Below are 88,184 nucleotides of genomic sequence, written 5' to 3' on the forward strand. Positions count from 1 at the left end.
ATCCGCGCCCGCGGGGTGCGGCCGGCCTGCACCGCATGCGCGCCCGTCAAGGAACGCCCGAACGCGGTCATCGGGTACCCGCCTGGTGAGAAGACACAGATCGATTGGGTCGAGCTGCCCGCCCCTCCCACGCATTGGGGGTTCCCGACGAAACGCGCGTATGCACTGGTCGGCTCGCTCGCGCACTCCGGCGTCTGGCGGGCGGTGCTCTCTCCCCATCTCTGGATCTGCCGCATCTGCTCGCAGCGATGACGACGCTCCTCGCTTTGCTGGGCGGGGGGACGAGGGTCCGGCGGTTCGACCGGATGACCACGGTCGTCAAAGCGGGCTCGGAGGATCTGACACCGATGTTCGCCGCATTCGCGAAGCATCATGATGTCAGCGCGGTCGACTGCCGACCCCGCTCCGGGAACCGCAAAGGCGTCGTCGAGAAGAACAATCACACCGTCGCGCAACGGTGGTGGCGCACCCTGCCGGACGAGCTCACCTTGGAGCAGGCGCAGGCCAGTTTCGAGGTGTTCACGAGGAGATAGGACGGGCGGCGTCGCGAGAGCGCTACGACGGCGAAGGCAATGTTCGCCGCGGAACGACTACGCCCGTTGCCGCCGGTCGTGTTCCCGGTGAGCGTGACCGAGGAGCGCACCGCGACCAGGCAAGCGTTGATCGATTGGCGCGGGAACCCCTACTCCGTCCCACCCGAACTCGCCGCCACCCGTGTGGTCGTCCAGCAGCGCCTCGGCGCGTCAAGGATCGACATCGCCACGAGGTCTGGCTCGGTCATCGCCCGACACCGCCTCGCCGAACCGGGCCTGGGCGTGACCGCCCGCGACACCGCACTCGAAGCGGTCGCGATGGCGTCGACACCGTCGGGAGGCCCGCACCGCCGCAAGGAACGCATCCACCCGGCAGCGCCGCACTGCGCGCGGCCGCCGCCCTCACCGGGACTGCCTCGCAGCCCTCGACCGTGATCAGCCTAGCCGCGTATGAGTAGGCCGCGAAGAACAGGAACACCCTCCGATGACCACCGCCAACGCCGCCGCCGGCACCTATCAGTAACTGCGCACGCATCTCACCGACCTGAACCTCGCCGACGCGGCCGACGCGCTCGCGAAGATTCTGGACCAGGCCCATGCTGAGGGTTGGCCCCCACCCGCGCCCTCGAACAGCTGCTGCGGATCGAGGTCACCGCGACCGACGCCCGCCGCCCTCGCCGGCCGATTCCGATTCGCGAACCTCCCTACCGGACAGACCCTCGATGACTTCGACCACGACAATGCCTCCCGCATCGACAAGTCTCTGCTCACCGAACTCGCCACCTGCCGTTATCTCGACACCTCGACGAACGTGCTCCTGATCGGCCCGCCCGGCGTCGGGAAGACCCACATCGCAACCGGGCTCGGCCACGCCGCCGTGACCGCCGGCTACCGGGTCTGCTTCACCGCCGCCGCTGACCTCGCCGCCCGATGCCACCGCGCCGCGATCGAAGGAAATATGGGCCACCATGATGCGGTTCTTCGCCGGACCGACGCCGCTCATCATCGACGAACTCGGCTACCTGCCGCTGCCCCCAGAAGCCGTATCCGCGCTATTCCAGGTCATCAACCGGCGCACCTGAAAACCTCGATTGTGATCACCACCAACCGGCCCGCCGGAGCCTGGGGCGAAATCCTCGGCGACACTACTGTCGCCGTGGCCATGCTCGACCGCCTCCTGCACCGCTCCGTCGTCTTCACTCTCGACGGAGCGTCCTACCGGCTCCGCGGCCACCACGCCGCAGGCGACGAAATCTGCCGCGCCACCACCGTTACAAACCTGCGCTAGCCGAACCTCGCGACCTCGGGAAATCGATGCGCAACTCTGGGGAAAATTGATGAGCGCCGTCGGTAGCTCCGACGCCAACTGTGCAAGAACTGCGTCGCGCCAGCGGTCGCAAGACGCGTAGGGAACTTCATTGCCACAGGAAACCGCCATCATTGTGATCGCGAAAGGACCCTGTCCGTCCGCGCGAAAAGCGTGCTCGCGACTTTCATCCACGCATTCAGCAGCCACTATCCGCCCAGTATCGGATGCAGACAAACAGAGGAACACCCGATCGGTGGCGCCTTTCAGACGACGTGACCGTGCACTTTGTGTCGACCGCGGGCCCGGGATCGGTTCACCTCACTCACTAACCGAATCCCACGAACGATCAGGCTTTGGCCGTGGCACGACACCAAACAACTGAATCATCCTTGAGTTGTCCGCCCAACTACTGTTTACCTCGCCACTCGTTTCGACATACGCGTCCGGCTCGATCTCAAGTGTGGTGAGAAGCTCTCGTGTCGTCACTGCGTAACCCGTCCCAACGTTGACGACTTGGGTCCCAGGGCGCCGCAGCCGGATGGCTTTGCGCAAGATCGCTACCAAATCGTCCTGGTACATGTAGTCGCGAACGAAGGTGTCGGCACCGGTGACGCTCACTGGGTGTTTCGCATCTGCGCGTATCAGACGCTGGACGAGCGAATCCGGGAAACGTGGCCCGGAAAGATTAAAGATCCGCAAGGCGAGGAGAGTTCCTGCACCATCATATTCGAGCACATCTCTAAAGATGCTCTCCGTCCGTAACTTCGATCGCGCATAGGGCGTACTCGCGTCGAGCGGTGAGTCCTCGGTCCGCGCGGCCATCGAGCGAGTTCCATAAACTGATCCTGAGGATGCCAGCACAATGTGATCGATGTCTGCTTCCATCACCGCCGCGGCGACGGTGGTGTCAATACGTTCATTATCTCGTATGACGTCAGTGCCCCTCAGGACCGAAGCAAGATGAACGAGCACCCCAGCGTTCGCGGCCACAACGACGTTTCGCACCGACGGTGCGTCAGTGAGATCAACCTGAACGTCGTCGACATGCGCGCCCTCGGGTCGGGTTCGTGCCAGGGAAACTACGCGAGTACCGCTCTCACGAAGATCCTCGACGAATAGCCGGCCTAACCGCCCATTACCACCAGTAACGAGAACCGTCCGGCTGTCATCGTGCGACGTCATGCACAGCCCCATCGGCACACCATCGAGACACTGCTAAGCCCACTACTCCACAGAAAAAACGAGCGTCACGACCCTCGTGGCTCCGGAACCTGTTCACGCGACGATCCTATCCTGAGCGTTCATCGACGATCACCGCTGCGCGCTGAGCGTCGAGCCTAGGACGACCATCGACCCTCAAACTCCTACGTTGCCCGGACTTCGTTGTTGACGAAGATCAGCAGGAAATCGCGTTGCTCGCTTGATGAGCGGTGCGCCAAGATTACGAGCCAACGCTTGACACTACGGTTAGAGAGACACACTGGCCAGTACTCACGTCCAGGCGACCGCACGGTCCTCGACCGAGAGCCAATCCCGCGAGGGGCGGCAGAGAACGTGCCACGGTTTACGTCCTCACCGCTGATTCGCCACCTCGGCCGCCGAGAACGGCGAGACCGACCCGTAGCCCGGACCGACGGTGTGCCAGATTTGTGACGAGATCACTTCAGATGGCCGCGCCTGACCTCGGCGAACCTAAGGCGGCTACGACCTTTAGTTCAGCGTCATCATCCGAGCATCGATACTCCGGGAGTGTCGATTCGCTCTGCCGAGATGCGACGGAGCCGTCGCGCGAACGCGTGTGCGAGGACATCCGTGGAGCAGTGCGCGGACCAATAAGCCATACTGGCTGCAACGTACCCGTTGTAAGTCTCATCGTCTGAGTCGAGAAGTCTTCCGAGCTTCTCAGCGAACTGCTCCGGCGTGTGATCGCGTTCGAGTAGGCCGTCGAAAATATCTGGCGCCTCTTTCAACGCGCTCACGCCGCCGACGGCCGTGACGATGACTGGTAGCCCCTGCGCGAGGCCCTCTTGAATCGAGGCCGCCAGCCCGCCCTCAGATTCCGAGACCTGGACGAACACCGAAGCAGGATTGCGCGCGTACCATTCGCGAAGCTCGTGATTCTCCATATGTCCGAGGAACTGGTAGGTGCTCGGCGTCAGAGCTCGAGCGGCGTGCGCGTACACGTCCTCCGCATATGCGCCAGCGCCCGCACCGATATGAGTCCAGGTGAGCGGGACGGACAGCGCGCGCTGCGCGGCGGCAATGTCATCGATGAGCATAGTCAGACGCTTGACAGGAGCAAGGTATGAACAGGAGACGATGTGGAAAGCGGCACGGCGCGCATTGCCGGGATTGATCGGTGGCGGTGTGCCGATGCGATCCGAAGTGAACTTACCGACATGCTCCGGGTAGTGCTCTTCGAGGTATTCCTGAGCGGAGGGGGACGCAGCGAACACCTTCTGCAGTCCTGAGAGGAGCAGCTGCCTCTGCGGAAGGTACGCCCGCGGGTGTCGTTCAAGATAGAGATCGAACCCGTTCGCACGGCTTACCACGGGGTGCTCGTCCCGACGTGTGAGCCGTCGCACATCGAGGGCGACACGCGCTGGGACATGTAGCCAGAAGCCATAGAAGACGACGTCGACGGCGGGGCCAATCGCCTCCGCCACCCCCGGAGCGACCATACGTGCGAGGGCCGATGCGTAAAGATCGAAGCGCAGATCAGCCCATGCTGCCTGCCGATCTCGACCACCGCCGAGTGCCCGCACGACCGATTGCACAGCCGCGATCGGATGCCGCAGGCAGAAACCGGCAAGCAGAGCGAGCTTGCTTCGCACCGGAGCGATTAGTTGGACACGCGGGGAAATTTCGTGCGTCTGAACCATCCCCGGATCCAGCAAGGTCGGGACGATTATCACTTTATCGAAGCACTCCAGAAGGTGCTGGATCTCAGTCTGCAAGAACTCCTCACCGCGCGAGAACGGGAACGTAAGCGTGAAGACGACGGCCGCGGACGGGGCTGATCCCCCGGGAACGTCAGTGGGATCGTGCCTCATATTAACGACTGTACGCCAGCGCTGTTGCGGAACCCGCGCGGGCGCCGAATCGTTCTGAGCCGCGACCCACGATATTCTCGATCGGAGAGGCGACGCGGTACACGCTTGAAACGGCCAGCACATCCCACCTGGTCCACCACTATCTGGAAAGGAACGTGTTGGCACGCGACGGCAGCCCAGGACGTCGGATGGGGCGCAACATCTTGACGCTGGTCTCCGGGACCTTCGCGGCGCAGCTCGTGACGCTGGCTGCGATCCCCATTCTGAGTCGCCTTTATGGACCGACACCATTCGGCGAGTTCGCTGTGTTCGCGTCGATCACGGCCCTGGTGGCGGTCGTGGGAACCGCCCGCTACGAGATGGGTATTGTTCCGCCGCGCTCCCTTCGTGAGGCTGTCGCCGTGACGAACCTCGGCGTGCGACTCCTCACCGTTCTGTCCATTTTGATCACGGCGGTCTGCACGGTGATTGTGATTACGCCGATCCCGATCACCCCTGTATGGACGTGGTATCTGCTTCTCGTCGGCCCCGGCGTCTTCCTGCTCGGTTACCTGAGTCTGATGACCCAATGGCACATCCGTGCTGCGAACTACTCGCTTATCAGCCGGAATCGAATCGTGCAGAGCGGAATGACGGCCATCTCCCAAGTAGCCCTCGGTTTTCTTTCGCCAGACTGGGGAGTGGGACTGGCATCGGGTCTTCTGATCGGGCAGTTGGCAGGAGCGGTCTTCCTGACGATTGCGGCACCTGAACGATCACGATTCTTCGGGCGAGACGATGGTCGGCGATGGCGATACATCGTCCGCAAATACTGGCGACTTCCCGCGCTTCTTATGCCGCATACGTTGGTCGACTCATTCCGCCTCAACGGCGTCAACCTGATCATCGGGTCGTACTCCGTCGGCGCGCTGGGACAGTATTCGCAGGCGTGGCGGCTTGTTCAATTGCCGGCGGGGCTGATCGGCACTGCTATCAGCCAGGTCTACTTCCCCCAGCTCGCAACCGTTCCTCGGTCGGAACTGCGCCACACAGTGCGCAGCAGCGTTGTCAAGTCCTTCGCACTCGGGGCGATTCCGTTCGCCGCCATCTTCTTCATGAGCCCGTTCCTATTCCCCTTCATCCTCGGTGAGGAGTGGACGGAGGCAGGAAGATTCGCACAAGCCCTCACGCCAGCGCTCTACGTCAATCTCGCAGCTTCACCGATCTCGACAATCTTTATCGTCCTGCGGAAGGAGCACATCGGGCTGCTGTTCTCGCTCGCGTACACCGGCGTTTCGCTGGCTGCGCTGATTCTCTTCAGCCACGATCTCTTGTTTGCCGTGTGGATCATGAGCGGCTGTCAGGCAGTTTCTTTGATCGGATACGTCCTGCTCGCGTTCTGGCTCGCCCGGCCCCAGCCCAAGCGAACCTGATCTTGCATTGCGGCGCCGATACGTCCGTGAACGGACATGGCGCGGTGTTCCGGTAGCCTGATAAAGCCATGAGGATCCTCCATCTCGTACCATTGCACATCCCCGCTAGCGGCATTATTCAGCAGGCCATCGCCGAGCAGCGCGCCGCGGACGAAACTTCCGCCGACTGGCAAGTCCGCTTGTTCACCGATATCGATCTGCCCGAAGCGGCTGAGCCATTGAGGATTCCTGCTGGCGGCGAGGCCAGGCAGCCCGGGCGGTCATCATTTCTACGCTATGCGGCCGACAAACTGTTGCATCGACGTTCGCTCTACCGCTGGATCCGCGAGCATCAGCACGAGTACGACGCGATCATCCTGCGATACACGACATCCGACGTAGCGCGCGCACACACTCTGAAGCGGCTATCCATCCCCGTCGTCTCTCTACACCACACTCTCGAGATTCCGGAGATCAAGCTCCTCAGTGGATACCAACGACTCCTGCAAGTGGTCGCCGAGAGCATAGTCGGACCTGGCAACATTCGCGCGGCATCCGTGATCGCCGGGGTGACGGGAGAGATTGTGCAGCACGAGCTCTCCCGCGTGCACGTCGCGAGACCGACGATGACGTTCCCGAACGGCATCGATCTCGATGAGCAACCCATAGCCGCAGACGAGCGGGCGGACGTGCCCGAGCTGCTCTTCGTCGCGAGCACATTCGCAACATGGCATGGGCTCGATCTTCTCCTTGAAGATCTTGACCGCACCGACGCCGATTTTCGGCTTCACCTCGTCGGGGATGTGGATTCCGCCGATCGTGAACGTGCTGTCCTGGATCCGCGGGTCGTGCTCCATGGTCGACTCACGCCCGATGCCATCCGAACCCTAACCGCGCGTGCGTGGGTCGGCCTCTCCTCGTTCGCGATCGACCGTAAGGGAATGGAGGAGGCCTGCACCCTCAAGGTTCGGCAATACCTCGCCTCGGGGTTACCAACATACTCGGGGCATCGTGATCGTTTCCCCGCCGAGGCGCCCTTCTATCGTCAAGGACCACCCGACTTTGACCGAGTGTTGGAATACGCTCACCAGATGCGTGCGCTCAGTCGCGAGGAAGTTCGCAGGGCGAGTGCCCCGTTGATCTCCAAGGCGAGCATCATCACGGACGCCTACGACCGGCTGCAGAGCATCCTCAGCACAGGACGCTAATCGAGTGGGCCTACGCGCGGCGCGTTCTGTGCGAAGCGCGACTTACCGCGCGAGGGACGATGAGCTTTGAGTCGACCGTTTGCGCGAGAAAAAGTTCGTCCCCGCGATGTCGGTACCGCCAGACCTGGAATCCGATCGCTGCGGCCGGGACGAGCGCGACCAGAGGCATCAGCCGCATTCGCACGACAAGTCCGTAATTACCCGCCGTGATCGAGAGAATCGCCAACAGCGTCAGCGCAAGGACGATGAGAACGGTGAAGGCGCGCACGCGCGTCTTTTCCACTCGACCCACGCCCGAGGCGAGCGACCGGCGTCGCCCAGGAAGGAACAGGCAAGCGCCCAGAATGCAGGTGAGCCAGAAGACGTTCGAGACCGCGGCCACGATGATGCTGCCCCCACCCGCAGTCAGTTCCGTCGGGAAAGGGCCGAACGCTGCCCGAGGAAGATTGAACAAGACGATGTCGACAATGCCGGTCGCGGCGTATGCCTCATCGCCGCCTTCGAAAGCACTGGACGCATCGCTTAATGCTCGGTTGCGCAGGGCGATGTTCTCAGCGCTGAGGCTCGAGGTGGAGTCCACGTAGGCCCAAGTGGCGGCGAAAATCACTAGGAAGATGGGACCGATCAACAGCAACCGTGAGAAGACGTGGCGGAACCGAGTCGAATACACAACGATGGCGCTGAGTATCAGACCGGCGATAATGCCCAACCCAACCTGCGCACGGATTGTCATCATGACCGCGGCTGCCGCCCCCACAGCCAACAGGAGCAACGGTCGACGCCGCTCAAGGTACGCGAGGAACCACAGAATCATCAAACCGATCAGGAACATGCTGATCGACTCACGGAGCATACGCGGCACCCAGATGACGATGGCGGGACACACGGCCACGAAGTAGCACGCCCATCTGATCGCTTTGGCGGTGCCGGCGTCGGTCATATTCAGATCTCGCGCGACGAGACTCGTGATTCCGCCGCAAATAGGTACCAGCAGTACGAACATCAGCGTCCCGAGTGTAATGGGCACTAACGGTGCATTCCCCGAGATCGAGTAGAGCGCGCCGACTATCCACGGGTACCCCTCTTTGCCCTCGCTAAGGATTGGCGCAGTCCCGGAACTCTCCGACAGGAACTGCGCGACGAGCATCGCCTGCGCATGCCAGACGTTCTCGTCGCTGAGGAGGTACATATCCTGAACGAGTCGGAAGACGATCATCCCAGCGCTCGCGGTAACGGCAAGCATGACCGGAACGAAGATCGAGACGGTGCGAGGGATCTCCTTCCGCAGGATGGATCCGATGACTCCAGCGCTCACGCATAGCAGGAGGATCACCGCGATCGCAGAAAAAGATGTCACACCGGACAGGAGAGGCGTTATCATCGCGCGGCCGCTCGGGTCGAAGCGCGGTCGATGTAGAAATCCACGTGGAGTCCGCACACGTCGGCGCTCGAGAACTGAGTGATCGCCCGCATCCGAGCATTCTCTCCCAAAGAAGCTCGCAAACGAGAATCGTTCTTCAGCGCGACGAGCTTCTCGGAGAGTGCCTCCGCATCCCCCACGGGGACGATGAAGCCTGTCTCGGAGTCGATGACGGAATCGATCGCTCCTGTGCTATCCGAGACGATCGCCGGAACCTGCATCGCGGCAGCCTCCAAAATCACAGTGGGGAACCCTTCGCGCAAGGTCATGAGCACGATCGTGTCCATCTCCGCCAGATACGGTCTCGTGTCTTCGACGTGGCCGACAACGTGCACCGGAAGGTCCGAGACATTGGACAGCTGCGCGCCTTCGTCGCCTCCAACTAGAAGCGCCCGAACCTGATGACCGCGTTGCCGACAGAGACTGACAGCTTCGAGGAGCACATCCACTCCTTTATCAGGATGCAGCCTGCCGACGAATCCGACGACGAAGCCGGTGGTTTCGTCGAGGAAACGGCGAGTCCCGTCATCGAGTTCCGGGCGCGGCGCGTCCTCGGAAAAATGGTCCGAATCGACCCCATTCGCGGAACCGGCGCCGAGAACCACTGGGCGACGCCTGCTGGTCACTCCGAGCTCCTCCGCACGGTCGGCGAGGCTGTGACTGTTTGCGATCGTGTCGGTAGACATGCGGCTCGTCGCACGCTCAAGTGTCCCCAGCACAGCTCGGGACAGGCCGGACGCCGTCTCCATTCGGAGTCCCCACAATTCGTACAGGCGGATTCTGACGCCGACCACAGCAGCCGCGATGGAACTGAGCAGACTCGCCTTCGGAGTTGCGTACACGACAACATCGGGACGGATGCGGGCGAAGAACCAGGCCAGCCGGAGAAGGGCCACAAAGTCCGCAACGGGCGACGGTTCGCGTCGCATCGGGATCTCGTGCACGCGCGCGCTTTCGCGGAGCCCACGGAGACCGGGTCCCGGTGAGCTCACGATCGTCACGTCGATACCGCGCCGACGCATCTCATCGACGTACCCGTGAAGAAAGGTACCCGCTGTCATGTCGCTGGTGACGACGAAGCAGACATGAGGTTCAGTGGCCGTCATCAATGCTCCGGGTTCTCGCGGGGATTCCGACCACGGTCGTTCCGGAGTCGACGTTCTTCGTGACGCACGCTGCGGCACCCACCACGGATCGTTCCCCGATGATTAGGCCCTGAAGGATCGTCGAACCGGCTCCCAGGAGTGATCCCTGCTCGACTTCTACGTTTCCCGATACGATCGCTCCCGGATTTACCGACACATAGTCACGCAGGATTGCGTCGTGACCGATGATGCACCCAGGATTCAGATGAACATGATCTCCAAGCGAAACATTAGTCGAGATCTGAACTCCTGATGTGACCACGACCCCTGCCCCGAGCTTCGATCGCGAACCGATCACCGCTCGAGGGTGAACCACAGTCAGCGCACTGAGTCCGATTCCGGACAGTCGCTCGGCGACCGTCCGGCGAATAGTCGGCGATCCGATCGCCACGACAAACCGTTCGTCGCCTCGCATGCTGCGAATCCACTCACGCTCCGTACCGAGGTACGCGATACGTCGATCAGCCAGACGCTCGAGGTCAGCCTCCCGGGGTCCGGAGTCGATCACACCGAGGAGTTCCAGCGAATCTCCTGACTCCACGCGTGCCTCGATGACATCCAATACCTCACGCCCGAAGCCGCCCGCTCCGACAACGACAATACGGTCTGTCATGGCTCTCGGGAGAACTTCCTCATAGTTGCATGTCCCTCGGCACTGATGCCCTCTCGGATCAGCACAGCTCGAACCGTAGCGAGAAGGATGCGCGCATCCAACGTAAATCGGCGGGACGCGACGTATCGAACGTCTAAAGCGAACCGTTCCTCCCAGTCAACACTGTTTCGACCATTGATCTGAGCAAGCCCAGTGATGCCGGGGCGGACCTCATGTCTGCGGGACTGCTCGAGAGTGTAGTGATCGAGATACTCGACAAGCAAGGGTCGCGGCCCCACGAAGCTCATGTCTCCGCGAAGGACATTCCAGAGAGACGGAAGCTCGTCGAGACTCGTGGATCGAAGGATCTTTCCGAATCTGGTAAGCCGCTGTTCGTCCGTCACCCATCCACGCTCGGGATCGACAGGTCGCATCGAACGGAACTTGCGGAGATAGAACACCCGGCCGTCGCGTCCGGGACGCGGTTGAATGAACAGAAGAGGCCTGCCGATAGTAACGAGCACCGCGAGCGCTGTTACCAGGATCAGCGGGCTCAGCAACAGTAGCGCCGCGCACGCCCCAACTGCGTCCATTCCCCTCTTGACGGAGTCGTAGGGACGGCGCACCGAGTCTGCGCGCCTCTCAGCGCGCGAGGAACGCACTGATCGCTTCCTTCACTCGCGCGCGCTCCGCGGGCGTGAGCGCCGATCCACTAGGAAGCGTCAGACCGGTGCGGAACAGCTTCTCCGACGCGCCTGAGATGGCGCCCCTCGTGCCGGCGAACACGGGCTGCAAGTGCATGGGCTTCCACAAGGGTCGGCTTTCGATGCTGTCATCGGCCAGGACCGCCGCGAGGTCTTGCGGCTGCCATCCAGCCGCGTCGTCATCGACGAGAATTGAGGTCAGCCAGACGTTATCGTCCTCATCGCCGTCGGCGCCGAATACTGTCACGCCTTCCGCGGCGGCAAACAGTTGCTTATACAGCTCACGCATCTCGCGACGCTTCGCGATCATGTCGTCGAGCCTGTTCAGCTGTGCGCGACCGAGCGCAGCCAGCAGGTTGCTCATCCGGTAGTTGTAGCCGATGTCGGTGTGCTCATAGTGAACGACCGGTTGACGGGCTTGAGTCGCGAGATAACGCACGTGCTTCGCGAAGTCGGCGTCATCTGTCAGCAGCATCCCGCCACCGGATGTCGTCATGATCTTGTTCCCGTTGAACGAGACTATCGATGCCGCACCGAAGCTTCCGGCGGCCTTCCCGTTGTGCGTCGCACCGAGTGATTCGGCAGCATCCGCCAGAACCGGCACACCGAACTCGTTTGCGCTCGCAAGGATAGACGTGTAGTCGACTGCCTTGCCGAGCAGATCAACCGGAACGATAGCCGCAACATTCTCTCCCGCCGCGCGCAGCGTGGTGAGAGTTTCGCGCAGCAAGGCCGGATCCATGTTGCCGGTGGACGGATCAGCGTCGACGAAATACGGCTCAGCGCCGGTGTAGACGATCGCGTTAGTGGTTGCGGCAAACGTCATAGTCGACGTTACGACGACGTCGCCCGGCTTGACCCCGAGCGTCAATAATCCGAGGTGCAGAGCCGCCGTCCCCGAGCTCAGGGCGACACCGTGCCCAACTCCCACCCGCTGAGCGAGCTCACGCTCGAAGGCGTCCACGTCGGGTCCGAGCGGGGCAATCCACCCCGACCGCATAGCAGCGACGACCGCATCCTCTTCGAGCTGTCCCACGTCAGGGGAAGACATGTAGATGCGTTCGCTCACTTGGCGCTCTCCGTGGGGTCGAGATGCAACGGCTCGATTATGGCCGTGTCGTTGTTCCTCGGTACCGAGACCATCCGTGCCTCCCATCCAGCCTTGTCAAGGCGCTCCGGCGAGATTGGGTCGGCTGTGGTGTGCGAGACCTTCGGATGGAAGGGGCGCTCGAGATCTTCTCGGTTACCGACGAGAACCTCGTGAAGTTTCTCGCCATGCCGCAGACCAGTGAAGACGATCTCGATGTTTTTACCAGACATGGAAATCATGCGCTTCGCGACTTCGAGAATCGACACAGGCTCTCCCATATCGAGGATGAGAACTTCGCCAGTCCGTCCGATACCACCGGCTTGGATCACGAGCTGACAAGCCTCCGGGATCGTCATGAAATACCGCGTCACGTCAGGATGGGTAACGGTCAACGGTCCACCGGCTTCGATCAACGCCTTGAACGTCGGAAGCATCGATCCCCGACTGCCGATTACGTTCCCGAATCGCACCGAGAGGTAGCGCATTCCAGTCTGCTCCCCGGCCCAGGCGGTGAGCTTCTCGGCTACCCGCTTGGAGTGACCCAGCACACTGGTCGGATTCGCTGCCTTGTCGGTGGAGATGTTCACGAACGTATCCACACCGACGGCCTGGGCCGCGCGCAGCACATTCAGGGTGCCGAGCACGTTGGTCTTCCAAGCCTCGTCCGGATACTGCTCCAGCATCGGCAGGTGCTTCAGCGCCGCGGCGTGGAACACCACCTCTGGTCGACGATCGGCGAAGATCTGGGTGAGCGTCTCGTTCTCGCGGATGTCGGCGAGCACGACGTCCTTGGTATCGAGAAGGCCATGCCCGGACGTACCGAGCTGCGCCATCTGCAGTCCCGTCTCATCGCGGTCGAGCATGATGAGCTCGCTCGGGCCGTACTTCGCCAGTTGTCGACACAGCTCCGAACCGATCGAACCTCCGGCACCGGTGATGAGAACGCGGCGGCCGGTGACGTAACCGGCAATGAGCTCGACGTTCGTGTCGACAGGATGGCGACCAATTAGGTCTTCGATACTGATGTCGCGCACGTCGGCGGCCGATTCCTCACCGCTCACCAGGTTAGAGAGGGTGGGAGTCACGGAGACTGTGAGCCCGGCGGATGCCGCGGCATCGGTCAGGCGGCGAAGAAGAGCGCTGTCGGCGCGTCCGATCGCGATGACGGCGACCTTCGCCCCAGTTTGCTCGGCCGCTGCCGCGATCTGGCTGGTCCGACCGATGACCGGCACACCGCGCAGCCTTAGGTTCTTCTTCGCCGGGTCATCGTCGAGAATGCCGACGGCGCGGATCGGAGAGGTGGGGTCGGTCGTGATGTTGTGCAACAGGGTGTCGCCCAGGTAGCCGGCACCGATGATCAGCGCTGGTTCGGCTTCATCGCCAGGTTTGCGGTTGCGCTCGAGCAGCAGGCGCGCCAGATAGCGGACGCCGAACATCAGCAGCAGCACGAATGGGAACGCGAGGATGACTGTGCCTCGCGGGATGTTGACGACAGGACCGATTGTCATGACGATGACAGCCAAAACAAAAGCCTGGGCCGTGACTGCCAGACCGAGAGTGCGCACCTCTTCGAAAGATCCATAGGTGAAGCGGCCCCGGTAGAACGCGAGGAAGTATCCGACGACCACCTGCAGCGAGGCTGCGATTAGTGCCAGCAGCAGCGTCGCGACCCACCCGCGCGCCGACGGCTCGAACTCGAACCGCAGGACGACCGCGGCCAAGATGCCGACTATCCACGCCAGACTGTCGACGATTGCCGCAGCTATGCGACGCCGACGCTGCCCTACAGACACGATCGTGATAGATCCGGTCTCTGTACTCACGCCGCTGCTATCTCCTGGATTCATCTTTGCTGCCCACCCCTGCTTCGCACCAGCTAGGCTCCATGTCCATTCAGCTGATTGCTAATTTCAGTACATCGTGGCACAGAATCCAGTGCCGATGATGCACGCCTCCTCTGCCAAATCTGCACAAGTTTTGTACGACACGGATCAGCCTTCGAATAATCCGCCACCGTCTCCAGATCCCGTGGGGTCAGTGGAAGCGGGTGGATCGGTGGGAGTCGGATCAACTGGCGCAGGGTCCGTCTGATCCGGATTCGTCTGTGTCGGATCGGTCTGTGTCTCGTCCGGCTCGGGTGTCGGCGTCACTGGCTGCTGATTGTTTTGCGACTGTTCACGCTCTTGTTCCTCGAGCACTCGCACGCGCAGGTCCTCTTCGCGAAGAGCGAGCACGGCGTCGCGGAAAGTCTTGAGCGCCGACGTGGCCGAAGCGCCATTCAAAGGAGTCGCCGCTACGGTAGTGGCGGCAGTGGTGACGGCATCACGAAATTCCTGACCCGCGACCGGATAGGCGTCATTCTGAGCCGTCGCATACGCAGTGAGGCTGCCGGCAAAAGCCGCGAGCTGACCGGTGTACGCGGTGTTCAGTGCATCGACCGAGGTTCGGTAGGTGCGTAGCGCGTCGGAGGCTTCATCCACGGCGGTCGACGCTTCTTGCACCTTATTGATCGCATCCGCCACGCTCGTGAGCGAATCCTCATCGATGTTGCCGCGCTCGTATGGCGCAGGCGCGGGCGGGACGACCGTCTGCTCGAGCCCCGTGCGATACACGTCGACCGCCTGAACCGCCGCGGCGAGAGCCGCCGGATCAGCCGTCTCGGCGCGCTCGGCGGTCGCCGCCAACTCACCCAGAGCGGCGCGAACGATCGCAGAATCCTCGAGTCCCGTCGCAATGCTCTCTTCGAGTCGTGCCGTCGAAACGGCGAGAGAATTCTCCGCACCCGCGAGCGACGCCTCGTCAGCCGCCAGCACCTCGACCGCGTCGGATGCCGGATCAGCACTCGCGACCTGCACTCCGGTGAACACGGCCGTCGCTGCGACCACGACGACGGCGACCGCCCCGACGATCGTGTTGACCCAGTCGATGCGTCGGTGCCCTCGGTGCTTTTTCGGCCTCTTGCTCTTCTGAGAGGAGACGAAGATGACTGACGGCGAGCTGTTCACGACGGCCGAGTCGACCAGATTGACAAGCCTGACGGCGTCCGCTCCTTCGGAGTGCGGACGAGATTCTTGGCGGGGGCGCCCCACGAGCGCCTCGAGCAGCGGATCCGTCCGCGGCGAGTCACCCACGGCGCGCGCGGGCAGATCGAGATCGGGCATCTCGTTGCTCGAAGACATGGAACCACCGTTCTGAAGGCGCACCAAAGTAGGCTGCGTATTGGACTACTCTCTGTAAGGATACCCGGCGGCCGCCGACGACGTTCGAAGACTGGAGAGCGATGATCGCGCAGGACTATGTGCGCCTTCTGCGACGCAACCTCGTCCTGATCCTCTCGCTGACTCTGATCGGCCTCAGCATCGGCGTGCTGGTCGCGCTCACGACGCCCACCCGGTACACGACGTCGACACGCCTGCTTGTTTCGGCACAGGCTGGCGACACGGCGACGCCCGCCGAGCTCAACCTCGCGCGCGGATACGCCCAGCAGGCCGTCACCAGTTATGTCGACATCATCCCGAGTTCGCTCGTGCTGCAGCCCGTCATCGACGACCTGGGCCTTGATTACAAGGTCGCACAGCTGTCTTCGAAAGTAAGCGCGGCAGCCGCGTCAACGACGAGCACTGCGATCACTCTCACGGTCTCCGATCGCAATCCTGCGCAGGCGGCGCGCCTCGCGAACGCGATCGGCGACAGCTTCACCAACGTCGTCGCCGAGCAGCTGGAACGGCCCATCGATGCCAGACCCAGCCTCGTGCGCATCGACACGCTCGAAGCGGCCTCTGTGCCGGTCTCGCCTTCCGCGCCGAACGTCCAGCTCACGGTGGCGATCGGAGCGTTGCTCGGGCTCGCCGCCGGCATCGCCTTCGGCGTGCTGCGCTCGGTGCTAGACAACCGCGTCCGCACGCTCGACGACGTCGAACGCGCGGTATCCGCGCCGATGCTGGGCGGCATCGCTCTCGACCCTCAAGCGAAGAAGCGCCCCCTGGTGGTGTCCGCCGACGCGCGCGATCCCCGCGCAGAGGCATTCCGCTCGCTGCGCACGAACGTGAAGTTCCTCGACCTCGGCGAAGGATCGATGGCGCTGACCGTCACCAGCGCCGGCCCTGGCGAGGGAAAGTCGACCACGACCGCCAACCTGGCCATCACCTTCGCCGACTCTGGCGCGCGCGTCGCCCTCATCGACGCCGACCTGCGACTGCCGCGCATCGCCGACTACTTCTCGATCGAGGGCGGCGTCGGATTGACCGAGGTGCTGATCGGGCGCGCTACGGCAAGCGAGACTCTGCAGCACTGGGGCCGCGGCGCGCTGTTCATCCTGCCCGCCGGCACCATTCCACCGAACCCGGCAGAGCTGCTCGGCTCGAGCGCGATGACCGCGCTGCTCAACGACCTGAAGGCGGCCTTCGACATCATCCTCATCGACTCGCCCCCGGTGGGGCTGGTGACGGATGCCGCGGTGCTGGCGCGCCAGACGCAGGGAGCGATCCTCGTCACGGCATCCGGAAAGACCCGCGCAGGTCGACTCTCAGACGCCGAGGCGACCATCGAGAAGTCGGGTGCGAAGGTGCTCGGAACCGTCGTGACGATGCTGCCGACCAGGGGCGCAGACCGCACCGCCTACGGCGTGTACGGCGGCTGACGCGCGTGTGACAGGACGCACTGGCACGCCGGCAACCATTTCACCGCTGAAGCCTATGGAACAATGACTGAAGCTTTGGCAACACACTGACAATCAACTCAAAGGGACCAGACCGCGTGGAACTTCGCGATTACATACGCATCCTGCACAAGAACTGGATCATCATTCTCGTGCTGCTGCTCGTCGGCCTCGCCGGCGGCGCTGCGTATGCCTTCACTCAGGCCCCGAAGTACGTGGCCGCCACGCAGCTCTACGTGTCTGTCCGCACTGAGGGCGCCGCGACCGGCGACCTCGTGCAGGGCACGACCTTCGCGCGTCAGATGGTCACCAGCTACGTCGACGTGATCGGCACGGCCCTCGTTCTCGACCCTGTGATCGAAGAACTCGACCTCGACACGTCGACATCCGCGCTCGCGTCGCGCATCACGGCTACCACCGCGATCAACACCGTGCTGATCGACATCACCGTCACCGACACCGACCCCGCCCTCGCAGTGAAGATCGCGGATGCGACGGCGACGAGCTTCGCGAACGTCGTGCAGAACGACCTCGAGCGTCCTGACACCGAGGGCGGGGCCAGCCCCGTGCAGATCACGATCACCGACCCGGCGGCCGAACCGACGGCGCCGTCGAGCCCGAACATTCCGCTGTTCATCGTGCTGGGCGGGCTGCTCGGCCTCGCCGCCGGCATCGCCGTCGCAGTGCTGCGCAGCGTGCTCGACACGCGCATCCATGCCCTGCACGACCTTGAACTCATCACCGACAAGCCGATGCTCGGCGGCATCGCCTACGACCCAGACGCCCAGAAGCGTCCGCTGATCGTGCACGCCGACCCGCGTAGCCCCCGCGCCGAGTCGTTCCGCTCGCTGCGCACGAACCTGCAGTTCCTCGACATCGACTCCGGCTCGCGCACCTTCGTAATCTCCAGTGCCGGTCCTGGCGAGGGCAAGTCGACCACGACCGCGAACCTCGCCATCGCCCTGGCCGAGACCGGTGCGCGCGTCGCGCTGATCGACGGTGACCTTCGGCTCCCCCGCGTCGCGGACTACATGGGCATCGAGGGCGGCGTCGGCCTCACCAGTGTGCTCATCGGCCAGGTCGGCGTCTCGGATGCGCTGCAGAAGTGGGGCGCGAACGAACTCTACGTGCTTCCCAGTGGCCCCGTTCCGCCGAACCCGAGCGAGATGCTGGGCTCTGCGGCGATGGACCGCCTGCTCACGCCCCTGGAGGAGTACTTCGACTACATTCTCATCGACGCTCCCCCGCTGCTGCTCGTCACCGACGCCGCAGTCATCGGCAAGAAGACGCGTGGAGTCATCCTCACCGCGGCATCCGGCAAGACTCGCAAGCCCGAGCTCTCCGGCGCGATCCGCACACTCGAGACCGCCGGCGTCAACCTGCTCGGCATCGTCGTGACGATGCTGCCGACCAAGGGTCCAGACAGCTACGGCTACGGCTCGTACACCTACGGGTCGACCACGGATCACGGGCAGGATCCGGTGCAGCTCACGCAGGCCGAGGCGAAGCCGCGGGTGCGCGCGCGGGTGAAGACCAAGGCGTAGTTCGGGGTTTCGGGGTCGCCAGCATCCCGGCATCCGCTCGAGGTGGCGCAGTTCGGGGAGAGTTAGAGTTCCAGCACGCGTTCGCGGTTCTGGCCCTCGAACGCATGAGCCATCGCGCCAAGGCCTTCAGAGGTGAGACCGTAGCCCGCGCCCACCTCACGCCAGCGTGACGTGGCCCGCTCGACCTCGCGAAGGAGTTCGATGCCCTGTGCGCGCGTGAGCCGGAATGCGTCGGCCGCATCGACGAGGTTGCGGATGTCGCGGCGTGCAGGATCATCCACGTCCGAGATCGGTGTGGATTCCACTGCTCCGTGCCGGTAGAACGGATTGATATCGAAGGCCGGGGAGAGCTGCCAGCCTGACTTGGACCGGAGCATCCCATGGTTTCGCATGTGGTCGTCGACGTTATTGATCAACAGCGACACGGCGGCGCGGCGAAACAGTTCAGCGGTGTCCCCGGCGATGCTGCTCTCTCGGCCCACAACCTCGGCGAGATCGACATAGGTGCGTAGCTCGCCGGGGCTCTTGTCCAGCAGACCGTCCGCACTGAGGTAGCCGATGCGCTGTCCAGCACCGGATGTTTCCTGTGTTCGATCGAACCTGTCCAGCACCAGCACCGAACGATCTCCGACGCGGATCAACTCGAAGGTGGGCACCGTGATGCCGGCGTCCCTTGACAGATGCAGCGCCGTGGCTTCCCAGGCCATCGCGTCCCCGAAGTCCTCGTCTCGCGGAAGCTTTGCCAACGCGATTGACCCATCCTCCCTGAGCACGTTCGTCTTCGGCCTCGCGCCTCCCGCCGAGGTGCCGGCAGCCAGCAGTTCTGCGGTGTCGTCCGAAATCTCCTCTCCGTGTTCGAACGCCTGTGCGGCGGCGATGAGCGTGTCCAGCTCCATCAGCGTGGGCGTACGGCTGAGAGGTGCCGCGGCAACATGTCCAGCATCAGCGTCGTCGATCAGACGGAAGCGTAGAGCGCCTTGCCGGGTGGCATCGGGCACTGCGGCGAGGATCTCGACCTCACTCGCACGGGAGGGGACCGCGCCCGCCCGATGTGCACGCCGCCGTCGGGAGGCATCGATCAATCGGCGCCCCCACAGATCCGGCTGGCTGTCGGCGAGGCCTGCGAGCATCGCTCTGCTGCCCGAAGGAGAGAAGGTCCCCGGTGTGAGCGGGAGCGATGGTGCGAGCGGATACGCGCTGGGCGAGACGAGGTAGCTGGGTGCGTATGAGAACGAAACGGTGCCCGCCCGGCCCCCGCCGCGACCACGGCCGCGACCGCCGATGTCTTCGATCGTGCCGGCCGGCACGACGATTCCGCTCGGCAACTGCACATCGACCCAGAGCTTCATAGTCTTACCCGCTCGGGAAGTCCGTCCTCGAGCAGAGCACGGCCGCGTACGGATGTGGAGGGGTCGGTGGCATCAAGCACCCCACGCTCCAGGCCCAGCACTTCGAGCACGGCGAAGAGGTTCTCGAAGCGGACACTGCCTTCACCGTTCTCGATATTGCGCAGGGTGCCGCGAGTGATGCCGGCGCGCTGCGCAACGATCTCGGCGGTCAGACGTTGTGCTTTGCGCCACACACGGAGGTTCTCTCCGAGCTCTCGCATACGCCGCGCGCGCTCCGGGCCTGATTGAGCCATGACAACACTCTCCCCTCGACACTTAGCGGTTACTGTAGTGACCACAATTGCTGTTAGTGAGCAGTCTAGCTGTCATTACAGTAGTTCGCCGGTGCGCTGCCCTGTGGGGCCGAGTTCTTTCCTCAGGTCCAGTCGCCCGCCCGCTCAGTTGGCGGGCGCGCCCCGGAAAACGACCTTGTGGTACAGCACGAACCGCAGTAGCACGACGATCACGATGCTGACGAGGTTCACGACGTTCAACGCCAACGCGCCAGTCGCGTGCCCGACGATCGCCGTCAGTGCTTCGACACCGAGCCAGACGAGGGCGGCGCCCAGCAGCGTGCAGGCGAGGTTCACGCCCAGAAAGAGTAAGAGCTCCGAGACGCGCCCGCGGCGGTCGCGGTGCCGGAACGTCCACTCCCGGTTGCCGATGTAGGCGTTGACCAGGGCGACGAGAGACGCGACGATCTTCGAGAGCACCGGGTCCCAGCCCCACACGAACACGAGCAGGTTGAACACCGCGATCTCAATGACGGTGCTGAGCGCACCGACCACGAGGAAACGGCTTCCCACGCCCACAAGGCGGCGCAGACGGGCAGGGATCTTCACTCGACTAGGCTACTTCGTGCGCGTACTCTCGCCGCACAGGCCACGTTCGTCGCCGACGACCAGTTCGCAACTGCCGACAGCCGACGCGACTGTCCGGCGATTTGCCGTACACTGGAGCTATGGCTAGTAGTACACCATTGAAGGACGCACGCGTGGAGTTCCGTGTCACTGCTGATCAGAAGCAGACGATTGAGGCCGCTGCGGCAATCCAAGGACGCACTGTCACCGACTTTTCGGCCGACGTGCTGGTTGAGCGCGCTCAAGAAGTGATACAGGCCGAGCGGCAACTCCGCATCGAGGCGTCGCGCTTTGACACGTTCTCCAGGCTCATGGACGAGCCCCCTCGAGCGATCGGCGAGTTGCGGGAACTGATGACTCGGAAGCCTGTCTTCGTTGACTGATTTCCTGATCCCACGGCCGCTTGCCGCGGGAGACAAACTCTCCGACTTCCGCTCCGGAGAGGAGAGCCTGGACGTCTGGCTACGTGGACGCGCCCGCGGAAACGAGAAGTCAGGAGCATCTCGAACGATGGTCTCCGTCACGAGAGAAGGGCGCGTAGCCGGCTACTACTGTCTCTCTTCGAGCTCCTTGGAGCGCGAAGACGGCCCGCCACAACTTGCAAAAGGGATGCCCACGTCGATTCCGATCGTCCTGCTCGGCCGACTCGCTGTCGACGAAGAGTTCAAAGGTCGAGGTCTGGGCTACTCGCTGCTTCAGCATGCGACAGGCCGGGCGTTGGAGGCTGCCGAAACCATCGGTATCCACGCCGTCCTTGTTCACGCGATCAACGACACGGTCGTGGGATTCTACGAACGGTTCGGATTCACGCCGTTCCCAGAGGAGCGACGGACGCTCTATCTGCTCACGCAGGACGCCCGCGCGACGCTGACGACATGAGTGCACCGACCACGAGGAAACGGCTTCCCACGCCCACAAGGCGGCGCAGACGGGCAGGGATCTTCACTCGACTAGGCTACTTCGTGCGCGTACTCTCGCCGCACACGCCCGCCGAGGAACCTCATTTGACCTTCTCCCATCTCGCCATCGTCATGCCGGCATACAACGAAGCCGAGGGCATCCGCGGGTTCATCGACGAGATCCGCGAACACGTCTCCCCGCTCGCCGCACGCGTCACGTTCGTCATCGCCGACGACCGCTCGACGGATGCCACCGCCCCCGTCTTCGACGACGTGGCAGACGTCGACGTGCAGACGCAGCCCGCCAACCGTGGCCACGGCCCCACCGCACTGGCCGCCTACCGCGCGGGTCTCGCCTCCGAACCCGATCTGCTCGTGCACGTCGACGGCGATGGACAGTTCCTCGGCGCCGACTTCGTGCGCCTCATCACTGCGGCTGAATCCACCGGCGCCGATGTCGTGCACGGCGTGCGCGACGGACGCACCGACCCCTGGTACCGCAAGGTGCTCACCGGGGCTGTCGGGCTGCTGATCGCCGCAGCATCCGGTCGTCGCATTCCCGACGTCAACACTCCCCTGCGCGCCTACCGTCCGTCTGCTCTGCAGACTCTGGTGGATGCCGTGCCCACCGACGCGAGCGTGCCGCACGTGCACTTCTCGCTCGCCGAGGCACGTGGCGGCTTCATCGTTCGCTACGTGCGCGTGGCCAGCATCCCGCGCCGAGGCGAATCGACGAGTGGCACCATGTGGGGCCGCGCCGCCGACCTGCGTCTGCCGCCCAAGCGTCTGCGCCAGTTCGCGATCGCCGCGCTGCAGGAGGTGTGGACGCTGTCGCTGCGTCCGTCGGCGCCGCTGCGCAGCATCCGCCGCCCCATCTCTGACGATTGACATGATCAGAGCTCGTTCCATCGTCTTCTGGGTGCTGGCCGCGGCGCTGCTGGTCGGGCACGTGCTCGTCGCGTGGCAGAGCCTGACCGTCTGGCGGTTCTGGGAGGATGAGGCGTTCAATCTCACCGTGCCGCGCAACCTGCTCGCCGGTCTCGGCTACGCGAGCGACGGTGCGCTCTCGGGGTCGACGATCACCCTGTTCGATGTGCGTATCTCGACCGGTCCCGCAGTGCTGCTGCCGGTCGCCGCTGTGCTCGCGACCGGCATCGACCCGGTCATCGGCGCGCGGCTGGTGCCGCTCGCGTACTGGGCGCTGCTGCTCGCCGGGCTCTGGGTGCTCGGGCGCCGCATCGGCGGACGCTGGGCCGCCCTCGTCGCCGTGGCCGTGCCACTCGCGTTCACCACGTCGGCCACGGTCTCGCCGATTCAAGGGCCGGCTGATCTGCTCGGTGAGATCCCCGCCGCTGCACTGCTCGTGTGGGCGCTCGTGGTGCTGCCGCGGCGCGCGTGGCTCGCGGGGCTGCTGGTCGGTCTCGCGGTGCAGGCGAAGCTCATCGTGCTTCTTGCGCTGCCCGCGTTCGCCGTGGCGCTGTTCCTGCTCGCTCCGGGGACGGGATGGGCGCGCGTGCTCCCGTTCTTGCGGCGCTCGTGGGTGCCGCTGGTGTTCCTGGCGCTGCCGACGTTCCTGTTCGAACTCGCCGCTCTGATCACGTTCGGATTCAGCGGGTTCATCGACCACCTGCGTGCACTGCTCGGATTCGTGCGCAGCGGCGGCCAACCCGGCGAGCCGACGACCGTGGTGCAGAAGCTCACGACGCTCGCGGAGTCGTGGTCGGTGCCGGTGTGGGTCGCGCTCGTCGTCGCCGCGTTGTCGATCGTTCTGATCGTCGGGGGGCTGTGGGTTTCGCGCGGGTCTGTTTCTTCCGACGTTCTCGTTTATCTTGGCGCCGCGGCGGTCGGCGCGCTCGCATTCGTCGGCTGGTGGGCGACCGCGTCGCACCTGCCGCTGTGGGTGCGGCATCCGGCCCCCGGCGTGTTCGCGTTCTTCCCGATCCTCGCCGCCGGTGCGGTGTGGGGAGCCCAGCGGATGCTGCGCCGCCCTGCGCTGCGTATCGTCTCGGTCGCTGCGGTGGGGGTTGTCGTTCTGGGGCTCGGCGCGGGGGCGGCCCTGCACTCGGTCGCTGCGACACAGCCGCCGTGGCTCACGCTCGAGACGCAACGCGCCGCCGTCGCACCGCTGAAGGAATGGGTCGAGGAGAACGACGTCGAATGGCTCGCGGCCGAGCCGTGGGGTGCTGCGGTCGCTCCGGTCGTGATGACTGGCGCGCACGTCGGACTGTTCGATGCCGAGGCGATGGCCGGTGCACCGAGGCTGACCGGGGCGGAGTGCGCCACCGAGGTGCTCGTCGACGGGGGGCTGTACCGGATCTGCGCTGCGCCCTAGGTTCGCTCGACCGCCGGGTCTGTCGAAGCCGCCCGTCGCGTCTCGGGGGCATCGAGTCGCAGCATCCGCTCTTTGTGCGTGTCGCTCGCTGGGCAGCATCCGTTCGCTGAGCCGGTCGAAGCGCGCACCACCGGTAACGTGGGGGCTGTGACGACCGACGCTCCCGCCGCTTCCGCATCCCGGCCGATCTGGCGACGTCTCGTCGGGAGTACCTGGTTCCACCTGATCGCCGCGTTCGTTGTCGTCGGACTGCTGCTGACGTTCGTCGCGAAACCGTATCTTGTGCCGTCGGCGTCTATGGAGTCGACGCTGCAACCCGGCGACCGGGTGCTGGTCAACCGGCTCGCCTACGTCGGGGCCGAGCCGGCGACCGGGGACATCATCGTGTTCGACGCAGACGAGTCATGGGGCGCGCACGCCAGCGGCTCCGAGCCGTGGTGGAAGGCAGCGGCCCGGTGGGTCGGCGAGGTCACGGGCTTCGGGCCGTCGGGTCCGCACACGCTCATCAAGCGGGTGATCGCGGGGCCGGGGCAGGTCGTGGAGTGCTGCACAGCATCCGGAGCCATCACCGTCGACGGTGTCGCGCTTTCCGAACCCTATGTGGGCTCGGATTTCCCGTTCGAAACTGGGGTTCTCGACTGCACGACGGAGCCCGCGTCGATGCGCTGCTTCCCCGCGGTGACGGTCCCTGAAGGTTCGTACCTGATGCTCGGCGACAACCGCACGAACTCGTCGGACTCCGCTGCGCAGTGCCGCGGTGTTCCGGATGCCGACGAGTCATGCTGGCGCTGGGCCACGCGCGATGAGGTCGTCGGCAAGGCGGGCGCGATCGTGTGGCCGATCGGGCGCTGGGGTGCGCTGTAGCGGGAGTTTGTCCGGCGGATCCGGGCGGGAGGTGGTCCGAATGGCCGCATCCACCGCCCGTAGGCGACACAACGCGCCACCCGCCGAGCCACGCCGGCGCCGGCGGGTGGCGCAACACGCCGCATCCTGTGCCACGAGGCGACACGAAGCGCCACCCGCCAGTCGGCGCCACAGCATCCCTCGCCGCCACAGCATCCCGCGCCGCGAGGTGGCCCGAGTTGTCGCCCGCAGCGCGGCGAGGCGACACGAAGCGCCACCCGCCGCACCGCGAAACCGCCGAAGCGGGAGCCGCGAGACCTACAGCGCGAGGCGCTCCTTGACGACATCCGCGAGGCGCTGTGCGTAGGACTGAGCGGATTCAGCATCCGCCGCCTCGACCATCACACGAACGAGCTGCTCCGTGCCGGACTTGCGCAGCAGCACCCGTCCGGTGTCACCGAGTTCCGCCTCGACAGCGGCGACAGCATCCTGCACGCCCTCGTCGTCGGCGCAGCGATCCTTGTCGACGTCTGGCACATTGATGAGCACCTGCGGGAAGACGGTCATGACAGATGCGAGCTCCGCGATCGTCTTCTTCTGGCGCGCCATCTCGGCGACCAGGTGCAGGCCGGTCAGCACGCCGTCGCCGGTCGTCGCGAACTCGCTCATGATCACGTGGCCGGACTGCTCGCCGCCCAGCGCGTAGCCGCCGGCGTTCATGTCCTCGAGCACGTAGCGGTCGCCGACGCCGGTCTGGCGCACGGTGATGCCGTTCTCCTTCATCGCCTTGTGCAGTCCGAGGTTGCTCATGACCGTGGCGACGAGCGTGTTGTCGGTGAGGTGCCCTCGGTCCTTCATCGCCACCGCGAGGATGGCCATGATCTGGTCGCCGTCGATGATGTTGCCGTCGGCGTCCACTGCGAGGCAGCGGTCGGCATCGCCGTCGTGGGCGATCCCGATGTCTGCGCCGAGACGCACGACGGCCTCAGCGAGCTTGTCGAGATGCGTCGAGCCGACGCCGTCGTTGATGTTGGTGCCGTCGGGCTCTGCGCCCATGACGGTCACCTTCGCACCGGCGTCGTTGAACGTCTCGGGCGAGACACCGGATGCTGCGCCGTGCGCGCAGTCGAGGACGACGTGGATGCCGTCGAGCCGGTGCGGCAGCGAACCCAGCAGGTGCAGGGCGTAGCGGTCCTCCGCGTCGGAGAAACGCTCGATGCGACCGACGGAGGCGCCGGTGGGCAGAAGCTTCTCGCCGGACATCGCGGCTTCGATGCGCTGCTCGACCTCGTCGGGGAGCTTCACGCCGCCGCGGGCGAAGATCTTGATCCCGTTGTCGGGCGCGGGGTTGTGCGACGCCGAGACCATGACGCCGAAGTCGGCATCGTGATCGGCGACGAGGAACGCCAGGGCCGGAGTGGGGATGACACCGGCGTCGAGGACGTCGACACCGGATGCTGCGAGGCCTGCAGAGACTGCGGCCACGAGGAATTCACCGGAGATGCGCGGGTCGCGGGCGACGACTGCTGACAGTCGCTTGCCCTCGGCCTTGCGCGCCTCTGCGGTGCGGCCCTGACCCAGGACGACAGCTGTCGCCTGGGCCAGGGTGAGCGCGAGGTCGGCGGTGAGGATGCCGTTGGCAAGTCCTCGCACGCCGTCCGTGCCGAAAAGCGGCATCCGGGCTCTCGTGCTTAACGCTTCGAGTACTGAGGCGCCTTGCGGGCCTTCTTCAGGCCAGCCTTCTTGCGCTCGATGACGCGGGCGTCACGAGAGAGGAAGCCGGCCTTCTTGAGGGTGGCGCGGTTGTTCTCCGCGTCGATGCCGTTCAGCGAACGGGCGATGCCGAGACGCAGTGCGCCGGCCTGGCCCGAGTCGCCGCCACCGGAGATGCGCGCGATGACGTCGTACGCACCCGTGAGGTTCAGCACCGTGAACGGGTCGGTGATCAGCTGCTGGTGCAGCTTGTTGGGGAAGTAGTCCTCGAGAGTACGGCCGTTGACCGTGATGACGCCCGAGCCGGGGACCAGACGCACGCGGGCGATGGCCTGCTTGCGACGTCCGACGGCTGCGCCGGGAACGTTGAGAACCGGACGGGGGGCCGCCTCGGTCTCGACCGTTTCCGGGCTGGAGGTCGAGTAGTTCTGCGGGGTTTCGGTGGTGTCCTGAGTATCAGCCACGAGAATATCCTTAAGGGTCTTAGCGGCGCTTACTGGGCGACCTGGTCGAGGGTGTACGTCGTGGGCTGCTGCGCGGCGTGCGGGTGCTCTGCACCGACGTACACCTTGAGCTTGGTCAGCTGCTGACGACCGAGGCTGTTCTTGGGGAGCATGCCGCGGACGGCCTTCTCGACAGCGCGGATGGGGTTCTTCTCGAGGAGTTCCCCGTAGGAGACCTTCGTGAGACCGCCCGGGTAGCCCGAGTGGCGGTACGCCATCTTCTTCTCGAGCTTCTGGCCCGTCATCGCGACCTTGTCGGCGTTGATGATGATGACGAAGTCACCCGAGTCGAGGTGGTTGGCGAAGGTGGCCTTGTGCTTGCCGCGCAGGAGCGCTGCGGCGTGCGAGGCGAGGCGACCGAGAACGACGTCGTTGGCGTCGATGACGACCCAGTCACGCTGGATCTGCCCGGCCTTCGGGGTGTATGTGCGCGTCACAATAGTGCTGCTTTCTTGTTCGAACGGAGGAGTTCGTGAATCCCACTCCGGGGTGGTTCTTCGCTATTGCTCGGAACACGCCAGTGGAGGGCTCACGTTCGCGGCACTCTGCAGTCGAGTACCAAAGGGATAGCCTACGGCATTGTCGTCGGAAATGGGAATCGCGCCCACCGCGACCCTCATTCCGGGAACGGAACGTGGTGTGCGCGCCCGGACGGGGCCTTCTCGAAGTCCTTCTCGGCGCGGATCCGGTCCTTGTCCACACGCTCAAGTGCCGCCTCCACCGAATCGGCGAACACGTCGCCGCCGGCCTCGCCGGGGTGGATGCCGTCACCGGCGAGCAGGTCGGTGCGGGGTGCGATGGCGCCCGACCAGTCCGCGACCCACACCGAGCGGTGACTGTCGGCGAAGGCTTCGAGATCAGCGTTCACGCCGGGGATCCAGTCGCGCGGCGCGTGCGCATTGACGAGGATCAGGTTGCGGTCCTTCCCCGCCGCCTGCGATATCTGCTCGAGCACGCCCCAGTCGACCGGACCGTTCGTGCCGAGCGCCATGACCACGTTCTCGCGAAGCTCTCCCCTCGAAGCCAGGTCATTGAGGATGTCCGGCCCCGCCCAGATCGAGCGCGAGACCGCGGCATCGACCGTGATCCCGGGGAACTGCTCGTACAGCGACGGAGCGGATGCGAGCATCACCGAGTCTCCGACCGCTGTGATCTCGGTGCCCTCCGGGATGTCGATCTGCTCCGGTTCTTCGTCGGATTCGTCGGGCGCTGCGTTCGCCGCATCCTTCATGGCCTGCTCCCCCGCCGCGATAGCCGCCGCGGCAGAAGTGACGGGAGGCGCGGTGACGATCGCCGCCGCCGTTCCACCCACGGCGACAGCGCCGACAGCCAGCGCGGTCGCTCCAGCCAGACGCGCCATCGGACGGCCCGTGATGCGCGAGCGCAAAGCTCGCCACGTACGCCGGAACCCGTACCGACGCAGCGGCTGTTCCACGAACCGGTACGACAGTGCCGCTGCCCCGACCGAGATCACGAGCGCGACAGCGCCGATCCATACCGGCACCCCGGCTTCCGGACCGGTCTTCTGCGTGGCGACCAGCGCCAGCACGAGCACCGGCCAATGCCACAGATAGATGCCGTACGAGCGCTCTCCGATCCAGCGCAGCGGCGCGACATCGAGACCGCGTCCGAGCCACGAATCCGGCCAGGTTCCGGCGAAGATCGTGAGCGCCGTCCCGACGGATGCGAGCACGAGCACTCCGGTGACGTCCGCATCCTCCGGCGACAGCGCGGCGATCATCACAGCGCCCAGCCCAACGAGCCCGAGGAGCAGCGATCCGACCTGCGCACCGCGCCGCAGCATCCATGCCTTTTGCGGCATGTTCACCGTCGCAAGCGCCAGCGCGATGCCGAGCAGCAGGCCGAACGCGTGCGAATCGGTGCCGAAGTACGCACGCGTGACGTCGCCGTCGGCGACCAGCGTCGCCATCCACCACACCGAGCCACCCGCGGCCAGCACCATCAGCGCCACGCGCGTCCACCGCCCTGGAACAAGCAGCACGAGCGGAAGCAGCAGCGGCCAGAGCACGTAGAACTGCTCTTCGACGGCGAGCGACCAGACGTTGCGGAACAGTTCGGGCGCCGTCGCCGCGAAGTAGTCGCTGCCATCGGCGACGGCGAGCCAGTTGTAGCTGAAGGTGGCGGCGCCCAGCACCTGCCGCCCGATGCCGACGAGCACGTCGCCGCCCAGCATCCACGCCGCCGTCGCGCACACCGTGATCACCACGGCGAGCGCCGGCAGCAGTCGGCGCGCGCGCCGCCGCCAGAAATCGATCAGTCGACGTGGCGATCCGAGCGGTCCGAGACGCGACGGACGCAGCAGCAGGGAGGTGATCAGGAAGCCGCTGATGACGAAGAACACGTCGACACCGACGAACCCCGAACGCACCGGCGATGACGGAAAGAGGTGGTACGCCAGCACGAGGATGACCGCCACCGCGCGCAGACCGTCCAGTCCCGCGAAACGTCGAGGAGCAGAGTGAAGGAGCGTCATGATGAGGAGGCGTTTCGGCTCGCGGCCGAAGGTTCCAGTCTAAGCTGGCCATCGTGCGAATACGGCTTGACATCGCCTATGACGGCACCCAGTTCCGCGGGTGGGCGAAGCAACCAGGGTTGCGCACCGTGCAGGGCACTTTGGAGGCCGCACTCGCGCGCATCGTCGGCTCCGACGTGCAGTTCGTCGTCGCCGGGCGAACGGATGCCGGGGTGCATGCCGCCGACCAGGTCGCGCACGTCGACCTCGATGACGAGCAGTGGTCGCGCATCGTCACCCGGCATGGGCGCAGCGCGCACGACCCGGCGGGCTCGATCGCCGGACGCATTCGCGGCGTGCTCGGCGCCTACTCCGACGTCACCGTGCATCGTTCATCGACCGCACCCGAGGGGTTCGACGCGCGCTTCTCCGCCGTCTGGCGCCGGTACCGCTACCGGCTCGCAGATGAGGTCGCCGGCTATGATCCGGCCAGGCGGCTCGACACCACCAGCATCCGCGGTGAGCTCGACACCCTGGCGATGGATGCCGCGGCGCAGACCCTGATCGGCCTGCATGACTTCGCCGCCTACTGCAAACCCCGCGAGGGGGCGACGACGATCCGCACGCTCCTCGATTATCGGTGGCATCGCGACGCAGACGGCGTGCTGATCGCCGAGGTGAAGGCCGACGCGTTCTGTCACAGCATGGTGCGGGCGCTCGTCGGAGCGTGCGTTGCCGTCGGAGAGCAGCGCCTCGACGTCAGTGATCTCGTCGTGCTGCGCGACGCGCTCGAGCGCACGAGCGAGTTCAAGGTGCTCGCGGCACGCGGTCTCACGCTGACCGAGGTTGGCTACCCCGCCGACGACCTGCTCGCCGTGCGTGCCGAGCAGACTCGGGCACGGCGCGACAGCGAGAACTCAGGCTGATCCGATACCCCGAGCGCAGGCGAACGCAGTAGCGTTGGCGGTGATGAAGGTGATCTCTTACAACCTGCGCAAGCATCGTGCGGCGACCGAACTCGCGGAGCTCATCGCCCAGCACGAGCCTGACATCCTGTGCCTGCAGGAGTGCGACGTCGAGGCGCTTCCCGACGAGATCGGCGGGCTCGCGTTGGCGGACGCCACCCAGGGCAACCGCCTCGGTCTGGCCCTCTACTACCGCAAGAACACGTTCCGCCTGCTGGCGATGCGCACGTTCGGGTTGAAGAAGTCGCTGCACGACCGCGTGCTGAAGCCCGCCCATGAACGCGTGCTGGGCGCTCGGTTGCAGGACATCGACAACGGTCGCGAGCTGATCGTGGCATCCTTCCATGCGGCTCCGCTCACGGCGCTGAACTCGCTGCGACGCAACCAGATCCGCGCCGCGCTCACCGAGCTCGAGTCGATGGGACGCGGAATCCCTGTGCTCATGGTCGGCGACTACAACTACCCCGTGTTCAAGGAGAACCTCGGCCAGACGGTCCGCGACCACGGGTACACGCTCACACTCAGCGACGACCGCACCTACACCCGCTACCGCGTGTTCAAGGGGCACTACGACTTCGCGACGTCGGACGGCTTCGCCATCGACAGCATCCAGACCCTGCCGCAGCGATCCAGCGACCACCGCCCGATCCTGATCACGGCTGCGGTCGACTAGCGTCGGGATGGCCGGGCTGCGGTCGCGAGTGCCCCGGCCGTGGGGCCGCCGCGGGCGCCGCGGCCGTGTCGCTTTGTGCCGCCTCCGACGCCGCCAAGCGACTCAAAGAGCCACCTCCTGGGAGGGGCCCCCGGGCGAGGTGGCGCATAGTGCCGCATCCCGCGCCGCGAAGCGGCCATAGGCGCCACCTCGCCGCACCTCGCCGCACCTTGCCGCAACAGCCGCCGTCCCGCGCCGCCGCCGCACCAGCACCCGCAGGGCTACCCGTCCCTACCGCCGCAGCACGCGCTGGGCGAGCCAGTTGCCGAAGATCTGCCCTACCTGCACGATCACGATGATGATCGCGACCGTCACCCAGGTCGCCTGCTGATCGAACTGGTTGTAGCCGTAGATGATCGCGAAGTTGCCGAGTCCGCCGCCGCCGATGTATCCCGCCATGGCCGACATGTCGACCACTGCGATGAACATGAACGTGTAGCCGAGGATCAGTGGCGCGAGCGCCTCGGGGATCACGACGCCGAACAGGATCGACAGTCGCTTCGCGCCGATCGCGAGCGCGGCCTCGACGACTCCGGGATCGACGGCGACGAGGTTCTGCTCGACCACTCTCCCGATCACGACCGCGGCCATGATCGTCATCGGCACGATCGCCGCCTCGGTGCCCAGCGTCGTCCCGGCGACGAGCTTCGTCACAGGCCCGACGGCGGTGAGGAAGATGATGAACGGGATCGGCCGGATGACGTTGATCACGAGGTTCATCACATTGAAGACGATCCTGTTGCCGAACAGGTTGCCCGGCCGAGTGGCATAGAGCACCGCACCGATCAGAAGCCCGGCGACGCCGCCGATCACGAGCGTGACGGCGACCATGTAGACGGTCTCCTGGATCGACTGCAGCAGTACCGGCGTCAGCGAATCCCAGTTCGCGAGCGGATGGATGCCGGTCATGAGACGTCTTCCGATCCGGATGCCGCAACCGTGGCGCCGGAACCGCGCAGCACCGCCACCTTCGTGCGCACCGCCAACTCCCCGACGGCTTCGGCGACAGCATCCGCCCCCGCCTGCAGACGGTACGTGAGGGTGCCGAGCTGGCGACCACGGATGTCCGTGACCCCGCCGAACACGACCGCGCGGCGCACGACGTGCTTCTCGAACACCTCGTCGATGTCCTCGCTCGTGAACTCGTTGACGTCGACGCTCACGAGCGTCCCGCCGCCGACGAGCAGCGAGTCCAGGGTGTCGCCGGACGGAACGCCCTGCGTGACGGCGGCGACGAACCGCTCAGTGAGCTCCGCACGCGGATGCGCGAACACGCGATACGTGTCACCGCTGTCGACCACGCGCCCGCCGTCCATCACGACGACCTGATCGCACAGCTCGTGCACGACCGAGATCTGGTGGGTGATGACGACGATCGTGATGCCGAGGCGACGGTTGATCTCCTTGAGCAGTGCCAGCACCTCGCCGGTGGTCTGCGGGTCGAGGGCGCTGGTGGCCTCATCCGCGAGCAGCAGTTCGGGGTTCGCGGCGATCGCGCGGGCGATGCCGACCCGCTGCTTCTGCCCGCCCGAGAGCGCCCGAGGATAGCGCGAAGCCTTGTCGCCGATGCCGACGAAGTCGAGCAGTTCGGCGACACGAGGCTCGATGTCCGCACGCTTCCAGCCGGCGACCTTCAACGGGTACGCGACGTTGCCGCGCACCGTGCGGGAGTTGAAGAGGTTGAACTGCTGGAAGATCATGCCGATACGTGCGCGCAGGCCCCGCAGCTCGGTCTCAGACGCCTTTCCGACATCGACGCCGAGCACGTTCACGCTGCCACCGGTGGGCTTCTCCAGCCCGTTGATCAGGCGTACGAGCGTCGACTTTCCCGCCCCCGAGTATCCGATGACGCCGACGATCGAGCCCCGCTCGACGTCGAGGTCGACCTCTTCCAGGGCATCGACGACGGGCCCCCGCCGCGTTCCGGGGAACGCTTTGGAGACCCGATCGAACGAGATGATTCCGGTCACTGCTGTGCGCGCAACTTGTCTTCGAGGCCGGTGAGCTCCTTCTGGAGGTCGGCGGCGGTCCAGTCGCCCTTGAACTGCAGGTTGCCCTGGTTCAGCTCGGTGACGGCCTTTTCGACCTCGGGCGAGCGGTACGCCTCGATGAGCTTCTCCCAGCGCGGGTCGTCCTTGTTCTCGTCCTTCACGACGAACGCGTTGATGTACGGCGCGAGTTCGGGGTTGTCGAGGTCTTCCTTGAAGATGATCAGGTCGTCGCCGAGCCCGCCCTTCTGGGCCTGCGTGTTGTTGACGATCGCGGCCTGGGCGCTGCCGTCCTTGAGCGCGGTGACCGTCTGGTTCGAGTCGACCGGAAGGATCTTGATCGTGCTCGAGGTGATGTCGGCCTCGGTCGAGAAGGCGTCGCCGCCGTCCTTGAGCTCGAGCAGGCCGGCGCGCTGCAGGTTCAGCAGGGCGCGAGCGAGGTTCGTGGGGTTGTTCGGCAGCGCAACGGTCGCGCCATCCGGGATGTCCTCGACGCTCTTGTACTGCTCGGAGTACAGCGCCAGCGGATACACGGCCGTCGCGCCGATGGGCACGAGAGTGCCGCCGCTGTTCACGTTGAAGTCGGAGAGGAAGATGAGGTGCTGGAACAGGTTCACGTCGAGCTCGCCGTCCTGCACACCCTGGTTCAGCTGCACGGCGTCGGTGATGGTGCGCACCTCGAGGTCGATGCCCTCTTCTGCCAGCTTGTCCTTGAGGATCGTCCAGTGCGCTTCGGTGCCGTCATCCGCACCCAGCACGATCTTCGTCTCGTCGGCCGCTCCCCCATCGGCAGTGTCGCTGCCTCCAGTGCCGCCACCACCCGCGCACGCTGCCATCGACAGGGTCAGCGCGCCGGCTGCCAGCACGCCGATAGCGGAAAGGATCTTGTTCTTCGCACGGGAGTTGTTCACGGGAATGAGTGAATCACGCACCTGGCGCATCACCGATTCGGACGGTAACGGCGCGTAACGCGCGGCCATACCCTGGACACGTGACCCGAACCCTTCTGGAGGACGAGGCGCTCGGCTTCGTCCGCGACCTCATCCGCATCGACAGCATCAACACCGGCGACCTGGCGACGATCGGCGACGGCGAGACGCGCGCGGCACGGTTCGTGCAGTCGCAGCTGGAAGAGTTGGGCATCGAGACGACATTCGTCGAGCCCGTTCCCGGTCGCGGGAGCGTGGTCGCCCGCCTTCGCGGGACGGATCCGGATGCCGGTGCGCTGATCGTGCACGCGCACCTCGATGTGGTGCCGGTGGATGCTGCGGACTGGACCCACCCGCCGTTCGGCGCCGAGATCGCAGACGGCCTGCTCTACGGCCGCGGCGCCGTCGACATGAAGAACTATGCGGGAGTGATCCTGGCGGTGGCGCGGCACTTCGCGCGTTCCGGCATCCGTCCCAGGCGCGATCTGATCTTCGCCTTCCTGGCCGACGAGGAGAGCGGCGGCGTGTGGGGCGCGTCGTGGCTCGTCGACAACCGGCCAGAGCTGTTCGCCGGCGCGACGGAGGCGATCAGCGAGGTCGGCGGGTTCTCGGTGCCGCTCGTCGAAGGACGCCGCGCCTACCTGCTCGCGACGGCCGAGAAGGGCGTCGGCGGACTCAGGCTGACCGCGCGCGGCGAAGCGGGGCATGCGTCGCGGCCGCTGCCGAGCGACCCGGTGCCGCAGCTCGCCGGCGCGGTCGCCCGCATCGGCGCGCACCGGTTCCCGGTCGTACGCACTCCGGCGCTGGCGCGATTTCTCTCTGTCGTCGGCGCGGCGCGCGGGGTCACGTTCAGCGACGAGAATCTGGATGCCGAGCTGGAAGATCTCGGATTCGTCGGACGCGTAATCGCCGCCGCAGCGCGGAACACGGCGGCGCCGACCGTGCTGCGTGCGGGCGACAAGAGCAACATCATCCCCGGCAGCGCCGAGGCGATCGTCGACTACCGGGCGCTGCCCGGCGGCGAGGACGACCTGCTCACCGAGGTCGCACGTCTGGCCGGAGAGACCGTCGAGGTCGAGAACCTGCGGTCGATGCATCCGATCGCGTCGCCCATCGACGGGCCGTTCATCGACGCCATCTCCGCGGCGCTCACTTCGCAAGACCCCGACGGCGTCGTAGTGCCCTATCTGCTGCCGGCATCCACCGACAACAAGCACTTCGCCCGCCTCGGCGTGCACGGCTACGGGTTCGTGCCGCTTCGCGTGCCGGACGACTTCGACGTGTACGGCCAGTTCCACTCGGCCGACGAGTGCGTGCCGGTGGAGAGCCTGTACTTCAGCGCCCGCGTGACGGCGGGGATCCTCGAGGCGGCGTAGGCGGGGTGGCGCCCCTCCGCCCGCCCGCGCCGGGTGTCGCCGCGCGCGGAGGTGTCGCTTCGTGCCGCTTCCCGCACCCCGCCCGCCCGCGCCGGGTGTCGCCGCGCGGGGGGTGGCGCTTGATGCCGCGTGGGGGTGCGGGAAGCGGCACGAAGCGACACCTCCGCGCGCGGGCACCCCGCCGACTGGCCTCTCCCACCCGCGCCAGGTGTCGCTTCCTGCCGCTTCCCGCGGCCCGACGCGGCACCGAGCGCCACCTCCCGCGCGCGCACCAAGGCAGCACGCGAACCCCGACACCGATGCCCCGCACCTCGGCACGTCGATACGTTGAAGGCATGAGCAACGCCGAGGCAACGCGGTGATCCTCATCGTCGGCATCGCCGGCCAAGGGCTCTGGCGACCGCTCGCCGGCACTCCCCTGTTCGACGTCGTCGCCTACGGGCTGCCGGCACTCGAGCAGGGCAGGTGGTGGACGCCGATCACCGGCACGTTCTTCGTGATCCAACCGTGGGTGTACATCCCGACGATCCTCGGGTTCTGGGGCATGGCGTACCTCGAGCACCGCCGCGGCTGGCGGGTCGCGCTGCTGTACTACTGGTTCGGGCAGCTGTTCGCGATCCTCGGATCCGCCCTGCTGCTCACCGGCGGGCGCGCGCTGCCGTGGCCGTGGGCACAGCAGCTGGCGCAGACTCTCGACGTCGGCGCATCCGGCGGCACCATGGCCTGCATCGCCGCGGCGATCGGGCTCTTCGCCGCGCCGTGGCGGCAACGGGCGTGGTTCGTCGTGCTCGGCTTCGCGGCGATGATGCCTGCTCTACCTCGGCAGCCTCGCTGACGTGGAGCACGCACTCGCCATCCTGCTCGTGCTGTCGGTCGACCGATCTCTCCGTGTGCAGCGCACCACAGTGCACGAGCAGCGGATGCTCGCGGTGAGCATCGTCGTCGCCCTCGGCGTGGTCCAGCTCATCGTGATGCTGATTCCGACGAACGGCCCGTTCGGGGAGACCGACCTCTGGCTCGAGACCGCGCTGCCTGACGTGCTGTTCGACACCGCCGTGATCCTCGTGATCGCGGCGGGGCTGTGGCGCGGGCGTCGCTGGGCGTGGATCATCGCGATCATCCTTGCGGCGATCAACATCATCATCGGGTTGCTCGCCGTGCTGGTGCGCGTCGCGGTCGTGCTGTCGATCGAGGAGGATGCCGCCGGCTCTGTGCAGGGTGACCTCGACGTCACAGCATCCGCCGGAGTGCTCTGGCTGGCGTATCTGATCTTCCTCATCGTCACCCGCGCGGCATTCCGCGTGTGGCGCCGAGCACGCAGTCTCGGCGGGACTCCGGTGAGCGTCGACGAGGTGAAGCAGATCATCAAGAAGGACGGCGGCGGGACGCTGTCGTGGATGACCACGTGGGACAACATGGAGTACCTGCGCACGTCTTCGGGCGGGATCGTGCCGTTCCAGCTGCGCTCCGGCGCGGCGATCGCACTCGCCGACCCGCTCGGACCACCGGAAGGGCACGCCGACTCCGTGCGCGAGTTCATCGCGGCGGCCGAGGAGCACGCCGTCACACCGTGCTTCTTCAGCGCATCCGCGCGCACACGCGAGCATCTTCCCGAGGGGTGGCAGGCGCTCACCGTCGCGGATGACACCATCATCGACCTCGCCGGGCTCACCTTCCAGGGCAAGGCGTGGGCGCGCGTGCGCCAGTCGTTCAGCCGGGCCGAGCGCGAGGGGATGACGTTCCGTCTGACCAGGCTCGCCGAGGTCAGCTGGGGCACCCGCCAGCAGCTGAAGGCGATCTCTGAGTCCTGGGTCGGCGACAAGGGCCTGCCCGAGATGCGCTTCACCCTCGGAACACTGCACGAGGCCGAGGACCCCGAGGTGCGCCTCGCCCTCGCGATCTCTCCGGAGGGCGACGTCGACGGGCTCCTCAGCTGGCTTCCGGTGTACGGCGCGGGCGGACGCATCGACGGATGGACGCTCGACCTGATGCGCAGGCGCGACGGCGGCTTCGGCGCGGTGATGGAGTTCCTGATCGGTTCATCCGCGAAGGCGTTCTCCGAGGAGGGCGCCGAGATCCTGTCTCTCTCCGGCGCACCGCTCGCGCACGAATCGCCGGTGGACGAGGGCGGGATCGCATCGCTGCTGTCGAGGATGGGCGGGATGCTGGAGCCGGTCTACGGATTCCGCTCGCTGCACCAGTTCAAGAAGAAGTTCAATCCCCGCTACGAGCCGATCTATCTGCTGTACCGCGACGAAGGCGACCTCGCGCGCATCGGCGGAGGACTGACCAGGGCGTTCCTGCCCGATGCGACGCTGCGTCAGTTCACGGCCGCCGGAGTCGATCTGATCCGCAGCTGAGGCTGCCTGTTCTGCTCAGGCGCCTTGGCGCCCCAGCATCCCGTCGGCGTTGTCGGCGACCCACGCGACGAGCGGGAGCATGCGCTCCATGAGGTCGACCCCGAGCGGGGTCAGGCTGTACTCGACGTGAGGAGGCACCGACGGAAAAGCCTCGCGATGCACGAGTCCGTCGCTCGCGAGGGTGCGCAGCGTCGAGGCGAGCATCTTCTCGCTGATGCCGTCGACCTCGCGGCGCAGCTCTCCCCAGCGGCGCGTGCCGTCGGACAGGCTGGAGAGCACGAGCACTCCCCACTTGCTCATGATGTGATCGAGAACGACTCTCGTGCTGCAGCCGTCTTCGAAGACGTTCGGAATGGATTCCTTTATCTGCGCAAAACTGACGTTCATGTGGGTACCTTACTTCAAAGTGGGTACCCCCGGATCGGAATGTCATGAGCCGTGACGGGTTGTCATCGGAGACCGCTCCTCGAAAGGAATCCCATGACCATTCTCATCACCGGTGCGACCGGACAGCTCGGCCGCCTCACGATCGACAGCCTGCTCGCACGCGGCACCGACCCGCAGACGATCATCGCCGGCGCCCGTGACGTCTCGAAGGCCGCGGATCTTGCCGATCGCGGCATCCGCGTCGTGGCGCTGGACTACGACGACACGGCATCCGTCAGCGCGGCGCTCGACGGCGTCGACTCGGTGCTGCTCATCTCGGGCTCCGAGGTCGGCCGCCGCACACCGCAGCACAAGGCCGTCATCGACGCGGCCAAGGCGGCCGGAGTCAGCAAGCTCGTCTACACGAGCGCCCCGAAGGCCACGACGAGCGACCTGATCCTCGCCCCGGAGCACAAGGCGACCGAGGAACTGATCGCCGCATCCGGCGTCCCCGCCGTGATCCTGCGCAACAACTGGTACACGGAGAACTACGCCGGAAGCGCGGCGCAGGCCGCCGAGACCGGTGTGCTCGCCGCGAGCGTCGGCGAGGGCAAGGTCGCGTCTGCGAGCCGGCGCGACTTCGCGGACGCCGCGGCCGTCGTACTGCTCGAAGACGGCCACATCGGCGAGGTGTACGAACTCGCCGGCGACGCCGCCTGGGACTTCTCTGAGCTGGCCGCAGCGATCGGCGAGGTCGCCGGACGCCCGGTCGAGTACAGAGCGCTGTCCACCGACGAGCACACCGCGCAGCTGGCTGCAGCCGGCCTCGACGAGGGCACGATCGGCTTCGTGACTGGCCTGGATGCCGGCATCCGCGGCGGCGCGCTCGGCGACACCGACGGCACGCTCGCGCGCCTCATCGGCCGACCGACGACTCCTCTCGTAGAGGGCCTGCGCGCAGCCGTCTGAGGCGCGCGCCGGACCTCCGGCTCACCGCTCAGGTCGCACTTTCTGTCGTCATGCGCGCGCTGCTCCGACGAGAAGTGCGACCTGAACGCGTTGGTCAGCGCGTCAGCGCTCGACGAGGATGCCGTCCTCGTCGCTGTAGAGGTGAGCTCCCACCCGGAACAGCACTCCCCCGAACGACACGTCGATGTCGACCTCGCCGGCGCCGAGCTTCGCGCTCTTGCGCGGATTGGTGCCGAGAGCCTTCACGCCGAGATCCAAGCCGTTGATCGCGACGCTGTCGCGGATCGCGCCGTTGATGACGACGCCGGCCCAGCCGTTCTCCACCGCGGATGCTGCGATCAGGTCGCCCATCAGCGCGGTGTTCAGCGAGCCGAGCCCGTTGACCACGAGCACCGCCCCGTCGCCGGGGGTCGCGAGCATCGCCTTCACGAGCGCGTTGTCCTCATGGCAGCGGATCGTGCGGATCGGACCGTCGAATGCGGCTCTGCGACCGAAGCTGCGCAGCTGCAGCGGGAGCGACTGGAGCGCTTCTCCGAACTCGTCATACAGGTCTGCGGTGGCTTTGGTCATGGCGTCATTGTGGCATGTCGGCGTTTCTTTCGAGGTCGATGGAATACCCCCTCGGGGTACTCTGTTATGGTTGTGGAACGCCGGCGAACGGCATCCGATCGAAGGGAACAGAGATGAACACCACCGAGTACAAGGTCACCGGAATGACGTGCGGTCACTGCGAGATGTCCGTGCGCGAAGAGGTCAGCCAGATCGCGGGAGTCGAGGACATCCAGGTCAGCGCGCAGAGCGGCACGCTCGTCGTCACCACCACCGAGACGCTCGACGACGCCGAGGTGCTCGCCGCCGTCGGCGAAGCGGGCTACTCAGCCGTCCGCGCCTGAACGTCTGTCACGAGAGGAGTCTGCGATGAGTGTGTCCGGATCGAGTGTCGAGTTGGAGATCGGCGGCATGACGTGCGCCTCGTGCGCGATGCGCATCGAGAAGAAGCTCAACAAGCTCGACGGCGTCGCCGCGACGGTCAACTACGCCACCGAGAAGGCGAAGGTGACCGTGCCCGCCGGATACGAGGCCGCACAGCTCATCGCCGAGGTCGAGAAGGCCGGATACACCGCCGCGGTGCCGGCGCCCAAGAACGCGAAGACCACCGAGGCGACGGATGCCGATCCCGAGCTCGCTTCGCTGCGCCAGCGTCTGATCATCTCGATCATCCTCACGGTGCCGGTCATCGCGATGGCGATGATCCCCGCACTGCAGTTCACGTACTGGCAGTGGGCGTCGCTGGCGCTCGCGGCACCCGTGATCGTGTGGGGCGCATGGCCGTTCCACAAGGCCGCCTGGACCAATCTGCGCCACGGCGCGGCCACCATGGACACGCTCATCTCGATGGGCACTCTGGCCGCGTTCCTGTGGTCGCTGTACGCGCTGTTCCTCGGCTCGGCGGGCATGCCGGGCATGACGCACCCGTTCGAGTTCACGCTCTCGCGTTCGGACGGCACGGCGAACATCTACCTCGAGGTCGGCGCCGGCGTGACGATGTTCATCCTCGCCGGCCGTTACTTCGAGAAGCGCTCGAAGCGCCAGGCTGGTGCGGCCATGCGGGCGCTCCTCGAGCTCGGGGCGAAGGACGTCTCGGTGCTGCGCGACGGCGTCGAGACCCTCATCCCGGTGGACGATCTGCAGGTCGGCGACGAGTTCATCGTGCGTCCAGGCGAGAAGATCGCCACCGACGGCGTCGTCGTCTCCGGCACGTCTGCAGTCGACGCCTCCATGCTCACCGGTGAATCGGTGCCCGTCGAGGTCGGGCCGGCGGATGCCGTCACCGGAGCGACCGTCAACGCCGGAGGACGACTGGTGGTGCGCGCCACGCGCGTCGGCACCGACACCCAGCTCGCGCAGATGGCGCAACTGGTCGAGGACGCGCAGACCGGTAAGGCAGAGGTGCAGCGTCTCGCCGATCGCATCTCCGGCGTCTTCGTACCGATCGTCATCGGCATCGCCGTGGTCACGCTGGCCGGATGGCTCATCGCCGGGTTCCCGGCCGCTGCGGCGTTCACCGCCGCCGTCGCCGTGCTGGTGATCGCCTGCCCGTGCGCACTCGGCCTCGCCACACCCACCGCGTTGCTGGTGGGCACCGGCCGCGGCGCGCAGATGGGCATCCTCATCAAGGGCCCCGAGGTGCTCGAGTCGACCCGCAAGGTCGACACGGTCGTGCTCGACAAGACCGGCACCGTCACCACGGGGCGGATGGCTCTCGTCGACGTCGTCCCGGAGCCGGGGACGGATGCTGATGAGCTGCTGCGCCTTGCCGGAGCGCTGGAGGATGCGTCAGAGCATCCGATCGCCCAGGCCATCGCGAAGGCCGCGACCGCGCGTGTCGGCGCTGCACAGGTCGGCACGCTCCCGAGTGTCGAGAGCTTCGCGAATGTCGAGGGCAGGGGCGTGCAGGGCGTCGTCGACGGGCACAGCGTGATCGTGGGACGGGAATCGCTGCTCGCCGACTGGGGCCTCGCGCTCTCACCCGCCGTCGCCGAGGCGAAGGCCGCGGCCGAGAACGACGGGCAGACCGTCGTGGCCGTCGCGTGGGACGGCGCCGCCCGCGGCATCCTCATCGTCGCCGACACGGTCAAGCCGACCAGCGCCGAGGCGATCGCGCAGTTGAAGAAGCTCGGCCTGCACCCCATTCTGCTCACCGGCGACAACGAGGCTGTCGCCCGGCGGATCGCTGCCGACGTCGGTATAGACGAGGTCATCGCCGAGGTGCTCCCGAAGGACAAGGTCGACGTCGTGGCACGGCTTCAGCGCGAAGGCAAGGTCGTCGCGATGGTCGGCGACGGCGTCAACGACGCACCCGCGCTGGTGCAGGCCGACCTCGGCCTCGCGATGGGCACGGGCACAGACGTCGCGATCGAAGCATCCGACATCGCCCTCGTCCGCGGCGATCTGCGCAGCGCCGCCGACGCGATCCGCCTGTCGCGCAAGACGCTCGGCACCATCAAGTCGAACCTGTTCTGGGCCTTCGCATACAACGTCGCCGCGATCCCGGTCGCCGCGCTCGGAATGCTGAACCCGATGCTCGCGGGTGCGGCCATGGCACTGTCGAGCGTGTTCGTCGTCGGCAACAGTCTGCGGCTGCGGGCGTTCCGATGATCCGCCTCCAAGCACGTCGGGCGATGCGTGTCAAGGCGGAAGACGACGCGGCGCGGAGTTCGTAAGGTCGGCGGAAGTGCGGTACCCGAGCCGCACGACATGGAGTGGCCATGGGTGCGATCGACGAGCATACGACCGAGCTTCTGCTGGACGGACGCTACCGGCTGGGGCCCTGCCTCGGTCGGGGCGGGATGGCCGCGGTGTACCGCGCTGAGGACACGATCCTCGGGCGCACCGTGGCCATCAAGCTGCTCGGCACCGCGGACGAGGCGTCAACCGATGATCGGGTGCACGGCGAGACCACGGTTCTCGCGTCTCTGAACCACCCCTCGCTCGTCACGCTCTACGACGCGAGGCTCGACCCCGGACATGCCCGCTACCTTGCGATCGAGTACGTCGACGGGCCCACGCTCGCATCACGGCTCTCGCAGGGACCGCTCTCCGGTTCGGAGGCGGCCGCTCTCGCCCGCGATCTCTCGGAGGCTCTGCAGGTCGTGCACGACGCGGGCATCATCCATCGGGACATCAAGCCCTCGAACGTGATGCTGGCGCGCACGTCCCGGCGCGGATCCGGGTGGACCGCGAAGCTCATGGACTTCGGCATCGCGTACAACGTCTCCGATGCGCGGGTGACTTCACCGGGCGTCGTCATCGGCACGGCCGCGTATATGGCGCCCGAACAGGTCAGCGGGGCCGAGCTCACTCCTGCGGTGGACATCTACTCGCTGGGGCTCGTGCTCATCGAAGCGCTGACAGGCGAGCCCGCGTTCCCCGTGATGGGAAAGGTGCCGACGGCCCTCCGTCGGCTCTCTGAGGCTCCGGAGATACCCGCTTCGATCGGGCCGCGCTGGGGAGCGCTCCTCACGCGCATGACGCGCGTCGCACCCGAGGAGCGCCCCTCAGCACGGGAGGTCTCGCAGGCGGCCGTGATTCTGGGCGGCGGTCCACCGCTCGAGCAGTCAGCGCGCCAGCCCCTTCCGCCCGCCCTCACTCCGATCGTGTCGGATGATCAGCCCACCGGACCGACCAAGGAGATCACCGTTCCCGCTGAGCCGTCGTCGCCAGCCCCGCCCCACCGCGCGCGGAGGCTACGCAGGGCGGCACTGGCGGCCATGGCTGTTGCCGCGGCGGCGATGATAGCCATCGCAGGGTTCTCGACCTTCGCGCTCGCACCCGACTCCGCAGGGCGTGTCGCCTCACGGATGTCCGCCGACGAAGTGTTCACGCCACCGACCCCCGAGACTGTCGAGCCCACGGAGTCGGAGCAGACGGGCACCGAGTCCGAGTCCGACCCCGCTGATGACTCCGTCGAAGATGTGGGCGATGACGAGCAGAAGTCGAACCCCAACAAGGGCCCGGGCAACAACTCCGGCGACCGGAAGGATGACAAGGACGACGAGAAGGGCAAGTGACGTGATTCCGAGCGGCCGTGCCGCGGGATGCCCTCTTGGTCGCGCTCGCCTAGCTCGTGCGCGCCGCCCTGCTGGCCCACAGCATCCCGCGCTCGACGATCGTGCGCACGTTCGGGTCCTCGAGCACGTCGACGCTGTGACCAGGGGTCGCGACGAAGACGCGGCCTGCGCCCCACTGCCGCGTCCACACCGCGGGTGACGTCACGGGCCGATGCCACGGGTGATACGGCTGAACCGGGTGGGTCGTGGTCGCGAGAACGTCGATGAGGTCATCGTGCAGCACCCAGTACTGCTCGGTCGTCAGCGAGAAGTCCGAGATGCCCGCGGTGATCTCGTGCTCGCGTCCGAGCTCGGTCATGTCGACCGTGTACGACAGGTAGTTGTCGGTCTCGTCGCCGGGGCGCTCTGCCGGCGGACGCCCTGGGTGAGTGGCGAACTGCCCGCCGATGAGGTGCAGGTAGTCGGAGTTCGCTCGATACGAATCGGCGATACCGCCGTGCCAACCGGCCAGCCCTGTCCCCGCCTCGACGGCGGAGCGGAGCCCGGCGAACGCCTCCTTCGAGATCTCCGACATCGTCACGGACTGCACGATGAGGTCGGTCGCGGCCATCACCTCGGCATCCGCGTAGATCTCGTTGGACTCCTCGACGCGCACGTCGAATCCCGACTTCTCGAGGAAGGGGAGGAACAGTTCCGTCGTCTCGACGGGGTGGTGCCCCTCCCAGCCGCCACGGACGACGAGTGCACGTCGATCGGTCATGAAGTCTTTCCTTTCACTGCCGCCGTTGAGAATGCCAAGATCTACCACCGATCCGGGGACGAACCGGCCGGGACGGATTCGGGTCGCTCGGCAGTGCTCGTGAGCTCCACCACGCGACGCTCGCGTCCGGCCGACAGCACCGCCTCCATGATCTCGAGCACGTGGAAGGCGAGCGCGCCAGAGGCCCTATGCGGGCGCCCGGTCTCGATCGCCCGGGCCATGTCGGCAAGACCCGCACCGCGCCCTGTGTCGGCATAGCCGCCGGAGACGGGAGCGACCCTCCACTCGGGGGCGTCCTGGGTCCAGACCTCAGTCGCGTCGTCGAAGCCGTTCGGGTCGCCCACCGAGATCGTTCCCGCCGTTCCGTAGATCTCGATCATCGGCGCCCGCGTCTGCCAGATGTCGAAACTCATCGTGACGGTCGAACTGACGCCGCTCTCGTGGAACAGGATGGCGGAGATGTGCGTGTCGATCGCCACATCGAGCGGAGTGCCCTGCAACGGACCGCTGCCGATCGACCGACGGCGATCCGACGTGCTCACGGATCCGGCGACCGAGACGACCGGTCCGAACATCGTGACCAGCGTCGTCAGGTAGTACGGGCCCATGTCGAAGAGCGGCCCACCGCCGGGCTGGTAGTAGAACTGGGGCGACGGATGCCACGACTCGTGCCCCGGCGACGACCAGTGCGCGGAGGCGCCCACGGGCGCGCCGATCGTGCCGGCATCGAGAAGGTTCCGCGCCGTCTGCACGCCGGTGCCGAGCACGGTGTCCGGTGCCGAACCGACACGGAGGCCGGCGGCATCCGCCGCTCGCAGCAGTTCGGCGGCCTCGGCGACGTTCAGGCCGAGCGGCTTCTCGGCGAACACGTGCTTTCCGGCGGCGATCGCGCGCAGCCCGACCTCGACGTGAGCCGCGGGGATCGTCAGGTTCAGCACCGCGTCGATGCGATCGTCCGCAAGAAGGTCGTCGACGCTGAGCGCCTCGACGTTCTGCTCGATCGCGACGGCGTCCGCGCGCTCCGCGTTGACATCCGCGACCGCCACGAGCTCGAGGTTCGACAGCTTCGGGATCTGAGCGAAGTACTGCTCGGCGATCTTGCCGACGCCGATGACGCCGATCCTCATCGGAGTGGTCATGGATGTTCCTTCAGTTCGGCGCACGACCGCCGTCCTTCATCTCGCGGCGGTCGTGCCCGCGACGACGAGCGACGTCGTGAGGTTCATGTGGAAGCCATGCAGGTCGCCGATGAACCGATTTGTTGTCGGCTCCGACAATGCATGACGTGACCAATGTACCGAACTTCGAACGGTGGGTCCGATTCACCCGCAATCGCCGCTCACGGCAGATCAGCCAGGTCCACGTCCTCGTCGTCTTCGTCTTCGTCTTCGTCTTCGTCTTCGTCTTCGGACGTCCCTGTACTCGGACCGAGGTCGGGGTCGACGTCCTGACCGGGCAGCACGCCGTCCTCGTCGGGCATGGCGCCTTCTTCGTCGGGCAGCGAATCGGACATGGTGTTCTCCGTTCTGGTCGGAATCAGTTGCCACCAGAGTCGCGCTGCCCGGCCATTTCGCCATCCCCGTTGACACACAACCTGGCGCCGTGACTCGCACAAGAAATCACCCGGGTCATCAGGGAACGGAGACGCGCCCCGCGATCTGCGGCGTCCCTACTTCAACCCTGATCGCACGAACGCGTCGACGACGTAGCGCTGAAGGAAGATGTAGATCAGCAGCACGGGGACGCACGCGAGACCCGCAGCCGCCATCGTCGCGCCCCAGTTGTTGCCCTCCGCCGAGAGGAAGCTTCGCACTCCGACCTGGATGAGCGCATCGCCCTGCTTCATGATGAGCGCCGGCCAGAGGTACTCGTTCCATGCCGAGATGAATCCCATGATCCCCAGTGCCGCGAGCGCGGGCTTCATGTTCGGGACGACGACGGTCCAGAGCGTCGACCAGCTGCTTCGGCCGTCGAGCTGGGCCGCCTCGAGCAGTTCGCGCGGGAACGATCGCATGTGCTGCACCATCAGCAGCACGGCGAACGCACCCGCCAGCTGCGGCACGACGACGCCGCCGATCGTTCCCAGCATCCCGAGCTGGGACACGAGCAGGTAGTTCGGGATCATCGTGACCTGGAAGGGTACGAGCCAGGATCCGATGAAGAGGAACATCAGCAGCTTCTTTCCTGCGAAGTCCCATACGGCGAAGCCGTAGGCGGCGAGCACGGCGATGAGCAGTTGCGCCGCGGCCAAGAGCAGCGACATCACGAACGTGTTGCCGAGCATGCCTGCGATCGGGATCGTGTCCCAGACGTACGCGAAGTTGTCGAGGCTCAACGGCCAGGGCAGCAGAGTCTGATCGAGGGCGTTCTCCGGTGCCCGCATCGCGGTCGCGAACATCCAATAGACGGGGAAGATGCTGAAGATCGCGAGTCCGATGAGAATGATGTGCCCCACGATGACGCCTGTACGGCTCTTCGAGCCGACCGCGAGGTCGTCCGTCTTCGACTGCACCTTGTTACGTGTCCCGGAGACGGCAGCGGGGAGCGGGATGGTGACGAATGCCATGATTCTTGTCTCTCGGTGGTGAGGGGAGCGCTGGGCTCAGTTGTCGTAGAAACTCAGCCGGTCCTGCAGCTCGAGGAACACGAGCGCGATGACGCCGAAGCCGATGAAGAAGATCACACCGGCCGCGGCCGAGATTCCGGCGTCGAAGTTCTGGAAGCCGAACTGGTAGAGCAGGTAGTAGATGTTCGTGGTGGAGTTCGTCGGTCCGCCCTGGGTGAGCAGGTCGATGATCGGATACGTCCATTGCGCGGCGAGCAGAATCGTCATGAGGGCGAGGAACACGATCGTGGGCGAGAGCAGCGGAAGCGTGATCTTGCGGGTGATCGCCCCGTTGCCGGCTCCGTCGAGCGACGCGGCCTGTCCATATTCAGGGCTGATGCCCGCGAAGCCCGCCGCCACCACGAGCACGCCGAATCCGAGCATCTGCCAGCCGACGATGACGACCACGGCCCAGATGGCCAGGGTCTCGTCACGGAAGACGTTCGGCATGTCTATGCCGATGGCGGCGAGCACCGTGGCGAAGGCCCCCTGCTCGGCGAACAGCCAGCGCCACACGGCGCCGGTGGCTACCGGGGTCACCAGGAACGGCACGAAGATGAGCGCCTGGTAGAACGTACGCATCCGCCCCTGCACCTGCTTCGCCAGCATCGCGATGACGATGGGCAGCACCAACGAGAACACCAGGAACGCCGCGACGTACACGACGGTGTTGGTGATCGCCGTGTGCAGTTCGGGCAGTTGCGCCACCTCGACGTAGTTGTCGAAGCCGACGAAGGTCTTCGGGCTGGTCGGCAGTAGATTCCAGTCGTAGAACGACAACCCGAACGTCTGCACCAGCGGGCTGTATGTCCAGAGGATGAGGAACGCCACTCCGGGGAGCACGTAAAGGTAGGGGGCGAGTGCGCCGGGGCGGATCCTACGCCGGGGCGTCGGCGTCGGATCCGCTTCGATCGCAGGCGCAGTTCCCGAAGGAGCGGAAACGGCAACGAACATGAGGTTCTCTCCTGGTGGGTGTTATTCCGAGGCCGCGGCGTCGACCGCCGCCAGCTGCTCGTCCGCGCTCATCCGGGCGAACTCGGCGAGCGCTTCCGGGGTCATCTCGTAGACGGTCGGGAACTCGCCGATCGGCACCACGGAGTGCAGTACGCGGTCGCCGTAGACGTGGACGAGGTTGTACGACTGACCGCCGTCCTGACCGCGAGCGCCGGGGTAGATGACATTCAGGTCCTGCGTGTAGCAGGTGGCGGAGGCCACCGACACCGGGACGCCGGCGAATGTGCTGTGCGTCGAGTAGTGCAGATGACCGCCGAGGATGCCGCGGACGTCGGTGCCCTGGATGACCTCGGCGAAACGCGCCTGATCCTTGAGTTCCACCAGCGCGATCAGACCGACCGGGCTCGGCACCGGCGGGTGGTGCAGGGCGATCAGCGTGCCGTCGGGCGCCGGAACCTCGAGTTCGCGGGCGAGCCATTCCAACTGCTCCTCGCTGATCTCTCCGTGGTGGTGGCCGGGGACCGTCGAATCCAGCGCGATGATGCGCAGTCCGTTGATGTCGAAGACACGGTCGATGGGTTCGGACTGCTCGCCCTCCTCGCCGAGCAGGCCGCGCCGGAACGCGACGCGCTCGTCGTGGTTCCCCATCACCCAGATGACTTCGGCGCCGAGCTTCTCCGCCGCGGGCTCGACGATCGCCTTGAGGCGCTCGTACGCGTCGGGGCGGCCGGTGTCCGCGAGGTCACCGGTGAACACGATGGCCTCGGGTCGAGCGTTCGACTTCGCGAGACCCTCGAACAGCTCGATGAGGTTCTTGTCCGAGTCGATCCGCTCGTGCAGCAGGTCGCCGTCCGCGACGAAGTGGGTGTCCGAGAGATGCAGGATGTAATGGTCGGGCGCCGGATGCTGGCCTTCGATGTGCGTCATGAGTTCTTCCGTTCGGTGGTGTTGTATCGGGGGTCAGTCGATGAGGGCGGCGGTGAGACGGTCGAGCTCGTCCGATGTCAGCCCCTGCGCGAGCAGGTAGCCAGCCATCGATCCGTACTCGCGCTCGATCCGCTGGAGGAGCGCTGCCATGATCGGCGCCGGGCTCGCAGTGACCAGATCGACGACATCTGGAGTGAGTTCAACGCCGCGGCTCGTCACCGTGTGCAGCATCGCGTCGGCCCATTCGCCGCGCAGGTTGTCTGCGGTCTGCGCGTAGTCGGCCACGACGTCGTCCAGCTCGACGCCCGCTGCCCGCAGCGCGAAGGCGATCACGAGACCGGTGCGATCCTTGCCCGCCGTGCAGTGCACGAGCACGGCCTCGTCCGCGCCGACGTCGGCGATCACTCGCACCGCCGCCGCGAGCTGCGCGCCCCGCTCATCCACCATGTGGTCGTAGAGCGGGCCGAGTGCGATCGCGCCGATGGCCTGCGCACCGGGCGCAGCATCGTCGAACACCGGCAGATGATGCACTCGGGCGTCCAGGCCCTCGACGAGGTTCTGGGCGCTGAGGCTCTCCTGCGTACCGCGAAGGTCGACGATGTGGGCGATCCTGAGTTCTGCGAGCCGCGCACGGCCCGCGTCATCCAGACGGTGCAGGGCGTCGGAGCGGAACAGCGTGCCCCAGCGGGAGGTACCGGTCGCGGCGCGGTAGCCACCGGTGTCGCGCAGGTTGTACACGCCCTCGACGATGTGGCGCCGGTCCGGGGAGAGGATGTCGGCGGCGCTCATTCGATCAGTCCCTGCGCACGCTCTGCCGCCTCGGTCATCGCGGTCTCGGCGTCGCCGCCGTAGTAGATCGACTCCTCAATGGCAGTCGCGAGAACCTGGTCGACCTGCGCATAGCTGTCGCCGGGATAGGACGTCCATGGCTCGAGCGCATCGAGCTGTTCCAGGTTGGGCTTCACCAGCGGGTTCTGCTCGACCCAGTCGTACAGGGAACCGCCCTCCTCCGTCAGGGAGTTGCGCAGCGGCAGGTAGCCGATCTCGGTGGAGATGAGCTCGTAGGCACGATCGCTGGTCATCCACTGCATGAGCTCCCACGATGCCGCCTGCTTCGCGGGATCGGTGGCGAACAGGGCGAGGAACGATCCGGAGTTGGTCGGCACGACCGCCTGGTCGCCGAACGAGGGCAGCGTGCGTGCGCTCAGCGCCCATCCGCCGGCCTGCGAGCCCTGCAGGAACGCGCCCTGCAGCGCCGAGGTGTTCACGTGAATGGCGGTCTTGCCCTGCGCGAATGCCTCGTACTGTGCGACGGATGCCTCGTTGGTGAGGATGCCGTCGTCGAACATGCCGCGGAACGTCTCGACGGTGTCGATCGCGGCATCGGAGCCGAACCCGATCGTGGAACGGTCCTCGCTGAGGACCTCGGCGCCGTTGGAGGCGAAGAGGCCCTGCATGCACCAACTGCCGCCGGCCACGAGGCACGTCACGCTCAACGAAGGGGCACCCGATGAGGCCGTGATCTGCGCGGCGGCAGCGGCGACGGCATCCCATGTCGACAGGTCGACGGTCGCCGGATCGAGGCCGGCCGCCTCGAACTGCGCCTCATTGATCCACAGCACCGGCGTGGAGAAGACGTAGGGCAGGCCGTAGGTCGCGCCGTCCCAGTCGGCGAGCACCTGGGCGCGCTCGTGATACGGGTGCTCACCGCCGAACTGCTCCTCGAGCCCCTCATCGCCCACGAGCGCGCTGAGGTTCTGCGCGCCGAGGGTCGTCGCGGCGAAGTCGAGCTCGTTGAAGGTGAGCTGCGCGATGTCCGGCGGATCGCCCGCGAGCAGCTGCTGCTGGACGCTGGCCGCCGTACCTGTGCTGGAGTCGCTGGGCTCGAAGTCGCTGGGCTGACCGACGACCGTGATGTTCGGATGCTCTGCCATGAACTCGTCCAGGAGCGTGTTGATCGTGTCCGACCAGATGCCCGCGTTCGAGAGGTTGTACGACTCGAAGACGATCTCGACCTTCTCGTCAGCGGGAAGCTCGGTGAGGGCTCCGGCGGCGTCGGCGTTCGTGGCGCCAGCGCTCGCGCAACCACTGAGGGCGATGCCGAGCAGGGCGAGCGAGGCAAGGCCTGCCCGGCGGGTGCGGGTATTCATTTCGTGGGATCTCCTGATCGAGGTGGGTGAAGGGAAGGAGGTCAGTGGGTGAGGACGGGCTCGGCGACGGGGTCTGCGACGGATGCGGTGGCATCGTCAGGAACCCAGTCCATGCGACGACCGGATGAACGCTCGAAGACGTGGACGTGCTCGGCTGCGGCGTGCAGAGTCACCTGGTCGCCTACCGCGACCTCCACGTCACGGGACGTGCGCATGTGCACTCTGGAGCCGCCGACCACGCAGGTGACGATCTGCTCGCCGCCCAGGTTCTCCACGATGTCCACAGCGCCGACGAGCAGCACTCCGGTTCGGCTGGTGGCCGAGTCCGCGATGTGCAGCTGTTCTGGGCGGATGCCGAGCACGACGTCGAGATCCGGTGTCATCCCCGGCCACAGATCTCCGGCGAGCCCATCGCCGGACACTGAGACGGTGCTTCCGAGAGCCACGATCTGCGCTTCGAGGAGATTCATGGCAGGACTGCCCAGGAATCCGGCGACGAACACCGATTCCGGACGGTCGTACACCTCTTCCGGTGTGCCGAACTGCTCGATGGCGCCGGCGTTCAGCACCACGATCTTGGTGGCCATCGTCATGGCCTCGACCTGGTCGTGGGTGACGTAGACGAACGTCGCACCCAGCTTGCGGTGCAGTGCGGTGAGTTCGTGGCGCGTCTGCGTACGCAGCTTCGCGTCCAGGTTCGACAGCGGCTCATCCATGAGGAACGCCTTCGGGTCCCGCACGAGCGCACGGCCGACGGCGACGCGCTGACGCTGGCCGCCGGAGAGCTCCTTGGGCTTGCGATCGAGCAGGTGACCGATCTCGAGTGAATCGGCGACGTCCTGCACACGTCGTTCGATTTCCGCCTTGCCAAGCTTCTGCACCCGTAGAGGGAAGCCGAGGTTCTTGCGCACGCTGAGATGCGGGTAGAGCGCGTAACTCTGGAAGACCATCGCGAGGTCGCGCTTCTTCGAGGGGAGTTCCGTGATGTCATCGCCGTCGAGCCGGATGCGGCCCGTCGTCGGCTCGAGAAGACCCGCGATCATGCGCAGCAGAGTCGTCTTGCCGCAACCTGATGGGCCGAGCAGGACGACGAAGTCGCCGTCGTCGATGGTCAGATCGATGTCACGGACGGCCGCAGTGCTCTTGAAGCTGCGGCCGATGCCGGAGAGCTGAATGGTGCCCATGAGTCGCCTCCCGCAAGCGGCTTACCTCATGAGCGCTTCTCATGAAATTCGCTTGCGTGGCAATTCAAAGCGCCGGAAGTGAACTCCAGGCGAACGCCGGTTCAACGTTCTGTCGACTCGTTGCGAACAGTGGACTCAGCATCCGCCGGATCGGCATCGGGCGACTCGCCCTCCCTATCCCCCGACTCGGCAATGATGTCGAGAACCTCGTCGCGGATCGCCGCTCTGGCATGTTCGGCAGTCTCATTCATCCGCTCAGCCACCGCAACCTACAATGCGGTCAGGAGCAGGATCTGCACCAGTCCACTGCCGAGCGTCCCCTGATCCCACGCCTGGAAGCGCGCTCCAGCGGTCAGGAGCAGCTCGGCATGCTCGGACAACGGCGAGCGTGCAAAACCGGTCACCCCGACCACTGTTGCCCCTGCGCCAGCGGCAGCCGCAGCGGACGCGAGCGTGATGGCGTTCGCGCCGCTCGCACTGACCACAAGGCACACATCCCCCGGCGAGAGGACGCTCGCAGTGAGCTGTTGCACGACACCGTCGGCCGGCGCCTCGCAGGAGCGGCCGTTCATCACGAAGCTGACCGCCACCGCTTGCGCCGAAGCATGCGAAGCACCCGTTCCGACGACGAGGACACGCGGCGCCTGGGCGATGGCGTCAGCGGCGGCATCGAACACGTCGGCGTCGACCGATGCGAGCGACGTCTGGATCAGTGCCGCTGCGCCGTCCGCGAGCGATTGCAGCCACCCCTTCGTGCCTTCTGTCCTCGCCCCGCCGCCGTGCGCCGCCGCACCGAGATCACGCACGAGCAGCAGCCGAAGGTGCTGGAATCCGCGGAACCCGAGAGCCTGGCTCATCCGGCTGACTGTTGCGGCAGAAGTCCCGGCCGCCTCTGCGAGGTCCGCGCCCGACATCTCGACGACCTTCTCCGGCTGCTCCGCACAGATGAGCGCCACGCGCTGCGCGGAGGGGTTGAGCGAGGGCAGGACGGAGAGGATGTGGTCGATCGTGCCGCCGAGTGGCGGTTCAGTGCGCGCATTCATGTGTTTCGGTCTATCACGTGTCGGTTCCCACGTCGCGACGACGAGGTGAACGAAGTCGCCGCGACGCGGGAAGGTGATGGAGTGATGGCGGTCACGCGGGGAGCGTCACGCCCATCGCATCGAGGGCGATGCGTGCCTGCTCGACCTCCAGGAACTCCGGCTCGACGATGTCGATCGGAGCGCGGAACACAGGCAGCACTCGGTCGTCGAGCTGATACTCGACGACGCCCAGCTGGGTCAGGCCGGGACCGATGACATCCGCAGACACCGCGGTGCGATGCACGAAAGCGGTCGATGGGGCCGAGACCACCACTGCGCCCTCACGCTCGGAGAGCGCGTAGCGGTGCAGATGGCCGCTGCCGAAGGCGCGCACGTCGAGCTGCGCGAGCACGGCCTCGAATCTCGGAAGGGACTGCGGCCCGATCGTCAGATGCGTGTTCTGATACTCGGGTGCGTACGCCCACACCGGCTTGTGGGTGAAGAGCACGACCGGCCGAGGACCGGCCTGTGCCGGCAGCGTCTCGATCCAGGCCCACTGCTCGTCCTCCTCGGGAAGACCGGAATCGAACAACTCGCTGTTGAGGCCCACGATGGCCCAGCCGTCGACGATCTCGACGAAGCGATCGAGGCCGAAGTGCGCGCGGAAGGCCGCGACGCGATCGCTGGTGACGGGGCGATCGCCGAAAGGATCATCGCCCGGCTCGCCGACATCGTGGTTGCCGGGGAGCACGCGCAACGGTGCGACGATGCCCGCGAGCACTTCCTTCGCCGCGACGCGATCACGGTCCTCATCGGGATCGAGAATCGTCACGTCGCCGGTGTGCACGACAAGATCCGGCGCCAGCTCATTGATGAACTCGACGATACGAGCGGCGTTCGCGGTCGGGCTGCCGCCGAGGTAGCTGATGTGCGTGTCTGTGATCTGGACGAGTTTCACCGTGTGCTCCGCATCTGAACAGGAACGCCGCGGGCTGCGACGCCCTCACGCTAGATCGCTCGGATGACCAGGAATTCAACGTCGGATGAACGGCTCGTTCATCCGGTATCCGTCTACTGAAAGCTGCTTACGGTGACGTCCTCCCCGTCTACGACGTCTCCTATCCGAGCGTCACCGCGAAGGGATCGAAATCGGCCGGCACCACGGGCACCTCGCCGACCGTGCTCTCGATCTCGAGGTACTGGCCGGTCGCCGCCGAGTCCTGCGCCGACAGCAGCACGTCGAACACGTGGTAGCCGAGCTCGCCGGTGGCGATGTGCGGGCGATCCGCCGCGATGGCTCGCGCCATGTCGAGCACGCCGAGACCTCGGCCGACGACCGTGCCCTGCTCTTCGATGTCGATCCACTCCTGCGTCGTCGACATGCCGTCACGCAGCACGCCGAGCGGTTTGACGTAGGCGGTGCGGCCCGAGAACGTGTTCGGGTCGGGCATCACCAGCGTGCCCTCGCTGCCGTGGATCTCGATGACGCCGTGACGCTCGAGCGCCGAGTCGAAGCTCAGCAGATGCGTGCCCTGCTGGCCGCCTTCGAACGTCGAGAGCACCTGCACAGTCGACGGCACCTCGACGGAGAAGCTCTCCCCCGCACGCGGCCCGCTGTGGATCTGCCGCTCGGTGCGCCAGCGCGATCCGCGCGCCGCGACACCGGCGATCGGACCGAGCAGGCTGACCAGTGCCGAGAAGTAGTACGGCCCCATGTCGAGCAACGGGCCGGCGCCGGCGGCGAACAGGAAGGCGGGCTCCGGATGCCACAGGTCTGGACCCTGCGTCTGGAACGCCGTGTGCACGAACTGCGGGGTACCGATGATGCCCTCGGCGATCGCGCGCTTGGCGGTCTGGAAGCCCGGTCCGAGGATCGTGTCCGGCGCCGACCCGATGCGCACGCCCGCGGCATCCGCTTCGCGAAGCAGCGTCAGCGTGCTCTCGCGGTCCATTCCGATCGGCTTCTCGGTCCACACGTGCTTGCCCGCGGCGACGGCGCGAGAGGAGATCTCGATGTGCGTGGCGGGGATGGTGAGGTTCACGACGAGGTCGACGTCGGGGTGCGACAGCACAGCATCCGCGTCACCCCACACCGGCACACCGTGCTCTTCCGCCTTCGCGCGGGCACGCTCGGGGATCAGGTCGCCGACGGCGACGACGCGCACGTCGGGGAACGAGGTGAGGTTCTCGAGATAGGTCTGACTGATGACACCCGTGCCGATGATGCCGACGCCCAGGGGCGCGCTCATGCGACGAACCCGCCGTCCTTCAGGAAGGTGAACCCGGCCGCGATGTCGTCGAAGACGTCACCCGGCGCGTGGTCGTACTCGATCACGGCGTATGCGATGTTGTCGTTGGCGCGCAGCGCCTCTGCGAGCGGAACATCGCCCGTTCCCGGATGCCGCTGGTCGAGGCTGTCCGACGAGAACTTCGCCCCGTCGGGGCCCCAGGGGTTCACGGCGGGGATGATGCCGTCCTTCACGTGCACGGCGGTCAGGCGGCCTGCGAGGCGTGCCGCCAGAGCCGTGACGTCCTGCCCGCCGGTCTGCGCCCAGAACAGGTCGAGCTCGATCTGCACGCGCTCGTCGGTGAGCTCGATGAAGCGCTCGTACGCGCTCTGGTCGCCGAACGAGGCGACGAACTCCTGAGCATGGTTGTGGTAACCGACCGACAGCCCGAAGGTCGCCGCCACGTCTGCGGCCCGGTTGAGGCGCTCCGCGATGTCGGCGACGCCGTCTTCCGTGAGCCAGCGCTCCGGCGCGACGAACGGGTCGAAGACGGTCGTCATGCCGATGGCTGCCGCCGCCTCGAAGACGATCTCGGGCTTGGGCGTGGGGATCGCGCCGTCCGGCGTCCAGAGCTCATCCGACAGCAGCGGTGCGTGGCCGGTCGAGGCCGCGATACCCGTCGCGTCGAACGCCGAGCGGATCTCGGCCGGACGGCCGACGAAGTCGAACGCCTCCACCGTCGTGAACCCGATCGCAGCGAGGCGTTCGAGTGAGCCGTGCATGTCGGCCGAGAACTCGCTCGCAAGCGAATACAGCTGCACTGAGGCGAGGGGCAGAGCCATGATTCTTCCTTCGTACGTCGTTGTGGAGGGCCGCTCGAGTCGCGGATGCGACGAGATTATCACGAAACCTCCATATGGAGGTTAATTGTCGGCGACCGTCGGATAGGTTGTCTCGTATGGACTCAGAGCCGGTGATCGGACGCCGCGGAGCGCATGCCAAGGGCGTCGCCAGGCGGCAGGAGATCCTGGATCGCGCGATCGAGGTGTTCCGCGAACGCGGCGCCGACGGCACATCCCTGCGCCGCATCGCCGAGGCGATCGGAGTCTCGCACGCCGCGCTGCTGCACTACTTCGACTCGCGGGAGCAGCTGCTGGTCGCGGTCTACGCGCACGCCGAGGCGATGCGGTCGGCGCGCAGCGCTGCCCCGCCCACGCCGCCCGGCGTCGAGATGATGGTCAACGCCGCCATCGCGAACGTCGAGGTTCCGGGGCTCGTGCAGCTGTACTCGACGCTCGTCGCGGCGGCACTGGAAAGCGGCAGCGAGGTCAGCCGCGACTACTTCTCGGCCCGGTTCGCGCGTCTGCGCACCTCTCTGACGACGAGTTTCCGCGCGCAGCAGGAAGACGGCCGCATCCGTGATGACGTTCCGGCAGAGCATCTCGCGGCACTCGTCGTCGCGGCATCCGATGGTCTTCAGATCCAGTGGCTGCTGGAACCGTCTGTGGAGCTGGAAGGTGCACTCCGCTCTATCGCGACGCTGTTGCAGCCCGCATCGGGCGCTGAACGTCAGGGCGCCACCGGATGATGGCCGCGCACCGCGATGCGATTCCAGCCGCCATCACGATCGCCGGCCGGCGACGCGCCGTCGGTTCATCTGATCGTCGTTCGGGACATGCGCTGTCAGGTCCACGCCGGCCATAGACGGATCAGGCAAGCGGCGCCCGGAACACCGGCCGATCGCAAGCTATAAGGTTGTGGGAGATGGTTCCCACAGTTCGATTCAGGCATCTCGCGAGTGGCCGCGAGAGCCGACTGATAGTGATGTCCGCTATCAGTGTTGCTCCGGCCAGAAGATTCTTGCCGAGTCAGCGGGCTTCAAGCATCACGAAGCATCCGGGATGGTTCGACATCGGCTTGTCCTCGACAAAGTTACGGATCTCTCGGGCCTGATCGTGTGAGCCGTTCACCTTCGCCCCTCGTCGAGCATTGCCCGAGGGCCCTTTACTGCGACGCGGAAGACTTGGAGCACTACGAATGACGAATCCCGACTCGGTCACGAGGATCGGTTCCGCATGATCACCCTCACCCGGATGTCGAGGGGCTTTTTCGCGCTGGCCTGCGTCATCGGAGCGTCTGCAGCCTTGGCCGGATGCGCGCCCACCGTAGCCTTGAGTGCTGCCGAGAATGCCAACGCCCCCGAGTGTGCAGAGGTCACCGTTCGGTTGCCTGATGCCATCGAGGAGCTGTCCCTGCGCACTACAGACGCACAGGCCACTGCCGCTTGGGGCGACCCGACGGCAGTCGTCTTCACCTGCGGTCTCACGCCACCTGGTCCGACCACCCTGCAGTGCGTCACCATCAACGCTGTCGATTGGATCGTCGACGACACGGATCTGCCCAACCTGCGCCTGACGACGTACGGACGTACGCCTGCCGCAGAGGCGTACGTCGACACCAGTCGTCTGTCAGCGGATGCCGCACTGGGCGCCCTCGCGTCCGCCGTGCAGAAGCTGCCGAAGACGGGGGCGTGCACAGCACCGGACACGGACACGGACACGGACACCTCGACACCGGGTGGAACCGAGGACACGCCGTGAAACCAGCGGAACTGCGACTGGCAGGACCGGCGATCCTCATCGTCGCCGGAGTTCTCACCCTTCTGGCGGGTCTGATGATCGGCGGCGGCGCAGTGCCTCGCCTCATCAGCGACCCGGGGGCGATCGTCCGCTGGGGACTGCCGACCGCCAAGCTCCTCGTCAACCTGTCCGGCGCAGTGATGGCCGGCTCAGCGATCCTCGCGCTCTTTGCACTGCGTGCGGAGAAGAAAGAGTTCGACGCTGCGCTGGCTATGACCTCGATCGGCGCCGCGATCCTCACAGTCAGCAGCGGGACGACAGGCTTCCTCACGTTCTTGTCCTCCTTCAATCCGCAGGTGTCGCTGGGATCGGAGTTCGGTCAGCAGCTGGGCCGATTCCTGCTCGAGACCGAGCTCGGTCAGACCTGGCTGATCACCACCATCGCGGCCGCCACCATCACTCTTGTGGCGTACGCCTTCCGAGGGTGGGCCGCCGCGCTGATCATCGGACTGCTTTCGCTCGCGGCTCTTGTTCCGATGGCGACACAAGGGCATTCGGGTACCCTCGCCAATCACGACGCCGCGGTCATGGCACTCGTCCTCCACATCACAGGCGCGGCCGTGTGGCTCGGAGGCCTTCTCGCCGTGGTCTTCTTGAGGCCCCTCCTGGAGGAGACCAGGCTTCGGATCATCGTCGAACGTTACTCGACGCTCGCTCTCATCGCGTTCATCGTCGTCACCGTATCGGGCGTCGCCCGCACTCTGGCATCGATCACCGGCATCGGTGACCTGATCAGCGCCTACGGTGCCGTTCTCGCGATAAAGATCGTTGCTCTTGTCATCCTCGGGGCGATCGGAGTCGCCCATCGGCGGTGGTTCATCCGGCGCGAGCGCGGCGAAGGCGGTGCGTTCTGGTCGTTCGTGGCGCTGGAGTTGGCGGTGATGGGCTTGGCCAGCGGAGGGGCCGCCGCTCTGGCTCGCACGCCTTCGCCTGCCGACGCCATCGCTCCCGCGCTCACCACGCCGGCCGAGATCCGCACGGAGGCGCCGTTGCCTGCCGAACTCACGTTGGACCGGTGGTTCACCAGCTGGGATGTCGATCTCCTCTGGGCGATCGTCGCCGTCTTCGGCATCTTTTTCTACATCGCGGGAGTGCGGCGGCTTCGTCGACGAGGTGAAGACTGGACGCCCGCACGCATCATCGCATGGACGGCCGGCATGCTGCTGCTCATCTGGGTGACGTCCGGGCCCGTTGCGGTGTATTCGGACTACCTGCACAGCATGGACGCGCTCGGCCGAGTACTCCTCGCCACCGCGGTGCCGCTGCTTCTGGTACTCGGCGCACCCTATCGACTCGCGCTGTCCGCCATCACGATCCGTACCGACGGCAGCCGCGGCATCCGCGAATGGCTTCAGGCCGGCGCTCGCTCACGAACGGCGAGCTTTTTCGCGCATCCGCTCGGTGCCGCATGTCTGTTCGCCGGGTCGCTCTGGGTGACATCAGCGACCGGTGTACTGCGCTGGACCCTCGAAGATCCGTTGGCACACCAGCTGAGGATCGTCCTGCTCCTGAGCGCCGGCAGTTTCGTCATGATTTCTGTCATACGACCAAGACGCGTCCGCTCGGGCACCTACCGGACGATTACCGCACTTCTGGTGATGCTCGCACCTGTCCTCGTGGCCGCCTGGGTTGCGTTCGAGGGCGGCCTCATCGCGGCCGACTGGTTCGGAGCCATGGGGCGCACCTGGGGTCTCGATCCGCTGGCCGATCAGCGGATGGCTGGCATCATTCTGGCGTTCGGCGTCGTCTGCGTCGGCATCGCGGTCGCAGTCGCACACCGGTTCCGAATGAGGCAGCCGTGACCTATATGGGAAAGGACCCAACTATGACATCTGCGGGAAAGGCCCCAGCTATGACATCGAAACTCGTCCACTCACTACGCATCACGGTTACCGCCCTGGCGACGGCCGTAGCCGCCATTCTCCTGGTCGCCGCGCCGGCCTCCGCGCACGACAACCTCCTCGAATCCGATCCTTCAGCCGGAGCGACGGTCACCAGCCTCGACGCGGTGTCCATGACATTCAGTGGTGAGCTGATCGACTTTGAGCAGACGAGCTTCGCCCAGGTCCAGGGGCCAGACGGCCTCTACTACGAGACCTCGTGCTCCACGATCGAGTTCAACGTGCTCACGACACCCGTCGCACTCGGGGATGCCGGAACCTATACGGTCGTATGGAACGCGGTGTCCAGTGACGGACACCCGATCTCGGAGAGTTTCACCTTCGAGTACGCCCCGGACGCGAGTACTCAGGCCGCGCTCGGATGGGATCTGCCTGCGTGCGGCAGCGGCGAGGCTCGAGTGCAGCCAGAAGCGGTGCCCACGGCCACTGCGACACCTCCGGGGAGCGAAGCGATCAGCCCTGCTCCCGCCGAAACCAGCGGTGCGGAATCGAGCGGTGCGCAATCGAGCACCGGCGGTGATCTCGTCGTCGTTCTCAGCATCGCGGCGGGAGTCATCGTGATCGCCGCGTCGGTCATCGGCATCGTCTGGCTCGGTCGCGCTCGAAAGCGTCGATCGGAATAGTCGCATTCACTCTGCTTGATCATGGACGGGATGCGAAGAGGTAGGATTCACGTGATGCTTCGTCTCCCGATCCGCCGATTCGGGGATGTGAAAGATCAGCTATTGATAATGCGCCTCATTACCATCGTTGCGCTGTCGCTGCTTCTATTCGTCGGCATAGCCGCCACCAGCCACAGCGAGGCTGAAGGCATCACGCCCGCGCAGTCGACTTCCTCTGGCGTCGTTGATTTCGCAGACAGCGACGATGTCGCCGATCTCGGGTCTGCACAGGTGGCCGCGACGGCTGATGGATCGAATGCGCTCCTGGGCGCAGCTCTCTGCGTTCTCGGCATCCTGTGCGGATTCACTGCAATCGTCTTGTCGTTGCGGCTCTTGCGGACTCCGCGCATGTCTCATGTCGGTTTCACGAAACGCAGTGCGCTTCATCCGCTGACTGCCCCGGGGACGCGCACGCGAACGACGGGCCCGTCATTGATTCGACTGAGCGTCTCGCGAACCTGACACCGACGCGCCATCAGTGTTGATGGCGCCTTCCGATGAGCCTGAGCTCGTGCTGTCGACTGTCCCCTCTTGATCTGGAGTACCCGATGAAGCCTGCTGTAAAGACCACTATCATCACGATCGCCATCGCTGTGGTGCTGATAGTCGGCGCATTGATCTTTGTTCTCGTCAATCAGAATCCGAAGGAGCCGCCCGCCTCCGCTGACGGCTCCTCATCCACTCCCGTGGTGCGGGAGAGCTCGCATGTTCTCGATGATGCAGGCGAAGGCGCCGTCACTGTGGTCGAGTTCCTTGATTTCGAGTGCGAAGCCTGCGGCGCCTTCTACCCAGTCGTGGAGGACCTGCGCAAGAAGTATGACGGCGAGATCACATACGTCATCCGCTACTTTCCCCTCCCCGGCCACCTGAACTCGAGGAACGCAGCGCTCGCCGCCGAAGCAGCCGCGCAGCAGGGACGACTCGAAGACATGTACCGCGAACTGTTCGAGACACAGGCGGAATGGGGCGAAGCACAGGAGTCGCGAGCCGATGTCTTCCGCGGGTTCGCTGAACAACTGGGCCTCGACATGACGGCATACGATAAAGCCGTTGCTGATCCCGCCACGACCGCACGCATCGATGTGGACTTCAACGACGGGCAGGCCCTCGGCGTGAACAGCACTCCTACCTTCTTCGTCGATGGGGAGATGCTTCAGCTGGAGAGGTACGACGATCTGGAGAACGCGATCAACGCCGCGATGGAGGACCGGTGACGGTTCCAGGATTGTCACACCGCCGCGTGATCATCGTCGGCGCAGGGCAGGCCGGACTGGCAGTCGCGGACGCACTCAGGAACGGCGGCTTGGTCCCGCAGAGCGACTTCACCGTCATCGACGCGAACATGAACGGCCAACGATCCTGGGCTTCACGTTGGCATTCCATGGCGCTTCTCAGTGATGCTCACCACAGTTCGATCGCCCGCCGACCACTTCCAGGCGATCAGTCCCGACGCCCGCGTGCGGATGAGATGCAGGACTACCTCGCGTCGGTCGAGGCGTCCCTCGGTATCGCCGTCATGTGGGGGATGCGCGCCACAGGTGTGGGCCCGTACGGCAGGGGTTCGTCACTCCTGCTGTCCACGAACGAAGGGCCGGTGCAGACCCGCAATGTAGTGTGCGCGACGGGTTCGTCGTCCCGGCCCTGGGTACCGTCCTGGGCGGCAGACCTCATCGTGCCGGGCGTGGCGATCCACAGCGCCGATTACCAGTTCCCTCGACAGATCCCTGCCGGCGACGTACTGATAATCGGCGGCGGAGACAGCGGAGCGCAGATCGCGAGGGAGCTCGCACCCTCGCACACAGTGACGCTATCGGTCCGACACCGCGGACGCGACCCGAAACCCGGAAAGGGTGCCGGCCGCTGGCCATGGTCTGCACACCCGCGTTCGAGACTCCCGAACGAGGATCAAGAGGCACAGCTGCAACAACACGGAGTGTCGATAGTTCCGCCCGCACGAGGTGCCGACGGCGGACAGATCAACTTCGAGGATGGCGCGCGGGTGAAACCTCGGTCTGTGATCTTCGCCACCGGATACCTGCCGGCCGACGATTGGCTCCCGCAGGTCGTCCGGGACCCGGTGTCCCGTCGCCGGCGACACGGCACGACCTCGATACCGGGTTTGTTCGTGGCGGGGTTCCCGAAATACAGTACACCTGGCGCAGACAGCTTCATCGGCGTGCGGCGAGACGCCGCCTCGATCGCGCGACGCATCCTGAACCGCCCCTGAGGAAAGAGGAGAAGCTCATGGGAACGCAGCACGATCATGCCTCGGTCGGGATACCTCGAAGACGCCTGCTCATTGCTTTCACTATCACCTCAGTGGTTCCGCCTTCCAGATCGAACCCAGATCTCACCCCGAAGAACATGTGACCCACGCATGACGATCTCGAAGCACGCCCGTCACCTGCAGCCTCATTCAAAGGAGAGCCGACATGAAGTGCTCCATCGGCGACATCGACCTGCTGGTCACCGACCGACTGGTCACGGACCGACTGGTCCCCGACCGGCTGGTCCCCGACCGACCCAGCGTGGGGATCGACCTTTGATTCCGGCCGCCCCGTCCCGGCGGAAGTCCACGCTTCTCGCGGTCATCGTGGTCGCCGCATTCTGTGCCATCGCTCCATTCGTCGGGGCCGAGTCGGCGACTGCGTCTTCCGACTCGTACGCGAGCTCCACGCCGGATCCCACGGATACCCCGTCATCGTCGCCCACCCCTGGCGAGAGCACCGACGAGCCTCACCAGGAACGACTCGATGAGCAAGGTGCCGACCGCGGTGATCTCGGTCTCTTTGGTGTCATGCTCATTGGCGGACTCGGATTCGTGCTCGCCGCCGGAGCAGTAGGCGTCTCCATGGTCGCCCGCGAACGGCGACGCAGAGATCGCGCGGAGACCGCGTCGAAGAAGGAGACCCCTGATGCTGGATGACAAGACGCCGAGATATGCCTTCGCCTTCATCGCGGCGGGGCTGGTCGTGCTCGTCGACCAGGCGAGCAAGGCCGCCGCGCTTGCCGGTCTCAGTGAGACGGAGCGCATCCCGCTACTGGGCGACTTCCTCGGCCTGCAGCTGGCGTTCAACCCCGGTGCGATCCTGTCCTTCGGTTCGGAGGCGACGTGGGCGTTGACCCTCGTCGGTGTGGGAGCGATCGCCGTGCTGTTCGTCGCAGCAAAGCGCTCCCGCACCATCTGGTGGGCGACCGGAATCGGATTCATTCTCGGCGGCGCACTGGGAAACGTACTGGATCGGTTGTTTTCGCCTCCCGGATTCGGGCGTGGACATGTGACGGATTTCCTCGCATACGGAAACTGGTTCATCGGCAATCTTGCCGACGTGGCTCTCGCGATCGGGGCCGTCATCCTGGCTCTCGATCTCTGGATCCGCAGCCGTGCGGCTTCGCAGGAGGCGGTCGCCGCGTCGGTACCCGCTGATGATGTTCAGGAGGGTCGATCGTGACTGAGAAGAAGCGCACTCCTTCGGCCTATCAGCGCAATGCGCTCGCGCCCGGCTTGCTTGCCGCAGCAGTATTGTTCGTTGCGCCCGCGCTGCTGACGGGAAGCTGGTCGTCCGTTGTTCTGTTCGTCGCCTCGATCCTCGCTGTGATCGTCGGGTGGTTCGCGTGGCAAGCGCGACAGTGGTGGTGGCTTCCGGTGTTCGCCGCCGTCGCCATCATCTGGAACCCGGTGTTCCCGTTGCCTTTCGAGGGCCCGGTCTGGATCGGTGCGCAGCCTGCCGCAGCGGTGTTGTTCCTTGTTGCCGGCGGATTGATCAAGGTCAAACGCGTATGACGAGCCTTCGCCGCCCCATCGGTGCCATCAGCCGCAATTGTGGGGGGCGCACTGCCCTGCGCACCGCGGGGGCTGGCGGCCCCAGGCATGTCATCGGTCACCACGAGCAATCGGGTCGATGAACACCTGGATCCCTGACACTCCTCCGACACTCGCGGCCTTCTTCAGCTTGCTGCCGGGGCCGTTCCCCCTGCTGCCGCTCATTGCGACGGTACTGGCAGTCGGATATCTGGTGGGAGCAATCCGATTGTGGAGACAGGGTCGTCGCTGGCCGGTGTGGCGCACTGTCAGCTTCCTCGTGGGATGCGGTGCCCTCGCAGCGACGACAGGCCTGGGCGTGGAGGCCTACGGGTATGCGCTGATGTCGGTGTTCATGTTCCAGCAGCTCACCTTGATGATGGCCATCCCGCCGCTTCTCGTGCTCGGCTCCCCCGGAACGCTGCTCCTGCGTGCCACCGCGCACCATGGACCGGGGAAGGCCGTCCTCCGCGCCGCTCATTGGGGTCTTCGCTCTGCGGCCGCCCGATGGGTGCTCAGCCCCTGGCTGGCGTTGCCGATCTATCTTGCGTCGTTCTACGGTCTGTATCTGGCAGGATTCGCCGACCGCATCCTCGCCGTCCCCGGTGGGCACATGGCTATGGAGGTCCTGTTCCTCCTTGCCGGGATCGTCTTCACCATCCCGATACTCAGCTCCGACCCGCTCCCGATGCGAATCAGCCATGGTGGACGCGCCCTCGACGTGTTCGCCGAAGCCGCACTTCACGCCTTCTTCGGAGTGTTCCTGATGATGGCCACCACCATGCTCGTCACGCAGTTCGTCGCCCCGACCGAAGCGCTCGGCATCGACCCGCTCGAAGATCAACGGGTGGCCGGCGGTCTGGCATGGTCGTACGGGGAAGCGCCCACATTGTTTATGCTCGTTTATGTGATGCATCGTTGGTTTCGCGACGACACGGCCCGCGCCGCGGCTGACGACCGATTCACCGACGCCCACGGCACGAGCGAGCTGGACGCGTATAACGCTTACCTTTCGAAGCTGCGTGAGAAGGACATCTGAGATATGGCCACGAAACCACCCCGAACTCCGGCGATGACGACGAGCACCGCGGAGCGTCGCACCGTCATACCCCGCAGCACACCGATGCTTCCGATGCGTGCAGCGCTGCCCGTTGCCATCATCGCCGGCGTAGCACTCGATCTCGCCACTCCCGACGTCGGCTGGTGGCCGCTCGCCTTCATCAGCGTCATCCTCGCTCTGGCGACGCTGGTGGGTCGAAGCATCGGCGGCGCATTGATGGTGGGACTCGTTTTCGGTATCAGTTTCTACGTCCTCCACCTCGCTTGGGTCGGCCAGTTCCTCGGCCCGATACCCCGAATTGCCTTGTCTGGCCTGCAGGCGCTGTTCCTGGGTCTCGGTGCGATTCCGATTGCGCTCGCATACCGGTGGACGAGTCAGTTCCGTCGCCGAGGTATCGGGCAGTTGATCGTGGTGCCGCTCATGATCGCGGGGCTGTGGACGGCCCGCGAAGTGGCGATGGGTTCGTGGCCGTACGGCGGATTCCCCTGGGTGCGTCTGGGGATGACGCAGGTGAACGGGCCCTTCCCTGAGGTCGCTTCCTGGATCGGAGTCACCGGGCTGTCGTTCCTCGTCGCGTTCGCTTCCGCCGCGCTCCTGCAATGGCTCCGCGCCGGTGTCCGATTCCTCCCGGGAGCGCTTCCCGCCGGCATCGTGATCGTCGTGCTTGCCTTGACACCTCAGTTTCCGACCGCGAGCGCCGGGACCTTCACCGTTGGGTGGGTGCAGGGCAACGGCCCTTCCGGGTACTTCGATGACAAAGAACCCGGAGACATTCTCGACGCTCACTCCACCGCCTCAGAGTCGATCATCGGACAGCCGATGGACTTGCTCGTGTGGCCCGAGGGCGCCGTCGACTCCGACCCGTTCCGTGAACGGGGCACCGCGGCGGAGCTGGATCGTATCGTCGCGTCGGCTGGAGCTCCGCTTCTGGCCAACGCAGCCACCACGCGAGGGGAGAACACGTTCAACACAACGATGCTGTGGACAGCCGACCCAGCCGAGCGGCAGATACACGACAAGGTCCACCCGGTGCCGTTCGGGGAGTATGTGCCGGATCGCTGGTTCTACGAGAAGCTCGCGCCAGACCTGGTCGGGCTCATCCGACGCGAATACACCCCCGGCACGATCGCCCCTGTCGTGAGTGTGGGATCGGTGCGTGTCGGGCTCGCCATCTGTTTCGACGTCATCTTCGACGATGTGATCCGGGACGGCGCACAGGCGGGAGCGCAGCTGTTCGTGTTCCAGACCAACAACGCAGATTTCCGCGACACCGATGAGAACCTGCAGCAACTCGCATTCGCTCGCATGCGTGCGATTGAGACCGGACGGGCCGTGGTCAACGTCTCCACGGTGGGCACCAGCCAGGTCATCAGTCCAGCCGGCGTACCGATCGAAACGATCGACGTCGATCAAGCCGATGCCAAGGTCACCACCGTTCCGCTGCGTACCGGGCTGACCCCTGGAATCGTCCTCGGGCCGTGGCTGTCCTGGCTCATCACCGTGGCGCCGTTCGTGCTCCTCGTCATCACCGCAATAGCATCCCGCCGTGGTTCCTCCCCCACCCTTCGCCTTCGTCGACGGCCGACAACGCCTTGACCGCATCCATCCGTCGCCGGCGAGTATCGGATGCTCACCGGAACCTTCCGATATGCGACAGCTCAGATTGTCCGAATCCGAGCCAAACGTCGCGGGTATGCTGGTACTGATGGCTTCGCTGGTTCGCTCACACCTTCTCGGGAGGTCGTCTGAGCGCGTGCTGATAACGAGTCTCGTTATCGTCTTGTTCTCGACGTTGCTCTTCGCGATCGGCGTAGCCGGCGCCACCTATGAGAACGCAGACGGTGCCTCTGTCTCGCGTTCGAGCGTCCAATCCCCCAGCCTGCAGACGAGTGACAGAACCGATATCGGCGCAGTCCTGTCCGCCGGCCCCCGAGCTGCAACCGTTTTGAACGAGTCACCCGGGTCCACCACCCCCGTCAGCGCTGTGCTGTGCGTACTCGGGCTCATGTGCGGGCTGGTCTTCACGACCCTCTGGCGCGGTCTGTGCCGACGACCTCCACTCCGTGATCGCGGGTCAGCACGAGTCCTCTTGCCGTCTGTTCCGGCACCTTTCTTCCGGCCGCGTGAGACGGCTCTCTCCCTGACGCAGCTGAGCTTGTCGCGAACCTGATTCCCACGCAGCCTCCCTCATCGGTTCGCAACGAGCAGGTGAGCTTCATCCGGGCTGCGTCGATCGCACGGGGCTGATCCGGCAACCGCAGGCGTCTGTTCTCACGCGCCTGGAGCCTCCAGAACCGTTCCGACTGCGCCCAACTCCTTTTCGACCAAGACTGCTACACAAGCAAGGACCCACATCATGAGCCCTGAGCGGACAAGGCGCCTCGTCGCCGATCGCACGCCCACCGACCGCATCCACTCCCCTGTCTCGCGGCGACGTCGAGCTCTTGCCACCCGCGTCGGTCTTTCCAGCGTCGCTGTGATGCTCATCGCCGGCTTCCTCGCCGGGTGCTCGAACGATTCGCTCACGGAGCAATACCGCGCGGGCGACGACAAGGGTTACATCGCCGGTGACTTCCAAGTCGTCGAGTTGCCGAAAGAGGAGCGTAGCGCGCCGGTTGTCTTCGACGGCGTCACGGAAACGGGAGAAGTCGTCTCCAGCGACGACTATCGGGGCGAGGTGCTCGTGGTGAACTTCTGGTACGCCGCCTGCGCGCCGTGCATCGTCGAAGCGCCCATGCTCGAGCAGGTCTGGAAGGACTATCAGGACGACGGCGTGGCCTTCCTCGGCGTGAACACCTACGACCAGCCTGCGACCGCACTGTCATTCGCCCGAGACAACGAGATCACATATCCGAGTGTCATCGACGTGAACGACGGGAATGTCAAGCTCGCCTTCGCTCAGGTCACCCCGATTCAAGCCACCCCGACGACACTGGTCATCGATCGCAGCGGGCGGGTCGCCGCGCGGATCATCGGCCAGTTGGCGGGCGCCTCCATCCTGTCCACCCTGGTCGCCGACGCACTCGAGGAGAACCCATCGTGAATCCTGGATCGATAATCGTCGACGGTGCCCTGTGGCTGTCGATTCCGATCGCGATCCTTGCGGGGCTGGTGTCCTTCGTCTCACCGTGCGTCCTGCCACTCGTGCCCGGGTACCTCGGGTATCTCGGCAGTGCCACGTCCGGCCCGGCCCAAGGGCCAAGGGCAACCGGACCGTTCGCACATGAGCGGGCGAGACTGCTGCTGGGGGTGACACTCTTCATCGCCGGGTTCACCGTGGTGTTCGTCGCCGTGACGATTCTGGGCGGCGCGTTCGGATTCGCCCTGCTGCAGTACGCCAACGTCCTCACGCGGGTGTTCGGTGTCGTCATCATCGTTCTCGGACTCGTATTCCTCGGCCTTTTCGGCATGGCTCAACGCACTGTCCGCCCCCGCACACATGGCCGGGTCGGGTTGGTCGGAGCGCCGCTGCTCGGATTCGCGCTCGGCGTCGGGTGGACTCCGTGCATCGGGCCGACCCTGGCTGCGATCATCTCGATGTCCTGGAATCTCGGCGACCCGGCGCGGGCGGGATTGCTAGGACTCGCTTATTCCCTCGGCCTGGGCATCCCATTCCTCATCCTTGCGGCCGGCTGGGGCTGGGCTTCCCGGTCCGTGGCATTTCTTCGTCGGCATGTGCGCCTCCTGAACATCATCGGCGGGTCGATGCTCATCGCGCTGGGGTTGCTCATGGTCACGGGACTTTGGTCGGCGCTGATGTCACAGCTCCAGCAGTTGGTGATCAATGTTCCCCTCCCGCTCTGACACCGGCGCTGACCGCTGACATCACAACCGATGGCTATCGGGGCCCGGTCGGCGCAGCCGATGGCTCACACGTAGATTCCCCGGTCTTCCATGAATCTGATCGGGTTGGTGTACCCGCCGTTGATGTAGACCTCGAAGTGCAAGTGGCAACCGAAGGAGCGTCCGGTGTCGCCCGCGTACGCGATGACCTGGCCGGAACTGACCCATTGACCGCTGCGGACGATGATGCCGCCCGACTGTATGTGCGCATACCCGGTGCTGACTCCTCCGCCATGCTGGATACGGACGTAGTTGCCGTAGTTTCCATTGGGACCGGCGTAGTCGACGGTGCCGGAGTTCGCCGCGTAGATGGCTGCTCCACAACCATTGGCGAGATCGGCGCCGTAGTGGTAGCTCGACGAGCAGCCCTGGGAACCACACATCGGAGTCCGTGGCCCGTAGCTCGAGCTGCGAGCGCCGCCGTGAGGGCGGACCCAGCCGCCGGATCCGCTTGCCCCACCTCCCCCGCCGTTGCCGCCGCCGTTCGCGGCGGCTTCAGCGGCTTCGCGTTCGCGGCGCGCCTTCTCCTCCGCCGCACGGGCCGCAACGCCGGCCTGGTAGCCGGCGACGGTCTGAGTGGTGGTGTCCTTCAGCGCAGCGAGTTGAGCCTTCATCGTTTCGAGATTCGCGGCCTGCTCATCGAGCGCGGTCTGCGCCGCCTCCGCCGCCTGCTGTGCCACGACCATCTTCTGCTCAGCGACTTTCTGCAGGCGGTCGCGCTCGTCACGGGCAACATTGGCTTGGTCGGTCAATGCCTGGGCGGCATTGCGCGCCGAAACTGCGTCATCGTAGATCGACTGGTTGTATTCGAGAAGCTTGTCCATCGTGCCCAAGCGCGAAAGCAGCTCGTCGGCGTCGGCGGCTGAGTCTGCGAAGAAGAGCTTGAGCGCGGTATCGTCACCGCCGTTTCGGTAGATCTGCGCGGCGACCTGACCGGCCTTGCGTGCTGATTCATCGGCAATCTGCGACTGCTCGTCGGCTTGTGCCTGCAGGCTCTCGGCTTCAGTGATCGCGGCGAAATACTGCTGCTGTGCGGTATAGAACTCATCAGATGCCGTCTTCGCGGCAGCTTGCGTCTCTGCGACCTTCTGCGCCAACGACTGGATCAGGCCCTCGATGCGGGTGATCTCGGCGGTCTTCGCGGCCTCGTTGTTCTTGGCGCGTTGCACATCGTCCCAGCTGGGATACGACGCGGCGTACGCGGCGGAGACACCAGAGCCGACGCCGAACGCGGCGAGGGTGGCTATGCCGAGGATTCCGATACCGAAGGCTCCACGCCGGCTGACATTCTTCTTCCAGAAGGAGTCGCGTTCAGCAGGTGTGGGCGCGCAGCCGCACTCTTCGGCTGCCGCGACTGCCGCAGCATCAGTCGACTTCTCGTTCACTTGGTCCTCTCTGATGGTCGCTCAGACATGGGGCGGAGCGGAGGTCGGTTGCGCCCGTGCTGGCGTTTCTATCGTGCATTGAAACTTCCGCGATACGGGTTCGGCTCGCCACTGCACTCGACATTCCCAGTGGCGTCCACCTGTGTGTGCGAGGTCACGCCATCAATGCCGGTTCTTTTGATCGATCCGCTCAAGGTAGGCGTTGTACTCGTCCAGTTCTGCTTCCTCCCGCGATTCATTCATGCGGGCCTGGCGCCGATCGCGCGAGTGCCAGCGGGAGAGGCAGACGATGAGTACGACCAGGAGCGGAAGCTCGGCGTAAGTCCACAGCAGCATTCCGGCGACCGCTTGGTCGTATGCGGGATCCACTGCTTGCTGAGGGGTCGAGTAGGCGGCGAACAGGGGTTTGCCCGCTCGGATCAGGATGAGTCCGAGGATTGCGTGAATCTGTATCTCGACGAAGATGTCGATCAGCCGTGCCGGGAACGACGGCGCCCGCGGGAGCGGATCCGAGGACCAGAGCGGCACTGCTGCGACAATGCCTGCCACGACGAAGAACGCGAGGAGAAGGGCGGCTCCGATCGGGGTGGCCATCACAGCGCTGATGGCATCCGTCAGATAGAGAGCCGGGAATACTGCGAGCGCGATCGCGATGGGCATGAAGGGGTGCAGGAGCATGCGCGTCCAGCGGGACCGGAGTCCAGCGTGAGCGGCTTTCAGGATGAGCAACCCGATTCGGCGGTGCGGTGTGCTGCGCAACAGGAGGCGTCCTGGTGAGCCCACGATGAGAAGCGGTGGGATGACGGTGATGGCGGTGATCTGCTGGAACATCAGTGCGGTCAGCGAAACACTCGCGTACCGGTTCACGCCGAAGGTCGCGATGACGAACATCACGGCACACCCCAAGACGAAGGAGAGCGTCCTGGGGACTGACCATCTCCTGCGGTGCGACCACAGCCAGATTGCACCACGGAGGTACCACACGAACAGCAATATCGCCGCCACCGCGACGATCGGAGACCCGCCGGTGGGGTCGAATCTGAACCAGTCGGGGAAGAATGGAAGGATAGCGTCAGTCGACACGGAGCCTCCTCGGCGGGTTCATGATAAGCGCTGTCGAGCATGCGCAAGCGAGAGGCGAACACAGGATTCGGGGCCCCAGCCACATGCCCAAGCCTAATCGTCGAGATCGCGACGTTCGCAACCAGCTGGAGCCGAGTCTGGTCGCATCACCATGGGCTCCGCTGTCGACGGGTGACGCTCGTGTCCGCACTTTCGCCGAGCGTCCAGTGCGGATTGTCGCCTACGACGTGCATTCCTCACTGTTCATGTCCGTCCTTGTCGGCACGAAACATCAGAAGCGCTGCTGCGACCGCCGCGGTGACGATCACGATGTCGGCTATGTTCCCGATGAACCAGTTGCCGTAAGCGAGGAAGTCGACGACGTGCCCCTGGGCGAATCCCGGTTGGCGGAAGAGCCGGTCACCGGCGTGGGAAGCCGCAGCCCCGCCGAGCGCTCCGATCACGATCGCCCACCCCGGACGTCGGACACGGAACGCGAACACGATGGCTGTGACAGCGGCCGCCACAGCCACCACCGCGAACACCCAGGTGGAGTCCGCCCCGAACGAGAAGGCCGCGCCGGGATTGTACGCGAGCTGCAGGCCCAGCAGGTCGCCGACCAACGGGATGCGCTCGTACTCCGACAGGGTGGCCTCGGCCCATGCCTTCGTCCCCTGATCGATAAGCACGACGAGCAGGGCGATCACCAGCGTCCAGACCGTGAGCCGCCAGCGCCTTTTCTGCGGCTTCCCTCCCGACGCCGGCTCGACGTCGCTATTCGTGTCCGGGCTCATCATGCGAGGACCTCGAAGAAGCGGATGATGACGCCGGACTCGATCAGGATGAACAGGCCCAGGCCGATGAACACGACCGGGACGAGCCAGTGCTCGACGCGTTCGAGCGTTTCGGTGACGGCCTTGTGGGTGCCGATCAGTCGGCCGGCAGCGCACCAGACGGCGACGAGGATCAGGAACACGACGATCATGACCGCCACGTCGCCGGGCGAGCTGGTGCGGAAGATCGGTGTGTACAGGGAGATGTTGTCCGCACCGTTGGCGATCGTGATCCCGGCGACGCCCCACACGCCGACCGCGGTGATCTTGTCATCGTCATCGTCGTCGCCGTTGCGGCGCAAGCCGCGAATGAGCGTCCAGATGCCGATGCCGAGCGGGATCAGGCCGAGGAAGCCGACCCATTCGTCCGGGACGACGGTCAGGCCGAGCGCGGCGATCACACTGATCACGACGAGGGTGATGAACCCGAGGTACTGGCCCGCGACGATCTGCCACGGTCGCGGCTTTCCCCGGCTGGAGGCGAGGAACAGCACGGTGAGCACGACGATGTCGTCGATGTTGGTCGCCGCGAACAGGCCGATCGCCGACCCGATGGTGGCGAGCATCAGCTCTCCAACCGTGGCGTGCGGGTGCGTGCGGCGCGCAAGCCGTTGAGGATCACGATGACCTCCGCGACCTCGTGGACCAAGACGACCGCCGCGAGCCCCAGGACGCCGAACAGCGCGAGCGGGAGCAGCGCCGCGATGATCAACAGCGACAGGATGATGTTCTGGTTGATGATCCGTCGACCCCGCCGGGCGTGATCGAACGCCCGCGGGATCAGGCGGAGGTCGTGCCCGGTGAAGGCCACGTCGGCGGACTCGATCGCCGCGTCGGAGCCGGTCGCCCCCATCGCGATACCGATGTCCGCGGACGCGAGGGCCGGGGCGTCGTTGATGCCGTCGCCGATCATCGCGACCGGCCCCGCCTTCGACAGCTCGCCGATCGCGGTCGCCTTGTCCTCGGGACGCAACTCCGCGCGCACGTCGCTGACACCGGCCTGCGCGGCCAGTGCACGAGCGGTGCGGGCGTTGTCTCCGGTGAGCATCGTCACGCCGATGCCTTGGTCGGTGAGCGTCCGGACCACCTCGGGGACTTCAGGACGCAGTTCGTCGCGGACGCCGATCGCGGCGACGGGGGATCCGTCGCGGTGGACGATGACGACAGTCATGCCCTGCTCCTCCAGGGTGGAGACCTGGCCTCCGAGCTCGCCGGCATCGAGCCAGCGGGGGCTGCCGACGGTGATCCTCGATCCGTCGACGGTGCCGTCGATGCCGTGCCCGGCCTGCTCGGTCACACCTGCAGCTGCCGGTGTCCCCGGGGCCGCGGCGGTGATCGCTGAGGCGAGAGGGTGCGTGCTGTGCTGCTCCAGCGCAGCCGCCCAGGCAAGCGCCTGTGCCTCCGTCACGCCGTTCGCGGTGAGCACGGCGGTGACCGCAGGTTCGTTGCGAGTGAGCGTGCCGGTCTTGTCGAGCGCGACGTGCCGGACCGTGCCGAAGCGCTCGAAAACGGCGCCGGACTTGATGATCACGCCGAACTTGCTCGCCGCGCCGATCGCAGCGACGACCGTCAGCGGCACCGAGATCGCCAGCGCACACGGCGAGGCTGCGACCAGCACGACGAGCGCGCGGGTGATCCACACCTCTGGATCGCCCAGCAGCGACCCGATGATCGCGACGAGCGCTGCGAGGATCAGAACGCCGGGCACGAGCGGGCGGGCGATCCTGTCCGCGAGACGCGCACGCTCGCCCTTCTCGGTCTGCGCTTTCTCCACCAGCTCGACGATCGTGGTGAGCGAGTTGTCGGTGCCCGCAGCACTTGCCTCAACCTCCAGCACGCCGGCGCTGTTGATCGCACCGGCCGACACCGCATCGCCGGGCTCGACCTCGACCGGGATCGACTCCCCGGTGATCGCCGAGGTATCCAGGCTGGAGCGGCCAGAACGCACGATCCCATCGGTTGCGATCCGCTCACCCGGACGGACCACCATGACCTGGCCGACCGTCAACGCTCTCGCCGGCACCTGCACGGAGACGCCGTCACGCAGCACGGTCGCCGTCTCCGGCACGAGCTTCAGCAGCGCCCGCAAGCCGCCCCGGGCGCGGTCCATCGCCTTGTCCTCGAGCGCCTCCGCAATCGAATACAGGAACGCCAGGGCAGCAGCCTCCTCGACATAGCCGAGGATGACCGCGCCGATCGCGCTGATCGTCATCAGCAGCCCGATGCCGAGCTTGCCCTTGAACAGCTTTCGGATCGCGCCAGGAGTGAACGTCGATGCGCCCAGCAGCAGGCCGGCCCAGAACAGCACCAGCGCCGGGATCTCGAGTCCGGACCACTCGAAGATCAGACCCGCCAGGAACGCAACGCCGGAGAAGACCGGCACCATGATCCCGCGGTCCTTCCACCAGGGGCGCTCGGCCTCTTCGATCTCATCGTCCGCCGAAGCGGCAGGCTCGTGCTCGCAGCCGCACGCCGCGCTCACGCGTCCGCCCCCGCTCCACAGCAACCAGGAACCGTACACGCAGAGTCCTCGCACGGCGCATGCTCGTCGACGGCCAGCGTCACATCCACCAGCGCGACGAGGGCAGCAGCGAGATGCGGATCCGCGATCTCATATCGGGTCTGGCGACCCTCGGGCTCAGCGACCACGATCCCGCAGTCTCGCAGGCAAGTGAGGTGGTTCGACACGTTCGAGCGAGTCAGGTCGAGACCGCGCGACAGCATCGCCGGGTAGCTGGGGCCTTCGAGCAGGGTCATCAGGATCCGGGAACGCGTCGGGTCGGCCATGGCCCGGCCGAGCCGGTTCATGACGTCCATTCGTGAAGCAATAGTCAGCATGTACTGAACTATACAGTGTCCGCTGATGTCTACTGGACTCGATGGGCGTCGTCGCATCGAGGGCCCTACGCGTTGCGCGTGAGATGCGCGAGGTGGCCAATCGCTTCCTCGAGCAGGTCGTTGACGTGATCATCGAACAAGGCGTAGTGCACGTGGCGCCCGTCCCTCCGGCCGGTGACCAAGCTGAGGTGGCGTAGCAGCCTCATATGATTCGACACGGTGGTCTGCCCTGCATCCAGCATCTCGCTGAGCTCGGTCACGGTCCGTGGTTGCGCGCGTAAAGCGCTGAGAATGCGAAGCCGCAACGGGGATGCGAGGGCCTGCATGATCTGTGCCAGTTGTTCGGCATCAGCGTTCGTGAATTCGGTGTGCCGTCGCGCCGCCGCGCTCGGGCGTGCGACTTCTGGCGATTGCACTCGATCATGAGAATCATTCACAGCTACAATATATCACGATATTGTGATGTAACATCGAGGCATGTCCACAACTGAGAGCACCGTGAGGCCTTCCGAAGAGACCCGCGCCCACGGGTCCGCGCGCTGGGAGCTGTGGTTCGCCATCGCGTCCGGAGTCACTTACGCGGGTGGAATGATCACCGAGTATGCGCTCGGGCTGCCGATGATCGGGTGGCCGCTGGTCTTCTTCCTGGCCACGTACTTCTTCGGCGGGTATTTCACGATCCGTACCGCGATCTCCTCTACGTTGCGAGGGAAGTTCGAAGTCGACTTCCTCATGCTGGTGGCTGCAATTGGCGCAGCACTCATCGGCCGGTGGGCGGAAGGTGCGGTTCTGCTCTTCCTGTTCAGCCTCGGCCATGCTCTTGAGGAGTATGCCCTCAGCCGGGCCAGCAGGTCGATCGAGGCCCTGGCCGAACTCGCCCCGAGGAGCGCACTGGTGCGGCGGGGTACGGGCGAGCCCGCCGAAGTGCCAGTGGAGGACGTCGTCGTCGGTGACATCGTCGTGATCCGCCCGAACTCACGTGTCCCCTCCGACGGGTTCGTGATCGCCGGCAACTCGGCCGTGGACCAGTCGGCGGTGACCGGGGAATCGATCCCGGTCGAGAAGGAGGCGGTGGCGGACGCGGAGCGGGCAATGCGGATGCTCGACACACTGCCACCGGCGAATCGAGTGTTCGCCGGCACCGTGAACGGATCCGGCGTCCTGGAGATCGAGGTCACCGCGACGTCTGCGGACTCCACATTGAGCAAGGTCGTCGAACTCGTCCGAAATGCAGACCAGGCCGCATCCCCCACGCAGCAGTTCATTGACCGGTTCCAGCGCTGGTACGTGCCCGGCGTGATCGTGGGTGTCATCGTGACTTTGCTGGTCGCGATGTTCGCCTTCTCGCAGCCCTTCGCAGATGCCTTCTATCTGGCGATGACGGTACTCGTGGCCGCCAGCCCGTGCGCGCTTGCCATCGCGACGCCGGCCGCCGTGCTTGCCGGGGTGGCACGAGCTGCCCGCGCCGGCGTTCTGGTCAAGGGCGGGGGTCCTCTGGAGACGCTGGGACGAGTCAAGGCGATGGCCTTCGATAAGACCGGAACGCTGACGTGGGGCGCGCCTCGCGTCACTTCCCTCGTCCATGCTGACGACACCACGGAAGAGGAGCTGATCGCTGCACTCGTCGCCGTCGAGTCGCTGAGCGATCACCCGCTCGCCACCGCCATCGTCCGCGACCTTGCACCGCGCCTCACAGGTGCACAGCTCGTGGCAGATGATCTGAACGCGGTCATCGGACGCGGAGTCACGGCTACCATCGACGGGCAGCGCGTCGAGGTCGGCAACCTCCGCATGTTCGAGGAGCAGCAGCTTCAGCTTTCCACAGCGCTGGCCGATGCCTATCAGAGTGCTCGGGACTCCGGTCAGACGCTGATGATCGTTCGGCGCGGTGATGCCTTCCTCGGTATCGTCGGCGTCATGGACAGCTCCCGTGCGGAGTCAGCACAAGTCCTGCTCGCCCTTCGGGAGGCGAACGTGGGCCAACTGGTCATGATCTCCGGCGACAACCAGCGCGTCGCCGACGCCGTGGGGCTGGAAGTCGGAATCGATACTGCGATCGGCGAGCTGCTTCCCGAAGACAAGGTGGCCGAGATCACTCGCCTCGCCGAGACCCACCGCCCGATCGCGATGGTCGGAGACGGCGTCAATGACGCGCCGGCGATGGCGCGCGCCGACGTCGGAATCGCGATGGGGGCCGCCGGATCGACTGTGGCACTCGAGACCTGCGACATCGCGCTGATGAGCGACGACCTCGGCAGGGTTCCCTTCGCCGTGCGGCTGAGTCGGGCGACGAGCCGGATCATCCGGCAGAACCTCATCGCCAGCCTCGCGATCGTCGCGTTCCTCATTCTCGCAACGTTCATGGGGCTCAACATCGGCGCGGTGGTTCTCATCCATGAGGGGTCCACCCTGGTCGTCGTGATCAACGCCCTGCGCCTTCTCGGATTCGAGAAGGGCAAGGAGCACGCGGGCATCGATCATGAGGACAAGCCCACAGGTTGACCGCCGCCTGATCCTGATCTCCCTGACGCAGTGAGGTCACGAATGCCATCGGCGTCTTGCTTCTATCGCTCGTCTTGCTTCTATGCGCTCGTCTTGCTTCTATGCGCTCGTCGCTGAGATCAGTGGATATCTGGATCGGATTGCGGTGTTCTGGTGAGCGCGGGAACGAGCCGAAGGAACACGACCATGCCGACGAGTTCGATGAGCGTCTGAGTGACCACCGCCAGCGGGGCGATCGCGAGCGGGGCGGGAAGAGCGAGCGCAAGCGGAAGCACCACGAGGGAGTTGCGGGTAGCTCCGCTGAACATAACCGCCCGGGTCTCGGGAACGGCCAGCCTGGCCACTCGCCCTGCAGCAACACCGACCAGCAGCATGATGGCGAGGAACGCAGCATACAGTGGCACGACCCGGAGCAAGACGACGGCTTGACTGCCGACGCCGGCGATCTGTGAGCCGACCACCACGGCGAGGGTCCCCATCATCAGCGGCACCATTGCCGCGGCGAAGACCTCCTCGATCACCCGCCCAACTCGATGGCGACGGGCGAGGGTTTGCACGATCGCGGCCGCAGTGAGCGGGATCACGATGAGGATCAGGAACGCCTCGACGAAGGGCTCGAGTTCGATATGTTCGACGGCGTCGCTGCCGACGAACAACCACAGATATGCAGGGAGCAGCACGATCTGCAGCAGCATGAGCAGCGGCGTCGCGGCAAGCAACCGAGCACGGGCACCGCCGGCGAGACCGGTGAAGACGATCACGTAGTCCACGCACGGTGCGAGCAGCACCAGCAACAGTCCGACCAGCAGCCCCTGGTCGTCGGCCACGAACCTTGACAGCCCGAAGGCGATGAGAGGGACGGCCAGGAAGTTGACGACCAGCACAGTACCGAGGAATCGGAAGTCGCGGAACGCGCGACCGACCTCGATCAGCGGGACGCCGAGGAACGTCGCGAAGAGCAGCAGGGCCAACGCTGGATTGGTCGCCCTGGACAGCACGGGCGCGACCGGAGGCCAGATCAACCCGACGGCGATGCCGGTACCGATCGCGGCGACATAAAGCGCTACCTGGTGCTGTTCCCACCACTTCACCGCTGCGCGCATGTGCACCAGCCTAGAGAACCCCCGGGGGCTCGACATTGAGACGGGTTCAACGCCAAGCGTCACCGTTGTGGCCGATTCCCGATGCGCGCTCGACGCGATCATGACCGTGACCGCTTGTGCGGCCCGCACCGCGGACTGCGCTCTTTTCGGTCTACCGAAATATTGCTATTATTTCGGCATGCCTAAATCTCTCGCGGATGAGACCCGACCACCACTTTCGAGAGCCCGTCGCGCGGCTGCGACACCAAGAGGTGCCAAACGACCGGATGCCGCGGGGCGAAAGCCGCAGCGCGGTGCAGCATCAGTGGGACGCACTGCTTGGCTCATCGGTCCGGCACTCGTCGCCGGCGTCGCGTACCTCGATCCGGGCAACGTCGCGAGCAATATGACGGCGGGGGCACGATACGGATACATGCTCGTTTGGGTCGTGATCCTCGCGAACATAATGGCGTGGCTGATCCAGTACCTCTCGGCGAAGCTCGGCGTCGTGACCGGCGAAAGCCTGCCTGAGGTGCTCGGCCGGCGTCTGCGCAACCGATGGGGAAGGCGCGCGTACTGGCTGCAGGCGGAACTCGTCGCCATGGCGACGGACCTTGCCGAAGTCATCGGCGGTGCGGTGGCCCTCTATCTTCTGTTCGACGTACCTCTCGTTTGGGGCGGCCTGATCACCGGTGCGGTCTCGATCGTACTGCTCATGATTCAGTCGCGGCACGGGCACCGCACGTTCGAGTTCGTCATCATCGGGCTCCTCATGATCATCACCGTGGGATTCACCGTCGGGGTCTTCGTCGCCCCACCCGACCCTGGAGGACTCCTGGCCGGGGTCGTGCCGCGTTTCGAGGGAGCGAACTCGGTGCTGCTCGCCGCGTCGATCCTGGGTGCGACGATCATGCCGCATGCGATCTATGCGCACTCGGCACTCAGCCGCGACCGATTCGTGACCCGGGAGGTCAGCTTTCCATCTGCCGCGGTGGCGAGCGCATCGGGCGGTTGGGGTCGCAGGATGCTGTCGGCGCTCGCCGTTCGTGAAGGGCCGTCCTCAGGCGGTGCGGATCGTCCGGTTCGCGAACCGGGGACCTCGACCGTCATGCCCACGGACACGCTGGTGCGCGCCACACGATGGGACGTTTCGATCGCGATGGCGATCGCCGGCACCGTGAACCTCTGCATCATGCTGCTCGCGGCGGTGAACCTCGCGGGTGTCGAAGGCACCGACAGCCTCGAAGGCGCCTATGCCGCTCTCGACGTCTCCCTCGGCCCGATGATCGCGACGCTCTTCGCCGTGGGTCTTCTCGCATCCGGTCTCGCCTCGACATCGGTCGGTGCATACGCCGGCGCCGAAATCATGCAGGGGTTGCTGCACGTGAGGATCCCACTCATCGTGCGGCGACTTGTCACGCTGGTTCCCGCGATCGTGATCCTCTCGCTCGGCTTCGATCCGACCATCTCGCTCGTCCTGAGTCAGGTCGTGCTGTCCTTCGGCATCCCGTTCGCGCTCATACCGCTGGTCGCTCTCACAGCCAAGAGGAGCGTGCTGGGCCGGTGGCGGAACCACTGGGCGACGACCGCCGTCGGCATCACGGCATCCGTGTTCCTCATCACCCTCAACGGAGTGCTGCTCTGGCTGATCCTGAGCGGCGCGAACTGAGCCTTGATCCGTCCGGGGTTTGATGTGGTCTGATTCCGGCCGACCTCACTACCGCGCGATCGATCACGTGCTCTTCTGGGTAGACCTCGGCGAGGGGTAGACCTCGGCGAGGGGTAGACCTCGGCGAGGGCCGTGATGCGGTTGAGAGCCGCGTACATCACGCCGAAGCCCGGGTGATCGTCCTCGGTTCAGAGGGATGCGGGTCGAAGCGCATGCCCGGAATGGGTCCGAACTCGCACATCTCGTCCCAGTCCTGAGGGTGATCACCCGACCTGTTCGGCGGTCAGGGTACGGGTGGTCGCACCCAGCCGAGTCTCGCGCTCGAAACGGGCCAGATCGCCGGCGCCGGCGCTGACGCTGACGCTGACGCGACACTCGAGCTCGGTGAGACGGTCAGCGGAGAGCGCGCCCGAACGGACGAGCACGTCGGCATGACTCTTCGTGAGTCCTCCGCCGCGCGACCGCACCGCGGAACCCCAGTCGCCCGACTTCGCCTGATTTCGGACCCGCCGCGCCCCGTTTAGTTCATGGGCTGAGTGTCTACCGCATCTGGTGACTTCGACCCGGCCTTCTACGGTGACCTCGTACCACTTGTCACCGCAGAGCGGCTGGGCTCGTACCTTCGCGCGACCGGTGGTAACCTCGCGGACGCGTTCACTTTGTATGAGTGGAACATGCGTGGCGGGGCAAGCATCATGGAACTCACTTCGATGGTCGAGGTCCTTGCACGCAACGCGCTAGATCGCGAGCTTCGTGATTGGGCTCATCGTCGACGCGGCGGCTCTTCCTGGTTGGACGTCTCGCCGCTGGACAGACAAGGTGCCGCCGACATTCAGAAGGCGCGCGACCGGGCAACCCGGCGAGGCAAGCGCGCAGAAGTTCACGGCCGGGTCGTTGCGGAACTCCCCCTCGGTTTCTGGCGCTACCTCGTCGAGTCTCGATATCTGACCATGCTCAGGATCCCAGCGACTCATCGCGCGTTCCCCAACGGAGATCCCGATCTCCGCACTCGTCAACGCGAAGTTGCCTTCCGGATGCAGCAGCTCAACTTCGTGCGGAACCGTGCCGCCCATCACGCTTGGCTGAGATGCGTCGGCCAACGGTCAAGCGCGACGTCCGGCGAAGGCGACCCGCTATCGTCGTTCATTTGCCCGCGTGGGATCCTGGTCAGGAGCAGGTGCCAATTGTTCCAGCCCGTACGCCGACGCCGTGTTGATCGAGCCCCGTGCTGATCGACACGGCCCCGCGGACGCTGCGCGACCTCATCCCCATCGTCGGTGCGAACCACGGAAGTTCGGGGAGTCGCTCGCCCCGATGACGACGGGTACACGTTCGGCCAGGTCGACGACACGTTCCGCGTCTACGCGAACAAGATCGAAGACCTCGTCTGGCGCTACCTCGACGACTTCGCCGACCTGACCGACATTCTGCAGGTGCGGCTCCGCGAGGACACCCTGGCAGCGATCGAGGCTGACGTGCTCTCCGGCGACGGCCTCGAGGACCGCTTCACCGGCGTCCTCGAAACCTCCGGCGTGCAGGTGCATGCCTTCACCGGGGACCTGCTCGGCCAGGAGCGCGAGCTGACAGGCTGGGCGCTGAACCCGCTCGACCTCATGGCGCTCGAGGCGCTGCGCGAGAACGGCGACGACGAGCTGGTCTTCGACAGTACCTGCCTGTGGCATCTACGGGGGTTCGGTGCCAAGCTGAGACGGATGAACCGCTCTCAGAAGGTCGCCGTTACCGTGTGCGTACTCGTCGTCGCGGGCCTCGCCGCTGTGGCTGCTCCCGCTGTTGCGTCGGTCGCGTCGGATATCGGCGGCTGGGCGCTGTTCAATCAGCCCGCCGCTGATGCCCCGGCTGATGCCTCTGATGCTCCGGCTGATGCCGCTGCTGTTCCAGCTGATGAGCCGGTCGCCTCTCCCGCGCCGATCCCGGATCGCACCCACGGCGACTGCGCACTGCTGTACTATCCGACCGGCCCGTCGAGCATTCCGCGGCTCGACGCACCCATCGACAACGGTCCGCGCGAGTTCGCGATCGGCGAGGTCGGCCTCGTCGACGGCATCCCGACGACCTACACCGTCGCGCCGGGCGATGCGATCCAGGGAATCGGTGCCCGCTTCTGCGTGTTCGGGACGGGCCTGTTCTACTTAAACGAAGTTCACCTGCAGGGCACCATCCAGCCGGGAGACGTGCTGCGCCTGCGCCCATAGCGCTCGATCATCCGAAGGCCCCTCCCCGTCTCGCTGGTAGATGCCGTTGCAGAGTGCGCTGCGCATGGAGGTATCCCCTCGTCGGTCGCAGCCCCACGCGCGGGGCTAGCGTTGGCAGCTCATGCGCCCGACTCTACCGCTGCGGCGGGATGGTGAAGCTGGGCGAGAAATCGTGCACCACTCCGGCCTCGTCGCCGACGCTCGCGATCGTGTACGGGTTCAGGTTGATCGTGTCGCCCGCGTAGACGACGGCGCGCTGCTGGCCTGCCGAGCTGTACAGCCCGGTACGGCGGATCGAGTTCAGCACTTCGAGGTACGTGGGGTTCGCGCCGACGCAGAACCGCTGGGCGATGCCGTTGATGGTGTCGCCCTCGGCAGCGACGTAGGCGACGGGTTCACCGTTCTCGTTGAGCACCGACTCGCCCTGCGCCTGAGCGCGGGGTCCGGAATCGCCCAGCAGCGTAGGCTCCAGGCCGTTCATCGTACCCTCGACATGGTCAGCGGGGATCAGCTCCGGTGCGGCGTCGCACGTGATATATGTCTGCAACGGTTCCTCGACGACCGGCTCCACGGTCGGCGTCGGCATCGCAACCGGAGTCGTTGTGCGGGTCGCGACTGTCGGCGCCTCGGCAGCCGCCTGACCCGTGGCGCACCCAGCGAGGATGAGGACGGTGAGCGCAAGCGCGGCGGCAGCGGGGACGGTCTTGGCTGTGCGGTTCATCATATGAACGAACGGTACCGGTCACTCGCGGGGTAAAGCTAGCGCGCCCCACCAGACGGGATTCCGTGCGTGCCGTCGCGGCCCCGTCCGGACTAGTAGCGAGTTGAAACCCTACTGCACCGTCTACTGCACCAGATTCCCGCTGCGCAGGTTCTCATACCTCGCCATTCAAGCAGAAAACCCCCCTTCCCCGGGGGTTTTCATCTGTAGCAGGAGCGGGGTTTGAACCCGCGACCTCACGCTACGCACTCAATCCTCGATGCATCTGGAGCGCCATGGGCACGACGTGGCTTTTCGTGATTGATCAGGGAATATCTCGTTCGGAATGGGCCGGTGGCCGTGGCGCCCGCGCGAGAACGATGCCCGACGAGGGCGATTGTGATGAGTTCCTAAGACTCATCAAGTCCCTCACCGCCAAAGGCTGGACGATCCCCACTCGGCCGGCGCGCCCATCGACGTCAACTCCATGCCGCTGTCGGCGGGGAAGGTGCGAAGCACGGAGGGCAGGAGCCGCGTGTTCGCGCCGAGGGTGTTCAGCGCGAGGTGCTGAAGGAGAGTGAGCATCGCGAAGGTGCTGTCTTTCACGGGCACGATCGCGTCAAGGGCCGGGTACAGGCCGCGTCGTGGCAGCTTCGGAGTCAGTGAGTAGTACCGGTTGTAGAGGCGCGAATGGTGGGCGCAGACGTTGCGGACGACGTTCAGTGCCCGGACCCAGGACTTCAGCTGCGCAGCATTCAGCCCGAACGCCTGGGCGACGTTGTCGCGGACACCGAGCGGCGCGAAGCTGTAGAGGTACGAGAGCCCTCCCCAGTCGAGAACGTCGACAGCGACCCAGATCGGGACGATGGAGTTGCGCTTCTCGCGGTGGTGGACGATGAACTCTTCGCGTGAGTCTCTGACCTGCCGATCAAGCTTCGCGATCCAGAGTGGATAGTCGGACGCTCGGTCCATCGAGAGCCGCTCGGGCTTGCGGTGGATCATCGGATTGACCTCGCCGAGATGGTACCCGAGCAGTGCGCGAAGGTAGGTTTCGACGTGCTGAAGCGGTCCGAACGCCGCCGCACGCAGACGATTGTCGAACTCCCATATCGCTTCGACCTGCGTCAGCGAGGTGCCGGGGCGAAAACGACCGGTCCGCACGCCAGTCGAGTCCTTGAAACGGAACGGATACGAGTAGCCGCTGAGCGTGTAATAGCCGACACGACGCAGGAGCGCCATCGCCGCATCCTCATCGTCGATCAGCATCCCGCGATCCACGAGAAGGGCAACCTGCTCGCGATAGGTCTTGTGCGGCTTCGGCTCCACGAACCCCGTACTCCGGTAGAAGAAAGACCGGCCCTGGACTCCCAAGGGAGCGGAACCGGTCGTGTTACTCACACGCTATCACGCTCGACTGACACTCAGCCGGGGACTCATCGCCGAGCGACGAATCCTGGATCCACCGATGTTCTTGAGCGCTGAGGTGTGGGACCTGCCGTGTCTGCCCGTCCCAGTCTCGGAGTCGAGCCGACGCACGGTACCGGCGGACGCTGATCTGGCGCGTCGCGATCTCCCCGAACGTGCCGATCGGCATCCGTGGCCGCCCGCGCATCAGAACTCGCCCCCACACGCGCCAGCAACGACATGCGAAGTGTGAACCGGCCAGGGCACGAGGCGAGCATTTCTTCTCATGCCAGGGAGGTGCGCCAAATCAGCCGACACCAGTCGAGGCCGACCGAACACCAGCTCCACACGATCAGCGCAAACAAGCCAACCTGTGGACAACTCGCGAATAAGTGTTGAATACATCAGATTTCCGTCCCTTCATTCGGGACAAGAAAACTTGGTCAAACCATATTTCGAAGTAGCAGGAGCGGGGCTTGAACCCGCGACCTCACGATTATGAGTCGTGCGCTCTCACCAACTGAGCTACCCTGCCGCACGGCATCCCCGCCCATGAAGAACATGAAAGCGAATGCTGCGAGCCCCGAGTCAGGATTGAACTGACGACCCCTTCCTTACCATGGAAGTGCTCTACCACTGAGCTATCGGGGCGCTGTCACCCGCGAGGGCAACCACACGAGAATACCATTTCTTCGGCGTTCTCAAAAACTGAGAGGGTCAGTAGGACTTGCGTCCCGCGTTCGCCTGCAGCCAAGGGAGCGGGTCGATCGTCGAGTCGTTGACGATGAGCTCGAAGTGCATGTGCGCACCGTACGAGCGACCGGTGTTTCCGACCAGTCCGACGATGTCTCCGACCTTGACCTTATCGCCGGGCGCGACCCGCAGCGAGCCGTACTGCATGTGCGAGTAATGGCTGGTGATCAGCACACCGTCGATGACGTGATCGATGTAGACCGTGACGCCGTAGTTGCCGCCGGACTCCGTCGCGATGCGCACCGTTCCGTCGGCGATCGCCTGCGCTGGTGCTCCGTTGCCGGGCACGAGGTCGAGCCCCTCGTGCAGGCGTCCGTCACGCATCCCGTACCCGTAGGTCATGCCGACGCCGACGACGAACGGCCACTGGATGGCCGCCGTCGGGTCGTTCGTGTACACAGAGTTCGAATAGGCGATGCCCTGCTCCGCAGCGAGGTCACCGAGCGAGAGCGTCGAGAAATTCTCCGCCCGCTGGATCGCGTCGTTGCGCACATCGGACGATGCGACATACGCCTGGATCTCGTCGTCGGAGACAGCGGATGCCGTGCCCTCCGACGCGGCGACAAGTGAAGTCGCCGACTGCACCGAAATGCCCTGAGCCGCGGCGACAGCCTCAGCGGGCAGCGTCATGGAGACGGCGAGCAGCCCCACGATACCCATCATGCTCACCGTGGCTCCGGCTGCGACGAGTTTGCGACGCGATCGGGCCTTGCGCGGAGCGACGTGGACGGTGGTCGCCTCGGTGGGAAGCACGCTCGTGACCGGCAGGACGGGCTCAGCCACCGCGGGCTGCTCACCCGTCACCGCACGGAACGCGCGGGATGCCGCGACGAACGTGTCAACATCGGCATCGGCATCCGCATCCGCATCCGCATCCGCATCCGTCGATGATTTCACGACTCCGATGACCGGCTCTCGCCCGATCTCGGCGTCAGCCGTCGATTCGACGACGACGGGAGCATCGGCCACAGCGTCGTCGACGCTCTTGACTCCGACGCTCTGAGGCGCGACGACCTGAGATTCAGCCGTCACGCCACGGAGGCGATCACGCGCAGCTCGACGTGAGAGGACCGGCACGACGACCTCGATCGAGGAGGTCTCCTTCTGCACACCTGCCAGTGTCACCGAATCCGCAGCCTGGCGACGGCTGGAGCGGCGCGTGGGCGCAGGCGCAGCCATAGGGGTGTCAAGGGGCAAAACGGGTTCTCTCGGGGTTCGCGCTGGGGGGGCTGAAGACCTTCGAAGTTCGGGTCGAACGAAGGTAATGATCGCGTAAACACTATCGTGGTCGTACTGAGAATGCCATGTACAGATCCTCAAATCTCCTTGTCGAGGACCCCGGTGATCCGAGCGTGCAACGGCGCTCCAGCAGCGATCAGCATCGGACGAGCGGATGCCGTGTCCAGCCGAGTCACGATCCCTCCCGCTTCGGTGACCAGAAGCGACCCAGCCGCGAAGTCCCACGGACTCAGTCCTCGCTCGAAGTAGCCGTCCAACCTCCCGGCCGCCACGTAGCTGAGATCGAGCGCCGCCGATCCGCCCCTGCGCAGGTCCCGCGCGAGCGGCATTACCTGCCGCACGGTCAGCAGGTCGCCGTCGTGCGTCGACGGGTCGTAGCCGAAGCCGGTCGCCAGCAACCCGCCCGCCGGCGTCTCCGAGGTGACGGCGAGCCGCGCGTCATCGAGCCATGCGCCCTCGCCGCGGCCGGCAGTGAACAGCTCGCCGAGCACGGGCGCGTAGACGGCCGCGGCGAGCGGTCGCCAATTGTTCGGATCGGCGCCGCCCTCGACCGCCGCGATGCTCACGCAGTAGGCGGGCAGGCCGTACGCGTAGTTCACGGTGCCGTCTATCGGGTCGACCACCCAGGTCACTCCGGTCGTGCCGTCGCCACCACCGGACTCCTCACCGAGGAACCCGTCACCAGGACGCTCGGCGTCCAGCCGTGCGCGGATCAGCGCCTCGACCTCGCGGTCGGCCTCGGTGACGATGTCGGCGAGCGTCGACTTCGTGGCCGCGAGGGCGAACCCAGCAGACCTTCGGAGCCGTGCGAGCTCGCCCGCCTCGCGGGCGATGTCGGCAGCGAGTTCCTTCAGCTGCGATGCCGAGGTCACAG

89 protein-coding genes, 2 tRNA genes and 3 pseudogenes (1 of these 94 running past the window's edge) are annotated in these 88,184 nt (G+C 65.7%); 41 read left to right on the forward strand and 53 right to left on the reverse strand.

Annotation, left to right across the window (positions count from 1 at the left end; all coding sequences use genetic code 11):
* From J1M43_RS16775 to J1M43_RS17000, 6 genes and pseudogenes are all read left to right on the forward strand, one after another.
* On the forward strand, positions 1 to 252 hold the 3' portion of the coding sequence (locus tag J1M43_RS16775) for a hypothetical protein (protein WP_241245229.1). The gene continues 12 nt to the left of window position 1, outside the view; the window shows 252 of its 264 coding nt (coding positions 13-264); the start codon falls outside the window, past its left edge; the stop codon is at positions 250 to 252.
* Positions 249 to 533: a hypothetical protein gene (locus J1M43_RS16780; RefSeq protein WP_241245230.1), complete on the forward strand. Its 285-nt coding sequence runs from the start codon at positions 249 to 251 to the stop codon at positions 531 to 533. The genes J1M43_RS16775 and J1M43_RS16780 overlap by 4 nt, the downstream gene beginning before the upstream one ends.
* A gap of 39 nt (positions 534 to 572) precedes the next feature.
* A complete protein-coding gene (locus J1M43_RS16785; protein WP_241245231.1) occupies positions 573 to 968 on the forward strand; it encodes a hypothetical protein in 396 nt (131 codons plus the stop codon).
* 148 nt (positions 969 to 1,116) lie between these two features.
* Positions 1,117 to 1,440, forward strand: a pseudogene (locus tag J1M43_RS16990) (ATP-binding protein); the annotation flags it as partial.
* A gap of 64 nt (positions 1,441 to 1,504) precedes the next feature.
* Positions 1,505 to 1,615 carry an ATP-binding protein gene (locus J1M43_RS16995; protein ID WP_274607509.1) on the forward strand — a complete coding sequence of 37 codons (111 nt, stop codon included), beginning with the start codon at positions 1,505 to 1,507 and terminating at the stop codon, positions 1,613 to 1,615.
* Between the two features lie 11 nt (positions 1,616 to 1,626).
* On the forward strand, positions 1,627 to 1,821 hold the full coding sequence (locus J1M43_RS17000) for an ATP-binding protein (RefSeq protein ID WP_307823447.1): 195 nt from the start codon (positions 1,627 to 1,629) through the stop codon (positions 1,819 to 1,821).
* Positions 1,822 to 2,160: 339 nt separating this feature from the next.
* Here J1M43_RS17000 and J1M43_RS12860 read toward each other — a convergent pair whose 3' ends face one another.
* The gene (locus tag J1M43_RS12860; RefSeq protein WP_206476938.1) at positions 2,161 to 3,024 is read right to left on the reverse strand and encodes an NAD(P)-dependent oxidoreductase; all 864 of its coding nucleotides are present in this window, start codon (positions 3,022 to 3,024) and stop codon (positions 2,161 to 2,163) included.
* A gap of 542 nt (positions 3,025 to 3,566) precedes the next feature.
* Complete coding sequence (locus J1M43_RS17005; protein WP_206476939.1) at positions 3,567 to 4,676, reverse strand: glycosyltransferase; 1,110 nt, start codon at positions 4,674 to 4,676, stop codon at positions 3,567 to 3,569.
* 407 nt (positions 4,677 to 5,083) lie between these two features.
* Between J1M43_RS17005 and J1M43_RS12870 the strand changes: the two genes are divergently transcribed.
* The gene (locus J1M43_RS12870; protein WP_206476940.1) at positions 5,084 to 6,307 is read left to right on the forward strand and encodes a lipopolysaccharide biosynthesis protein; all 1,224 of its coding nucleotides are present in this window, start codon (positions 5,084 to 5,086) and stop codon (positions 6,305 to 6,307) included.
* Positions 6,308 to 6,912: 605 nt separating this feature from the next.
* On the forward strand, positions 6,913 to 7,494 hold the full coding sequence (locus tag J1M43_RS17190; protein ID WP_206476941.1) for a glycosyltransferase: 582 nt from the start codon (positions 6,913 to 6,915) through the stop codon (positions 7,492 to 7,494).
* 10 nt (positions 7,495 to 7,504) lie between these two features.
* Here the strand turns inward: J1M43_RS17190 and J1M43_RS12880 are convergent, their stop codons facing one another.
* From J1M43_RS12880 to J1M43_RS12910, 8 genes and pseudogenes are all read right to left on the reverse strand, one after another.
* Positions 7,505 to 8,851 (reverse strand): hypothetical protein, encoded by a 1,347-nt coding sequence (locus tag J1M43_RS12880; protein WP_206476942.1) that lies wholly within the window; start codon positions 8,849 to 8,851, stop codon positions 7,505 to 7,507.
* A gap of 20 nt (positions 8,852 to 8,871) precedes the next feature.
* Positions 8,872 to 9,519 carry a glycosyltransferase gene (locus J1M43_RS16795; protein WP_307823448.1) on the reverse strand — a complete coding sequence of 216 codons (648 nt, stop codon included), beginning with the start codon at positions 9,517 to 9,519 and terminating at the stop codon, positions 8,872 to 8,874.
* A gap of 12 nt (positions 9,520 to 9,531) precedes the next feature.
* Positions 9,532 to 10,020: pseudogene (locus J1M43_RS17195) on the reverse strand (glycosyltransferase); the annotation flags it as partial.
* A complete protein-coding gene (locus tag J1M43_RS12890) occupies positions 10,007 to 10,672 on the reverse strand; it encodes an acetyltransferase (RefSeq protein ID WP_206476944.1) in 666 nt (221 codons plus the stop codon). The gene J1M43_RS12890 and the pseudogene J1M43_RS17195, both read right to left, overlap by 14 nt.
* Complete coding sequence (locus J1M43_RS12895) at positions 10,669 to 11,244, reverse strand: sugar transferase (protein WP_206477392.1); 576 nt, start codon at positions 11,242 to 11,244, stop codon at positions 10,669 to 10,671. The genes J1M43_RS12890 and J1M43_RS12895 overlap by 4 nt, the downstream gene beginning before the upstream one ends.
* 49 nt (positions 11,245 to 11,293) lie before the next feature.
* A complete protein-coding gene (locus J1M43_RS12900) occupies positions 11,294 to 12,406 on the reverse strand; it encodes a DegT/DnrJ/EryC1/StrS aminotransferase family protein (protein WP_241245233.1) in 1,113 nt (370 codons plus the stop codon).
* 14 nt (positions 12,407 to 12,420) lie between these two features.
* On the reverse strand, positions 12,421 to 14,268 hold the full coding sequence (locus J1M43_RS12905) for a nucleoside-diphosphate sugar epimerase/dehydratase (protein WP_307823450.1): 1,848 nt from the start codon (positions 14,266 to 14,268) through the stop codon (positions 12,421 to 12,423).
* Positions 14,269 to 14,436: 168 nt separating this feature from the next.
* A complete protein-coding gene (locus J1M43_RS12910; protein WP_206476947.1) occupies positions 14,437 to 15,624 on the reverse strand; it encodes a hypothetical protein in 1,188 nt (395 codons plus the stop codon).
* Positions 15,625 to 15,725: 101 nt separating this feature from the next.
* On the opposite strand from J1M43_RS12910, the gene J1M43_RS12915 reads away from it, so the two are divergent.
* Both J1M43_RS12915 and J1M43_RS12920 read left to right on the forward strand, forming a co-directional pair.
* Entirely contained in the window at positions 15,726 to 17,084 is a 1,359-nt protein-coding gene (locus J1M43_RS12915; RefSeq protein WP_206476948.1) for a polysaccharide biosynthesis tyrosine autokinase, read from the forward strand.
* Between the two features lie 116 nt (positions 17,085 to 17,200).
* A complete protein-coding gene (locus J1M43_RS12920) occupies positions 17,201 to 18,646 on the forward strand; it encodes a polysaccharide biosynthesis tyrosine autokinase (protein WP_206476949.1) in 1,446 nt (481 codons plus the stop codon).
* Positions 18,647 to 18,708: 62 nt separating this feature from the next.
* Here the strand turns inward: J1M43_RS12920 and J1M43_RS16800 are convergent, their stop codons facing one another.
* From J1M43_RS16800 to J1M43_RS12935, 4 genes and pseudogenes are all read right to left on the reverse strand, one after another.
* Positions 18,709 to 19,644 (reverse strand): HipA domain-containing protein, encoded by a 936-nt coding sequence (locus tag J1M43_RS16800; protein ID WP_307823451.1) that lies wholly within the window; start codon positions 19,642 to 19,644, stop codon positions 18,709 to 18,711.
* A gap of 6 nt (positions 19,645 to 19,650) precedes the next feature.
* Positions 19,651 to 19,995, reverse strand: a pseudogene (locus J1M43_RS17200) (HipA N-terminal domain-containing protein); the annotation flags it as partial.
* Entirely contained in the window at positions 19,992 to 20,288 is a 297-nt protein-coding gene (locus J1M43_RS12930; RefSeq protein ID WP_206476951.1) for a helix-turn-helix domain-containing protein, read from the reverse strand. The gene J1M43_RS12930 and the pseudogene J1M43_RS17200, both read right to left, overlap by 4 nt.
* 144 nt (positions 20,289 to 20,432) lie before the next feature.
* A complete protein-coding gene (locus J1M43_RS12935) occupies positions 20,433 to 20,876 on the reverse strand; it encodes a GtrA family protein (RefSeq protein WP_206476952.1) in 444 nt (147 codons plus the stop codon).
* 152 nt (positions 20,877 to 21,028) lie between these two features.
* Here J1M43_RS12935 and J1M43_RS12940 point away from each other — a divergent pair, with 152 nt between their 5' ends.
* The 5 genes from J1M43_RS12940 to lepB all read left to right on the forward strand — a co-directional run bounded on the left by J1M43_RS12940 (position 21,029) and on the right by lepB (position 24,989).
* Positions 21,029 to 21,277 carry a DUF1778 domain-containing protein gene (locus J1M43_RS12940; RefSeq protein WP_234001896.1) on the forward strand — a complete coding sequence of 83 codons (249 nt, stop codon included), beginning with the start codon at positions 21,029 to 21,031 and terminating at the stop codon, positions 21,275 to 21,277.
* Positions 21,270 to 21,773 (forward strand): GNAT family N-acetyltransferase, encoded by a 504-nt coding sequence (locus tag J1M43_RS12945; RefSeq protein ID WP_033105017.1) that lies wholly within the window; start codon positions 21,270 to 21,272, stop codon positions 21,771 to 21,773. The genes J1M43_RS12940 and J1M43_RS12945 overlap by 8 nt, the downstream gene beginning before the upstream one ends.
* 125 nt (positions 21,774 to 21,898) lie before the next feature.
* The gene (locus J1M43_RS12950; protein ID WP_206476954.1) at positions 21,899 to 22,681 is read left to right on the forward strand and encodes a glycosyltransferase family 2 protein; all 783 of its coding nucleotides are present in this window, start codon (positions 21,899 to 21,901) and stop codon (positions 22,679 to 22,681) included.
* Between the two features lies 1 nt (position 22,682).
* Positions 22,683 to 24,125 (forward strand): hypothetical protein, encoded by a 1,443-nt coding sequence (locus J1M43_RS12955; protein WP_206476955.1) that lies wholly within the window; start codon positions 22,683 to 22,685, stop codon positions 24,123 to 24,125.
* Between the two features lie 147 nt (positions 24,126 to 24,272).
* Positions 24,273 to 24,989, forward strand: coding sequence for a signal peptidase I (gene lepB / locus J1M43_RS12960; protein ID WP_206476956.1), 717 nt, complete (start codon positions 24,273 to 24,275; stop codon positions 24,987 to 24,989).
* 297 nt (positions 24,990 to 25,286) lie between these two features.
* Here lepB and glmM read toward each other — a convergent pair whose 3' ends face one another.
* The 4 genes from glmM to J1M43_RS12980 form a co-directional block, all read right to left on the reverse strand.
* Positions 25,287 to 26,645, reverse strand: coding sequence for a phosphoglucosamine mutase (gene glmM, locus J1M43_RS12965; RefSeq protein ID WP_206476957.1), 1,359 nt, complete (start codon positions 26,643 to 26,645; stop codon positions 25,287 to 25,289).
* A gap of 14 nt (positions 26,646 to 26,659) precedes the next feature.
* Positions 26,660 to 27,145 (reverse strand): 30S ribosomal protein S9, encoded by a 486-nt coding sequence (rpsI, locus tag J1M43_RS12970; protein WP_033105042.1) that lies wholly within the window; start codon positions 27,143 to 27,145, stop codon positions 26,660 to 26,662.
* A gap of 29 nt (positions 27,146 to 27,174) precedes the next feature.
* Positions 27,175 to 27,621, reverse strand: coding sequence for a 50S ribosomal protein L13 (gene rplM / locus J1M43_RS12975; RefSeq protein WP_206476958.1), 447 nt, complete (start codon positions 27,619 to 27,621; stop codon positions 27,175 to 27,177).
* A 179-nt stretch (positions 27,622 to 27,800) separates the two neighbouring features.
* Positions 27,801 to 29,678: an acyltransferase family protein gene (locus J1M43_RS12980; RefSeq protein WP_206476959.1), complete on the reverse strand. Its 1,878-nt coding sequence runs from the start codon at positions 29,676 to 29,678 to the stop codon at positions 27,801 to 27,803.
* 53 nt (positions 29,679 to 29,731) lie between these two features.
* Here J1M43_RS12980 and truA point away from each other — a divergent pair, with 53 nt between their 5' ends.
* Both truA and J1M43_RS12990 read left to right on the forward strand, forming a co-directional pair.
* Complete coding sequence (truA, locus tag J1M43_RS12985) at positions 29,732 to 30,583, forward strand: tRNA pseudouridine(38-40) synthase TruA (protein ID WP_033105045.1); 852 nt, start codon at positions 29,732 to 29,734, stop codon at positions 30,581 to 30,583.
* A gap of 43 nt (positions 30,584 to 30,626) precedes the next feature.
* Positions 30,627 to 31,295: an endonuclease/exonuclease/phosphatase family protein gene (locus tag J1M43_RS12990; protein ID WP_033105046.1), complete on the forward strand. Its 669-nt coding sequence runs from the start codon at positions 30,627 to 30,629 to the stop codon at positions 31,293 to 31,295.
* A gap of 270 nt (positions 31,296 to 31,565) precedes the next feature.
* Here J1M43_RS12990 and J1M43_RS12995 read toward each other — a convergent pair whose 3' ends face one another.
* From J1M43_RS12995 to J1M43_RS13005, 3 genes are read right to left on the reverse strand one after another with little or no spacing between them, the layout of a single operon-like run.
* A complete protein-coding gene (locus J1M43_RS12995; protein ID WP_206476960.1) occupies positions 31,566 to 32,243 on the reverse strand; it encodes a methionine ABC transporter permease in 678 nt (225 codons plus the stop codon).
* Entirely contained in the window at positions 32,240 to 33,304 is a 1,065-nt protein-coding gene (locus tag J1M43_RS13000) for a methionine ABC transporter ATP-binding protein (protein WP_307823454.1), read from the reverse strand. Before J1M43_RS13000 ends, J1M43_RS12995 begins: the two co-directional genes overlap by 4 nt.
* A complete protein-coding gene (locus J1M43_RS13005; RefSeq protein WP_307823455.1) occupies positions 33,301 to 34,233 on the reverse strand; it encodes a MetQ/NlpA family ABC transporter substrate-binding protein in 933 nt (310 codons plus the stop codon). Before J1M43_RS13005 ends, J1M43_RS13000 begins: the two co-directional genes overlap by 4 nt.
* Before the next feature lie 80 nt (positions 34,234 to 34,313).
* Here J1M43_RS13005 and J1M43_RS13010 point away from each other — a divergent pair, with 80 nt between their 5' ends.
* The 3 genes from J1M43_RS13010 (at position 34,314) to J1M43_RS17110 (ending at position 37,987) form a co-directional block, all read left to right on the forward strand.
* Complete coding sequence (locus J1M43_RS13010; protein ID WP_206476961.1) at positions 34,314 to 35,627, forward strand: M20/M25/M40 family metallo-hydrolase; 1,314 nt, start codon at positions 34,314 to 34,316, stop codon at positions 35,625 to 35,627.
* A 358-nt stretch (positions 35,628 to 35,985) separates the two neighbouring features.
* The gene (locus J1M43_RS16805; protein WP_206494513.1) at positions 35,986 to 36,462 is read left to right on the forward strand and encodes a hypothetical protein; all 477 of its coding nucleotides are present in this window, start codon (positions 35,986 to 35,988) and stop codon (positions 36,460 to 36,462) included.
* A gap of 1 nt (position 36,463) precedes the next feature.
* The gene (locus tag J1M43_RS17110; protein ID WP_307823456.1) at positions 36,464 to 37,987 is read left to right on the forward strand and encodes a DUF2156 domain-containing protein; all 1,524 of its coding nucleotides are present in this window, start codon (positions 36,464 to 36,466) and stop codon (positions 37,985 to 37,987) included.
* 15 nt (positions 37,988 to 38,002) lie between these two features.
* On the opposite strand, the gene J1M43_RS13020 is transcribed toward J1M43_RS17110, so the two are convergent.
* Positions 38,003 to 38,374, reverse strand: a complete 372-nt coding sequence (locus J1M43_RS13020; protein ID WP_206476962.1) for a helix-turn-helix domain-containing protein — start codon at positions 38,372 to 38,374, stop codon at positions 38,003 to 38,005.
* Between the two features lie 93 nt (positions 38,375 to 38,467).
* Here J1M43_RS13020 and J1M43_RS13025 point away from each other — a divergent pair, with 93 nt between their 5' ends.
* Entirely contained in the window at positions 38,468 to 39,322 is an 855-nt protein-coding gene (locus J1M43_RS13025; protein WP_206476963.1) for an SDR family oxidoreductase, read from the forward strand.
* A gap of 102 nt (positions 39,323 to 39,424) precedes the next feature.
* Here J1M43_RS13025 and rraA read toward each other — a convergent pair whose 3' ends face one another.
* Positions 39,425 to 39,892, reverse strand: coding sequence for a ribonuclease E activity regulator RraA (gene rraA / locus J1M43_RS13030; protein WP_033105052.1), 468 nt, complete (start codon positions 39,890 to 39,892; stop codon positions 39,425 to 39,427).
* A 113-nt stretch (positions 39,893 to 40,005) separates the two neighbouring features.
* Between rraA and J1M43_RS13035 the strand changes: the two genes are divergently transcribed.
* From J1M43_RS13035 to J1M43_RS13045, 3 genes are all read left to right on the forward strand, one after another.
* Positions 40,006 to 40,215: a heavy-metal-associated domain-containing protein gene (locus tag J1M43_RS13035; protein WP_033105053.1), complete on the forward strand. Its 210-nt coding sequence runs from the start codon at positions 40,006 to 40,008 to the stop codon at positions 40,213 to 40,215.
* Between the two features lie 25 nt (positions 40,216 to 40,240).
* Positions 40,241 to 42,481, forward strand: coding sequence for a cation-translocating P-type ATPase (locus J1M43_RS13040; protein WP_206476964.1), 2,241 nt, complete (start codon positions 40,241 to 40,243; stop codon positions 42,479 to 42,481).
* A gap of 110 nt (positions 42,482 to 42,591) precedes the next feature.
* A complete protein-coding gene (locus J1M43_RS13045) occupies positions 42,592 to 43,893 on the forward strand; it encodes a serine/threonine-protein kinase (protein WP_206476965.1) in 1,302 nt (433 codons plus the stop codon).
* 49 nt (positions 43,894 to 43,942) lie between these two features.
* Here the strand turns inward: J1M43_RS13045 and J1M43_RS13050 are convergent, their stop codons facing one another.
* The 14 genes from J1M43_RS13050 to J1M43_RS13115 form a co-directional block, all read right to left on the reverse strand.
* Complete coding sequence (locus J1M43_RS13050; protein ID WP_018022987.1) at positions 43,943 to 44,653, reverse strand: ThuA domain-containing protein; 711 nt, start codon at positions 44,651 to 44,653, stop codon at positions 43,943 to 43,945.
* Between the two features lie 41 nt (positions 44,654 to 44,694).
* Complete coding sequence (locus J1M43_RS13055; RefSeq protein WP_018022988.1) at positions 44,695 to 45,792, reverse strand: Gfo/Idh/MocA family protein; 1,098 nt, start codon at positions 45,790 to 45,792, stop codon at positions 44,695 to 44,697.
* A 200-nt stretch (positions 45,793 to 45,992) separates the two neighbouring features.
* Entirely contained in the window at positions 45,993 to 46,166 is a 174-nt protein-coding gene (locus J1M43_RS13060) for a hypothetical protein (protein ID WP_018022989.1), read from the reverse strand.
* A gap of 156 nt (positions 46,167 to 46,322) precedes the next feature.
* On the reverse strand, positions 46,323 to 47,219 hold the full coding sequence (locus tag J1M43_RS13065; protein ID WP_018022990.1) for a carbohydrate ABC transporter permease: 897 nt from the start codon (positions 47,217 to 47,219) through the stop codon (positions 46,323 to 46,325).
* Positions 47,220 to 47,255: 36 nt separating this feature from the next.
* Positions 47,256 to 48,212 carry a carbohydrate ABC transporter permease gene (locus J1M43_RS13070; RefSeq protein ID WP_026159504.1) on the reverse strand — a complete coding sequence of 319 codons (957 nt, stop codon included), beginning with the start codon at positions 48,210 to 48,212 and terminating at the stop codon, positions 47,256 to 47,258.
* Between the two features lie 21 nt (positions 48,213 to 48,233).
* Positions 48,234 to 49,139 (reverse strand): phosphodiesterase, encoded by a 906-nt coding sequence (locus tag J1M43_RS13075; protein ID WP_206476966.1) that lies wholly within the window; start codon positions 49,137 to 49,139, stop codon positions 48,234 to 48,236.
* A 33-nt stretch (positions 49,140 to 49,172) separates the two neighbouring features.
* Complete coding sequence (locus tag J1M43_RS13080; protein ID WP_018022993.1) at positions 49,173 to 49,928, reverse strand: tyrosine-protein phosphatase; 756 nt, start codon at positions 49,926 to 49,928, stop codon at positions 49,173 to 49,175.
* Entirely contained in the window at positions 49,925 to 51,289 is a 1,365-nt protein-coding gene (locus J1M43_RS13085; RefSeq protein WP_206476967.1) for an extracellular solute-binding protein, read from the reverse strand. The genes J1M43_RS13080 and J1M43_RS13085 overlap by 4 nt, the downstream gene beginning before the upstream one ends.
* A 41-nt stretch (positions 51,290 to 51,330) precedes the next feature.
* Entirely contained in the window at positions 51,331 to 52,473 is a 1,143-nt protein-coding gene (locus tag J1M43_RS13090; protein ID WP_018022995.1) for an ABC transporter ATP-binding protein, read from the reverse strand.
* Between the two features lie 101 nt (positions 52,474 to 52,574).
* Positions 52,575 to 52,724: a hypothetical protein gene (locus J1M43_RS13095; protein WP_206476968.1), complete on the reverse strand. Its 150-nt coding sequence runs from the start codon at positions 52,722 to 52,724 to the stop codon at positions 52,575 to 52,577.
* Between the two features lie 18 nt (positions 52,725 to 52,742).
* A complete protein-coding gene (locus tag J1M43_RS13100) occupies positions 52,743 to 53,516 on the reverse strand; it encodes a MurR/RpiR family transcriptional regulator (RefSeq protein ID WP_018022997.1) in 774 nt (257 codons plus the stop codon).
* A 91-nt stretch (positions 53,517 to 53,607) separates the two neighbouring features.
* Entirely contained in the window at positions 53,608 to 54,453 is an 846-nt protein-coding gene (locus J1M43_RS13105; RefSeq protein ID WP_206476969.1) for a metallophosphoesterase, read from the reverse strand.
* 160 nt (positions 54,454 to 54,613) lie between these two features.
* The gene (locus J1M43_RS13110) at positions 54,614 to 55,744 is read right to left on the reverse strand and encodes a Gfo/Idh/MocA family protein (protein ID WP_206476970.1); all 1,131 of its coding nucleotides are present in this window, start codon (positions 55,742 to 55,744) and stop codon (positions 54,614 to 54,616) included.
* Positions 55,741 to 56,565 (reverse strand): sugar phosphate isomerase/epimerase, encoded by an 825-nt coding sequence (locus tag J1M43_RS13115; protein ID WP_206476971.1) that lies wholly within the window; start codon positions 56,563 to 56,565, stop codon positions 55,741 to 55,743. The genes J1M43_RS13110 and J1M43_RS13115 overlap by 4 nt, the downstream gene beginning before the upstream one ends.
* A gap of 116 nt (positions 56,566 to 56,681) precedes the next feature.
* Here J1M43_RS13115 and J1M43_RS13120 point away from each other — a divergent pair, with 116 nt between their 5' ends.
* The 14 genes from J1M43_RS13120 (at position 56,682) to J1M43_RS13180 (ending at position 69,591) form a co-directional block, all read left to right on the forward strand.
* Positions 56,682 to 57,311: a TetR/AcrR family transcriptional regulator gene (locus J1M43_RS13120; RefSeq protein ID WP_033105060.1), complete on the forward strand. Its 630-nt coding sequence runs from the start codon at positions 56,682 to 56,684 to the stop codon at positions 57,309 to 57,311.
* 487 nt (positions 57,312 to 57,798) lie between these two features.
* Positions 57,799 to 58,323, forward strand: coding sequence for a DUF3515 family protein (locus J1M43_RS13125; protein ID WP_234000884.1), 525 nt, complete (start codon positions 57,799 to 57,801; stop codon positions 58,321 to 58,323).
* Positions 58,320 to 60,164, forward strand: a complete 1,845-nt coding sequence (locus J1M43_RS13130; RefSeq protein ID WP_206476972.1) for a cytochrome c oxidase assembly protein — start codon at positions 58,320 to 58,322, stop codon at positions 60,162 to 60,164. Before J1M43_RS13125 ends, J1M43_RS13130 begins: the two co-directional genes overlap by 4 nt.
* A gap of 50 nt (positions 60,165 to 60,214) precedes the next feature.
* Positions 60,215 to 60,886 carry a copper resistance CopC family protein gene (locus J1M43_RS13135; RefSeq protein WP_206476973.1) on the forward strand — a complete coding sequence of 224 codons (672 nt, stop codon included), beginning with the start codon at positions 60,215 to 60,217 and terminating at the stop codon, positions 60,884 to 60,886.
* Between the two features lie 51 nt (positions 60,887 to 60,937).
* Positions 60,938 to 61,387 carry a hypothetical protein gene (locus tag J1M43_RS13140; RefSeq protein ID WP_206476974.1) on the forward strand — a complete coding sequence of 150 codons (450 nt, stop codon included), beginning with the start codon at positions 60,938 to 60,940 and terminating at the stop codon, positions 61,385 to 61,387.
* A gap of 86 nt (positions 61,388 to 61,473) precedes the next feature.
* The gene (locus J1M43_RS13145) at positions 61,474 to 62,139 is read left to right on the forward strand and encodes a thioredoxin domain-containing protein (RefSeq protein ID WP_206476975.1); all 666 of its coding nucleotides are present in this window, start codon (positions 61,474 to 61,476) and stop codon (positions 62,137 to 62,139) included.
* The gene (locus J1M43_RS13150) at positions 62,136 to 63,152 is read left to right on the forward strand and encodes an NAD(P)-binding domain-containing protein (RefSeq protein WP_084595535.1); all 1,017 of its coding nucleotides are present in this window, start codon (positions 62,136 to 62,138) and stop codon (positions 63,150 to 63,152) included. Before J1M43_RS13145 ends, J1M43_RS13150 begins: the two co-directional genes overlap by 4 nt.
* Before the next feature lie 570 nt (positions 63,153 to 63,722).
* Complete coding sequence (locus J1M43_RS17015) at positions 63,723 to 63,851, forward strand: hypothetical protein (protein WP_268746242.1); 129 nt, start codon at positions 63,723 to 63,725, stop codon at positions 63,849 to 63,851.
* The gene (gene lspA / locus J1M43_RS13155; protein WP_033105064.1) at positions 63,841 to 64,377 is read left to right on the forward strand and encodes a signal peptidase II; all 537 of its coding nucleotides are present in this window, start codon (positions 63,841 to 63,843) and stop codon (positions 64,375 to 64,377) included. The genes J1M43_RS17015 and lspA overlap by 11 nt, the downstream gene beginning before the upstream one ends.
* Positions 64,374 to 64,709, forward strand: coding sequence for a DUF6804 family protein (locus J1M43_RS13160; protein ID WP_033105065.1), 336 nt, complete (start codon positions 64,374 to 64,376; stop codon positions 64,707 to 64,709). The genes lspA and J1M43_RS13160 overlap by 4 nt, the downstream gene beginning before the upstream one ends.
* A gap of 118 nt (positions 64,710 to 64,827) precedes the next feature.
* On the forward strand, positions 64,828 to 65,766 hold the full coding sequence (locus tag J1M43_RS13165) for a cytochrome c oxidase assembly protein (RefSeq protein WP_033105066.1): 939 nt from the start codon (positions 64,828 to 64,830) through the stop codon (positions 65,764 to 65,766).
* Between the two features lie 33 nt (positions 65,767 to 65,799).
* On the forward strand, positions 65,800 to 67,383 hold the full coding sequence (lnt, locus tag J1M43_RS13170; protein WP_152594814.1) for an apolipoprotein N-acyltransferase: 1,584 nt from the start codon (positions 65,800 to 65,802) through the stop codon (positions 67,381 to 67,383).
* 760 nt (positions 67,384 to 68,143) lie between these two features.
* The gene (locus tag J1M43_RS13175) at positions 68,144 to 68,830 is read left to right on the forward strand and encodes a TlpA disulfide reductase family protein (protein ID WP_084595537.1); all 687 of its coding nucleotides are present in this window, start codon (positions 68,144 to 68,146) and stop codon (positions 68,828 to 68,830) included.
* Positions 68,827 to 69,591: a cytochrome c biogenesis CcdA family protein gene (locus tag J1M43_RS13180; protein ID WP_206476976.1), complete on the forward strand. Its 765-nt coding sequence runs from the start codon at positions 68,827 to 68,829 to the stop codon at positions 69,589 to 69,591. Before J1M43_RS13175 ends, J1M43_RS13180 begins: the two co-directional genes overlap by 4 nt.
* A 65-nt stretch (positions 69,592 to 69,656) precedes the next feature.
* Here the strand turns inward: J1M43_RS13180 and J1M43_RS13185 are convergent, their stop codons facing one another.
* The 7 genes from J1M43_RS13185 to J1M43_RS13215 all read right to left on the reverse strand — a co-directional run bounded on the left by J1M43_RS13185 (position 69,657) and on the right by J1M43_RS13215 (position 76,185).
* The gene (locus tag J1M43_RS13185; protein WP_033105069.1) at positions 69,657 to 71,015 is read right to left on the reverse strand and encodes a M23 family metallopeptidase; all 1,359 of its coding nucleotides are present in this window, start codon (positions 71,013 to 71,015) and stop codon (positions 69,657 to 69,659) included.
* A 162-nt stretch (positions 71,016 to 71,177) separates the two neighbouring features.
* On the reverse strand, positions 71,178 to 72,098 hold the full coding sequence (locus J1M43_RS13190) for a cytochrome c oxidase assembly protein (protein ID WP_033105070.1): 921 nt from the start codon (positions 72,096 to 72,098) through the stop codon (positions 71,178 to 71,180).
* A 236-nt stretch (positions 72,099 to 72,334) separates the two neighbouring features.
* Positions 72,335 to 72,874 carry a signal peptidase II gene (locus J1M43_RS13195; protein ID WP_234000881.1) on the reverse strand — a complete coding sequence of 180 codons (540 nt, stop codon included), beginning with the start codon at positions 72,872 to 72,874 and terminating at the stop codon, positions 72,335 to 72,337.
* The gene (locus J1M43_RS13200) at positions 72,871 to 73,476 is read right to left on the reverse strand and encodes a cadmium resistance transporter (protein WP_033105071.1); all 606 of its coding nucleotides are present in this window, start codon (positions 73,474 to 73,476) and stop codon (positions 72,871 to 72,873) included. The genes J1M43_RS13195 and J1M43_RS13200 overlap by 4 nt, the downstream gene beginning before the upstream one ends.
* A complete protein-coding gene (locus J1M43_RS13205; protein WP_033105072.1) occupies positions 73,476 to 75,392 on the reverse strand; it encodes a cation-translocating P-type ATPase in 1,917 nt (638 codons plus the stop codon). The genes J1M43_RS13200 and J1M43_RS13205 overlap by 1 nt, the downstream gene beginning before the upstream one ends.
* On the reverse strand, positions 75,389 to 75,748 hold the full coding sequence (locus J1M43_RS13210; RefSeq protein ID WP_033105073.1) for a helix-turn-helix transcriptional regulator: 360 nt from the start codon (positions 75,746 to 75,748) through the stop codon (positions 75,389 to 75,391). The genes J1M43_RS13205 and J1M43_RS13210 overlap by 4 nt, the downstream gene beginning before the upstream one ends.
* A gap of 65 nt (positions 75,749 to 75,813) precedes the next feature.
* Positions 75,814 to 76,185, reverse strand: a complete 372-nt coding sequence (locus tag J1M43_RS13215; RefSeq protein WP_307823460.1) for a metalloregulator ArsR/SmtB family transcription factor — start codon at positions 76,183 to 76,185, stop codon at positions 75,814 to 75,816.
* Positions 76,186 to 76,225: 40 nt separating this feature from the next.
* Here J1M43_RS13215 and J1M43_RS13220 point away from each other — a divergent pair, with 40 nt between their 5' ends.
* On the forward strand, positions 76,226 to 78,250 hold the full coding sequence (locus J1M43_RS13220; RefSeq protein WP_206476977.1) for a heavy metal translocating P-type ATPase: 2,025 nt from the start codon (positions 76,226 to 76,228) through the stop codon (positions 78,248 to 78,250).
* A gap of 119 nt (positions 78,251 to 78,369) precedes the next feature.
* On the opposite strand, the gene J1M43_RS13225 is transcribed toward J1M43_RS13220, so the two are convergent.
* Positions 78,370 to 79,353, reverse strand: a complete 984-nt coding sequence (locus tag J1M43_RS13225) for an arsenic resistance protein (RefSeq protein ID WP_033105076.1) — start codon at positions 79,351 to 79,353, stop codon at positions 78,370 to 78,372.
* A gap of 304 nt (positions 79,354 to 79,657) precedes the next feature.
* Between J1M43_RS13225 and J1M43_RS13230 the strand changes: the two genes are divergently transcribed.
* Positions 79,658 to 81,001 carry an Nramp family divalent metal transporter gene (locus tag J1M43_RS13230; RefSeq protein ID WP_033105077.1) on the forward strand — a complete coding sequence of 448 codons (1,344 nt, stop codon included), beginning with the start codon at positions 79,658 to 79,660 and terminating at the stop codon, positions 80,999 to 81,001.
* Positions 81,002 to 81,264: 263 nt separating this feature from the next.
* On the opposite strand, the gene J1M43_RS13235 is transcribed toward J1M43_RS13230, so the two are convergent.
* Entirely contained in the window at positions 81,265 to 81,426 is a 162-nt protein-coding gene (locus tag J1M43_RS13235) for a hypothetical protein (protein ID WP_206476978.1), read from the reverse strand.
* Between the two features lie 312 nt (positions 81,427 to 81,738).
* Positions 81,739 to 82,074 (reverse strand): hypothetical protein, encoded by a 336-nt coding sequence (locus J1M43_RS13240; protein WP_206476979.1) that lies wholly within the window; start codon positions 82,072 to 82,074, stop codon positions 81,739 to 81,741.
* Positions 82,075 to 82,278: 204 nt separating this feature from the next.
* On the opposite strand from J1M43_RS13240, the gene J1M43_RS13245 reads away from it, so the two are divergent.
* Entirely contained in the window at positions 82,279 to 83,214 is a 936-nt protein-coding gene (locus tag J1M43_RS13245; RefSeq protein WP_033105079.1) for a hypothetical protein, read from the forward strand.
* A gap of 133 nt (positions 83,215 to 83,347) precedes the next feature.
* Here J1M43_RS13245 and J1M43_RS13250 read toward each other — a convergent pair whose 3' ends face one another.
* The 6 genes from J1M43_RS13250 to J1M43_RS13275 form a co-directional block, all read right to left on the reverse strand.
* Positions 83,348 to 83,938, reverse strand: coding sequence for a hypothetical protein (locus J1M43_RS13250; RefSeq protein WP_206476980.1), 591 nt, complete (start codon positions 83,936 to 83,938; stop codon positions 83,348 to 83,350).
* Between the two features lie 405 nt (positions 83,939 to 84,343).
* Positions 84,344 to 85,240 (reverse strand): Abi family protein, encoded by an 897-nt coding sequence (locus tag J1M43_RS13255; RefSeq protein WP_206476981.1) that lies wholly within the window; start codon positions 85,238 to 85,240, stop codon positions 84,344 to 84,346.
* 539 nt (positions 85,241 to 85,779) lie between these two features.
* A tRNA-Met gene (locus J1M43_RS13260) sits at positions 85,780 to 85,853 on the reverse strand.
* Between the two features lie 44 nt (positions 85,854 to 85,897).
* A tRNA-Thr gene (locus J1M43_RS13265) sits at positions 85,898 to 85,969 on the reverse strand.
* A 66-nt stretch (positions 85,970 to 86,035) separates the two neighbouring features.
* Complete coding sequence (locus J1M43_RS13270) at positions 86,036 to 87,103, reverse strand: M23 family metallopeptidase (protein ID WP_307823462.1); 1,068 nt, start codon at positions 87,101 to 87,103, stop codon at positions 86,036 to 86,038.
* Between the two features lie 284 nt (positions 87,104 to 87,387).
* Complete coding sequence (locus J1M43_RS13275) at positions 87,388 to 88,182, reverse strand: inositol monophosphatase family protein (protein ID WP_033105083.1); 795 nt, start codon at positions 88,180 to 88,182, stop codon at positions 87,388 to 87,390.
* Between the last annotated feature and the right edge of the window lie 2 nt (positions 88,183 to 88,184).

The sequence above is a fragment of the Microbacterium sp. KRD172 genome (assembly GCF_017168295.1).
Lineage (GTDB): Bacteria > Actinomycetota > Actinomycetes > Actinomycetales > Microbacteriaceae > Microbacterium > Microbacterium profundi.

Coding starts and splice junctions, on each gene's coding strand:
- J1M43_RS13115 (WP_206476971.1), bottom strand. CDS start 56,565: ATGGCTCTGCCCCTCGCCTCAGTGCAGCTGTATTCGCTTGCGAGCGAG.
- J1M43_RS12890 (WP_206476944.1), bottom strand. CDS start 10,672: ATGACAGACCGTATTGTCGTTGTCGGAGCGGGCGGCTTCGGGCGTGAG.
- J1M43_RS13040 (WP_206476964.1), top strand. CDS start 40,241: ATGAGTGTGTCCGGATCGAGTGTCGAGTTGGAGATCGGCGGCATGACG.
- J1M43_RS13045 (WP_206476965.1), top strand. CDS start 42,592: ATGGGTGCGATCGACGAGCATACGACCGAGCTTCTGCTGGACGGACGC.
- J1M43_RS13145 (WP_206476975.1), top strand. CDS start 61,474: ATGAAGCCTGCTGTAAAGACCACTATCATCACGATCGCCATCGCTGTG.
- J1M43_RS13060 (WP_018022989.1), bottom strand. CDS start 46,166: ATGTCCGATTCGCTGCCCGACGAAGAAGGCGCCATGCCCGACGAGGAC.
- J1M43_RS12860 (WP_206476938.1), bottom strand. CDS start 3,024: ATGACGTCGCACGATGACAGCCGGACGGTTCTCGTTACTGGTGGTAAT.
- J1M43_RS16785 (WP_241245231.1), top strand. CDS start 573: ATGTTCGCCGCGGAACGACTACGCCCGTTGCCGCCGGTCGTGTTCCCG.
- J1M43_RS13110 (WP_206476970.1), bottom strand. CDS start 55,744: ATGAGCGCGCCCCTGGGCGTCGGCATCATCGGCACGGGTGTCATCAGT.
- J1M43_RS13055 (WP_018022988.1), bottom strand. CDS start 45,792: ATGACCACTCCGATGAGGATCGGCGTCATCGGCGTCGGCAAGATCGCC.
- J1M43_RS13100 (WP_018022997.1), bottom strand. CDS start 53,516: ATGAATGCGCGCACTGAACCGCCACTCGGCGGCACGATCGACCACATC.
- J1M43_RS12995 (WP_206476960.1), bottom strand. CDS start 32,243: ATGACCGGCATCCATCCGCTCGCGAACTGGGATTCGCTGACGCCGGTA.
- J1M43_RS13065 (WP_018022990.1), bottom strand. CDS start 47,219: ATGGCATTCGTCACCATCCCGCTCCCCGCTGCCGTCTCCGGGACACGT.
- J1M43_RS13095 (WP_206476968.1), bottom strand. CDS start 52,724: ATGAATGAGACTGCCGAACATGCCAGAGCGGCGATCCGCGACGAGGTT.
- J1M43_RS12900 (WP_241245233.1), bottom strand. CDS start 12,406: ATGTCTTCCCCTGACGTGGGACAGCTCGAAGAGGATGCGGTCGTCGCT.
- J1M43_RS16995 (WP_274607509.1), top strand. CDS start 1,505: ATGCGGTTCTTCGCCGGACCGACGCCGCTCATCATCGACGAACTCGGC.
- J1M43_RS13225 (WP_033105076.1), bottom strand. CDS start 79,353: ATGCGCGCAGCGGTGAAGTGGTGGGAACAGCACCAGGTAGCGCTTTAT.
- J1M43_RS12980 (WP_206476959.1), bottom strand. CDS start 29,678: ATGACGCTCCTTCACTCTGCTCCTCGACGTTTCGCGGGACTGGACGGT.
- J1M43_RS12955 (WP_206476955.1), top strand. CDS start 22,683: ATGATCAGAGCTCGTTCCATCGTCTTCTGGGTGCTGGCCGCGGCGCTG.
- J1M43_RS13200 (WP_033105071.1), bottom strand. CDS start 73,476: ATGCTCGCCACCATCGGGTCGGCGATCGGCCTGTTCGCGGCGACCAAC.
- J1M43_RS13195 (WP_234000881.1), bottom strand. CDS start 72,874: ATGATGAGCCCGGACACGAATAGCGACGTCGAGCCGGCGTCGGGAGGG.
- J1M43_RS13080 (WP_018022993.1), bottom strand. CDS start 49,928: ATGAGCGCCGCCGACATCCTCTCCCCGGACCGGCGCCACATCGTCGAG.
- J1M43_RS13020 (WP_206476962.1), bottom strand. CDS start 38,374: ATGAACGTCAGTTTTGCGCAGATAAAGGAATCCATTCCGAACGTCTTC.
- J1M43_RS12910 (WP_206476947.1), bottom strand. CDS start 15,624: ATGTCTTCGAGCAACGAGATGCCCGATCTCGATCTGCCCGCGCGCGCC.
- J1M43_RS13075 (WP_206476966.1), bottom strand. CDS start 49,139: ATGACGCACATCGAAGGCCAGCATCCGGCGCCCGACCATTACATCCTG.
- J1M43_RS13035 (WP_033105053.1), top strand. CDS start 40,006: ATGAACACCACCGAGTACAAGGTCACCGGAATGACGTGCGGTCACTGC.
- J1M43_RS16780 (WP_241245230.1), top strand. CDS start 249: ATGACGACGCTCCTCGCTTTGCTGGGCGGGGGGACGAGGGTCCGGCGG.
- J1M43_RS13050 (WP_018022987.1), bottom strand. CDS start 44,653: ATGACCGATCGACGTGCACTCGTCGTCCGTGGCGGCTGGGAGGGGCAC.
- J1M43_RS13210 (WP_033105073.1), bottom strand. CDS start 75,748: ATGCTGACTATTGCTTCACGAATGGACGTCATGAACCGGCTCGGCCGG.
- J1M43_RS12895 (WP_206477392.1), bottom strand. CDS start 11,244: ATGGACGCAGTTGGGGCGTGCGCGGCGCTACTGTTGCTGAGCCCGCTG.
- lspA (WP_033105064.1), top strand. CDS start 63,841: ATGCTGGATGACAAGACGCCGAGATATGCCTTCGCCTTCATCGCGGCG.
- J1M43_RS12990 (WP_033105046.1), top strand. CDS start 30,627: ATGAAGGTGATCTCTTACAACCTGCGCAAGCATCGTGCGGCGACCGAA.
- J1M43_RS12870 (WP_206476940.1), top strand. CDS start 5,084: ATGGGGCGCAACATCTTGACGCTGGTCTCCGGGACCTTCGCGGCGCAG.
- rraA (WP_033105052.1), bottom strand. CDS start 39,892: ATGACCAAAGCCACCGCAGACCTGTATGACGAGTTCGGAGAAGCGCTC.
- J1M43_RS13090 (WP_018022995.1), bottom strand. CDS start 52,473: ATGGGCACCATTCAGCTCTCCGGCATCGGCCGCAGCTTCAAGAGCACT.
- J1M43_RS17015 (WP_268746242.1), top strand. CDS start 63,723: ATGCTCATTGGCGGACTCGGATTCGTGCTCGCCGCCGGAGCAGTAGGC.
- J1M43_RS17190 (WP_206476941.1), top strand. CDS start 6,913: ATGACGTTCCCGAACGGCATCGATCTCGATGAGCAACCCATAGCCGCA.
- J1M43_RS13250 (WP_206476980.1), bottom strand. CDS start 83,938: ATGATGAACCGCACAGCCAAGACCGTCCCCGCTGCCGCCGCGCTTGCG.
- J1M43_RS12915 (WP_206476948.1), top strand. CDS start 15,726: ATGATCGCGCAGGACTATGTGCGCCTTCTGCGACGCAACCTCGTCCTG.
- J1M43_RS13220 (WP_206476977.1), top strand. CDS start 76,226: ATGTCCACAACTGAGAGCACCGTGAGGCCTTCCGAAGAGACCCGCGCC.
- J1M43_RS13135 (WP_206476973.1), top strand. CDS start 60,215: ATGACATCGAAACTCGTCCACTCACTACGCATCACGGTTACCGCCCTG.
- J1M43_RS13085 (WP_206476967.1), bottom strand. CDS start 51,289: ATGAATACCCGCACCCGCCGGGCAGGCCTTGCCTCGCTCGCCCTGCTC.
- J1M43_RS13120 (WP_033105060.1), top strand. CDS start 56,682: ATGGACTCAGAGCCGGTGATCGGACGCCGCGGAGCGCATGCCAAGGGC.
- J1M43_RS13025 (WP_206476963.1), top strand. CDS start 38,468: ATGACCATTCTCATCACCGGTGCGACCGGACAGCTCGGCCGCCTCACG.
- glmM (WP_206476957.1), bottom strand. CDS start 26,645: ATGCCGCTTTTCGGCACGGACGGCGTGCGAGGACTTGCCAACGGCATC.
- J1M43_RS13125 (WP_234000884.1), top strand. CDS start 57,799: ATGATCACCCTCACCCGGATGTCGAGGGGCTTTTTCGCGCTGGCCTGC.
- J1M43_RS12930 (WP_206476951.1), bottom strand. CDS start 20,288: ATGGCTCAATCAGGCCCGGAGCGCGCGCGGCGTATGCGAGAGCTCGGA.
- J1M43_RS13165 (WP_033105066.1), top strand. CDS start 64,828: ATGAACACCTGGATCCCTGACACTCCTCCGACACTCGCGGCCTTCTTC.
- lnt (WP_152594814.1), top strand. CDS start 65,800: ATGACGACGAGCACCGCGGAGCGTCGCACCGTCATACCCCGCAGCACA.
- J1M43_RS13175 (WP_084595537.1), top strand. CDS start 68,144: ATGAGCCCTGAGCGGACAAGGCGCCTCGTCGCCGATCGCACGCCCACC.
- J1M43_RS13240 (WP_206476979.1), bottom strand. CDS start 82,074: ATGGGCGGCACGGTTCCGCACGAAGTTGAGCTGCTGCATCCGGAAGGC.
- J1M43_RS13070 (WP_026159504.1), bottom strand. CDS start 48,212: ATGTTCGTTGCCGTTTCCGCTCCTTCGGGAACTGCGCCTGCGATCGAA.